This window comes from Ruminococcus sp. SR1/5 (assembly GCF_000209835.1).
Taxonomy (GTDB): Bacteria; Bacillota; Clostridia; order Lachnospirales; family Lachnospiraceae; genus Blautia_A; species Blautia_A fusiformis.
This window is the reverse complement of the sequence record NC_021014.1, coordinates 1,653,042-1,767,497: the sequence shown is the minus strand read 5'-3', so window position 1 is coordinate 1,767,497 and position 114,456 is coordinate 1,653,042. Positions and strand designations below refer to the sequence as shown.

Annotated in this window: 114 protein-coding genes, 3 tRNA genes, 5 pseudogenes and 1 riboswitch (1 of these 123 cut by a window edge); of the genes and pseudogenes, 51 read left to right on the top strand and 71 right to left on the bottom strand. The window is 43.5% G+C overall.

The genetic code is table 11. The features are described from left to right. The 8 genes and pseudogenes from CK1_RS09020 to CK1_RS08985 form a co-directional block, all read left to right on the top strand. Window positions 1-234: the 3' portion of a BMC domain-containing protein gene (locus tag CK1_RS09020; protein ID WP_005427721.1), read on the top strand. Its footprint begins 45 nt before the window's first position; the window shows 234 of its 279 coding nt (coding positions 46-279); the start codon falls outside the window, past its left edge; it ends in the stop codon at window positions 232-234. 126 nt (window positions 235-360) lie between these two features. Next, a complete protein-coding gene (pduL, locus tag CK1_RS09015; protein ID WP_021651542.1) occupies window positions 361-984 on the top strand; it encodes a phosphate propanoyltransferase in 624 nt (207 codons plus the stop codon). A 68-nt stretch (window positions 985-1,052) separates the two neighbouring features. Continuing rightward, window positions 1,053-1,319 (top strand): EutN/CcmL family microcompartment protein, encoded by a 267-nt coding sequence (locus CK1_RS09010; RefSeq protein ID WP_015525950.1) that lies wholly within the window; start codon window positions 1,053-1,055, stop codon window positions 1,317-1,319. Window positions 1,320-1,323: 4 nt separating this feature from the next. Further along, entirely contained in the window at window positions 1,324-2,652 is a 1,329-nt protein-coding gene (locus CK1_RS09005; RefSeq protein WP_015525949.1) for a 4Fe-4S dicluster domain-containing protein, read from the top strand. 16 nt (window positions 2,653-2,668) lie between these two features. Then, window positions 2,669-3,217: a BMC domain-containing protein gene (locus CK1_RS09000; RefSeq protein ID WP_015525948.1), complete on the top strand. Its 549-nt coding sequence runs from the start codon at window positions 2,669-2,671 to the stop codon at window positions 3,215-3,217. 72 nt (window positions 3,218-3,289) lie between these two features. Then, window positions 3,290-4,053, top strand: a pseudogene (locus CK1_RS08995) (DeoR/GlpR family DNA-binding transcription regulator). Window positions 4,054-4,189: 136 nt separating this feature from the next. Further along, entirely contained in the window at window positions 4,190-5,341 is a 1,152-nt protein-coding gene (locus CK1_RS08990) for a 1-propanol dehydrogenase PduQ (protein WP_015525945.1), read from the top strand. A 487-nt stretch (window positions 5,342-5,828) separates the two neighbouring features. Continuing rightward, window positions 5,829-7,055: a cob(I)yrinic acid a,c-diamide adenosyltransferase gene (locus CK1_RS08985; RefSeq protein WP_015525944.1), complete on the top strand. Its 1,227-nt coding sequence runs from the start codon at window positions 5,829-5,831 to the stop codon at window positions 7,053-7,055. Window positions 7,056-7,158: 103 nt separating this feature from the next. Here CK1_RS08985 and CK1_RS08980 read toward each other — a convergent pair whose 3' ends face one another. Beyond that, the gene (locus CK1_RS08980; protein ID WP_306288853.1) at window positions 7,159-8,472 is read right to left on the bottom strand and encodes a hypothetical protein; all 1,314 of its coding nucleotides are present in this window, start codon (window positions 8,470-8,472) and stop codon (window positions 7,159-7,161) included. 282 nt (window positions 8,473-8,754) lie between these two features. Between CK1_RS08980 and recQ the strand changes: the two genes are divergently transcribed. Further along, the gene (gene recQ, locus CK1_RS08975) at window positions 8,755-10,584 is read left to right on the top strand and encodes a DNA helicase RecQ (RefSeq protein WP_015525942.1); all 1,830 of its coding nucleotides are present in this window, start codon (window positions 8,755-8,757) and stop codon (window positions 10,582-10,584) included. Window positions 10,585-11,199: 615 nt separating this feature from the next. Here recQ and CK1_RS08970 read toward each other — a convergent pair. Further along, on the bottom strand, window positions 11,200-12,048 hold the full coding sequence (locus CK1_RS08970) for an AraC family transcriptional regulator (protein WP_118368604.1): 849 nt from the start codon (window positions 12,046-12,048) through the stop codon (window positions 11,200-11,202). A gap of 206 nt (window positions 12,049-12,254) precedes the next feature. Between CK1_RS08970 and CK1_RS08965 the strand changes: the two genes are divergently transcribed. The 6 genes from CK1_RS08965 (at window position 12,255) to CK1_RS08940 (ending at window position 19,677) form a co-directional block, all read left to right on the top strand. Next, window positions 12,255-14,051, top strand: a complete 1,797-nt coding sequence (locus tag CK1_RS08965; RefSeq protein WP_015525941.1) for an L-fucose isomerase — start codon at window positions 12,255-12,257, stop codon at window positions 14,049-14,051. A 161-nt stretch (window positions 14,052-14,212) separates the two neighbouring features. Continuing rightward, window positions 14,213-15,253 (top strand): aldo/keto reductase, encoded by a 1,041-nt coding sequence (locus tag CK1_RS08960; protein WP_015525940.1) that lies wholly within the window; start codon window positions 14,213-14,215, stop codon window positions 15,251-15,253. Continuing rightward, a complete protein-coding gene (locus CK1_RS08955; RefSeq protein WP_015525939.1) occupies window positions 15,250-16,398 on the top strand; it encodes an exonuclease SbcCD subunit D in 1,149 nt (382 codons plus the stop codon). Before CK1_RS08960 ends, CK1_RS08955 begins: the two co-directional genes overlap by 4 nt. Next, window positions 16,395-17,642 (top strand): AAA family ATPase, encoded by a 1,248-nt coding sequence (locus CK1_RS08950; RefSeq protein ID WP_015525938.1) that lies wholly within the window; start codon window positions 16,395-16,397, stop codon window positions 17,640-17,642. The genes CK1_RS08955 and CK1_RS08950 overlap by 4 nt, the downstream gene beginning before the upstream one ends. Before the next feature lie 116 nt (window positions 17,643-17,758). Continuing rightward, complete coding sequence (locus tag CK1_RS08945) at window positions 17,759-18,478, top strand: hypothetical protein (RefSeq protein ID WP_306288852.1); 720 nt, start codon at window positions 17,759-17,761, stop codon at window positions 18,476-18,478. Beyond that, entirely contained in the window at window positions 18,451-19,677 is a 1,227-nt protein-coding gene (locus CK1_RS08940; protein ID WP_306288851.1) for an SbcC/MukB-like Walker B domain-containing protein, read from the top strand. The genes CK1_RS08945 and CK1_RS08940 overlap by 28 nt, the downstream gene beginning before the upstream one ends. Here the strand turns inward: CK1_RS08940 and CK1_RS08935 are convergent. The 3 genes from CK1_RS08935 to CK1_RS08925 are packed head-to-tail and all read right to left on the bottom strand — an operon-like array spanning window position 19,671 to window position 22,982. Further along, entirely contained in the window at window positions 19,671-20,477 is an 807-nt protein-coding gene (locus CK1_RS08935; protein ID WP_015525937.1) for a helix-turn-helix domain-containing protein, read from the bottom strand. The two genes, CK1_RS08940 and CK1_RS08935, sit on opposite strands and share 7 nt — an antisense overlap. 40 nt (window positions 20,478-20,517) lie before the next feature. Further along, the gene (locus CK1_RS08930; RefSeq protein WP_015525936.1) at window positions 20,518-21,240 is read right to left on the bottom strand and encodes a response regulator; all 723 of its coding nucleotides are present in this window, start codon (window positions 21,238-21,240) and stop codon (window positions 20,518-20,520) included. Continuing rightward, complete coding sequence (locus CK1_RS08925; RefSeq protein ID WP_092070120.1) at window positions 21,237-22,982, bottom strand: sensor histidine kinase; 1,746 nt, start codon at window positions 22,980-22,982, stop codon at window positions 21,237-21,239. The genes CK1_RS08930 and CK1_RS08925 overlap by 4 nt, the downstream gene beginning before the upstream one ends. Window positions 22,983-23,137: 155 nt before the next feature. Here CK1_RS08925 and CK1_RS08920 point away from each other — a divergent pair, with 155 nt between their 5' ends. The 4 genes from CK1_RS08920 (at window position 23,138) to CK1_RS08905 (ending at window position 26,747) form a co-directional block, all read left to right on the top strand. Further along, window positions 23,138-24,427: an ABC transporter substrate-binding protein gene (locus CK1_RS08920; RefSeq protein ID WP_015525935.1), complete on the top strand. Its 1,290-nt coding sequence runs from the start codon at window positions 23,138-23,140 to the stop codon at window positions 24,425-24,427. Window positions 24,428-24,699: 272 nt separating this feature from the next. Next, complete coding sequence (locus tag CK1_RS08915; RefSeq protein WP_279031806.1) at window positions 24,700-25,374, top strand: carbohydrate ABC transporter permease; 675 nt, start codon at window positions 24,700-24,702, stop codon at window positions 25,372-25,374. Beyond that, on the top strand, window positions 25,374-26,030 hold the full coding sequence (locus CK1_RS08910) for a carbohydrate ABC transporter permease (protein WP_015525934.1): 657 nt from the start codon (window positions 25,374-25,376) through the stop codon (window positions 26,028-26,030). The genes CK1_RS08915 and CK1_RS08910 overlap by 1 nt, the downstream gene beginning before the upstream one ends. Before the next feature lie 198 nt (window positions 26,031-26,228). Beyond that, the gene (locus tag CK1_RS08905) at window positions 26,229-26,747 is read left to right on the top strand and encodes an MBL fold metallo-hydrolase (protein WP_306288850.1); all 519 of its coding nucleotides are present in this window, start codon (window positions 26,229-26,231) and stop codon (window positions 26,745-26,747) included. 414 nt (window positions 26,748-27,161) lie between these two features. Here CK1_RS08905 and CK1_RS08900 read toward each other — a convergent pair whose 3' ends face one another. Then, window positions 27,162-28,646 carry a DUF1846 domain-containing protein gene (locus CK1_RS08900; protein ID WP_015525931.1) on the bottom strand — a complete coding sequence of 495 codons (1,485 nt, stop codon included), beginning with the start codon at window positions 28,644-28,646 and terminating at the stop codon, window positions 27,162-27,164. 175 nt (window positions 28,647-28,821) lie between these two features. Here CK1_RS08900 and ftsH point away from each other — a divergent pair, with 175 nt between their 5' ends. The 4 genes from ftsH to CK1_RS08880 all read left to right on the top strand — a co-directional run bounded on the left by ftsH (window position 28,822) and on the right by CK1_RS08880 (window position 34,886). After that, entirely contained in the window at window positions 28,822-30,960 is a 2,139-nt protein-coding gene (ftsH, locus tag CK1_RS08895) for an ATP-dependent zinc metalloprotease FtsH (protein ID WP_015525930.1), read from the top strand. A 72-nt stretch (window positions 30,961-31,032) separates the two neighbouring features. Further along, on the top strand, window positions 31,033-32,880 hold the full coding sequence (uvrC, locus tag CK1_RS08890) for an excinuclease ABC subunit UvrC (protein WP_015525929.1): 1,848 nt from the start codon (window positions 31,033-31,035) through the stop codon (window positions 32,878-32,880). A 110-nt stretch (window positions 32,881-32,990) separates the two neighbouring features. Continuing rightward, the gene (gene hprK / locus CK1_RS08885) at window positions 32,991-33,947 is read left to right on the top strand and encodes an HPr(Ser) kinase/phosphatase (protein WP_015525928.1); all 957 of its coding nucleotides are present in this window, start codon (window positions 32,991-32,993) and stop codon (window positions 33,945-33,947) included. 3 nt (window positions 33,948-33,950) lie between these two features. After that, entirely contained in the window at window positions 33,951-34,886 is a 936-nt protein-coding gene (locus CK1_RS08880; RefSeq protein ID WP_015525927.1) for an ROK family glucokinase, read from the top strand. A gap of 176 nt (window positions 34,887-35,062) precedes the next feature. On the opposite strand, the gene CK1_RS18850 is transcribed toward CK1_RS08880, so the two are convergent. Further along, window positions 35,063-35,488, bottom strand: coding sequence for a hypothetical protein (locus CK1_RS18850; RefSeq protein ID WP_502685130.1), 426 nt, complete (start codon window positions 35,486-35,488; stop codon window positions 35,063-35,065). Window positions 35,489-35,641: 153 nt separating this feature from the next. Continuing rightward, window positions 35,642-37,458, bottom strand: a pseudogene (locus tag CK1_RS18845) (transglycosylase domain-containing protein); the annotation flags it as partial. A 430-nt stretch (window positions 37,459-37,888) separates the two neighbouring features. On the opposite strand from CK1_RS18845, the gene CK1_RS18230 reads away from it, so the two are divergent. Further along, window positions 37,889-38,044, top strand: a complete 156-nt coding sequence (locus CK1_RS18230) for an IMPACT family protein (protein WP_015525925.1) — start codon at window positions 37,889-37,891, stop codon at window positions 38,042-38,044. Window positions 38,045-38,066: 22 nt separating this feature from the next. Then, window positions 38,067-38,543 carry an IMPACT family protein gene (locus CK1_RS08870; RefSeq protein WP_015525924.1) on the top strand — a complete coding sequence of 159 codons (477 nt, stop codon included), beginning with the start codon at window positions 38,067-38,069 and terminating at the stop codon, window positions 38,541-38,543. Between the two features lie 104 nt (window positions 38,544-38,647). Here the strand turns inward: CK1_RS08870 and CK1_RS08865 are convergent, their stop codons facing one another. Beyond that, window positions 38,648-39,166 (bottom strand): peptidylprolyl isomerase, encoded by a 519-nt coding sequence (locus CK1_RS08865; RefSeq protein ID WP_015525923.1) that lies wholly within the window; start codon window positions 39,164-39,166, stop codon window positions 38,648-38,650. Between the two features lie 93 nt (window positions 39,167-39,259). Between CK1_RS08865 and tsaE the strand changes: the two genes are divergently transcribed. From tsaE to CK1_RS08820, 9 genes are all read left to right on the top strand, one after another. After that, window positions 39,260-39,700 (top strand): tRNA (adenosine(37)-N6)-threonylcarbamoyltransferase complex ATPase subunit type 1 TsaE, encoded by a 441-nt coding sequence (gene tsaE, locus CK1_RS08860; RefSeq protein ID WP_015525922.1) that lies wholly within the window; start codon window positions 39,260-39,262, stop codon window positions 39,698-39,700. Beyond that, a complete protein-coding gene (tsaB, locus tag CK1_RS08855) occupies window positions 39,697-40,422 on the top strand; it encodes a tRNA (adenosine(37)-N6)-threonylcarbamoyltransferase complex dimerization subunit type 1 TsaB (protein ID WP_015525921.1) in 726 nt (241 codons plus the stop codon). The genes tsaE and tsaB overlap by 4 nt, the downstream gene beginning before the upstream one ends. Then, window positions 40,419-40,862 carry a ribosomal protein S18-alanine N-acetyltransferase gene (gene rimI, locus CK1_RS08850; RefSeq protein WP_015525920.1) on the top strand — a complete coding sequence of 148 codons (444 nt, stop codon included), beginning with the start codon at window positions 40,419-40,421 and terminating at the stop codon, window positions 40,860-40,862. The genes tsaB and rimI overlap by 4 nt, the downstream gene beginning before the upstream one ends. A gap of 77 nt (window positions 40,863-40,939) precedes the next feature. Continuing rightward, on the top strand, window positions 40,940-41,851 hold the full coding sequence (locus tag CK1_RS08845) for a ribonuclease Z (RefSeq protein WP_015525919.1): 912 nt from the start codon (window positions 40,940-40,942) through the stop codon (window positions 41,849-41,851). A 4-nt stretch (window positions 41,852-41,855) separates the two neighbouring features. Further along, window positions 41,856-42,875 carry a tRNA (adenosine(37)-N6)-threonylcarbamoyltransferase complex transferase subunit TsaD gene (gene tsaD / locus CK1_RS08840; RefSeq protein WP_015525918.1) on the top strand — a complete coding sequence of 340 codons (1,020 nt, stop codon included), beginning with the start codon at window positions 41,856-41,858 and terminating at the stop codon, window positions 42,873-42,875. 21 nt (window positions 42,876-42,896) lie between these two features. Then, entirely contained in the window at window positions 42,897-43,601 is a 705-nt protein-coding gene (gene ispD, locus CK1_RS08835; RefSeq protein WP_015525917.1) for a 2-C-methyl-D-erythritol 4-phosphate cytidylyltransferase, read from the top strand. Window positions 43,602-43,780: 179 nt separating this feature from the next. Then, window positions 43,781-43,866: transfer RNA gene (locus tag CK1_RS08830), tRNA-Ser, on the top strand. Between the two features lie 136 nt (window positions 43,867-44,002). Beyond that, window positions 44,003-44,091 (top strand) — tRNA-Ser (locus CK1_RS08825). A gap of 22 nt (window positions 44,092-44,113) precedes the next feature. Next, a complete protein-coding gene (locus CK1_RS08820) occupies window positions 44,114-44,878 on the top strand; it encodes a relaxase/mobilization nuclease domain-containing protein (protein ID WP_015525916.1) in 765 nt (254 codons plus the stop codon). Window positions 44,879-45,202: 324 nt separating this feature from the next. Here CK1_RS08820 and CK1_RS08815 read toward each other — a convergent pair whose 3' ends face one another. The 22 genes and pseudogenes from CK1_RS08815 to CK1_RS08715 all read right to left on the bottom strand — a co-directional run bounded on the left by CK1_RS08815 (window position 45,203) and on the right by CK1_RS08715 (window position 63,635). Next, window positions 45,203-45,388, bottom strand: a complete 186-nt coding sequence (locus tag CK1_RS08815; RefSeq protein ID WP_306288849.1) for a hypothetical protein — start codon at window positions 45,386-45,388, stop codon at window positions 45,203-45,205. Between the two features lie 16 nt (window positions 45,389-45,404). Continuing rightward, complete coding sequence (locus CK1_RS08810) at window positions 45,405-45,647, bottom strand: hypothetical protein (RefSeq protein WP_015525915.1); 243 nt, start codon at window positions 45,645-45,647, stop codon at window positions 45,405-45,407. 124 nt (window positions 45,648-45,771) lie between these two features. Further along, the gene (gene radA / locus CK1_RS08805) at window positions 45,772-47,082 is read right to left on the bottom strand and encodes a DNA repair protein RadA (protein WP_015525914.1); all 1,311 of its coding nucleotides are present in this window, start codon (window positions 47,080-47,082) and stop codon (window positions 45,772-45,774) included. Between the two features lie 54 nt (window positions 47,083-47,136). Next, entirely contained in the window at window positions 47,137-47,550 is a 414-nt protein-coding gene (locus CK1_RS08800; protein WP_015525913.1) for a hypothetical protein, read from the bottom strand. 96 nt (window positions 47,551-47,646) lie between these two features. After that, window positions 47,647-50,112: an ATP-dependent Clp protease ATP-binding subunit gene (locus CK1_RS08795; protein ID WP_015525912.1), complete on the bottom strand. Its 2,466-nt coding sequence runs from the start codon at window positions 50,110-50,112 to the stop codon at window positions 47,647-47,649. Between the two features lie 11 nt (window positions 50,113-50,123). Then, complete coding sequence (locus CK1_RS08790; RefSeq protein WP_015525911.1) at window positions 50,124-50,501, bottom strand: GntR family transcriptional regulator; 378 nt, start codon at window positions 50,499-50,501, stop codon at window positions 50,124-50,126. A gap of 71 nt (window positions 50,502-50,572) precedes the next feature. Beyond that, window positions 50,573-51,346 (bottom strand): SseB family protein, encoded by a 774-nt coding sequence (locus tag CK1_RS08785; protein WP_015525910.1) that lies wholly within the window; start codon window positions 51,344-51,346, stop codon window positions 50,573-50,575. Window positions 51,347-51,531: 185 nt separating this feature from the next. Further along, window positions 51,532-52,807, bottom strand: a pseudogene (purD, locus tag CK1_RS08780) (phosphoribosylamine--glycine ligase). A 32-nt stretch (window positions 52,808-52,839) separates the two neighbouring features. Next, window positions 52,840-53,463, bottom strand: coding sequence for a phosphoribosylglycinamide formyltransferase (purN, locus tag CK1_RS08775; protein ID WP_015525907.1), 624 nt, complete (start codon window positions 53,461-53,463; stop codon window positions 52,840-52,842). Then, a complete protein-coding gene (gene purM, locus CK1_RS08770) occupies window positions 53,457-54,482 on the bottom strand; it encodes a phosphoribosylformylglycinamidine cyclo-ligase (RefSeq protein ID WP_015525906.1) in 1,026 nt (341 codons plus the stop codon). Before purM ends, purN begins: the two co-directional genes overlap by 7 nt. Window positions 54,483-54,531: 49 nt before the next feature. Further along, window positions 54,532-55,032: a 5-(carboxyamino)imidazole ribonucleotide mutase gene (gene purE / locus CK1_RS08765; protein ID WP_015525905.1), complete on the bottom strand. Its 501-nt coding sequence runs from the start codon at window positions 55,030-55,032 to the stop codon at window positions 54,532-54,534. Between the two features lie 123 nt (window positions 55,033-55,155). Continuing rightward, the gene (locus CK1_RS08760) at window positions 55,156-57,090 is read right to left on the bottom strand and encodes an aminopeptidase (RefSeq protein ID WP_015525904.1); all 1,935 of its coding nucleotides are present in this window, start codon (window positions 57,088-57,090) and stop codon (window positions 55,156-55,158) included. Beyond that, the gene (locus CK1_RS18225) at window positions 57,075-57,200 is read right to left on the bottom strand and encodes a hypothetical protein (protein ID WP_353611154.1); all 126 of its coding nucleotides are present in this window, start codon (window positions 57,198-57,200) and stop codon (window positions 57,075-57,077) included. The genes CK1_RS08760 and CK1_RS18225 overlap by 16 nt, the downstream gene beginning before the upstream one ends. 16 nt (window positions 57,201-57,216) lie before the next feature. Further along, complete coding sequence (locus CK1_RS08755) at window positions 57,217-57,786, bottom strand: HD domain-containing protein (RefSeq protein WP_015525902.1); 570 nt, start codon at window positions 57,784-57,786, stop codon at window positions 57,217-57,219. Window positions 57,787-57,830: 44 nt separating this feature from the next. Continuing rightward, window positions 57,831-58,145 carry a hypothetical protein gene (locus CK1_RS08750; RefSeq protein WP_015525901.1) on the bottom strand — a complete coding sequence of 105 codons (315 nt, stop codon included), beginning with the start codon at window positions 58,143-58,145 and terminating at the stop codon, window positions 57,831-57,833. After that, window positions 58,129-58,638: a VanZ family protein gene (locus CK1_RS08745; RefSeq protein ID WP_502685100.1), complete on the bottom strand. Its 510-nt coding sequence runs from the start codon at window positions 58,636-58,638 to the stop codon at window positions 58,129-58,131. Before CK1_RS08745 ends, CK1_RS08750 begins: the two co-directional genes overlap by 17 nt. A 28-nt stretch (window positions 58,639-58,666) precedes the next feature. Next, window positions 58,667-58,819 (bottom strand): hypothetical protein, encoded by a 153-nt coding sequence (locus CK1_RS08740; protein WP_022426215.1) that lies wholly within the window; start codon window positions 58,817-58,819, stop codon window positions 58,667-58,669. A 70-nt stretch (window positions 58,820-58,889) separates the two neighbouring features. Continuing rightward, window positions 58,890-59,564, bottom strand: coding sequence for an orotate phosphoribosyltransferase (gene pyrE, locus CK1_RS08735; RefSeq protein WP_015525899.1), 675 nt, complete (start codon window positions 59,562-59,564; stop codon window positions 58,890-58,892). 139 nt (window positions 59,565-59,703) lie between these two features. Then, complete coding sequence (locus tag CK1_RS08730) at window positions 59,704-60,609, bottom strand: dihydroorotate dehydrogenase (RefSeq protein WP_015525898.1); 906 nt, start codon at window positions 60,607-60,609, stop codon at window positions 59,704-59,706. Then, window positions 60,606-61,340: a dihydroorotate dehydrogenase electron transfer subunit gene (locus CK1_RS08725; RefSeq protein ID WP_502685129.1), complete on the bottom strand. Its 735-nt coding sequence runs from the start codon at window positions 61,338-61,340 to the stop codon at window positions 60,606-60,608. Before CK1_RS08725 ends, CK1_RS08730 begins: the two co-directional genes overlap by 4 nt. A gap of 73 nt (window positions 61,341-61,413) precedes the next feature. Next, window positions 61,414-62,340: an orotidine-5'-phosphate decarboxylase gene (gene pyrF, locus CK1_RS08720; RefSeq protein WP_015525896.1), complete on the bottom strand. Its 927-nt coding sequence runs from the start codon at window positions 62,338-62,340 to the stop codon at window positions 61,414-61,416. Next, window positions 62,337-63,635: a dihydroorotase gene (locus CK1_RS08715; protein WP_015525895.1), complete on the bottom strand. Its 1,299-nt coding sequence runs from the start codon at window positions 63,633-63,635 to the stop codon at window positions 62,337-62,339. The genes pyrF and CK1_RS08715 overlap by 4 nt, the downstream gene beginning before the upstream one ends. A gap of 322 nt (window positions 63,636-63,957) precedes the next feature. Between CK1_RS08715 and CK1_RS08710 the strand changes: the two genes are divergently transcribed. Then, the gene (locus CK1_RS08710; RefSeq protein ID WP_015525894.1) at window positions 63,958-64,158 is read left to right on the top strand and encodes a cold-shock protein; all 201 of its coding nucleotides are present in this window, start codon (window positions 63,958-63,960) and stop codon (window positions 64,156-64,158) included. Window positions 64,159-64,302: 144 nt separating this feature from the next. Here the strand turns inward: CK1_RS08710 and CK1_RS08705 are convergent, their stop codons facing one another. After that, window positions 64,303-64,557, bottom strand: a complete 255-nt coding sequence (locus tag CK1_RS08705) for a hypothetical protein (protein ID WP_015525893.1) — start codon at window positions 64,555-64,557, stop codon at window positions 64,303-64,305. A 117-nt stretch (window positions 64,558-64,674) separates the two neighbouring features. After that, on the bottom strand, window positions 64,675-65,514 hold the full coding sequence (locus CK1_RS08700) for a DegV family protein (RefSeq protein ID WP_021650968.1): 840 nt from the start codon (window positions 65,512-65,514) through the stop codon (window positions 64,675-64,677). Window positions 65,515-65,632: 118 nt separating this feature from the next. On the opposite strand from CK1_RS08700, the pseudogene CK1_RS18220 reads away from it, so the two are divergent. Beyond that, a pseudogene (locus CK1_RS18220) lies at window positions 65,633-66,174 on the top strand (DUF5721 family protein). 23 nt (window positions 66,175-66,197) lie between these two features. On the opposite strand, the gene CK1_RS08685 reads toward CK1_RS18220, so the two are convergent. From CK1_RS08685 to CK1_RS08575, 23 genes and pseudogenes are all read right to left on the bottom strand, one after another. Continuing rightward, on the bottom strand, window positions 66,198-66,506 hold the full coding sequence (locus tag CK1_RS08685) for a sporulation initiation factor Spo0A C-terminal domain-containing protein (RefSeq protein WP_015525890.1): 309 nt from the start codon (window positions 66,504-66,506) through the stop codon (window positions 66,198-66,200). Window positions 66,507-66,785: 279 nt separating this feature from the next. Then, window positions 66,786-68,839, bottom strand: a pseudogene (htpG, locus tag CK1_RS08680) (molecular chaperone HtpG). Between the two features lie 225 nt (window positions 68,840-69,064). Continuing rightward, a complete protein-coding gene (locus CK1_RS08675) occupies window positions 69,065-69,607 on the bottom strand; it encodes an LPXTG cell wall anchor domain-containing protein (protein WP_353611153.1) in 543 nt (180 codons plus the stop codon). A 173-nt stretch (window positions 69,608-69,780) separates the two neighbouring features. Further along, window positions 69,781-70,524, bottom strand: a complete 744-nt coding sequence (locus CK1_RS08670; RefSeq protein WP_306288847.1) for a COG1470 family protein — start codon at window positions 70,522-70,524, stop codon at window positions 69,781-69,783. Continuing rightward, the gene (locus tag CK1_RS08665) at window positions 70,521-72,089 is read right to left on the bottom strand and encodes an ICP22 family protein (RefSeq protein WP_015525888.1); all 1,569 of its coding nucleotides are present in this window, start codon (window positions 72,087-72,089) and stop codon (window positions 70,521-70,523) included. The genes CK1_RS08670 and CK1_RS08665 overlap by 4 nt, the downstream gene beginning before the upstream one ends. 119 nt (window positions 72,090-72,208) lie before the next feature. Next, window positions 72,209-72,466 (bottom strand): hypothetical protein, encoded by a 258-nt coding sequence (locus CK1_RS08660; RefSeq protein WP_015525887.1) that lies wholly within the window; start codon window positions 72,464-72,466, stop codon window positions 72,209-72,211. A 1-nt stretch (window position 72,467) separates the two neighbouring features. Then, complete coding sequence (locus tag CK1_RS08655) at window positions 72,468-73,271, bottom strand: Cof-type HAD-IIB family hydrolase (RefSeq protein ID WP_015525886.1); 804 nt, start codon at window positions 73,269-73,271, stop codon at window positions 72,468-72,470. After that, window positions 73,264-73,929, bottom strand: coding sequence for an HAD family hydrolase (locus CK1_RS08650; RefSeq protein ID WP_147603664.1), 666 nt, complete (start codon window positions 73,927-73,929; stop codon window positions 73,264-73,266). The genes CK1_RS08655 and CK1_RS08650 overlap by 8 nt, the downstream gene beginning before the upstream one ends. 8 nt (window positions 73,930-73,937) lie before the next feature. Next, window positions 73,938-74,543: a Maf family protein gene (locus tag CK1_RS08645; protein WP_015525884.1), complete on the bottom strand. Its 606-nt coding sequence runs from the start codon at window positions 74,541-74,543 to the stop codon at window positions 73,938-73,940. A 189-nt stretch (window positions 74,544-74,732) separates the two neighbouring features. Then, a complete protein-coding gene (locus CK1_RS08640) occupies window positions 74,733-76,400 on the bottom strand; it encodes a glutamine--tRNA ligase/YqeY domain fusion protein (protein WP_015525883.1) in 1,668 nt (555 codons plus the stop codon). Window positions 76,401-76,632: 232 nt separating this feature from the next. After that, on the bottom strand, window positions 76,633-77,292 hold the full coding sequence (locus CK1_RS08635) for a tyrosine-type recombinase/integrase (protein ID WP_015525882.1): 660 nt from the start codon (window positions 77,290-77,292) through the stop codon (window positions 76,633-76,635). Further along, on the bottom strand, window positions 77,277-77,870 hold the full coding sequence (locus CK1_RS08630; RefSeq protein WP_015525881.1) for a hypothetical protein: 594 nt from the start codon (window positions 77,868-77,870) through the stop codon (window positions 77,277-77,279). Before CK1_RS08630 ends, CK1_RS08635 begins: the two co-directional genes overlap by 16 nt. Before the next feature lie 197 nt (window positions 77,871-78,067). Beyond that, a complete protein-coding gene (locus CK1_RS08625; RefSeq protein ID WP_015525880.1) occupies window positions 78,068-78,799 on the bottom strand; it encodes an HNH endonuclease in 732 nt (243 codons plus the stop codon). A gap of 80 nt (window positions 78,800-78,879) precedes the next feature. After that, complete coding sequence (locus CK1_RS08620; protein ID WP_015525879.1) at window positions 78,880-79,281, bottom strand: hypothetical protein; 402 nt, start codon at window positions 79,279-79,281, stop codon at window positions 78,880-78,882. Between the two features lie 71 nt (window positions 79,282-79,352). Next, window positions 79,353-80,171, bottom strand: coding sequence for an Ig-like domain-containing protein (locus CK1_RS08615; RefSeq protein ID WP_015525878.1), 819 nt, complete (start codon window positions 80,169-80,171; stop codon window positions 79,353-79,355). Window positions 80,172-80,320: 149 nt separating this feature from the next. Beyond that, a complete protein-coding gene (locus tag CK1_RS08610) occupies window positions 80,321-81,349 on the bottom strand; it encodes a hypothetical protein (protein WP_306288846.1) in 1,029 nt (342 codons plus the stop codon). A 3,477-nt stretch (window positions 81,350-84,826) separates the two neighbouring features. Further along, window positions 84,827-88,204 carry a phage tail tape measure protein gene (locus tag CK1_RS08605; protein WP_015525876.1) on the bottom strand — a complete coding sequence of 1,126 codons (3,378 nt, stop codon included), beginning with the start codon at window positions 88,202-88,204 and terminating at the stop codon, window positions 84,827-84,829. Window positions 88,205-88,311: 107 nt separating this feature from the next. Further along, window positions 88,312-88,614, bottom strand: coding sequence for a hypothetical protein (locus CK1_RS08600; RefSeq protein WP_015525875.1), 303 nt, complete (start codon window positions 88,612-88,614; stop codon window positions 88,312-88,314). 86 nt (window positions 88,615-88,700) lie between these two features. Further along, window positions 88,701-89,087, bottom strand: a complete 387-nt coding sequence (locus CK1_RS08595) for a hypothetical protein (RefSeq protein ID WP_015525874.1) — start codon at window positions 89,085-89,087, stop codon at window positions 88,701-88,703. 45 nt (window positions 89,088-89,132) lie between these two features. After that, window positions 89,133-90,377: a winged helix-turn-helix domain-containing protein gene (locus tag CK1_RS08590; RefSeq protein ID WP_015525873.1), complete on the bottom strand. Its 1,245-nt coding sequence runs from the start codon at window positions 90,375-90,377 to the stop codon at window positions 89,133-89,135. A gap of 279 nt (window positions 90,378-90,656) precedes the next feature. Then, window positions 90,657-90,809: a hypothetical protein gene (locus CK1_RS08585; protein WP_015525871.1), complete on the bottom strand. Its 153-nt coding sequence runs from the start codon at window positions 90,807-90,809 to the stop codon at window positions 90,657-90,659. Window positions 90,810-92,337: 1,528 nt separating this feature from the next. Next, entirely contained in the window at window positions 92,338-93,171 is an 834-nt protein-coding gene (locus tag CK1_RS08580; RefSeq protein ID WP_306288845.1) for a hypothetical protein, read from the bottom strand. A gap of 592 nt (window positions 93,172-93,763) precedes the next feature. Next, window positions 93,764-94,090 (bottom strand): BRO-N domain-containing protein, encoded by a 327-nt coding sequence (locus tag CK1_RS08575; RefSeq protein WP_306289083.1) that lies wholly within the window; start codon window positions 94,088-94,090, stop codon window positions 93,764-93,766. Between the two features lie 351 nt (window positions 94,091-94,441). Between CK1_RS08575 and CK1_RS08570 the strand changes: the two genes are divergently transcribed. Together CK1_RS08570 and CK1_RS08565 are read left to right on the top strand one after the other, a co-directional pair. Next, window positions 94,442-94,657: a hypothetical protein gene (locus CK1_RS08570; protein WP_015525868.1), complete on the top strand. Its 216-nt coding sequence runs from the start codon at window positions 94,442-94,444 to the stop codon at window positions 94,655-94,657. After that, entirely contained in the window at window positions 94,657-94,908 is a 252-nt protein-coding gene (locus CK1_RS08565) for a type II toxin-antitoxin system RelE family toxin (RefSeq protein WP_015525867.1), read from the top strand. The genes CK1_RS08570 and CK1_RS08565 overlap by 1 nt, the downstream gene beginning before the upstream one ends. A gap of 1,227 nt (window positions 94,909-96,135) precedes the next feature. Here CK1_RS08565 and CK1_RS08560 read toward each other — a convergent pair. Further along, window positions 96,136-96,987, bottom strand: coding sequence for an ArdC family protein (locus CK1_RS08560; RefSeq protein WP_015525866.1), 852 nt, complete (start codon window positions 96,985-96,987; stop codon window positions 96,136-96,138). Between the two features lie 999 nt (window positions 96,988-97,986). Here CK1_RS08560 and CK1_RS08555 point away from each other — a divergent pair. From CK1_RS08555 to CK1_RS08510, 10 genes are all read left to right on the top strand, one after another. Further along, window positions 97,987-98,265: a hypothetical protein gene (locus tag CK1_RS08555; protein WP_015525863.1), complete on the top strand. Its 279-nt coding sequence runs from the start codon at window positions 97,987-97,989 to the stop codon at window positions 98,263-98,265. A gap of 299 nt (window positions 98,266-98,564) precedes the next feature. Next, window positions 98,565-98,702 (top strand): hypothetical protein, encoded by a 138-nt coding sequence (locus CK1_RS08550; RefSeq protein WP_015525862.1) that lies wholly within the window; start codon window positions 98,565-98,567, stop codon window positions 98,700-98,702. A gap of 168 nt (window positions 98,703-98,870) precedes the next feature. Beyond that, window positions 98,871-99,053: a hypothetical protein gene (locus CK1_RS08545; protein ID WP_015525861.1), complete on the top strand. Its 183-nt coding sequence runs from the start codon at window positions 98,871-98,873 to the stop codon at window positions 99,051-99,053. Between the two features lie 24 nt (window positions 99,054-99,077). Beyond that, window positions 99,078-99,428 (top strand): hypothetical protein, encoded by a 351-nt coding sequence (locus CK1_RS08540; protein WP_015525860.1) that lies wholly within the window; start codon window positions 99,078-99,080, stop codon window positions 99,426-99,428. Next, a complete protein-coding gene (locus CK1_RS08535) occupies window positions 99,425-99,598 on the top strand; it encodes a hypothetical protein (RefSeq protein WP_015525859.1) in 174 nt (57 codons plus the stop codon). Before CK1_RS08540 ends, CK1_RS08535 begins: the two co-directional genes overlap by 4 nt. A gap of 3 nt (window positions 99,599-99,601) precedes the next feature. Further along, window positions 99,602-99,967 (top strand): hypothetical protein, encoded by a 366-nt coding sequence (locus tag CK1_RS08530; protein ID WP_015525858.1) that lies wholly within the window; start codon window positions 99,602-99,604, stop codon window positions 99,965-99,967. A 17-nt stretch (window positions 99,968-99,984) separates the two neighbouring features. Continuing rightward, the gene (locus CK1_RS08525) at window positions 99,985-100,353 is read left to right on the top strand and encodes a hypothetical protein (RefSeq protein ID WP_015525857.1); all 369 of its coding nucleotides are present in this window, start codon (window positions 99,985-99,987) and stop codon (window positions 100,351-100,353) included. 81 nt (window positions 100,354-100,434) lie between these two features. Further along, on the top strand, window positions 100,435-100,650 hold the full coding sequence (locus CK1_RS08520) for a hypothetical protein (protein WP_015525856.1): 216 nt from the start codon (window positions 100,435-100,437) through the stop codon (window positions 100,648-100,650). A 119-nt stretch (window positions 100,651-100,769) separates the two neighbouring features. Further along, window positions 100,770-101,477 carry a recombinase family protein gene (locus CK1_RS08515; RefSeq protein WP_015525855.1) on the top strand — a complete coding sequence of 236 codons (708 nt, stop codon included), beginning with the start codon at window positions 100,770-100,772 and terminating at the stop codon, window positions 101,475-101,477. 65 nt (window positions 101,478-101,542) lie between these two features. Continuing rightward, window positions 101,543-102,085 (top strand): Uma2 family endonuclease, encoded by a 543-nt coding sequence (locus CK1_RS08510; RefSeq protein WP_015525854.1) that lies wholly within the window; start codon window positions 101,543-101,545, stop codon window positions 102,083-102,085. Window positions 102,086-102,960: 875 nt separating this feature from the next. On the opposite strand, the gene CK1_RS08505 is transcribed toward CK1_RS08510, so the two are convergent. The 5 genes from CK1_RS08505 to CK1_RS08485 form a co-directional block, all read right to left on the bottom strand. Continuing rightward, window positions 102,961-103,674: a hypothetical protein gene (locus tag CK1_RS08505; protein WP_015525853.1), complete on the bottom strand. Its 714-nt coding sequence runs from the start codon at window positions 103,672-103,674 to the stop codon at window positions 102,961-102,963. Window positions 103,675-103,853: 179 nt separating this feature from the next. Continuing rightward, entirely contained in the window at window positions 103,854-104,048 is a 195-nt protein-coding gene (locus tag CK1_RS08500; RefSeq protein WP_015525852.1) for a hypothetical protein, read from the bottom strand. Between the two features lie 61 nt (window positions 104,049-104,109). Then, entirely contained in the window at window positions 104,110-104,934 is an 825-nt protein-coding gene (locus CK1_RS08495) for a hypothetical protein (RefSeq protein ID WP_015525851.1), read from the bottom strand. A 36-nt stretch (window positions 104,935-104,970) separates the two neighbouring features. Then, window positions 104,971-105,186, bottom strand: a complete 216-nt coding sequence (locus CK1_RS08490; RefSeq protein WP_015525850.1) for a hypothetical protein — start codon at window positions 105,184-105,186, stop codon at window positions 104,971-104,973. Between the two features lie 748 nt (window positions 105,187-105,934). Continuing rightward, window positions 105,935-106,165, bottom strand: coding sequence for a helix-turn-helix domain-containing protein (locus CK1_RS08485; protein ID WP_015525849.1), 231 nt, complete (start codon window positions 106,163-106,165; stop codon window positions 105,935-105,937). A gap of 109 nt (window positions 106,166-106,274) precedes the next feature. On the opposite strand from CK1_RS08485, the gene CK1_RS08480 reads away from it, so the two are divergent. Genes CK1_RS08480 through CK1_RS08470 form a run of 3 tightly spaced genes read left to right on the top strand, consistent with a single transcriptional unit; the run spans window position 106,275 to window position 107,656 of the window. Beyond that, window positions 106,275-106,538: a DUF6809 family protein gene (locus CK1_RS08480; protein WP_015525848.1), complete on the top strand. Its 264-nt coding sequence runs from the start codon at window positions 106,275-106,277 to the stop codon at window positions 106,536-106,538. A gap of 26 nt (window positions 106,539-106,564) precedes the next feature. After that, window positions 106,565-107,047, top strand: a complete 483-nt coding sequence (locus CK1_RS18840; RefSeq protein WP_502685128.1) for a BRO-N domain-containing protein — start codon at window positions 106,565-106,567, stop codon at window positions 107,045-107,047. Window positions 107,048-107,074: 27 nt separating this feature from the next. Further along, entirely contained in the window at window positions 107,075-107,656 is a 582-nt protein-coding gene (locus tag CK1_RS08470; RefSeq protein ID WP_015525847.1) for a hypothetical protein, read from the top strand. A 437-nt stretch (window positions 107,657-108,093) separates the two neighbouring features. Here CK1_RS08470 and CK1_RS08465 read toward each other — a convergent pair. From CK1_RS08465 to CK1_RS08425, 9 genes are all read right to left on the bottom strand, one after another. Then, window positions 108,094-108,166, bottom strand: a tRNA-Thr gene (locus tag CK1_RS08465). Between the two features lie 164 nt (window positions 108,167-108,330). Next, window positions 108,331-108,684: a hypothetical protein gene (locus tag CK1_RS08460; protein WP_015525846.1), complete on the bottom strand. Its 354-nt coding sequence runs from the start codon at window positions 108,682-108,684 to the stop codon at window positions 108,331-108,333. An 84-nt stretch (window positions 108,685-108,768) separates the two neighbouring features. Beyond that, window positions 108,769-109,353: an RNA polymerase sporulation sigma factor SigH gene (gene sigH / locus CK1_RS08455; RefSeq protein ID WP_015525845.1), complete on the bottom strand. Its 585-nt coding sequence runs from the start codon at window positions 109,351-109,353 to the stop codon at window positions 108,769-108,771. A 36-nt stretch (window positions 109,354-109,389) separates the two neighbouring features. Continuing rightward, complete coding sequence (gene rlmB, locus CK1_RS08450; RefSeq protein ID WP_227573913.1) at window positions 109,390-110,115, bottom strand: 23S rRNA (guanosine(2251)-2'-O)-methyltransferase RlmB; 726 nt, start codon at window positions 110,113-110,115, stop codon at window positions 109,390-109,392. Window positions 110,116-110,125: 10 nt separating this feature from the next. Beyond that, window positions 110,126-110,551, bottom strand: coding sequence for a Mini-ribonuclease 3 (locus tag CK1_RS08445; RefSeq protein WP_015525844.1), 426 nt, complete (start codon window positions 110,549-110,551; stop codon window positions 110,126-110,128). Then, the gene (cysS, locus tag CK1_RS08440; protein ID WP_015525843.1) at window positions 110,536-111,945 is read right to left on the bottom strand and encodes a cysteine--tRNA ligase; all 1,410 of its coding nucleotides are present in this window, start codon (window positions 111,943-111,945) and stop codon (window positions 110,536-110,538) included. Before cysS ends, CK1_RS08445 begins: the two co-directional genes overlap by 16 nt. A gap of 1 nt (window position 111,946) precedes the next feature. Then, a complete protein-coding gene (gene ispF, locus CK1_RS08435; protein WP_044961210.1) occupies window positions 111,947-112,438 on the bottom strand; it encodes a 2-C-methyl-D-erythritol 2,4-cyclodiphosphate synthase in 492 nt (163 codons plus the stop codon). Between the two features lie 70 nt (window positions 112,439-112,508). Continuing rightward, entirely contained in the window at window positions 112,509-113,774 is a 1,266-nt protein-coding gene (locus tag CK1_RS08430; protein WP_021650982.1) for a sn-glycerol-1-phosphate dehydrogenase, read from the bottom strand. 348 nt (window positions 113,775-114,122) lie between these two features. Further along, on the bottom strand, window positions 114,123-114,266 hold the full coding sequence (locus tag CK1_RS08425) for a hypothetical protein (RefSeq protein WP_015525840.1): 144 nt from the start codon (window positions 114,264-114,266) through the stop codon (window positions 114,123-114,125). A 36-nt stretch (window positions 114,267-114,302) separates the two neighbouring features. Next, window positions 114,303-114,378: riboswitch (cyclic di-GMP riboswitch) on the bottom strand. Window positions 114,379-114,456 lie beyond the last annotated feature (78 nt).

Genomic DNA, 114,456 nt, shown 5'->3' with positions numbered 1-114,456 from the left:
GCAGCTATCGAGGCAGCTGACCAGATGTGTAAAGCAGCTAACGTTGCTCTGGTAGGAACAGAGAAGATCGGTTCCGGTCTTGTAACAGTTATGGTTCGTGGAGATGTAGGAGCAGTTAAATCTGCAGTAGAGAGCGGAAGCGCAGCAGCATCCAGACTTGGAGAGCTTGTAGCTACACACGTAATCCCGAGACCTCATACAGATGTTGAGAAAATCCTTCCGGTTCTTAAATAATTTCAACTGATTCTTACTGATACGCACCGGCCGAAGGGCCATTAAGGCTTCTGGCCGGTGCTTTTCAGTTTTCAGTTATGAGACCGAAAGAAAGCAGGTGTACTCTTGGAAACGAATAATATTGAAATGATCACAAAAATGGTGATCGATGCGATCAACAAAAACGAAGACAAGGGCAATGGTTTTGTTGTACCTATCGGAGTTTCCGCAAGACATATTCACCTGACACAGGAGCATGTGGAGGCGCTGTTCGGAGAAGGCTATCAGCTCACAAAGAAAAAGGATCTGATGGGCGGACAGTTTGCATCCAACGAAACAGTTACCATTGTGGGACTGAAGCTCCGTGCGATCGAGAATGTAAGGATCCTCGGACCTGTCCGCAGTAAATCACAGGTTGAGGTTTCCGCAACAGATGCGATCAAGCTGGGAATGAAGGTTCCGGTACGTATGTCCGGTGATCTTGCAGGAAGTGCACCGATCGCCATCGTTGGACCGAAAGGTGCCATTTATCTGAAAGAGGGATGTATTGTGGCTATGCGTCACATCCACATGGCTCCGAAGGATGCCCAGGCTGCGGGTGTACATGATGGTGATGTTGTTTCCGTTAAAGCTGACAATGAGCGTGGAACGATCTTTAATCAGGTTAAGATCCGTGTTGATGACAGCTTTACACTGGAAATGCATATTGATACAGATGAAGCAAATGCAGCAAGAATTGCCACAGGCAATACAGTTACCATAATCAAATAATATTCCTCCTTCGGGGATGCCGTTTCCGGCATCCCCAGCAGAGGATATAGAGAAAAACGGAGGCTCATATGATCGTAGGCAAAGTAGTTGGAAGTATTGTTTCCACACGAAAAAGTGAAAAACTGATAGGAAATAAATTCATGATCGTGGAGCCGGTGCATCATATGAAAGCCGAGCACAGCCAGATTGTTGCCATCGATATCATCGGTGCGGGAATCGGCGAATATGTATTGGTGGCACAAGGAAGCGCAGCAAGAATTGGCTGCGGCGTAGAAACAGCACCGGTAGATGCCGCAATCGTCGGAATCGTAGATGACGGTGCAGGATTGGAGTAACGCCATGGATATCAAAGAATTACAGAAAATTATGCAGGAGAATGGTGTTGTCGGAGCAGGTGGAGCAGGTTTCCCTACATACATGAAGCTGACAGACAAAGCGGATACCATTCTTATGAACTGTGCAGAGTGCGAACCATTACTGAAACTTCACAGACAGTTGTTGGAGAAGCACGCATACGAGATCATGAAAACATTCGATATGGTTGCGGAGACGGTAGGAGCTTCACAGGCCATTATCGGAATCAAAAAGTCTTATGTACAGACGATCAATGCTTTAAATCAGCATATTGAAGAATTCCCGAGGGTTAAGATCCATCTTCTGGATGAGGTTTATCCGATGGGTGATGAGGTTGTTCTTATTTATGAGGCAACCGGACGTGTGGTACGGCCCGGAGGACTGCCGATCGAGCAGGGAGTAGCCGTATTTAATGTAGAGACTCTCTACAATGTATACCGCGCGGTAGAAGAACATAAACCGGTCACATGTAAATATGTTTCCGTTGTTGCTGAGGTTGAGAACCCTGTTACAGTGAAGGTTCCGTTGGGATGTACACTGGAAGAGGTTGTTGCCCAGGCAGGCGGTACAACTGTAAAGGATCCTGTATATTTCGTTGGCGGCCCGATGATGGGACGTATCGGAAATGGTTCAGACCCGGTTACAAAAACAACGAATGCAATCCTGGTTCTTCCAAAGGACCATGTTATTGTCATGAAGAAGCAGCGGACTTCTTCTATAGATCTGAAGAGAGCAGCATCGATCTGCTGCCACTGCCATACATGTACAGATCTTTGCCCGAGACATAATCTGGGACACCCGATCGATCCGGCAATGTTCATGATGGCAGCATCCAATCAGGATTTCAGAAATGTAAATCCTTATATCAATTCTGCATTCTGCAGCTCCTGTGGTGTCTGCGAGATGTATGCGTGTCCGCAGAGCCTGGCTCCGAGAACACTGCTTGCAGATATGAAGGGCGGACTTCGTAAGGCAGGGATCAGACCACCTCAGGGTGTTCAGCCGAAGCCGGTTCAGGAGTCCAGAGAATACCGCAAGGTTCCTGAGGAGCGTCTGATGGCACGTCTGGGACTTACCAAATATGACAAGGATGCACCGCTTCAGGAAGAACTTGTAAACGTATCGAAGGTAAAGGTTCTCTTAAGCCAGCATATCGGTGCACCGGCACAGGCAATCGTAAATGTAGGCGATATGGTAACAGAAGGCCAGATGATCGCACAGCCTGCACAGGGATTAAGTGTCGGAATCCATGCAACCATCAGCGGTAAGGTTACAGAAGTGACAGACCGCCATGTTGTAATTGCAAGAAATTAGAAAGGACGTGCACAAAATGAGTAGAGCAATCGGAATGATTGAGTTTAAAACCACACCAGCTGGTATCACTGCAGCAGATGCCATGGTTAAGACATCTGAAGTAGAGATCGTGGAGGCGCAGACAGTATGTCCGGGAAAATATATTGCAATTATCACCGGAGATTTAAGCGCAGTAAAAGCTGCTGTAGACACAGCTGTAACAACATACGAGGACAAATGTATTGACAGTTTTGTACTGGGCAATCCACATGAGTCCATTTTCCCGGCAATCTACGGAACCACACAGGTCGAGGAGATCAGTGCCCTGGGAATTCTTGAGACCTATGATGCAGCATCTATCATCGAGGCGGCAGATCAGGCAGCTAAGACAGCTATCGTTGATCTGATCGAGCTTCGTATCGCCAAGGGTATGTGCGGTAAATCATACATGCTTCTTACCGGCGAGGTTTCTGCAGTGGAGGCTTCTATCGAAAGAGCAAAAGAGCTGGTAGCTGAAAAAGGAATGTACATGGATTCCTCAGTGATCGCTCATCCGGACAAGAGAATGATCGATACGATCCTTTAATATTGTCTTTATATCTGAGGGATATCCTTTTGAAGGGTATCCCTGCAATGACATCTGAAAAGGAGGCATCTTATGCTAGCATTAGAAAGAAGAAATCTGATTCTCGAGAAATTACAGGAAGAGAAAAGGGTTGTTGTAAGTGAACTAAGCCAGCTTTACAGTGTCTCAGAAGAAACCATCCGCCGTGATCTGGACAAGCTGGAAAAAGAGGGACTTGCCACAAAGAGTTATGGCGGTGCGGTGATCAACGAAGATGTCGGTATTGATTTACCATTTAATGTTCGTAAAAACCAGAATGTACAGGGAAAGCAGAAAATGGCGGAGATTGCTGCTTCCATGGTGAATGACGGAGATCACATTTTTCTGGATGCCAGCACAACGGCAGTTTTTGTAGCCAAGGCTCTGAAAGAAAAGGAACGTCTTACCGTTGTTACCAATTCTATGGAGATCCTTCTGGAGCTCTCGGATGTATCCGGCTGGAATATTATTTCCACCGGTGGAGTGATGAAGGAAGGATATCTTGCATTTCTTGGTGCCAGGACCGAGGAAGTGATCCGTTCTTATTATGTGGACAAGGTGATCTTTTCCTGTAAGGCATTAAACGAGGATATGGGGATCATGGAATCTAAAGAAGCCTTTGGAACAACCAAAAAGCCATGATCAATTCCGGAAAAATGCGTATTCTGGTGGTAGACAGCACGAAATTTGATCAGACTGCTTTTTCCGTGGCAGGACAGCTGCGGGATATCGAGACGATCATCACAGACAAAAAACCGTCTGAAAAGTGGTTGGATCATTTCAACAGGCATAAGATCGAATGCATCTACCCGAAATAGACGGAACATATATTGTGAAACGATTATGTTCATGAGCATGCAGTGTATGCGGAATGCGGAGATCCGCTTTACTTTATCCGAACACAGACAGACAAAAGAGAACTGTGTTTCGGTTTGACGAGAGGGAGCAGTTTCTATGAATACATTTGAAATGAAAACAGCCATCCATTTTGGAGCTGATGCCCTGGGAAGACTGAGAGATATTCCATACAAAAGAGTCCTTGTTATCACAGACCCGTTTGTTGTAAAAAGCGGAATGATCGATATGATCACAAAACCGCTTCAGGCAGGTGGAAAAGAATTTGATATTTTCTGTGATGTTGTTCCGGATGCACCGGTTGGAAAAATTGCCGAAGGAGTTAAGAAATTCCTTCAGTATCAGCCGGAAGCTATTGTTGCAGTAGGTGGTGGTTCTGCCATCGACTCTTCCAAGGCAATCCGTGAGTTTGCCCTGAAGATCAATAATTACGGAAAAGTCGGACTGGTTGCCATTCCTACAACAAGTGGTACCGGTTCCGAGGTTACTTCTTTTGCAGTTGTAAATGATACAGAAGCACATGTGAAGTATCCGCTGATCTCAGACAGCCTGACCGCTGATGAGGCAATTCTGGATGCGGAGCTTGTACGCAGTGTTCCGCCTGCGATTACAGCAGATACGGGTATGGATGTTCTGACTCATGCAATTGAGTCTTATGTCAGCATCAACCATAATGAGTTTACATCTGCACTTGCAGAGAAAGCAATCGAGATCTGTGGCGTATATCTTTATCGTGCATATGTTGACGGTAATGATATGCATGCAAGACAGAAGATGCATGTAGCGTCCTGTCTGGCAGGACTTTCCTTCAATGCAGCAGGTCTTGGAATTACTCACAGTATGGCTCATCAGCTGGGTGCTATTTTCCATATTCCTCACGGAAGAGCTAATGCGATGCTGTTGCCGCATATTGTTGAATATAATGCAAATATCAACAAACGCAGCAGAAGCCAGAAAGAATATCTTCCGGCAGTAAAGAGATATTCCAATATTGCACATCTTCTTGGACTGAGCAATTATAACGAAGTTATGAGCGTAAGATCTCTTGTAAACTGGATTCAGTTTATGCAGAAAGAGATGAATATCCCGCTTACCATTGAAGAGATGAAGACGATCACACCGGATGCTTATTTTGCGGCGGTTGATAAGATGGCGGATATGGCACTTGCGGATGCCTGCACAGCGGCAAATCCGCGTGTACCGAAGAAAGAGGATATTATTAAGATTTATACTAAACTTTGGTCTTTTTAAAAAGACAGTAAAACCGCAAAGGGGCCGCAAAGCCGCGGCCCCTCTGCACACCCCTCGGGCTTTTTTTAGAGTGCTTGACTGTGGCGGGCGGAAGGGTATTGACTTGTGCCTGTATGCTGCGGTTGTTCCGGGTTGAACGTTGTGCCGATGGGGCGCCGTGGGCGCTTTGGATGTGTGACGTTGTTGGCAGGGGCTGGCGCGTTTGTGAACGCCGCGCTTGGTTTGCTGGGATGGTTGTGGTGTGTTACGTTTGCGTGGAATACGTGGGCGCGTTTGTGGACACTGCGCCTAGTTTGCCGGGATGGTTGTGGTGTGTGTTACGTTTGCGTGGAATACGTGGACGCGTTTGTGGACACTGCGCCTGGTTTGCCGGGATGATTGTGGTGTGTGTTTACGTATGTGTGGTATGCGTAGCATTTCGAGGATTGTAAAATTGGTCTGATATGGGTGGATTATTTATCAGGAGTTGCTGGGAGGTTGAGCTGGGATGGAGGTTTATACCGGGTATGGTGATAAGGGGATGACGGATCTTTCCCATACGAAGAATGTTTCAAAGTCGGATGATCGGATTTGTCTGATGGGGTCAGTTGAGGAGCTGATGAGTCATATTGGGCTTGTGCGGGTTCTGATTGATGATGTGGATGTTGTCCGGATGCTGGAGAAGATCTCGGAGACTTTGAAGAAGATCATAGATGGGGTTTCTGATCCTTATAATCGGGAGTTTAAGGTCAGTGAAGACCGGACGGAGCTTCTGGAGGAGGAGATTGGCCGGATGAAAGAGATTTTTTCCGGAGAGAGGCTTCCGATTCTTCCGGGGGATTCCCGAGTTGCGGCTGAGATCGATGTGACAAGAGCTGTGGCGCGGAGGGCTGAGAGAGAGCTTGCGCTGGTCAGTGTGAAGTTTGGATCGGATACCGGAGCCAAGAAATATATGAACCGTCTGTCAGATTATTTTTATGTGCTGGCAAGGTATGTGGATGTTGCGAAGATTGAAGAGAAGAAGACAGATATTTCTGAAAGTGTTCAGAAATCTGTGAAAGCAGAAACTGCTGGGATTGTAGCTAATGTTGGGGTAGAGGCTGTAGGAACTGTTGGAAGTAGTGCGGATGTTGCAGCGGGTACATCGGCGGTGGATGTAAGAGCACAGGATTCGCAGATGGTGCAGAAAAGGGATGTACAGGCTTTTGATGTGCAGAATGGGACTGTGACGACAGCAGTGGGAGGAAATACGGCAATGGCACAGAATGACAGTATGGCAGCAAACACGGCGATGATCCAGGAAGTGCTGAAGCGTATGGGTATCCAGGGTCGTATCACATTGGATTCTGCCAAGAGGCTTATCGAGAAGATCGAGCAGGAAGCTTTGAGAAGAAACAGGCCTTCTGTAATTGCGGTATGCAGCCCGGATGGAAATCCGGTTGCGGTTCATGTGATGGATGGATCTTTTCTTGTAAGCTTTGATATGGCCGTAAAAAAGGCATATACATCTGTGGCAGTGAAGATGTCCACCATGGAGCTTTCCAGACTGACACAGCCGGGTCAGACATTTTATGGCCTTGGAAAAATGAGTGACAATATTGTGATATTCGGAGGCGGTGTACCCCTGAAGGTTGGAGACACCATCATCGGCGGTCTCGGTATCAGCGGTGGTACCGGCGAAGAGGATAACAGCCTTGCAGAGTATGGACTGCAGGTACTGAATGAGGTACTGTAGGATAAAAACAAAACGTATAGACAGCTCAGAGAGAATAAATAAAAGGGACGTGTTGCAGTGATGATTTTTAAATCAATACTGCGGCACGTCCCTTTTGAATTATTTACTTCCAGCTAATCTTCAGACATTTAACGGAAATATCACTTTTTTCTGGCGCCTGGACCATGTTCTGGATGAAATAGGTTTTTGTCATGGATTTTCCGGGCTTCAGGTTCAGTGTTAGATTCTTGGTCCAGTACATCTGATCATAGATACCGGAACCGGTGGTGATCTTTACTTTTGCGGTGGTGATGGTTTTCGCAGAAGTATTGGTGAACTTTAAGGTATAATAGGTCTTCATGTCATTGGGACCATACTTGATACCGGCAACACGGATCTTCAGATTTTTGACGGTAGGTTTGGCGGCCGGTGCGGATACGGTAATAGTGATCTTACGATTGACACCGTTTAAATTTGCGGTAACCGTGGCTGACCCTTTTTTCTTTGGGACAAGATAGTTTCCGGAAATGGCAAGTACGGAAGGCTTGCTGGATTTTGCATTTTTGATGGTCAGACTGGTACCGCCCTTCAGATTGATAAGGGAACGCATGCTGACCTTGGAGCCAACCTTGAGTGTAGTTTTGGAAGCACGGAAGGTTGCTACGGTTTTTGAAGGCGAGGTTACTTTTCCGGTCAGCTTATAGGCTGTGGCCTTTGGGTAGGATAAAGTGATCTTTGCGGATCCGGCTTTGAGAGCCTTCAGGGTGACTGTGAAACGGCTGCGTTTTTTGGAATCCTGAGTGATGCTTTGTACCTTGAGAACAGAGCTGTTGGAAGAAGTAACCTTGAATTTTGATTTGCTGATGGTTTTTACATAGGGATCAGAAATCTCGATTCCGATGGAAGTGGTTTTTCCGGTTCGGATGTTCTGGTTCAGATAATTGTTGTTGGTGATAAAAATTTCAGGCACTGCCTGTTTGATGGTAACCTCATAGTCACAGTCTACCGGTATTGGACATTTTTTATTGCCGAAATCGAACTCCAGGTAGCCATCCTCCAGGTTATCATCGTAGGTGAAAAAAGTCTCCTTGTATGCCAGCGGTGTATAATTTGAAGTGCTCAGCTTAACCACATTGATCCCATCGATGGAAAATGTGGTGCTTTTTGGGATGACTCCCTTGGGTGAATAAAAGCTTACACGGACTGTCACGGCATAGATCCGTTTTTGGCAGTTTGCATTTTTGATGTTGATCGGGAAATTAATGTCTGAAGACTCATCTTCGATCACACCGTCGGTATCACGGATAGTGGAAGTGGTTCCTTTGGTCACGACCCGGACTCTGGCGTGAGCATCCTGGGGAAGCAGGAGCACAATAAAGGAAAAAAGAATCAGGAAAAAATTGTTTCGATGGTTTTTATTTTCTTTTACACATAACAAACCCTCCTTTTTTATGAGCATACCGGCTGTTACTGAACAGAGGCCCGGGTACTCCATGAATTCATGGTCCTCTGCTGCGGAACAGTATAAACAGACTCTTTCTCTTATATCATTATAACAGGAAACCAGGGAGGAAGTGCTTTGTGATTTTTTTGTATCAATTGGCAATTTATCTGTAAATATGTTAAAATAAAATATTCGGAAAACAGCAGCGATTCGACAATGAAAAAGAGAAGCGTTACAGTTCCGGTGGGAACGTAACAGAAAGGATCATGTCGATTTATGACGAAACAGGAACTTTTAAAGACCCATTTCGGGTATGATACATTCAGAGAAGGGCAGGAAGCGGTGATCGATGCGCTTCTTGCAGGAAAAGATGTTCTGGCAGTGATGCCAACCGGCGCAGGAAAATCCATCTGCTATCAGGTACCGGCACTGATGATGAAGGGGATCACACTGGTAATATCACCGTTGATCTCCCTTATGAAGGATCAGGTGAGAAGCCTGAACCAGGTCGGTATCTCAGCAGCATACCTCAACAGCTCTCTGACGCAGGGGCAGTATTTCACAGCCTTGCGCTATGCAAAGGCAGGACGATATCCGATCATCTATGTAGCACCGGAGAGGCTTACCACAGAGGCGTTTCTGGATTTTGCGCTGAGCGCGGATATTTCCATGATCGCAGTGGATGAGTCACACTGTGTATCACAGTGGGGACAGGATTTTCGGCCAAGCTATCTGAAGATCGCAGAGTTTGTGGCACAGCTTCCAAAAAGACCGGTGATCGGTGCATTTACAGCTACAGCTACGAAGGAGGTCAGGGAGGATATTGCAAGACTTCTGGGGCTTCAGGATCCCTTTTGCACAACCACAGGATTTGACCGGGAAAACCTTTATTTTGCAGTGAAAACACCGAAAGATAAATATAAGGAAGTACACGATTACATACTGGAGCATCCGGACGACAGTGGAATCATCTACTGTCTCACCAGAAAGCTGGTGGAGGAGGTCTGCGGAAAGCTGATCCGTGACGGCATCACGGCCACCAGATATCATGCAGGACTTTCCGATGAGGAACGCCGGAACAATCAGGATGATTTTATTTATGACCGCTGTCGTGTGATGGTAGCCACCAATGCATTTGGAATGGGAATCGACAAGTCCGATGTGCGTTATGTCATTCATTATAATATGCCGAAGAACATGGAAGGCTATTATCAGGAAGCAGGCCGTGCGGGCCGTGACGGCGATCCTGCGGAATGTATCCTGCTTTACAGCGGGAAGGATGTGGTTACCAATCAGTATCTTATCGAGAGAGGACAGGATAACCAGGAAATGGAAGCGGCAGCCTGGCGCCTTGTCCGGGAGCGTGATCAGGAGAGGCTGAAGCAGATGACCTTTTACTGCTTTACCCATGATTGTCTGCGTGAGTACATCCTGAAATATTTTGGGGAATACGGAAAAAGCTACTGCGGAAACTGCCTGAACTGCCAGACCGAGTTTGAAGAGCAGGATGTGAGCCGGGAGGCCAGGGCAATGATCCGGTGCGTGGAAAGCAGTGGTCAGAGATACGGGGTGACCGTGATCCTGGATACTCTGCGTGGTGCATCTACGGCGAAGATCCGGCAGTATGAGATGGATGGAAATCCGGAATATGGAGTCTGTGCAAAGATTCCGGCACACCGGCTGCGGCAGATCTTTAATTATCTGGTACTGAAGGAATATCTTCATCTGACGGATGACGGATATACGATTGTGAAGCTGACCGCCGCTTCCAGGTCACTTCTGGAGGAGGCGCATATCCTCACAATGAAAATGTCAAAAGAGCTGGAGACGAAGAAAAAAGAGAAACGGAGCAGACTTCCGAAATCTGCAGTCGGGGAGCTGGGAGAACAGGATGAGCCTCTTTTTCAGAAGCTCCGTGCTCTTCGCCTGGAGATCGCCAGAGAGGAAAAAATCCCCCCTTATATGGTCTTTTCCGACAAAACCCTTATCCATATGTGCATTCTGAAGCCCGGAAACGAGGAGGAAATGCTGAATGTGACAGGAGTCGGCAGGCACAAGTACGAAAAATACGGAAAAAGGTTTATAGACGCGGTGAAAAATCTGTAGGAAATAGACTTTTGCCGTCGGAAAATGAAGAGCGAAATGTTCTGAAATTTCTTGCATTTTAAAGAGGCATTTGTTAGAATAAGACAAGCAGGAAACATCCGGCGGCTATAATGCGGCCGGATCGTTTTTAACTGTATCATATTTCTGCTGCACGTTCCGGTGCAGCGTACAGGCATTTCGCAAGCAGAGTTCTATGCAGCAGTGGAATCCCTTCGAGTAGATGGACCGACTGTGTGAGATATCCGTTGGTCAGAAGCAAGCAGTGAGGTGGATGATCGTATCCGCTTTCAATTAAGACATAATCTGGTGCTGGTCACTGCGTGAACAGAGATCAGGCTCCTTCACGATCTGCGTCGGCTTTTTCATGCAGAAAATCTGCCCTGCCGGCTTTTTTTCTCATACAGAAGAGTAGCATGTATTCATAAAGACATGAACATAGCCCGTCTGCAAAACGGGAATCCGTTCCGGCATGACTGTTCTCCGCCAGGCCGAAAAAGCTGTATTTACATAAAACAGCCCAATTCCTCAAAAAGCAGGATATCCGCAATATGTGCGAAATCCTGCTTTTTGTCATGTAATACTCTGGTATGTGCCATTAAGACGTGGAAAAATATTTCAGCGTCTTTTATATTTGCCGGGGGTGATCCCCTTGTACTTTTTGAAGGTACGGATAAAGTAGCTCAGATCATTAAAGCCATTCCGATAGGCAATCTCCGTGATGGAATCATCGGTGGTAGCCAGCTGGCAGCAGGCCTGCTCGATCCTCTGGCGGTTGAGGTAATCCATTGGTGTCTGATGCGTCATCTCGGAAAAGAACCGGCAGAAATATTTGGGAGACATGGAAACCGAAGCGGATAGCTCCTGCAGGGTAATGGGGCTGGCATAGTTCTTTTCAATAAATTCCACGACCTGCTTCAGCTGGACAATGCGCTTGTAATCTCGTCTGGTTTTCCGCAGGCTTTCCAGGTAGTAATGATTACCAAAAACCAATCCGAAAAAGTGGTAAAATTGTCCAAACACAACCAGCTCATATCCTGGCTTTCTCTGCCAGAAAGAATCAAAAAGAGAGTTCACTGCTCTCTGGATATCAGGCTGCTTTTCAGTGAAATGGTGATAGATCAGAAGCTCCTGGTGGCTGATCTTCTGCATATATTCTGTGCAGATGGAATTAAATTTCAGAAACATGTTCATATCAAAAACAATGCACTGATAGATACAATCCTGAGGAATTCCGGAATGCAGAACTCCACTATTGACAAAAATCACATCTCCGGCTTTTGCTGTAAAACTTTTTTCGTCTAAAGTGACGGTGAGAGTGCCCTGTAATACACGCATGATTTCACATTCTACATGCCAGTGGTAGGACATGACATAGCGTGGATGGCTGCTGTCAATGTGGTGGAATTCAAAAGGAAATTCATAGGTACCTCGAAGTCTGTCCTCATTTCTTCCAAGATCGTGCAAAATACAACCCTTCTTTCTTAAATTTTTATAGTTTTTTTAGGAACTCATATGAAAAAGTGAATATTGTACTGTTTTTTGCTATTATAACACAAGTAATTTAAAAGATGCAATCGTATAATAAAAGCATAGTTCGGACAGGAGTTGTCAGAACGTGAAAAAACTGTAAGTTATAATAGTGAATATAAATTTAGGAGGTAATTGTTACTATGGCAAAGAGCAGATTAGTAGGCAGCTATCCGGTTATCGGTATCAGACCAACCATCGACGGACGTAGAGGAGCCCTCGATGTAAGAGGATCTCTGGAAGATCAGACTATGAACATGGCCAAATCCGCAGCAAAGCTTTTCGAGGAGAACCTGAAATATTCAAATGGTGAGCCTGTAAAAGTTGTTATTGCTGATACCACCATCGGACGTGTTGGTGAGAGCGCTGCATGTGCGGATAAATTCCGTAAAGAGGGTGTAGATATCACTCTTACAGTTACACCATGCTGGTGCTACGGAGCTGAGACCATGGATATGGATCCACAGACCATCAAGGCTGTATGGGGATTCAACGGAACAGAGAGACCTGGTGCTGTATATCTGGCATCCGTTCTTGCTACACATGCACAGAAGGGTCTTCCGGCATTCGGTATCTACGGACATGACGTTCAGGAAGCTGACGACACATCCATTCCAGAAGACGTTAAAGAGAAACTGTTAAGATTCGGCCGTGCAGCAGTTGCAGCTGCATCCATGAGAGGTAAATCCTACCTGCAGATTGGTTCTGTAACAATGGGTATCGGCGGATCTATCATCGATTCTGATTTCATCGAGTCCTATCTCGGAATGAGAGTTGAGTCTGTTGATGAGGTAGAGATCATCCGTCGTATGACAGAGGGTATCTACGATCACGAAGAGTTTGAGAAAGCTCTCAAATGGGCAAAAGAGACCTGCAAGATCGGCTGGGACAAGAACCCGGAAGAGCTTCAGTTCTCACCAGAGAAGAAAGAGGAGCAGTTCGAGTTTGTTGTTAAGATGGCAGTTATCATCAAAGAGCTGATGAACGGCTGTGATAATCTTGCTCCGGAATTCTCCGAGGAAGCAATCGGACACAATGCTCTTGCAGCTGGATTCCAGGGCCAGAGACAGTGGACAGACTTCTATCCGAACGGTGACTTCGCAGAGGCTATGCTGAACACATCCTTCGACTGGAATGGCGCTCGTGAGCCGTACATCCTTGCTACAGAGAACGATGTTCTCAACGGACTTGGAATGCTGTTCATGAAACTTCTTACAGGACGTGCTCAGATCTTCGCTGATGTTCGTACATACTGGAGCCCGGAGGCAGTTAAGAAAGCTACAGGATATGACCTTGAGGGTGTTGCCAAAGAAGCTGGCGGATTCCTTCATCTGATCAACTCCGGTGCTGCTTGCCTGGATGCTAACGGACAGGCTAAAGAGGCTGACGGAACACCAGTTATGAAACAGTGGTGGGATGTTACAGAGGCAGACCAGAAAGCGATCATGGACAATACAGAGTGGTGTATGGCCGACAACGGATACTTCCGTGGAGGCGGATACTCCAGCCGTTATGAAACACGTGCTCAGATGCCTGCAACTATGATCCGTCTGAACCTTGTAAAAGGACTTGGACCGGTTCTTCAGATCGCAGAGGGATGGACAGTAGCCCTTCCGGAAGAGGTATCTGACAAGCTCTGGAAACGTACAGACTACACATGGCCATGTACATGGTTCGCTCCAAGATGCGATGGCAAAGAGGGACCGTTCAAAACAGCTTACGATGTAATGAACAACTGGGGTGCTAACCACGGTGCGATCTCCTACGGACACATCGGTGCAGACCTGATCACAATGTGCTCTATGCTGAGAATCCCGGTATCCATGCACAACGTTCCTGAGAAGGATATCTATCGTCCGGCAGCTTGGAACGCATTCGGTATGGAAAAAGAGGGTGCAGACTTCCGCGCTTGCAAGAACTATGGACCACTTTACAAATAAATCATATTGTTAAGATAACGGAATATCAAATCCTCCGGCATGCATGTGCCGGAGGATTTTTTTGTGCCATAGTATATGGATAGTTGGGAAATATACTGTTCGGATCTACGGAAAAAAGTTATAATAGAAAAAGATATATATGAATACGGGAGGTTACGTAGATGAAATATATGCAGCTGAACAATACAGATCTGAACATCAGTCCTATCTGCCTCGGAACAGCAGGATTTGGAGATAAATCAGACCTGGAAAAAAGCTTTGAGATTCTGAACGCATTTGTACGCGCAGGTGGAAATTTTATTGATACGGCAAATGTCTATTGCAAATGGCTAAAAGGACATGGAAACTGCAGTGAGCAGATCATAGGAAAATGGCTGAAAGAGAGTGGCATGCAAGGAAAAGTTATTGTGGCAACGAAGGGCGCGCACTATTCCTTTGAGGATCCGGGCCGCAGCAGAGTGAACAAAGAAGATATCCGCATGGACCTGGATGAGAGCTGCCGCACACTGGGAAAAGATGAGATGGATTTTTACTGGCTTCACAGAGATGATCCGGAGAAACCGGCGGAGGAAATCGTGGATATTCTGGAAGAATTGAAAAAAGAAGGCCGGATCCGTTATTATGGATTTTCCAATTACCGCACAGAGAGGCTGAAAGAAATTGCTCAATGTCTGAGGGAACGAAATCTTTCAGGGATCACAGCAGTATCCAATCAGTGGAGTCTTGCAGAAATCAATCCCGGAGGAAATACAAATCCGGATCCTACACTTGTGGAGTTTTCCAGAGAAGAATATCAGTGGCACTGTGAGACAGGCGCTGCTGCCGTTCCGTTTTCTTCCACTGCAATGGGATTTTTTTCAAAACTTCAGAAAATGGGGCTTTCCTGTACAGATGCAGAGGTGGATGCATCCTGGATGCGGGAGAAGGAAACACAGATCACAGGTCTTTCAGAAAGTATGAAAAGATCCTACTGGAACGAGACAAACTTTCGCACCTATCAGAAGCTGTTAAAGTTGCAGAAAGAAACCGGCCACAGCCTGCAGGCCCTGTCTTTGGCATACTTTTTCCATCAGCCATTCCAGACTGTGCCTGTAACCGGTGTCAGCAATCCTTCACAGCTAAAAGATGTGCTGGATGCCTGTGAGATCGACCTTGCACCGGAACTGTTCGGAGGCTGGGTGAGCGCAGGAGGTGATCGATGAAACTGATCCATTTATCAGACCTTCACCTAGGAAAACGTGTCAATGAGTTTTCCATGATCGAAGATCAGAAATATATTTTGAATGAAATCCTGAGGATCATTGATGAAGAAGCACCGGATGGGATCCTTCTCGCCGGTGATCTTTATGACAGACCGGTTCCTTCGGCGGAGGCAGTGCAGCTTTTTGACCGGTTTCTTACCAGGCTTGCAAAGCGGAAGCTCCCGGTGTATGCCATCAGCGGAAATCATGACAGTGCGGAAAGGATCGCTTTCGGTTCACAGATCATGAGCAGCAGCGGGATCTGTATGTCCCCGGTATACGATGGAAAAACAGAAAAGTACTGTTTAACGGACAGCTATGGAGAAGTTTGGATCCATCTGCTTCCATTTGTGCGTCCGGCAACTGTGAGGCACGGACTGGAAGGAGAAGAAGAGGTGGATGAGATCCGTACCTACCAGGAGGCAGTGCAGGCAGCAGTTGCACATATGGAGATTGATAAACGTTATCGCAATGTATTGATCGCCCATCAGTTTGTGGTCGGTGCCATGCGCTGCGATTCTGAAGAGATCTCCGTTGGAGGTATCGACCAGGTGGAGGCAGATGTGTTCCGGGATTTTGACTATGTGGCACTTGGCCATATCCACAGTCCTCAGAATGTGGGAAGCGAGCACATCCGCTACTGCGGAACTCCTTTGAAATATTCTTTTTCCGAGGCAGGACAGCAGAAATCCGTGACAGTTGTGGAGCTTCTGGAAAAAGGAAATCTCAGGATCAGGGAGATTCCGCTGAAGCCTCTTCGGGATATGCGAAAACTGAAAGGCACATACATGGAGATCACATCACTGTCCAGTTATCAGGACACAAACACAGAGGATTATGTGCAGATCACGCTGACAGATGAAGAAGATATTGTAGATGGAATGCAGAAGCTCCGTACTGTTTATCCGAATCTGATGAGGCTGGAATATGATAACCGACGTACAAGAGAAAACCAGGAGATCGCAGGTACAGAAACGGTGAAAAGGAAATCCGAGCTGGAATATTTTGAGGAATTTTTTGAACTGCAGAATAACCAGCCCATGAATGAAGAACAGCGGAAATATTCCGAAGATCTGATCCGTAAGATCCAGGAGGTGAAACAATGAGACCGGAAAAACTGACCATCAGTGCCTTCGGGCCCTATGCAGACAAAACAGAGATTGATTTTTCAAAGCTTGGAGAGGGCGGTCTCTACCTGATCACCGGTGACACCGGAGCGGGAAAAACTACGATCTTTGATGCGATCACCTTTGCGTTATATGGAAGAGCCAGTGGAGAGGTAAGGGAATCCGCCATGTTCCGGAGTAAGTATGCAAAAGATTCCACGGAGACTTTTGTGGAGCTTGTTTTTTCCTATCAGGGGAAAATCTATCACGTGCGCCGGAGTCCGGAATATATGGCTCCGAAAAAAAGAGGCACCGGACAGACTCTTAGGAAAGCTGAGGCACAGCTGATCTATCCGGATGACCGGCAGCCGGTGACAAAGGCAAAAGATGTTACTGTGGCAGTGGAACAGCTTCTGGGACTGAGTTATGATCAGTTCACACAGATCGCAATGATCGCCCAAGGGGATTTCCAGAAATTACTTCTGGCAGGAACTACACAGAGAGGAGAGATCTTCCGACAGCTCTTTCACACAGGACTTTATCAGCAGATTCAGATGAAACTTAAGGATGCGTCAATAGCCAGATATAAGGAATATGATGAAATGCGCCGCAGTATTGCCCAGTATTTGGATGGAGTGAAAACGGAGACTGCTTCATGGCAGGAGGCAGAGGAATTTGACGAACTGAAAAAGATAAAATTCGAGGGAAAACTGGAGCGGAGTCTGGAACTTCTGAAGCAGTTTCTGGAATATGGTGAAGCACAGGAAAAAGAGCTCCGGGAAAAAGAAGACTCGCTTAATCAGGATATACGAAAATCAGAAGAGGCACAAAATCTTGTGGCTCAGAAACGAAATCTGGAGCTGAAAAAGAAAAAAGCGGAAAAAGATCTGGAAGAATTAACACCACTTCTACAGCTTGCAGTAGAAGTGGCGGAAAAATATAAAGATGCAGATCACAGATGTGAAGAGCTTGGAATCAGGATCCGTGAAAAAGAAGAAAAGCTGAAAAAATATCAGGAGCTGGAAAAGCTGAAAAAAGAGCTGGAAACAATCGAAGGAAAGCTTGAAACAGTCAGTGAAAAAAAAGAGAAGGATATTTCCGAAGAGCAGCTTTTGCAGAAAAAAGATGAGGAAGAAAAAAACGCCTTTCAATACTGGCAGATGCAGGAGAAGAACTACAAAAATACAAGTTTGAGTACGATAAACTGGACAGTGAAAAACGAAGCTATGACAGCTGTCTGCTGACGGAAGAAGAGATCAAAAAAGAACAGAAACAGATAGATGGATGGCAGGAAGAAATCATCCGGAAAGAAACGCAGCAGAAGGAAGAGCTGGAGCAGCAAAAGAAAGACAAGGCGCTGTTGGACAGCGCGGAGCTGGAACTTCAGAAGGCAGAGACGAAAAAGACAGAAGGGCTTCGGAAAAAGAAAGAATTAGAAGGACTGATTGCTCTGGTTAAGGAGTTTCAAGGGGCTTATAATGCCACGAAAGAGCAGCAGGAAAAATATAAGATTTCCATTGAAAAAGTACAAAAGCAGAGAGAAGTTTACCAGAAACTGTTTCAGAGTTTTCTGGACGCGCAGGCAGGGCTCCTGGCGCAGGAACTGAAAGAGGGTTGCCCATGCCCGGTATGTGGTTCTTTCGAGCATCCGCGTCCGGGAATACTTCCCAAAGGACAGGTTGTGGATCAGGAAATCCTGGACAGAGAGAAACAAAAACTGGACAGACTGGAGAATGACGCAAATACGCAGAGTGTGGAAGTAGGAAAACGAAAAGAACGCCAGAAAACATTATGGCATCAGATCCAGAGGGAGGCACAAGAGCTTTTACATGAGACGGAATGGAAAAAGCTGATCCCTTTGCTGAAAGAAAAACAGGACCAATGTGAAAAGCAGCTGGCAGACAGCGAGGAAGAGATTCGCATAGCAATAGAACGTAAAAAAAGAAGAACGAAACAGAAACGTGGATCGAAAAGCTGGAAACAGAGATCGTTCAGTTACAGGAAGAGAAAAATCAATGTGACAGAAAACAGGCCGGTCTTCAGACAAGAGACGTGGAAAACAAAAAGCAGCAGCAGATAACAGCAGAAGAGATCCGAAAACTGATTCAGAAAAGTCTGGTGTCAGGAAATGGAGAAGTGACGGACAACACAGCTGCAGGATTTGAAAGACAGATACAGGATATGCTCAGCTGCCTGTCAGAAAAAGTTCAGGGAAAGGAAAAAGAAGCAAAACAGAAACAGGATCTTGAGAAGCTGATCATAGAAAGAGAAAAGACTCTGAAAGAACTGGGAAGAGTTATCAATGAAGCTGTACAGGACATCGTACGTCTGGAAACAGAGAGGAAGAATAAAGCACAGAAAGTGGATGAGCTGAACGAAGAGATCGGAGAAGGTGGAAAAGAATCTCTGGAACAGGAAATAAAAACACAGAGGAAGCTGTATGAAGAGCTGAAAGAAAGCAGCAGAAGAGCTCAACAGAAATTACAGGAGATCCGGGCGGAAAAGGAAAGAATAACAGCGGTTGTAAAAAACTTTGAGGAGCAGAAAAAAGAAATCGGAGAAGTAGATGAGGATGCGCTCAGAGAGCAGTACAGCCGTTTTAGGGAAGAGAAAACACAGCTTTCGGAAAAACGAAAAGCACTTTTTTCTGTTCAGAAGGGAAATGAGGAAATATATCATAAAGTGCAGGTACGTCAGACGGAAATGACTGCGGCGGAAAAAGAATATGTCTGGATGAAAAATCTTTCGGATACAGCCAATGGAAAACTGAACGGAAAGGCAAAGATCGAGCTGGAAACTTATATCCAGATGGCATATTTTGACCGGATCCTGCGAAGAGCCAATCTCCGTCTTATGACCATGAGTAGCGGTCAGTACGAACTGAAACGCCAGGAGCAGAGCAAAAATCAGAAAGAAAAAGCAGGTCTCGATCTGAATGTCATAGATCACTATAACGGAACAGAACGAAGTGTAAAGACATTGTCCGGTGGGGAATCCTTCCAGGCATCTCTGTCCCTTGCACTGGGCCTGTCTGATGAGATCCAGGCCTGCGCAGGGGGAATCCGGCTGGATTCCATGTTTGTAGATGAAGGATTCGGATCCTTGGATGAGGAATCCCTGGAACAGGCCCTGAAAGCCCTGACAAGTCTGGCCGACGGAAAACGTCTGGTAGGAATTATCTCACATGTGTCAGAATTGAAGGAACGGATCGAAAATAAGATCATCGTCACCAAAAAATGTGGTGGGGATGGTGTGGGAAGCAGTATAAAAATTCAGTGAAAACGGCAGGAAATCTTCCGATAATCATTGGGAGTCATACCAGTTTGCTGCTTGAAAATACGGCTGAAGTAACGAAAATTGGGATATCCTACCATGTGGGATATCTCATTTACGTGATAGGAAGAAGTTTTCAGCAATTCTTTAGCTTTCTGGATACGCAGATCGGTAAGAAGATCCGTAAAATTTTTGCCGGTTGTCTGTTTGATCAGTCTGCTGATATAAGGAGTACTTCGGTTAAATTCATCGGCGATACTGTATAGGCTCAGAGGTTTTTCATAATTTGCGCGGATATATTCAATCAGCTGACTGGTCAGGTAGTTGTTTTTATTAATTTTATCAGTATTCAGAAGGCCTGCAATCTGAAACATCCAGTCCTGAAATATTTCAGTCTTTTTTTCCGGAAGTGAGGAGGTTGAAAAAAGCTCTTTCTGTGTTTTGGTGATCTGACGTACCGAATCTGACAGTTCCGTGGAAGCTGACTGAAAAAAAGAAAGAAAAAGAGTCATAAAACTATACATAAAACTGTTGAACTCATCAGGAGTTTGCCGGGTGAAAAACTGGGAGATCTCATCAAAATGCCTTTGAATCATTGTTTTGTCACCGGAAGACAGGGAATTGAGAAGAACCTGAAAATAGTTGGATTTTTCATACATGACAGCAACGGGGTTGGTTTCCAGATCACGGTAGAGCATGACAAAATGACTGGAATTTTTCAGGGTATTAAAAATTTCTACAGTCTGGCTTCGAAGCAGGGGAATTTCAGACAGATTCTCAGAGTGACTGCTGATGGCTGCGGACATGAGAACGTGATTCTTTTTAGTTCCCCATGTATGAAATTAGTTATTTTTGTAAGTTGTTTTTCATCAATGTCCGGACATAAGGAATACAAAGCGTTTCCATAAGAAAAATAAGAGCTCCCGGAATCTGTTCCTGAAGATAATGTTCGGCGATATGCGTAAAGTAATATTCTTTTTCCAGATCTTTTGAAACTGTTGTAGAACATTTGCAGTATAAAAGGTAATAGCTTTTAATATGATCCAGGCGGAGCATGGTGACTTCTTCATGAAAAGAAGAAGAAAGGGAAGTGGTGTTCCTGAAAAGTAACCGTTCAAAAAAATCTTTTTGAAGATTTCTGATATTTTCTTTTAGATAGGATTCATATTTTTTGCGCATGATCGCCTGATTTTTCCGTTCGGTGATAGTATGTATAGCTTTCAATACGGATTCTTTCAGGACGTTTTCGTCTACTGGTTTTAGGATATAATCGAAAACATGGTTTTTAATCGCTGTCTGTGCATACTTGAAATCAGAAAAACCGGTAATCAGTATTACGATCTTATCTGGAAAATTATTATGCACGAAAGAAGAAATATACAGGCCGTCTTTTCCTGGCATACGGATATCCGTAAGAATGATATCTGGTTGCTGAGAGGATATGATCTCCAGTGCTTTTGCTGCATTGTCAGAAGTAAAAATATTCTCTTTTTCTGTAAAAATCTGTGAAATATACATTTTAAGTTTTTCCAGGATGATCTTTTCATCATCAACGATCAGAATTTTCATTTTGTCAGGTCCTCCCTTTGATGTATTTGTGGAATACGGATCGTAACACACACAGAAGTACGGTCTTCCATATTTTCAAGAAGCAGTCCATAGGAATTTCCGAATTGGGACCGTAGCCGCATCTGAATATTTATAAGCCCAATGCTTTTCTGGTCGGAAAAAGAAGTTTGTGATACAGAGTGAATCTTTTCAATTACCTGGTGAGAAAACAGGGGGCCGGTGTTATAGACTTTGATCAGTACATCGTCTTTAAAAGTAAATAATTGAATAGAAAGAAAGCCATTTTCCACAGATTCACTGATACCATGTATGATAGCGTTTTCAACGACCGGCTGTATGATCAGTTTTGGGATATACAGATCTTCCATGGGATCGTTACATTCGATCAGAAAAAGAAGCCGATCCTGGAAACGCATTTTCTGAATATCCAAATATTCTCTTACGTAATTAAGATCTTCTGAAATAGGAAGAAGATCAGGGCCTTTGATGCTCATTCGCATGATATCAGCCAGTTTTGGAACGATATCTGTGATTTGCGCTGTTTTTCCAAGAGATGCCAGGCTTGAGATACAGTCCAGGGTATTGTAAAGAAAATGTGGGTTGATCTGTGCCTGAAGCGTTTTCAGCTCTGCGTTTTTTAGAAGAATCTGTTGTTCCGTGATCTTCTTTCCGGATTCCTGAAGGCGCAGGAGCATATGGTTGTATTCCTTTGTCAGCTCAGAAAATTCGTTGCTGGAAACTGTGTGGATCAGGGCGGTTTCATCGGCAACAGAAGTTTGTTTTAACTTAGTGATAAAAACCTGAAATTCCTGGGATATGGTTCTTGAAATCTGAATAACAGCGAAAACCAGTATCAAGAGAAAAAATATGGAAATAACCAGTAGCTGACGCCATACACGATTGATCGAATGAAATGCGCCGGTTGTGTTGAGAAGCCCTCCGATTTGTAAGAAATCGTTTACAGAATAGCGGATGGCATAAAAATTACTATTCCCCCTGTGGGAGTGATAATTCATATTCATGCTGGCTGTGACGGATGGGGCATAGGGGGAAGTTGTATATACCAGGTCACTATTTTGAAAAAGGGAATAATAACTATATTCAGAATCCTGATGCTCCGTGATCATATCCTCCATAAACCGGATATTGATCTCAGTCAGTAAAATACCGATCTTCTTTTCCGGTTTCTGAATGTCAAAAATATTTTTGGCAGCAGTGATGGTATAAGGTTCCTTTGGAGAATAGTAATAACAGAGAGTTCCCTTTGGTTGTTTTAGATACTCACTGAGCTGCTCCAGTTTTTGCTCCTGTTGTTCCAGGGTGGAATTATAAATAGTCTGATTGGAAATGATCCCATTATCGGTCAGAACAATATAAACCCGTTGAATTTTAGACTGAGCACCTAAAAGATATGTGGAGAAAAGGGTGTTACACTGGGACTGAACTTCTTCCGGACTGAGCTTTTTATCTGCATAGGAATGGATCAGAGACTGAATTTCTGTTCCGTAAAGCAGCAGATCAATGTTGGAGTTCAGTGAGGAAAAATAACTGGCTGTATTTTTTGCGATAGACAGAGTATTCTCTTCATGTTCCAGAAGAATATTGTTACGGGATTCTTTTACATAAATCATATAAAAAGAAGATAATAAAATGATATAACTGAGAATCACAACTGGAAGAACGATGACAAGAATTCGAAATTTTATAGAGTGTTCTTTAAATTTTGCAGTAATAGAAAACAATTCTTACCCCTCCTTTCGGTATTATTATATAATGATGAGTAAAAAAACCAATACATATTATGAAAAGTGACACATAATGTCAAGAAGTGTGCACTGTTTTGATATTAAAAATTATAATATAATGAGTTCATCAAAAAAGAACGGAGGGTTTACAAATGAAGAGAAGAAAGGTGACAGCGTGCGCAATGGCAGCGCTCATGGCAATGGGGCTTGTTGGAACAGTGATGCCGGTTTACGCAAAAAGTAATCTGAAAAATGTAGACGATGTAGTTGAGATCAAGATGGCAGTGTGGACTTCCGGAGCTGCGGATATTTACAATAAAGCAGCGGAAGGGTTTAATCAGACTCATGATAATATAAAATTATCTGTGGAGATGCAGTCCGGAGATTATAACCAGTATCTTGGAGCAAAGACAGCGGCAAAAGATCTGCCGGATCTTTTTGAAGTAAGTTCTTATTCTCAGGTATATGATTTTGCACAGAACGGGCTGCTGGCAGACGTAAGCGATCATGAGTTTGTGGACAAACTTTATGACAATGCAAAAGAAGCAGTTACTTATGATGGCAAAGTGTGGGGATTTCCACAGATGTATGAATGGTGGGGTGTACTTTATAATAAAGATCTTTTTAAAAAAGCAGGAATTGAAAAAGTGCCGGAAACTTTTGATGAGATGAAAGCAGTCTGTGAAAAACTTCAGGCTGCGAATATTACACCATTTACCGCTATTTATAAAGATAACTGGACAGTAAGTCAGGAATTCTGCTCCTTATTCGGAGGAGTACTTGGTGGAAAAGATAAGATCGACAGCTGGCTGGATTCCATGAATAAGGGAGAAGGGAGCTTTAAGGTGGATGGCGTAGACAGAGTCTTTGATTTTATGGATCTTATGAAAGAAAATTCCGGACAGAATTATATGGATTCGGATGCGGCCACAGGATTTTATGCATTTGCAAACCAGGAAGCAGCAATGATCTTTCTTTCAGATGCGGCAACGATTTCTGTAGGAAGTGTAACACAGGATCTTCCCATCGGATTTTTTGCAGTTCCAGTAAGTGATAACGCAGATGATGCAGAAGTTGTGGCATGTGCAACAGATGCGATCGTGGCCAACGCAAACGGGGAACACTTGGATGAAGCCCTGGAAGTGCTTGATTATATCGGAGATGGCGGGGACTGGCTGAAAACAGTGACCAACAGCTACGGCGGCTTTATGGCTTGCATGGACATTGAAGCAGATGATGAAATTGCAAGTAAGGATTATTATAAAGATCTGAAAGCGTATATGGATGCAGGAAAGGTCAGAAGTACTTTGTGGAATCAGCTTCCAAGCGGAGCAAGCGATGTTCTGGGCGATGATGTTCAGGGATATTTTGCAGGAATAACCGATGAAGATCAGACACTGGATGCTCTTGATGAAGGATTTAAAAAGCTTGCAGAAGAATAAACACACAGGAAAACAGGCGGACTTTTAAAAGTCCGCCTGCTATATACGGGGGTAGGAAACATGTCGGACATTTTATACAGAAAACAGAAAAATATTATTTCCTTCTTGTGCTGCCGGCACTGTGTATTTATACTTTTGCGCTGGCAGGACCGTTAATTTTTGGAACGATCCCGAATTCGTTTTTCAGTTGGAATCTGATCAAAGGAACGCATAACTGGATCGGAATAAAAAACTTTGTCGATTTGGTTCATGATAGAGATTTTATACAATCTATGTTTTTGACGTTTAAACTTGCAGTGGTTACGATTGTTCTGACCAATGTACTGGCTTTTTTTATAGCTCTGGCGTTGAATACACATATTTTCGGTAAGCCAGTGATCCGGGCGTTCTTTTTTATTCCGAATATTATCAGTGGAGTTATGATCGCCCTGGCGTGGACATTTATTTTTCAGAAAGTAACGCCAATAATTGGAGAACTTTTACATTCGGAAGCAGTAACAGGGTTTAGCTGGTTCGGGAGTTCAACGGCAGCATTTGCGGCGGTATCAGTGGTTACCGTGTGGCAGGGCCTGGGATTTTTGATGATCCTTTACATCACAGGTTTGCAGTCGATTCCTCTTGATGTGATGGAAGCGGCATGCATTGACGGATGTGTGGGACTGAATCGTATTATAAAAATCCAGCTTCCGCTTCTGATGCCAACGATTACGATCAATCTGTTTGTATCTATTGCAAATGCATTTAAAGCATTTGATATTAACTACGCTTTAACCGGCGGCGGACCTTCAAAAACAACACAGACGATCGCCATGAATATTTATGATGACGCATTTGGAACTTTTAATATGGGGTATGGCTGTGCGAAATCGGTGATCCTGTTTTTGATCATAGCAGCAATTTCCTTGATTCAGCTTAATATTACTAGAAAAAGAGAGGTGCAGTCATAATGACATGGAAAAAGAAAATTGCAGGTACCGCAGCAATGTTTATATTAGGCTTTATTTTTATTTTACCGGTATTGTGGATCGTTATGAATTCAATTAAAACAAGTCCGGAAATTGCGGCTGATTTTCTGGCATTACCAAAGTCTTTATATCTTGATAATTTTAAAAATGCCATGGAAAGCATGAATTTTTTAGTTGCATTAAAAAATTCTGTTGTGATTACATTGGGAGCTATGCTGGGAGGGCTGTTCGTATCGTTTGCCGGTGCTTTCGGAATCTCACATCTTCGTGGGAAAATCTCACAGAATCTGTATCTGTATTTTGTTTTCGGACAGATCGTGCCGTTTCATGCAGTTATGATTCCTATTTCTGTACTTGCTACAAATACCAATCTTACCAATTCCCTTGGAGGAATTATCATTCTTGATATTGGATTCTTCTGTGCGTTTGGAATTCTGACGTTTACGGGATTTTTGAAAAATGTACCTCGGGAGCTGGAAGAAGCAGCCGCAATAGATGGATGTGGAGTTTTTCGAATTATGACGCAGATCGTATTTCCACTTGTTAAACCAGCAACGGTTACCATTGGTGTATTGTTTTTATGTGGTCCTGGAATGACTTTCTGCTTCCCAGTATTCTCATTGGAGACAGTGAACTGAGACCGCTGACGGTAAATCTTTTCATGTTCAGAAGTGCTACCAGCACACAGTGGAATCTGTTTATTGCAGGACTTACCTTGTGTATTATTCCCACAATTATCCTTTACATCTGTGCACAAAAATATATTACAAGCGGACTGACAATGGGAGCTGTAAAATAAAGGAGGAATGAAGATGCAGTTATTCAGGATCATTCCGTTGGAAAAAGATCTGTGGGCGATCAATGAAATAGATAAGACGGTTATGTATGTGATAAATGGAACAGAAAGAGCTCTTCTTCTGGATACGGGACTGGGACTTACCGATTTAAAAGAAGAAGTTTTGAAACTTTGTGGAGAAAAATCTCTGATTGTTGTAAATACTCATGCTCATGTGGATCATAATTCAGGAAATTATCAATTTGAAGAAGTATGTGTGGGAAGGTATGACGAACCTTTTTCCCATCAGATCGTAGACCAGGAGCTGAGAGAAATGTCTGAGCTCATGTTCTTTGAAATTCCTGAAAAAGAGGGATTTTCGTTTGAAATGTGGAATCCCGGACCGGCAAGAAAAATCTGTACAGTCAGGGATGGGGATATCTTTGATCTGGGAGATAAAAACTTAAAGTTCTGGAAGTTCCCAGTCATACCCTGGGGTGTATTGCATTGTTTGAGGAGAAGAAAGGATGGCTTTTTACAGGAGATATCATGCTCACCTGGGAAGTGTGGGGACATTTGAATCCTGGAAAAAGTCCGCTTGCCCCATCTGCTTCTTTGCGTGTATACTATGAAAGCCTTTTAAAATTGAAGAAAATCAGAAAAAAGTAAGCAGCGTTTTTCCTGCTCATGTCTGCGAAAAAGAAAAAGACTGTTATAAAAAGTATGCGTTATCTCCAGAAATTATAAATATATATTGTGACGGAATTGAGAAAATATTTTCAGGAGAACAGAAAGGTGAACCTTATTTTCATATGGTCGAAAACGGAAGTGTTGTGAAATTTACAACAGGTGGTATTGTCTATCAGAAAGATAGGATGAATTAAATAGGAAAATATCGGCAAGTTGATTGATTATAGATTCCCTCAAAAAAATCCCCTGTACGGTTCGGCGTTTGTACGTAGATCCGGCACAGGGGATTTTGGTGTTTATAAGATCAGACTTTCTGATATTCTTTCTTTTTCTCAGCCTTGGCTTCGCAGGTAAGCTCAACACCAAGCTTACGGAAGCTGATCACATCCACATCGGAAAGCATTACGGAAGTATGAGCCTGGCATCTACGGAGATTCGGGATCTGTTCCAGGGCAAGGCGTGCGGCATCGCTGGTTGCGGCACTCATGGAAAGGGCGATCAGAATCTCATCAATGTGAAGACGTGGATTTTTGCTTCCAAGATATTTGGTCTTCAGCTGCTGGATCGGATGGATGGCATCCGGAGAGATTACATGAAGCTCGTGATCGATTCCTGCCAGCTCTTTCAGGGCATTGAGAAGAAGAGCAGCGGATGCGCCGAGAAGATCGGAGGTTTTTCCGCATACGATCTTTCCGTCAGGAAGTTCCATAGCGGCGGCAGGGCCATTGGTTGCTTTTTCTTTTTCGAGGGCAGCCGGAACAACCTTACGGTCCGTGATCTCTGCATGAGCCTGCTGGAGAAGAAGCTCGATCTTACGTACCTCATTCTCTGTGCCGGAGCCGGAAACCAGAGCGTTCATGCTCTTATAATAACGGCGGATGATCTCCTGGCGGGAAGCCTCCTGGCATACTTCATCGTCAACGATGCAGTTACCTGCCATGTTGACACCCATATCTGTCGGAGATTTATAAGGGCAGCTGCCCATGATCTTCTCAAACATGGCCTGTACAACAGGGAAAACTTCTACGTCACGGTTGTAGTTGACGGTAGTTTTGCCGTAAGCCTCCAGATGGAACGGGTCGATCATGTTGACATCGTTCAGATCCGCAGTGGCAGCTTCGTAGGCAAGGTTTACCGGATGTTTCAGAGGAAGATTCCAGATCGGGAAGGTCTCAAATTTTGCATAGCCGGCTTTTACTCCTCGTTTGTATTCGTGGTAAAGCTGGGAAAGGCAGGTTGCCATCTTTCCACTTCCTGGTCCCGGTGCTGTGATCACGACCAGAGGTCTGGTAGTTTCAATATAATCATTCTTTCCATAACCCTCGTCACTTACAATAAAGGAAGTGTTGCTTGGATAGCCGGGGATCAGGTAAAGCTTGTAGACACGGATTCCCAGTTTCTCCAGACGTTTTTTGAAGAGATCGGCACTTTCCTGGCCGGAGTACTGTGTGATGCATACGCTTCCCACATACAGGCCACGGCTTGAAAACTCATCCATAAGACGGAGTACATCTTCGTCATAGGTGATTCCAAGATCGCCACGTATTTTATTCTTGTCAATGTCATTGGCACTGATAACAATAACGATCTCCGCCTGATCAGAAAGCTGCATCAGCATGCGGAGCTTGCTGTCCGGTTCAAAACCCGGAAGAACACGGGATGCATGGTAGTCGTCAAACAGTTTGCCGCCGAATTCAAGATAAAGCTTGTTGCCGAACTGACCGATTCTTTCACGGATGTGTTCTGACTGCATTTTCAGATATTTGTCATTATCAAAACCTATTTTCATTTGTCTGATTTCCTCTCCTCTTTAATTTTCCAATTCACTGGGAACAGTATACTACAACTTTACGTTCACTGGCAATATCCAATGCGGTGTTTTTTCGATGGTATTTTTGTAATCTCGCAGTTGATTTATATGGTTTTTCTCTTTATAATAAAGAAATGACAAGAGGAGGAAAAAAATGAATAATCAACTGAATAATGATCAGGACGGGAAGCGACCTGACAACAAAGATCCCAGGCAGGGATCAGGTAAAAATCATCAGTCGATTCTGGCTTTTCTGATATGCCTCCTGGTCACACTGGTGTGCTTCGCGTTGTTTACCAATATGCTGAAGGATAACAGCAGTGAGATCTCCTATGATAAATTTATCGATATGGTGGATAAGGACCAGGTTAAGGAAGTAACGATCCAGTCCAGTACATTGACGATCGTACCCAAGAAAAAGAATTCCAAGTACGAGGATATGAGCTATTACACCACGAAGACCGAAGACAGTACAGCACTTACCAAGAGACTGGAAGGAAAGGGAATCAAGTTTGAGACCGATCCGCCGGATGTTTTTGGTGAATTTGTTGCAATGATCCTGAGCGTGGTTCTGCCGACACTGCTTCTGTTCGGACTTCTGATGTTCTCCATGCGCCGCATGAACAAAGGCGGCGGGATCATGGGCATGGGCGTAGGCAAGAGCAAAGCCAAGGCATATGTGCAGCAGGAAACGGGCGTTTCCTTTAAGGATGTGGCAGGTCAGGATGAAGCCAAGGAATCTCTCCAGGAAGTTGTGGATTTTCTTCACAACCCCGGAAAATACACAGCCATCGGAGCCAAGCTACCTAAGGGCGCACTTCTTGTAGGCCCTCCGGGAACCGGTAAGACATTACTTGCCAAGGCAGTTGCAGGTGAAGCGCAGGTACCGTTCTTCTCTCTTTCCGGCTCGGAATTTGTGGAGATGTTTGTGGGCGTGGGTGCCTCACGTGTCCGTGACCTTTTCGAGGAAGCCAAGAAGAATGCTCCGTGTATTGTATTTATCGATGAGATCGATGCCATTGGTAAAAGCCGTGATTCCCGCTATGGCGGCGGAAATGATGAGCGTGAGCAGACATTGAACCAGCTGCTTGCGGAGATGGATGGCTTTGATACATCCAAGGGACTTCTGATCCTTGCTGCGACAAACAGACCGGAGGTTCTTGATCCGGCTCTTCTCCGTCCGGGACGTTTTGACAGACGTGTGATCGTTGACAGACCGGATCTTAAAGGAAGGGTGGATATCCTGAAGGTACATGCCAAGAACGTGCTTCTGGATGACACCGTTGATTTTGAAGCTATTGCACTTGCAACTTCCGGTGCGGTAGGCTCTGATCTTGCCAATATGATCAATGAAGCTGCGATCCTTGCAGTCAAGAAGGGACGTAAAGCTGTATCACAGAAGGACCTGGAGGAATCCGTAGAGGTAGTTCTGGTGGGAAAAGAGAAGAAGGACCGTATCTTAAGCAAACAGGAACGCCGGATCGTATCCTACCATGAAGTCGGACACGCACTGGTAAATGCACTCCAGAAGGATGCGGAGCCTGTACAGAAGATCACCATCGTACCCCGTACCATGGGAGCACTGGGTTACGTTATGCAGGTACCTGAGGAAGAAAAATATCTCAACACCAAGAAAGAGCTGGAAGCTATGCTGGTAGGCTATCTTGGCGGACGTGCTGCAGAGGAGATCGTTTTTGACACAGTCACTACAGGTGCTGCCAATGATATTGAGCAGGCTACCAAGGTGGCCAGAGCCATGATCACACAGTATGGTATGTCTGAGAAGTTCGGACTGATGGGACTTGCTACACAGGAGAATCAGTATCTCAGCGGAAGAGCAGTTTTAAACTGTGGTGATGATACCGCAACAGAGATCGATCATGAGGTGATGAAGCTTCTCCACCATTCCTATGAGGAAGCCAAGAGGATCCTTGGAAGTCACAGAACAGAGATGGATAAGATCGCGGAATATCTGATCCGCAAGGAAACCATTACAGGTAAAGAGTTCATGAAGATCCTCCGTGCAGTTCAGCAGGGCCTGGATATCCCGGAGAATCTGGATGATCTGGTACTTTCCGAGGATGAAAAAGAAGTGTCCAATAAACAGGACATTGAAACGATTGCAGAAAATAACGAGGCAGCAAAAAATACAGAATCGGTTCCGCTCAGACCGGAGATATCCGGACAGGAACTGACAGAGGATATACAGGCATCGGAGAAAATAGCAGGATCTGCTCAGACAACAGATGCCGATCATACAGAAACAGAAGAAAAGCCGGGATCACAGGCATAAAACAGATCATAAGAAAACCGGGAGAAATCCCGGTTTTCTTATTACTGTAATGGTAAAACAGGAGAATAAAGTATGTTCATAATCGAGGAAGAATTAAAGAAGCTTCCGGCAAAACCGGGAGTTTATATCATGCATGGCGAGAAAGACGAAATCATCTATGTGGGAAAAGCCATCAGCCTTAAGAATCGTGTGCGCCAGTATTTCCAGAGCAGTCGTAATAAAGGTGCCAAGATTGAACGGATGGTTACACATATTACCAGATTTGAGTACATTATTACGGATTCGGAGCTGGAAGCCCTTGTGCTGGAGTGTAATCTTATCAAGGAACATCGTCCGAAATATAATACCATGCTCAAAGATGACAAGAGCTATCCGTTTATTAAGGTGACAGTTCATGAGCCATACCCGAGAGTGCTTTTTGCCAGGAGAATGAAAAAGGACAAGGCAAAATATTTTGGTCCCTATACAAGCGGCGGAGCAGTAAAGGACGTGATCGAACTGGTGCGGAAGCTGTATCAGGTACGCTCCTGCAACCGCAGTCTTCCGAGAGATACCGGAAAGGACCGGCCCTGTCTGTACTATCATATGAAGCAGTGCAAGGCACCCTGCCAGGGATATGTCAGCCAGGAAGAATACCGGAAGAATATCAATAAGGTGATCAAATTTCTGAATGGAGATTTTCAGGACGCCATTAGTGAGCTGATGGAAAAAATGCAGAAAGCTTCGGAGGAAATGCGCTACGAAGATGCTATGGAATACCGGGACCTGATCAGCAGTATCCGGAAGATCGGGGAACGTCAGAAGATCACCGGCTACGGGCAGGAGGACAGGGACATCATTGCAGTAGCCATGGATGACAGTGAAGACCTCAGGGATCAGGATGCGGTTGTCCAGGTGTTTTTTATCCGAGATGGCAGGCTGATCGGCAGAGATCATTTTTATCTCCGTGTGGCAAAGGGCGATACAAAGGCGCAGGTCCTTTCCAGCTTTCTGAAACAGTTTTATGCGGGAACGCCATTTATCCCATCTGAGATCATGCTGCAAAGTGAGATCGAAGATGCAGATATCATCGAGGAGTGGCTGTCAGGAAGAAGAAAGCAGAAGGTACACATCCGGGTCCCGAAGAAGGGAACCAAGGAAAAGCTGGTAGAACTTGCCCTAGAAAATGCCCGTATGGTACTTGCCAAGGACAGAGAACGGATCAGGCGGGAGGAAGGACGAACCATCGGAGCTGTTCACGAGGTGGAAGAATGGCTGGGTTTGAAAAATGTGGTGCGCATGGAAGCTTACGATATTTCCAATATCAGTGGCTTTGAGTCTGTGGGATCCATGGTAGTTTATGAAAAAGGCCGTCCCAAACGCAGTGATTACCGTAAGTTCAAGATCAAATGGGTACAGGGACCCAACGATTATGCCAGCATGGAAGAGGTTCTGACCCGAAGGTTCACTCATGAGAGTAACGGAGAATTTGACAGCTTTGCAAGGCTTCCGGATCTGATCCTGATGGATGGTGGAAGAGGGCAGGTAAATATCGCTCTGAAGGTGCTGAATGAGCTTGGGATAAGCATCCCGGTCTGCGGTATGGTCAAGGACGATCATCATCGGACGAGAGGCCTGTATTTCAACAATGTGGAGATCCCCATTGACACATCCGGCGAAGGCTTCCGCCTGATTACCAGGATCCAGGATGAAGCCCATCGGTTTGCCATTGAATACCATCGTTCCCTTAGGAGCAGGGAACAGGTCCATTCTATCCTGGATGATATCCCGGGGATCGGTGATACCAGGAGGAAAGCCCTTCTGCGTAAATTTAAATCTGTGGAAAATATCCGGGATGCATCGGAGGAAGAACTGGCACAGACAGAGAGCATGAATGCCAGAAGCGCCCGTCAGGTCTATGAATTTTTTCATAAATCCTGATGCTGCATTGCAGTTTCAGCAGTGATTGTGTATAATTGAAGATAAGGTGTCTCACGCCCCGGTAAAACGGCAGTGAGAATGCAAACTTTCAGCGAAAAGGAGACAAAAGTATGAAGGGTGTACAGTTGACAAAGATGGTACAGGAACTGGAGCTTAATAATCTGACTCCGGAGATCGACCTGTCAGGCATCGTGATCAAGACTGCGGAGATCAACAGACCTGCGCTTCAGCTTACCGGATATCTGGAGCATTTTGCCAATGAACGAGTTCAGATCATCGGATATGTAGAGTATACGTATCTGATGCAGCTTAATGAGGAGGAGAGACGTTTTAAATATGAACGTTTCATTTCCAGCAAGATCCCATGTGTTATTTTCAGTACCATGACTCGTCCGTCTCAGGACATGATCGATCTGGCTGTTAAATATAATGTTCCGACATTCGTGACAGAAAGAACAACTTCCAGTTTTATGGCAGAGATCATCCGTTGGCTGGGCGTGCAGCTTGCACCATGTATTTCTATTCATGGTGTGCTGGTTGATGTTTACGGCGAGGGAATCCTGATCACAGGTGAGAGCGGTATCGGTAAGAGTGAGGCAGCCCTGGAGCTGATCAAGAGAGGTCATCGTCTTGTCAGTGATGATGTTGTTGAGATCCGTAAGGTCAGTGACGTAACACTGGTGGGATCTGCGCCGGATATCACACGTCACTTTATCGAACTTCGTGGTATCGGTATCATCGATGTAAAAACACTGTTCGGTGTTGAGAGCGTTAAGGATACCCAGTCTATCGATCTCGTGATCAAGCTTGAGGAGTGGGACAGAGACAAGGAATACGATCGTCTTGGACTGCATGAGGAGTATACAGAGTACCTTGGAAATAAGGTAGTATGCCATTCTCTTCCGATCCGTCCGGGCCGTAACCTGGCGATCATCGTTGAGGCAGCGGCTGTCAATCACAGACAGAAGAAGATGGGATACAATGCGGCAGAGGCTCTGTACAAGCGTGTACAGGCAAATCTTGCGAAAAAAGAGAAAATCCGGATGACGAAGAATAAGAGAGGGTAAGAAATGGGAACATATTGTTTTGGAATCGATGTAGGTGGAACAACTGTAAAATGCGGACTTTTCCGCACGGATGGTACTCTTGTTGAGAAATGGGAGATTCCAACCCGTAAAGAAAACAATGGAGATCAGATCCTTCCTGATGTGGCAGCAGCAGTAAATGCCAAGATGGAAGAAAAGGGTATCTCCAAAGAGGAGGTGGAAGGCGTCGGGATCGGTGTTCCGGGACCGGTAAACTCCAAAGGCGAAGTATCACGTGCAGTAAATCTCTTCTGGGGATATAAGAACGTTGTGGGAGAGATGGAAGAACTTACAGGTCTTCATGCGGAAGCCGGAAATGACGCCAATGTAGCGGCATTGGGAGAGGCATGGAAGGGTGCTGCAGCAGGCTCCTCCGATGTGATCATGGTCACACTTGGAACAGGTGTAGGCGGTGGTATCATTGTTGATGGAAAGATCGTGACCGGACATCACGGAGCTGGCGGTGAGATCGGACATGCCAATGTAGATCATCATGAAACAGAATCCTGCAACTGCGGAAACAGGGGCTGTCTGGAACAGTATGCTTCTGCGACCGGAATTGTCCGCATGGCAAAAAAAGAGCTTGCAGCTTCCGGTGAGAACAGTGTTCTCAGAGATGCCGAAGAGATTTCAGCAAAAGCAGTTCTGGACGCATTTAAGGAGAATGATCCGGTAACTGTAGCAACCATGGAAAAGGTCGGAGAGCAGCTGGGTGGTGCTCTTGCCATTATTTGCTGTGTGACAGATCCGGAGACCATTGTTATCGGCGGAGGAGTTTCCAAGGCCGGACAGCCGCTTATTGACTGTATCCGGAAATATTACAGAGAGTATGCTTTTGAATCCTGCAAGGATACTCCTATCGTGATCGCGACACTTGGCAATGATGCAGGAATCTACGGTGCAGCCAAGATGGTACTTTAACCGAACCAGGGAAGTCCCCTGCTTCAAATGCGAAAAGTAATAAGCGGTGGGTGGGACTTGCCTGAACTGATAAACTGCGAGACAGTAAGAAGTTATTAAAAGTAAAAAAAGTGGTTTCCATATTTCAGGAAACCACTTTTTTATATGTTGTTTATGAAAGATACCTATAATGGAGATCATTCATAATATTCTACCGGATCTTCTCCGGTGTCATAGCTGCCGTCATCGCCACCGGTATCATTGCTGTTATCATAGCTGCCGTCATCACCACCGGTGTTGTCGTCTGTTCCGGAATTGTCAGTATCATCACCGGTATTATCGGAACCGTCATCGGAATTGTCAGTATTGTCAGTGTCGGTGCTGTCAGTACTGTCCGGAGCTGCGCTTGGAATCGCTTCAGCTGCTGCATCGGTATCGGCGTCCGTATCTTCGTTATTATAATAGTCCTCTTCATCGTAATCGCTGCTGCCGTAGAAATGCTGATCACAGTATTCGGTGGGAAGACTGGAGATATCAAAATACTCTGTGATAGTCGGGCATCCGGATCTGGGAAGAAGACCGGTCTCTGCGCAGACACTGGCTTTTTCCACACTGGAAGGCATATCGAAATCTCTGTCCTCCAGGCCCTCGTGGATACGGGTCATAACCTTTTTCCAGAGGTTTTTGTGGAAGTTACGGGCATCTTCCGGAATTTTTTCGTTGTTGTCATAGCCGGACCATACTGCACAGGTGTAGTACGGTGTGTAGCCTACGAACCACAGGTCATTGTAGTCCTCTGTAGTACCTGTTTTTCCGGCTACAGTCATATTATCCAGCTGGCAGGCGGTACCGGTACCTTTTTTTACAACGTCTTCCATGGCGCTTGTAAGAAGATAAGCGGTACTGTCTTTGATCACAGATCTGGAAACGGAGGAGTTCTCGATCAGAACATTTCCGTCATGATCAAGAATCTGTGTATAATAGATCGGTTTGATATAGTTCCCGCCATTAGCAATGGCTGCATATGCAGCACAAAGTTCCACGTTCTTGACACCTTTGGTGATACCGCCAAGAGCAGTAGCCAGGTTAGCGTCACTCCAGATATTTCCGTTGGCATCTTTATCTGCCTCAGTTCCGTGAGCTAGTGTGGTGAAACCGAAATCATCCAGATATTTAAGGCCGAGAGCCGGGGTAACCTGCTCTAGGCATTTAACAGCTACAACGTTGATGGAATTCTGGATCGCTTTGCGGATGGTGGTCTCGCCGCCGTAGCTTCTTGAGGCGTTGTTGACAGGAGATCCGTCCGGGTATTCGTAAGGCTCATCCATAAAGGTTGTAGCAAGTGTATCGCCTTTTTCGTTCAGCGCCGGTGCATAGGTGGAAACGATCTTAAAGGTAGAACCAGGCTGTCTGGTCGTATCAGTGGCACGGTTCAGAGTCAGGCTGGCTGTTTTTTCACCACGGCCTCCGATCAGGGCTTTTACGTAACCGGTATGCTGGTCAATGACAGTCATGGAAGACTGTGGCTGTGGCGCAAAGTTTACACGCTCAGATACTACGGTGCTTCCGTCTGCCAGGATGTTGGCCTTGTACTGATCCACATACTGCTGACCTTCCTCAGGAGAATCAAAGAGAAGATCAAATTCTGGATCCTGATCGCGGAAATACAGCTGCAGCATTTCTTTGCTGTAGTTTGTCTGTTTTCCATCCGGGCTTTGTACAGTCAGCGCATAATCCAGTTCATACTGAACATTGGCCGGATAGTTATCAGGGTTCGCATATTCCTCATCAAGGATCTGCTGCATGTTGGAATCCAGGGTTGTCATGATCTTCAGACCACCGCTGTAAAGAAGATTGGTAGCCTGTGTCTTGGTATATCCTTTAATGTTCATCAGGTCGCTGATGACCTGATTGGTAACCTCATCTTCGAAATACGTGTAAACAGTACTTTCTTCTTCGGTGTTCTCAAGCTGTGCGGCCTGGATACGGGAATAAACGTCATCATTCAATGCTGCATTATATTCATCCTGTGAGATGTAATTCTGATCCAGCATGTGATCCAGGACTTCCTTCCGTCTCTTGGAGTTTGCTTTTGGATTGGTGATCGGATTGAATTTGGTAGGGTTCTGCGTGATGCCGGCAAGGGTGGCACATTCAGAAAGGTTCAGATCCCATACGTCTTTGTTAAAGTATTTTTTGGAAGCGGCCTGTACACCGTAGGAACCTGCACCCAGGTTAATGGTATTCAGGTAATTCTCAAGAATCACATTTTTGTCATATTTTTTTCAATCTGTACAGCAAGGTACTGCTCCTGGAACTTACGTGTGAAACGTTCCAGCTGTGTGGATTCGTTGGTCCAGTCAGTGAAAACATTATTCTTCAGAAGCTGCTGTGTGATGGTACTGGCACCCTCGGAAAAGTTACCGGTGGTGATCGCCTTCATTCCGGCACGTGCGATACCGCGGACATCAATACCGTTATGTTCATAAAAACGCTCATCCTCAATGGCTACCACTGCATGCTGCAGACTGACCGGGATCTGGTCCAGGGAGACCGGAAGACGGTTGGATGTAGGGGCTGAAAGCTGTCGCATCTGTGTTCCCTGGTCATCATACAGGAAGGTTGCATATCCGAGAGGTGAAATATCCACATCGTTGACGTCAGGTGCTCCGGCGATCACGCCCCGGAAGGAGCCGATACCAAGGCAGACAACCATGACGCAGACTGCGATCAGAGCTGTAAATAAAACCCGGATAAACGAAACGTGTGCTCTTTTTTCCAGCATGGAAGTACGGGAGATCAGAGCATTCCGCTTCTTGGAAGTGGATCTTTTTCCGTAGTTCATAATATTCCTCCTTTATAATCCGTTTCATTATAACAAATATGAGATGCCAAATAAAGCCTTAAAAAAAATTTCACAATTCATGATATCTTATACATTGTGCAATGAAGATAATTATTATACAATAAAGAAAACTCTGCCTGAAACAGAGGGTTGGATATAGATAACGGAGGCGTAAACCATGCTGGAACATTATAAAACCATATACGAAGGCGGCGAAGGTGAACTTGTGGAAAAAAAATCCCGTTTCATCGCAACCGTCCGTCCTGTGGAAACAGAAGAAGAGGCCCTTGCCTTTATCGAAGAAATGAAAAAAATACTGGGATGCACGTCATAACTGCTATGTATATTCCGTAGGGATGAACCGGGAAGCCACCCGCTGCAGTGATGACGGAGAACCATCCGGAACAGCCGGAAGGCCTATGCTGGATGTACTTCTGGGAGCCGGGATCTATAATGCGGCCATTGTGGTGACCAGATATTTTGGAGGTGTCCTTCTTGGGACAGGAGGGCTTGTGCGGGCATATTCCGGTGCAGTCCAGGCAGGACTGGCGGCAAGTACCGTCATTGAGAAGCATCATGGGATCTCTCTTCAGGTGACGACGGATTATACAGGGATCGGAAAGATCCAGTATATCGCAGGAGAAAGAAGTTTGCCGATCCTGGATTCCGAATATACCGACAAGGTTGTCCTGAAGCTTCTTGTGCCGGATGATCAGGTCGAAGAGGTGAAGAAGGCGATCACAGAAGGAACAAACGGAAGAGCCGGACTTGAGAAGGATGCAGAACTGTATTTTGCGAAAGTAAACGGAGAAGTGAAGACCTTCGAAAAGTAAAAGAAAAGAGAATGTCAGTATAAAAATACCCCGGGAAGAGGGCAGATGATCTGTGTTACAGTCTGCTCTTCGCGGGGCTTTTTTATTTCAGAAAATTATTCCTGTTAGCATTTCTCCGGTTCCGGATAATCCACACCAAAGGTATCAACAGTCATGGAGCTGATCTTCTGCTCGTCAAGAGGACGGTCACTGTAGTCCGTGTCTGTCTCTGCGATAGCATTTACAACATCCATGCCCTCAATGATCTGACCGAATGCAGCATAGCTTCCGTCAAGATGCGGAGCAGCCTTGTGCATGATAAAGAACTGGCTTCCGGCAGAGTTCGGATTCATGGCTCTTGCCATGGAGAGAACACCTGGTGTATGCTTCAGGTCGTTTTTGAAATGGTTCTGGGAGAACTCACCCTTGATGCTGTATCCCGGGCCACCCATACCGGTTCCGTCCGGGCATCCGCCCTGGATCATAAAGCCGTTGATGACACGGTGGAAGATCAGGCCGTCATAAAAGCCTTTTTTTACAAGGCTGATGAAGTTATTTACTGTGTTCGGGGCAACTTCCGGATATAATTCCGCTTTCATTACATCGCCATTATCCATTGTGATGGTAACGATAGGATTTGCCATAGTTTTCGCACTCCTTTTCAAAAAGTATTGTATTTCGCTGTTCGCTCTATTATAATATGCAAAGAATAATTGTGCAAGAAAAAGGTGGAAAATATGGTCATAGAAACGCATGATCCTGAGGAAACATTCGAGGTCGGAAGGACGATCGGAATGAATGCGAAGCCGGGACAGATCTACACACTGACAGGCGATCTGGGAGTTGGAAAAACCGTGTTCACACAGGGAGTGGCAGCAGGTCTTGGAATTACAGAACCTGTAAACAGCCCTACATTTACCATTATCCAGGAATATGAAGACGGACGTCTGCCATTTTATCATTTTGATGTATATCGTATCGGGGACCTGGAAGAAATGGAAGAGATCGGATACGATGATTATTTTTTCGGGCAGGGAATCTGTCTGATTGAATGGGCGGAACTCATTGAGGAGATCCTGCCGGAAAAAAGGATTGAAGTTACCATTGAAAAAGATCTTGAGAAGGGCTTTGAATACAGAAAGATCACCATTGAGGAGAGAGGAGAAAAGACAGAATGAGAGTTTTGGCACTGGACAGTTCCGGAATCGTGGCATCCGTAGCCGTTGTGGAGGACGATACACTGGTAGCGGAATATACAGTTAATTATAAGAAAACACATTCCCAGACTCTTCTTCCCATGCTGGATGAGATCGTGAAGATGACAGAGCTGGATCTGAAGACGATTGACGCTATTGCGGTAGCCAAGGGACCGGGCTCTTTTACCGGACTCCGTATTGGCTCTGCCACAGCCAAGGGACTTGGACTTGCCCTTGACAAACCACTGGTCGGGATTCCGACTGTGGAGGCACTGGCCTATAATCTCTATGATGTAAACGGACTGATCTGTCCGATCATGGATGCCAGAAGAAAGCAGGTTTATACGGGAATCTATCGTTACGAGGATCACAGGCTCATGACGGTAAAGGATCAGATGGCAGTGGGAATTGAGGAGCTTCTTTCCATGCTGAATGAGATGGGAGAAGCCGTAACATTCCTCGGAGACGGAGTCCCGGTATTTAAAGATATCATCGCAGATAAGCTTACTGTACCGTTTTCTTTTGCACCGGCCCATCTTTCCAGACAGAGAGCAGGTGCTGTAGGTGCACTTGGTGTCCTTTATTATAAAGAAGGCAGAACCGAGACAGCGGCTGAGCACAAACCGGATTATCTCCGTGTTTCACAGGCTGAGCGGGAGCGTGCCCAGAAACTGAAAAAAGGATCAGAAGGGGAAAACGCATGATCTTAAGAGAAATGCTTGTGGATGATCTGGATCAGGTTATGGAGATCGAAGAGGAACTTTTTTCAGTCCCCTGGACAAAAGAGGGATTTCTGACATTTCTTATGAAAGAGAATGGGATGTTTCTTGTTGTGGAAGAAAAGGGCCGGATCCTGGGATATTGTGGTCTTCTTACGGTGCTGGATGAGGGGGATGTGACCAATGTGGCTGTCCGCAGAGATCGTCAGAGAGAGGGAATCGGAAATTTCCTTATGGAAAGTATGATCCGTCTGGCAGAAGAGCGTGGGATCACCATGATCCATCTGGAGGTCCGGGCAGGAAATGAGACTGCGATTCGGCTTTATGAACGTCAGGGATTTGTGCGGGATGGCCTGCGAAAGGGATACTATACAGATCCCACAGAGGATGCTGTTCTTATGACACGCACCGCAGTTTCTGAATAGGCTTACCCGGGAGAGGTACTTGTCTGTACGGGATAAGTATGCTAAACTTTGCCACAGAACAGGAAAAGAGGAAAAATATGTTAGATGTTTGTTTACTTGGCTGCGGAGGAATGATGCCGCTGCCACGCAGATGGCTCACCGCACTGATGACCCGTTATAACGGCAGCAGTCTGATGATCGATTGCGGGGAAGGCACTCAGGTGGCCATTAAAGAAAAGGGCTGGAGCTTCAAGCCTATTGATGTGATCTGTTTTACCCATTATCATGGGGATCATATCAGCGGACTTCCGGGACTCCTTTTGACTATGGGAAATGCAGACCGCACAGAACCGCTGACTCTGGTAGGCCCAAGAGGACTGGAACGTGTGGTAAGTGCACTTCGTGTGATCGCACCGGAGCTGCCCTTTGAAATTAAATTTATCGAGATCACGAAACCGGAGGAGGTTCTGGAACTGAACGGTTACCGGATCACTGCATTTCGGGTGAACCATAATGTTACCTGCTATGGATATACCCTTGAGATCCTGCGCCAGGGAAAATTTTCTCCTGACAGTGCCAGAGAGCATGAGATCCCGCTGAAATTCTGGAATCCGCTGCAGAAGGGACAGACTGTGGAGGATGAAGGAAGGATCTACACACCGGATATGGTGCTTGGTCCGCCAAGAAAAGGGATCAAGCTTACCTATACCACAGATACCAGACCGACAGAGTCTATTTTACGTAATGCAAAAGGTTCCGATCTTTTTATCTGTGAGGGAATGTACGGTGAAGATGACAAGATCGAAAAGGCAAAAGGCTACAAACACATGACGTTTCGTGAAGCGGCCACTCTTGCCCGTGATGCGGAAGTGGGGGAAATGTGGCTGACCCATTACAGCCCTTCTCTGGTACGTCCGGATGATTACATGGATACAGTACGTGAGATCTTTCCGAAGGCATGGCCGGGAAAAGACGGGAAGAGTGTGGAACTGAATTTTGAAGAGGACTGAAAAAATGAAAGATACATTAATTCTTGGTATTGAGAGCTCCTGTGATGAAACGGCAGCTTCCGTTGTAAAAAATGGAAGGACTGTCTTATCAAACGTGATTTCCTCACAGATCGAGATCCATAAACTGTACGGAGGTGTTGTACCGGAGATCGCCTCCAGAAATCATATAGAAAGGATCAACCAGGTCATCCAGGAAGCGCTGGACGAGGCAAATGTCACTCTGGATGATATTGATGCTATCGGTGTAACCTATGGACCGGGGCTTGTCGGTGCACTTCTTGTAGGTGTGGCAGAAGCCAAGGCTATTGCCTATGCAAGAAACCTGCCACTGGTAGGCGTGCATCATATAGAAGGCCATGTTTCTGCCAATTATATTGAGCATCCGGATCTGGAACCGCCGTTTCTCTGTGCCATTGTATCCGGTGGACACACCCATCTTGTTATTGTGAAGGACTACGGCCAGTTTGAGATCCTGGGCCGAACCAGAGACGATGCGGCAGGTGAGGCATTTGATAAGGTTGCACGTGCCATTGGGCTGGGATATCCGGGAGGACCGAAGATCGATAAGCTGGCAAAGGAAGGAAATCCGGACGCTATCGAGTTTCCACGTGCAAAAATCGGTGAAAATCCATATGATTTCAGCTTCAGCGGCGTGAAGTCCGCAGTTCTTAATTATTTAAACGGGGCAAAAATGAAAGGTGAGGAAGTAAACCGTGCAGATATCGCGGCATCCTTCCAGAAGGCGGTTGTTGACGTACTGGTAGAGCATACCATGCAGGCAGCAGCTGATTTTGGCATGAAAAAGGTTGCCATTGCAGGAGGTGTTGCTTCCAACGGAGCACTTCGCACTGCTATGGAAAAAGCATGTACAGAACGTGGATACAAATTTTACCGTCCATCACCGATCTTCTGTACGGATAACGCAGCGATGATCGGTGTGGCAGCTTACTATGAATATATCAGGGGAACACGCCACAGCTGGGATCTGAATGCGGTTCCGAACCTGAAGCTTGGCGAAAGATAAAAGAATCCGGGGTAATTGATCATGGGAGAGTGCAGAAATACAGCTATTGTCCTGGCAGCAGGCCAGGGAAAGAGAATGCACAGCAAAATACAGAAGCAGTTTATGGAGCTTGACGGAATGCCGGTGCTCTGTTATTCTCTGCGCTGTTTTCAGGAAAGTCCGCTGATCAGGGATGTGATCCTGGTAACAGGGGAGGAGTATGTTTTCTGGTGCAAAGAAGAAATCGTGGAAAAATATGGTTTTACAAAGGTTTCTGCTGTAGTATCCGGCGGAAAAGAACGGTACGATTCTGTTTATGAAGGACTTCGTGCGTGTAAAGACACAGAGTATGTGCTGATCCATGACGGTGCCAGACCATTTATTGATCATGGGATCATTGAAAGAGGACTTATGGCAGCAGCACAGACAGGTGCCAGTGTTACAGGCATGCCTTCCAAGGATACAGTTAAGATCGCAGATGAGGATGGGAATGTCAGTGAAACTCCGGATCGCAGCAGTGTATGGATCGTCCAGACTCCGCAGATCTTTCAATACCCGCTGATCTATGGCGCATATACCAGCATTCGGCAGAAGGAAATGACCGGAATTACAGATGATGCCATGGTTGCAGAACATGAGACCGGGGTGAAGATCCGCTTTTCAGAAGGTTCTTATCGCAATATCAAGATCACAACACCGGAAGATCTGGTGGTTGCGGAGGCATTTTTGAAGGAAAACAGAGAGTAGAATAGAGAGCAGAACAGGGTGAAAATCCCGGTAAATATGGACATATAGCAGAAATTGAAGCTATATGTCCAATTTTTTGAAAAAAATATCAAATTTGTTATTGACAGGGGAGATATTTGATGATAGAATACAACATGCGCTGACAAAACAGCACAAAAAAATGTTGAAAAACATTATATGGAGAGATATCGAAGTGGTCATAACGAGGCGGTCTTGAAAACCGTTTGTCCGCAAGGGCGCGTGGGTTCGAATCCCACTCTCTCCGTTTGTCAAATACAGAATAAAAACTTTTAAAAAAGTTAAAAAGTACTTGACAACATAAAAGATACGAGATATAATATCACCTGTCGCTGAGAACGGCAGAGATAAATATCGGAACTACTTAGTAAGTAGGGCAATTTGGAGAAGTACCCAAGCTGGCCGAAGGGGCTCCCCTGGAAAGGGAGTAGGTCGTTAACGCGGCGCGAGGGTTCAAATCCCTCCTTCTCCGCTTTAATTTTTCTGAAGACTAAATGCTTCAAAAAATTAAAAAAGTTCTTGACAAGCAGTTTGACCAGAATCTATATATTTCTTCCTTTGCCTGCTCTCCCGAAACAGCCGTTCTTGACTTTAAATACACTTTGGATCATACACATGACTGCAGAGATCCGCACAATACAAATAAGGCATTTCATCTGATTCAGGCATTTTCCCCTGGTGAAGTTTCCTATGAAGAAGCCCATCAAATTGGCAAAGAACTTGCGAATCGCTTACTGGAGGGAAAATACTCCTATGTCCTGACAACACATATTGATAAAGGTCATGTACATAACCATTTAATTTTCTGTTCTGCAGATAACATCACTTTTTCTCATTACCATGACTGTAAAAAGAATTACTGGAAAATACGAAATCTCAGCGACACTTTATGCCAGGAACATAACCTGTCCACAATTATGCCAAATGGTAAAAAGGGAATGAAATACAATGACTGGGCTGCAAATAAATCTGAATCCAGTAAAAAAGCGCAGCTGCGAAAAGATATCAACCAGACAATCCGAATCGTTTCCACTTATTCAGAATTTCTTACATTTATGGAAGCTAAAGGATATGAAATAAAAAACGCAGAATTTGGCGAAAACAGCAGAAAATACATTACCTTTCGTTCTCCCGATATGTCCCGTCCAGTGCGTGGAAGTGCTAAATCTTTAGGAAAAACTTTACTAAGGAACGTATCAAAGAACGCATTAATAATAAGCTTCACAGAACTACTGTTCCTTCTGTTCGTAATAAGTTAATAGACACCAACACTCCCAATATAGCAGGAAACATTGGATTTACATTTCAGGACAGGACGCCCAGTCCGCTTCCATCCCCCGCATGTTTTTTCCTGTCGGCTGGAAGCGTCAGCCAGAGGAAGGTGGCATCGGGCCGGGCTGCTGCGGAGGAGGGGTGATTACTACTTGGGCTGCGGGAGACGGCGTTATTGCGGCAGGGCCTGCTGTCTGAGCCGCAGGCGAGTTCTGGCCCTGCCGCAATGCTTTTAGCCGTCTCACGGAGCCCTAGTAGTATCCCCCGACGGAGTCCCTGCCCGGAGCGATGCCACCTTCCTCTGGCGTCCCTCAACCACATCCACCCACAAAAACCTCAAAAACCCCACCGACTGCATCCACTCCCCGGACCGATGCCACCTCCCTCTGGCGTCCCTCTCCATCCCAACAAAAAAACGGCACCCGGCAGTTCCAACACTGCCAGACACCGAAACCAAAACACCCGTCAAACAGACCTATACAATATATAATCAACATTCGCTATCCGCTCAACTCAATTACCACCAGAAAGTTCTCTCAGCAACTCAAGATCGCTGGCCTGCACTTTAATATTCGTAGTCAGCTTCTCACCCTCAGGGCTAATATACGTCACCTCAAGAATACTCCCCTCACGAATCCCCCGCCGGGAAACCGCACTACAAAATGCCGGAAACTTCGGATGATTCTGTTTAAATGTATTCCATGCATTCATAACCTTCATCATATTTCCAATATTTCCAATATTACCAATACCCATAACCAACACCAGCCTTTCCCTTACTATCATCTATGTTTTTTTATCTATTAACCCAAACACAGCCGCCGTACAAACCATACAGCGGCTGACCACATGATCCTATTCAAAATAACCTGCCGGGAACTCACAACCCTCTGATAAAAGAAATCGCATCCCGGATCCCAGCCACATAAACCAATTTAATTCCTTTAATACTCTCTGTAGCCGTCCGGTTCACCTCAGGAAGTATCACCGTCTCAAACCCAAGCTTTTTCGCTTCCTGCACACGCTGTCCGGCCATACTCACTGCACGAACCTCGCCACTCAGACCAATTTCACCAAACGCCATCACAGAATCCGGGATCACGATCTCCTTCGCACTGGAAATAATAGCAAGACAAATACCCAGATCGATCGCCGGCTCTGTCATCTTCATGCCACCCGCAATATTCACATAAGCATCCGAAGCAGCAAGATGAACTCCCGCCTTCTTCTCCAGAACCGCCATCAAAAGATTCACACGATTAAAATCCGTACCAACTGCTGTTCTTCTCGGAATTCCAAAATTACTCTGACACACCAGAGCCTGAATCTCCACCAAAATCGGTCTCGTCCCCTCCATAGAACATGCAACAACAGACCCCGAAGCATTCTCCGGTCTTCCATTCAAAAGGAACTCGGAAGGATTCTTCACTTCTTCAAGTCCGGAATTCTGCATCTCAAAAACACCAATTTCATTGGTAGAACCAAAACGATTTTTCACCGCACGCAGGATCCGGTAAGAAGCATGCCTGTCTCCCTCAAAGTAAAGCACAGTATCTACCATATGTTCCAGTACACGAGGACCTGCCACATTTCCCTCCTTGGTCACATGACCCACGATAAAAATGGACACTCCCATACCCTTAGCGATCTGCATCAGTACATTGGTAGATTCCCTCACCTGAGAAACACTTCCCGGTGCAGACGAAATATCTTCATGAAACATCGTCTGGATAGAATCCACAACAGCTACATCTGGTTTCGTCCGCTCAATGATCTCCCGGATATTTTCAAGATTCGTCTCACAGAGCAGTTTCAGTTTATCATTAAACGTTCCAAGCCGATCTGCCCGGAGCTTGATCTGTCTGAGAGACTCCTCACCAGAAATATACAAAACAGAAATCCCCTGTGAAGATAAATTTCTGCACACCTGCAACAACAATGTAGACTTGCCAATACCAGGATCTCCACCTACCAAAACAAGGGAGCCGGGGACGATTCCGCCTCCCAGCACCCTGTCAAGTTCACCGATTCCACAGCTCTGACGTTCATCTGAAGAAAGACTGATATCTTTCAGAACTACAGGCTCCGTTTTCTTTTGTGTAGTTTTAATACTCCCTGAGGAAGATTTTTTGGAAGAAACCGTTTCCTCCACAAAAGTATTCCATGCCTTGCATGCCGGGCACTGCCCCATCCACTTGGCTGATTCATACCCGCATTCCTGACAGAAATAAACCGTTTTTTATTTTTAGCATTTTACAATTTTAACTTCTGCTTTGGTGTTCGCATCCAGTTCAACACTGAAAGAAAGCTTGCCGCCCAGGTTTGTGGTCATTGTACCTGTACTTACATCATCAATAAATACCTGATACTCTGTCTCAGCTTCCAGTTCAACAGTAATCTGAGAATCCTCAAAGCCCTGAACCTCAAAACTCATTGCTGTTCCATCCTGCTGAAGATGGAACACACTGGTTCCCGGAACAGACTCATATACGAACATTCCATTACGCTCAAGTTTGGTGATCTCCTTATATGTTTTTACTTTATACATATCTCCCTGATACTGATAATCCGACAATTTGGATTTCTGATTTAATTCATAATCTCCAAAACTGATAGTCCCATTATCTTCTGTGCGGATCAATTCCTGTACCACTGCCATGATCTTATGTCCTCCTGAAATCTTTCGTTGTATAGTTTTAATTTTGTTAATTATAACTTATTTCTGTTTTTTTGGCTATAGAAAGTAATAAAATTCTTACGCTTTCTCCGCATCTTTTACTTCAAAGTAGATTTTCTTGTCTTTGACCTTCACCTGTACGGTATCACCGGCTTTGATCCGACCTTCAAGGATTTCTGTTGCCATCTCATCCTCAATCTTTGTCTGGATCGCACGACGCAGCGGTCTTGCACCGTATTTACTGTCAAAGCCTGCATCTGCGATAAGATCTTTAGCTGCTCCGGTAACTTTCAGTATGATATCCAGCTGTTCCTGACAGCGTTTTTCCAGGTTTTTCAAAAGAATAGTAACGATCTTTCTGATATTTTCTTTATTCAGAGAATGGAATACCATGATCTCATCGATCCGGTTCAGAAATTCCGGCTTAAACATCCGCCGCACTTCTTCCATCACTCCGGACTTCATCCGTTCATAATCACGCTTTTCCGTATCTCCGGACATAAATCCAAGATGTTTCGGTTCCATGATCATCTGCGCACCTGCGTTAGAAGTCATGATAATGATCGTCTGCTTAAAATCCACTTTTCTGCCTTGAGCATCTGTAATATGACCATCATCAAGTACCTGCAGAAGAATATTAAACACATCCGGATGAGCCTTTTCAATCTCGTCAAAAAGAATGACACTGTATGGATTTCTGCGCACTTTTTCGCTGAGCTGTCCACCTTCTTCATAGCCTACATATCCGGGCGGCGATCCGATCATTTTAGAAACACTATGTTTTTCCATATATTCGGACATATCTACACGGATCATTGCCTGCTCACTTCCAAATACAGCTTCCGCCAGCGCTTTGGAAAGCTCCGTTTTTCCCACTCCGGTAGGTCCCAGGAATAAGAAAGAACCTATAGGCCTTGCGGGATCCTTTAATCCTACTCTTCCCCTTTTTACCGCACGGGCAACTGCAGAAACTGCCTCATCCTGTCCGATCACACGTTTTTTCAGAACCTTTTCCAAATTTGCAAGCCTACGGGATTCCCCCTCTGTCAGACGCTGTACAGGTATTTTTGTCCAGTCAGACACAATACCGGCAACTGCCTCTTCATCAACTGTAAGTGGATTTTTCCGATTTTTCCGCTCCGCCTTTCTTCGGATCTTTTCCAATTCTGCTTCCGCCTCATTCTGCTTTGCCTGTGCTGCTTTTGCACCTTCAAGATCTGCATTTATGACTGCCTGTTCTTTTTGTTTCAAAATATCGTGGATCTCTCTTTCCAGTGCTTCTGCTTTCGGAGACGGACGATATCCCGCCAGTTGTACTTTCGACGCTGCCTCATCAATAATGTCAATGGCTTTATCCGGAAGAAACCGGTCATTGATATAACGAACGGACATTTTTACAGCCGCCTCAAGGGCCTCATCCAGAATCTCTACATCATGATGTTTTTCATAATATGGGCGCAGCCCCTTCAGGATTTCAACAGCCTCCTCTTCTGTAGGCTCTTCCACGATGATAGGCTGAAAACGCCGTTCAAGCGCTGCATCCTTTTCAATGTATTTCCGATATTCTTCCAGTGTCGTTGCTCCGATCAGCTGGATCTCTCCACGGGAAAGAGACGGTTTCAGGATATTGGAAGCATCCAGTGCACCTTCCGCTCCACCTGCTCCGATGATCGTATGGATCTCATCAATAAAGAGCAATATTCCCTGCTGTTCGCTTACCTCATCGATCACATTTCGGATACGTTCTTCAAACTCACCGCGATATTTACTTCCTGCGACCATTCCGGAAAGATCCAGAACTACAACCCGCTTATCCTTCACAGTATCCGGTACCATTCCTGTGACGATCCGCTGTGCAAGTCCCTCTACGATAGCCGTTTTTCCTACTCCCGGCTCTCCAGTCAGGCAGGGATTGTTCTTTGTTCTTCTGCTCAGGATCTGGATCAGTCTGGCAATCTCTTTATCCCTTCCCACTACAGGATCCAGCTTACCTTCTTCTGCCATAGCCGTCAGATCTCGGCTATACTGATCCAGAGTTGGTGTTACACTGCTGTTTCTTCCCTTTGAAGCTTTTACAGCCTGGAATTCTTCCGCAATGGCATCGCTGTCCATTCCCATAGCTGTCAGCACTGCCGCATAAAGCTTCTGGATATTTGCACCCATTGTGTACAGCAGTCTGGTACCCACACAGTCTGTTTCTTTCAACATTGCCAGCAGAATATGTTCTGTCCCGACTTCCTCAAAACGCATGGATTCTGCTTCTGCATATGCACCCTCAAGAACTCTTCTGGTTCTCGGACTGAATCCCGGTTTCTGTGAAACAGCCGTATTTCCCGGCGGTGCGATCAGTTTATCGATCAGAGCCATCGCTTTATCAGCCTGGATCCCAAACTCCTCCAGAACTCTTCCTGCTGTGCCCTCCTTTTCTTCTACAAGCCCGACCAGCAGATGCTCCGTGCCGATATAACTATGTCCGCAGGAGCTGGCTGCCTCTTTTGCCAGAGCAAGAACATTCTCTGCCTGTTTTGTATATCGTTCCTGCATGATGTCTCCTCCTATCTGTCTGTGTCATACTCGTCAAAAATCTCGTCCACCAGCTGATGGACTTCTTCTCTTGTTACATTTTTACAGCATCCCCATGCCATTGCTACTGTCAGATTCTGTTTCATTTCTTCCAGTGCTCTGACCTTATCTGCATCTATGGAGATCACCGCTCCCTTTCGCCTGTCAATAGTCACAAAGCCTTCCTGACGAAGCAGCGCATATGCCTTATTCACAGTATGCATATTGATTCCTGCAATGCTTGCAAGCTGCCGTACAGAAGGCAGAGTATCCCCTTCATGAAGCCTTGATGTAGCGATCCCCATTATGATCTGATTGGTGATCTGCATATAGATTGCCTCATCACTGTTAAAATCGATTTCTATCACCATAGGGTAATCTCTCCTCTACAACAGCAAAAGGCTGCACAGTTTCATCCTGGCAGCCTGCTGTGATTTTTGTTTTATTTACTGATCCCTGCAATCTTCTCTATCTGTTCTTTGTTAAGAACCAGATTAAATCCCATTGGATTTACCACATAAGCGTTTGCCTGCGGAATCATCAGGCTCGGAAGTTTATCTATAGTCACTTTCGCAACACGGAGATTCTTGCCTCTTCCAAATTTCTCAAATTCCATAACATCTGTAAACACAGGCTGCATGATCTTATCCTCTTTATTTTTCAGATACGGAATATGGAGCTTTCCATCTTCTTCCTGCTCTGCATTGATTGCGATCAGAAATTCTGCCTTACGCAGGTTAGCTATCAGCTCTTCTTCCAGCTCACGGATATTTTTGTGCTCTTCCTGTTTTACCGGACGACGCAATTCCTGCATAAAATAGATTCCGGAAAGTTCAAGAGACGGGTTCAGAAGCGGTCTCTTTGACGGCTCGATCTTACTCATATCTCTCTGGTTTGCGATCTTTCCGATCTCAATCTCGATCTTCTCTTCTCCGTCGATCCAGATCACACTGTTCACTCCGATCGCGTACAGCGTACCATACAGTCTTGGATAGTCTTTTTTCTCATATTTCATGCCCATAAGAAGGATCTTATCCTCAAGGAGCTGTTTACCATATTCTTTGATCTCTTCTTCTGTGGCAAAAATCCTTGCCTGGTCATTAAATGTTTCTTCATCACAGGTCACATATGGAAGTCTGGTTGCCTGTGAATATGCAACAAATACTTCCTCCCTGTTTCTGAGCTCATGGATTGCTTCTTCTACACTGATTCCCATTTTTCTGTCCTCTCTGCCTCATCACTTGGATGCGACACCTCATCAAGGAAAATGGTTGGTTCCTGTTGTGCCCTGTCAGCATCCAGCTTTTCATGTTCGTAACTACTCACTGTGTTTCATAGTTGTTACTATTGTACAATGAAATCCCTGTTTTCGTCAAGCTGTGCCTGTGAAAAATGACCAACTTAAGCCTCGTCGATAGCTTTTCCGATATCGTGACGCATATACTTGTTTGCAAAGCTGATCCACTCTGTAGCAGCATATGCATTCTTTCTGGCTTCTTTTAATGTCTCTCCTTTGGCAGTGATGCCAAGAACACGCCCACCGTTTGTAACGATCTCTCCATCTTTAAATTTGGTTCCCGCATGGAAACAGTAGTATCCGTCTTTGTCCTTAAAATTCTCAAATCCATGGATTGGGATACCTTTTTCGTATTTTACCGGATATCCATCACTTGCAAGAACAACACAAACTGCTGCATTGTCCTCAAATTTCAGATCGATCTGATCAAGTTTGCCGTCTACACAGGCTTCCATTACTTCAATGATATCATTCTCCATACGCGGAAGAACAACCTGTGCCTCCGGATCCCCAAATCTTGCATTATATTCCAGAACCTTCGGGCCATCTGCAGTAAGCATCAGTCCGAAGAAAATGATTCCCTTAAACGGACGTCCCTCTGCTGCCATGGCATCTACTGTTTTCTGATAAACATATTTCTTACAGAATTCATCTACTTCCGGAGTATAGAACGGACTTGGAGAAAATGTTCCCATTCCGCCTGTATTCAGTCCCTGATCCCCATCCTTCGCACGCTTGTGATCCTGTGCGGATGTCATGGTACGGATCGTCTTTCCATCTACAAAAGAAAGTACGGAAACCTCACGGCCAGTCATAAATTCTTCAATTACCATGGTATTTCCGGCATTTCCGAATTTTTTGTCTTCCATGATCTCTTTTACGCCAGCTTCTGCCTCTGCAAGATCCTGGCAGATCAGAACACCTTTTCCAAGAGCAAGGCCATCTGCCTTCAAAACGATCGGGAATTTTGCCTCGGTCCTTAAATATTCCAGAGCTTTTTCCGGATCATCAAAATTCTCATAAGCAGCTGTAGGAATGTCGTATTTTTTCATAAGATCCTTGGAAAAAAGCCTTGGAGCCTTCCAGAATAGCAGCATTTTTGCGCGGTCCGAACACACGCAGTCCCTCTGCCTCAAATACATCTACGATTCCGCCCACAAGAGGATCATCCATTCCCACGATAGTAAGATCGATCTCTTTTTCTTTGGCAAAGGCTGCCAGTTTTTCAAACTCCATTGCTCCGATATCTGCACATTCCGCATACTCTGCGATTCCTGCATTTCCAGGTGCACAGTAGATCTTGTCAACTTTCGAGCTTTTTGCAACACTCCATGCAATTGCATGTTCTCTTCCGCCGCTTCCTACGATTAATACTTTCATCTGTTTACTCCTTTGTTTCATCTGTCTGCTGATTACTTTAAAGAAACAATTCCATCTGTCACTGTGATCTTGTCATTGGCGATAAGATTGATTGCTTCCGGAAGGATCTTCCACTCCGCTTTTTCCATTACACGTCTCTGAAGCTCCTTGGATGTATCTCCGTCTTTTACCTTTACTGCCTTCTGAAGAATGATCGGACCTGTATCCGTTCCGGCATCTACGAAATGAACCGTAGCGCCTGTTACTTTCACTCCTCTTGCGAGAACTGCATCATGAACCTTAAGTCCATAAAAACCTTTTCCGCAGAAAGACGGGATCAGAGATGGATGGATATTGATGATCTTGTTGGGATACGCTTCCACCATCATCGGAGGGATCGCAACCAGATATCCTGCAAGAACAATCAGGTCTACCTCTTTTTCCTGAAGCTTCGCCAGTAATGCTTTATGGAAAGCTTCTCGGTCCGGATAGTCTTTCGGTGCGATGCATACCGCCTCTATATCATGCTTTCTGGCTCTTTCCAGAGCATAAGCGGAGGCATTATTACTGATCACGATATCCACTTTTGCATTTGTGATCTCTCCTGCATCAATAGCATCCAGGATCGCCTGAAGATTCGTTCCCCCACCGGAAACAAGAACACCGATCTTTAACATAAGGTCACTCCCTTTTCTCCCTCTTCAATGGATCCTACCACATATGGCTTATCGCCGGTTTTACGGATAGCTTCCATTGTTTTGTCAACATCTGCAGGATCTACTGCCAGGATCATTCCAAGACCCATATTATATGTATTATACATCATATGCTCATCAATATTTCCTTTTTCAGCAAGGAGCTTGAAGATCGGAAGTACCGGATAGCTGTCTTTTTTGACAACAGCTCTGGTTCCCTCTTTCAGCATACGTGGGATATTCTCATAGAATCCACCCCCTGTGATATGGCTGCATGCATGGATCTTCACACCAGACTCTCGGATGCTCTTCAGCGCTTTTACATAGATTCTGGTCGGTGCGATCAGTGCCTCTCCCAGAGTTGTTCCAAGCTCTTCATAATAAGTATCCAGAGACTCTTTTGTCATGTCAAATACTTTACGTACAAGAGAAAATCCATTACTGTGAACTCCTGTGGAAGCCATACCGATCAGGACATCTCCTGGTTTCAGGGCCTCTCCTGTAAGAAGATCTTTTTTGTCAACGACTCCTACTGCAAATCCGGCAAGGTCGTACTCATCTTCCGGCATAAGTCCAGGATGCTCTGCTGTCTCACCACCGATCAGAGCTGCCTCAGACTGTACACAGCCCTCTGCAACACCTTTTACGATCTCTGCGATCTTTTCCGGATAATTTTTGCCGCAGGCAATGTAGTCCAGGAAAAACAATGGCTCGCCGCCTGCACATGCAATATCATTTACACACATGGCTACAGCATCGATTCCGATGGTATCATGCTTGTCCATAACCATGGCTACCTTAACCTTGGTTCCACATCCGTCTGTTCCGGAAACCAGAGTAGGCTCTTCCATATCTTTGAATTTCTCCATGGAAAATGCACCTGAGAATCCACCGATTCCTCCAAGTACCTCCGGTCTCATTGTCTTGGCAATGTGCTTTTTCATCAGCTCTACTGATTTGTATCCTGCCTCAATATCTACGCCTGAAGTCTTGTAATCCATAATGTCCTCCTTATGACAACACCTTTTTATTTTATGGTAAAAGATTTATTTAGTAATTTTTGTATCCAACTTCCTGAAGCCTTGCGTCTTTCTTCTCAACCTGCTCCTTCAGATCCTGACTGTAGGCTTTCAGTCTGGAAAGAAGCTCTGCATCGGAAGTTGCAAGGATCTTGGCAGCAAGAAGTCCCGCATTGGCGCCACCATTGATCGCTACTGTGGCAACCGGGATACCGCTTGGCATCTGTACGATTGAGTAAAGGGAATCTCGTCCTCCCAGAGAGGTTGTATGCATCGGAATACCGATCACCGGCATTGGAAAGATCGCTGCGCACATTCCCGGAAGATGAGCTGCCATTCCTGCGCCTGCGATGATAACTTTGAAGCCTTTTTCTTCTGCTGTCTTTGCATACTCGAAAAATACATCCGGTTCTCTGTGTGCGGAAATGATCTTCATTTCATAATCAATCCCCAGTTTCTCCAGGATATCTGCTGCTTTGCTCATAACCGGCATATCTGAATCACTACCCATTACAATTCCTACTTTTGCCATTGTGTTCTCCTTTCATGGTACACTAACTGAATATTAGCCTGTGTCCTTTGACTATTGTTATGGTTATTCTACGTATATTCTCACTTTCTGTCAATACGATCGGAAAAACTGTAAATTTACTAATTAACTTATATTATTATTTAATGGAAGATTCTCAAAAGGACGGTTTAATTCCTCTGTTCCCGGAAGAACAAACCTTCCGTTTTCGATAATAGAAAGCATTTCTCCCTCATCATCGATCACACGGATACTTCCAAGCTCATCATAGGGAATGGTAATATCTGTATGACAGCCATAATAAGCAAGGCTTACGTCATCTTTTCGCATCTCGGAAATCTCATTATCCCTGGCGATGATCTCTTTTCCATCCGGATTATATACCGGTGTATCCTCTGCCCAGCTGTAACAGGTATCGCCCACAGCAAAATGCGGTCCCATTTTTTCTGCGATCAGGATCGGAAGCTTATCCGCAATTCCGTATTTCAGCGCCGCCACATAAGCTGTGGTATTTGTACCGATGGCAAACTCTCCCATGGGGATCTTCGGATGGTGGTGGAGGATATTATCTTCAATATATTTCCGGTTCTCTTCTTCGGTTTTAAAATTCGAGCAGGTGTAATCAATAACCTGGCCGCAGTCAAATACCAGTTTCAGATCCCGGAACTGAAGACCGTTCAGATATACTTTTTTCACATGAAGGATTCCGCCTGTGCCTGCCAGCTGCGGAGATGTAAAGACTTCGCCCACCGGAATGTTCACATCTGCCACACAGTTCTCAAAATTCGTCTGTTTCTCCGGATCTGTCAGCTCATGAAGATGGATCAGAAGATCCGTCTCATTGTCTCCACGTCCTTTGACTTCCACCCACTCACAGGTATCCAGGGTATTGATGATCGTCTGCTGGATTTCCTGATAGAGATGGTAATCCAATGTATTGATCTTTACGATCTCACGGAAAATTTCCTCATAATTTCCACCAATCTCAGGAACCGGATATGCAATGATCGTAAAACTTCTCTCATCACCTTTGATGTATCGGTTTACGATCTGTCCGGATTCATTGTCAAGTTCTGTCTGAAGCTTCTGCTGTGTCTCGCTTAATGCATAAGCTTCCGGTTTACTTATCGGAGAGAAAGGATTTTCTCCAAATGTATCAATGCAGGCCGGACCGCCATGTACTTCTGCCAGTTCTCTGTACTTCTCATAGGAGGTCTGCATAGCACGAAGTTTTCGCTGAACAAAATCCCCATCCAGGAACAATGCACTGTCCTGACGATGATCGTAATCGTACTGCGGATTGGCAACGCCGCCTGTATAGCCTACTCTCACGGCGCCTCTCTTATTTACCACATGCGTTGCATGGCGATAGATTACCGGCTTCAGACCTATTTTTTCAAACTGGAGGATCGCTGCTTTTACCATCCGTTCAAAACCAAGACTATATCGGATATTTACTGTTTTCTTTTTTGTGATATCCTTCCGTCCGGTGATAAATCCGATCCGATAGCCTTCTGTATAGGTAGAAGCCATCTTATCGATCTCTTCCTGAGAAAGGGAGTTCAGAAACTCTGCAACTCCTGTTTCATTCTCTGAAACAAACTCGCCATAGCGATACAGATATCTCAGATCCGAAAGATCCGAATTCATGATGATATCTGCTGCAAAGTCAAGCTCCGGATCTACACCTTCCCGTATCCTCTGCTCCATCATATCCTGGCAGTAATCATTTACATAGGAACGGAGAATCCCCTCCACTGTTGCCGCCTCTGGAAGTTCTTCCTCACAAAATGCAGAATATACTTCCAGAAACAGTTCCATGGATACAGTCATATCCCACAGCCTTTTCTCATGAGCATAAGCTACAGTTCCTGCGATCTCTGCATACAGAAAACTGAAGGCTTTTCCATATTCTCCCATCTGCTGTACTGCATACGCCGGATTTCCATAGCTGCTTTCATAATTTTCCGGGAGGATATCCTGATAAAAGCAATGATTTCTCTCTTTCAACGCCTCCATCGTAAGCTCTGCTGCGCTCTCATCCATCACATCTGCTGCCATGGAAAGAAACTTTGCCCTGTTTCTGAAAAAATCTCCAAACGGTTTTTTACGGTTTCTTCTGTTATGATCTCACGGATCCGTTCCTTCGCAAGTCCATAACGTTCTTTCATGCATTCTTCCAAGACTTCATCTCCCATCTTTTTCATCATTGATCACATGCCCCAGGGCAATGTGTTTGTCAACGAGTTCTTTCATATATTCCCAGATCACTTCAGAACCCTCTCCTGTTTTCCGGTTTCTCTTATAAATCTGACTTTTCTTCACCTGATGCTCTTCCCAGCTTTTTCCGTTGGAAGCATCATTTAGAAACAATGGCTGACAATTATCTAGCACATGGGCAAATTTCGCCTCCGGGGTTTCGTAAGCCTCAAACTCCTCCCATAATGCTTTTAACCACTGTCCCTGATCTTCCGGCAATAGTCCATAGATCCGTTCTGCTGCCTGCTTCTCCCTGTATTCCTTGGTTGTCGCTCCTTTTTCATCATATGCATAGGTATCACCTGCATCGATCTCTACCAGATCATGCGCCAGTACCATAGGAATCACCTTCGAAAGATCCACTTCCTCATTGGAATATTCCTTTAAAAGCACTGCCATCAACGCCAGATGCCAGGAATGCTCCGCATCATTCTCTTTCCGCTTTCCGTCTGCAAGATATGTCTGACGAAAAATATTCTTGACTTTATCTATTTCCATAATAAAGTCCAGCTGTTTTTTAAGCGTTCTTTTTTATCCATCTGTTATACCCCCGATAAAAAAAGTCCCAGCCAGATAACCAGGATCACTCCATTCAAAATAGACCCGACCATGCTCGTCCTGTGTTTCCGGTTTTCTTCCGAAAAGCTGGAAAGCCCCAGTGTAAAGCCATATGCAGAAAGTAGCATGGCAAAAAGCCCGGTTCCGCCGATCAGGCCCCCGAGCTTTCCATCAAAAAAGAGTGCAAGCACAACTGCCGCGATAAACAGCACGAGGGAAGCCGCCGCAAGTCCTACAGACCATTTTCCCTTGGAAGCTTCTCTTTTTTTTGCAAATGCATATCTATATCTTCTTGCCATTAATTTTTCTCCTAATCCTGTCGCAGACTGCATAAATCCCATATCCAAACGCTGCGCCCAGAGTATTCAATATCATATCATCCACATCAAAGCAGCCAACTTTTGTAAGCAGCTGGATCACTTCTATCGTCAGACTGATAAAAAAGCCGGATAATATGATAAAAAAGCCATTTCGCATTTTTCCGGTTATTACCGGAAGAATAAATCCGTATGGCACAAATCCCAGCACATTTCCAAAAACATTTGTGAAAAGCGCAAATGTACCCACTATTTTTCGATAAGTCCAGAAACGCCTGATCTCCACAAACGGAACAAGATTGTAACGGTATTCTCTTTCTGCATCCGCCACTCTTCCGTATCCTTCCGAAAAGAACAGAAGATACACAAGAACAAGAACATACAATACAAAAAAAGCTGTCCCGAGTTTTTTTACTCTGCGTTTTGTCCCTTTTTCCAATATTCTCCCCTGCTTAAATAGTCCGAAAAGCCACACGGAACAACGTGCGGCTTTTCAGATCATATTAGATTAATATCTCTGATTTTCTTCTGAGCAGTCTCGCACCGTTCACGATCATCAGAATTCCTGTGACAAGTCCCGTCACCAGAACGACAATACCGAGTGCAAGGCTTCCCGCCCCGCTGCTCGCCATAGTTTTATAAATTTTTTCATTCATAAGGCTGCGTCCTCCCAGTAAAAGCGGACCTTCGGAATCCGCCGCTCTTTTATGACCTTTTATAACAATATTATTCTGCGCCGTACTGGTCATAATATGCATCAATGGCAGCTTTCAGCTTATCATCGATCACAACACGGCCTTTGTATTCTTTGTTGTAGAGATGCTCAACAACCTCCGCCATAGTTACAATAGCTGTAGTCTGAAGGCCGTAGGTTTCCTCGATCTCTTTGAGCGCACTCTTTGTTCCCTGGCCACGTTCCATACGGTCAACAGAAACCACAAGACCTATCGGATTTACATCTCCCTGCGCTTTGATGATCGGAAGTGTTTCTTTAATGGATGTTCCTGCAGTCGTAACATCCTCAATGATCACTACCTTATCCCCATCCTGGATCGGGCTACCAAGAAGAATTCCTTTATCTCCGTGGTCTTTCACTTCCTTACGGTTGGAACAGTAACGGATATCCTTTCCGTACATTTCACTGATTTCCATAGTTGCTGCTACAGAAAGCGGAATTCCTTTGTATGCCGGTCCAAACAGCACATCAAAATCCAGTCCGAATTTGCTTTCTATCGCTTTTGCATAATACTGTCCCAGCTTGCGAAGCTGCGCACCGGTACGGTAAAATCCTGTATTTACAAAAAATGGTGTCTTTCTTCCTGATTTCGTAGTAAAATCTCCAAATTTCAGGACATTACAGTCAATCATAAATTCAATAAATTCCTGCTTATACTGTTCCATTTATCTAATCCTCCATGTTTTTCATATATACGACAAACCCAGGATCCACACTCTGTTACAATCCCAGTGTAAAATCCCTTTATTTATCCTGTTAATTCTAACATATGAACAACAGAATTGCAAATACGGCAATCCTCCGTTATTTCACTACTCCGATCAGCTCATTGATGTCTTCCACTTTCTGTTTTTCAAGAAATGCCTGAATACCATCTGCGATCTCCACAGTGGCATAAGGGTTAAAAAAGTTTGCAGTTCCCACAGACACTGCAGTAGCACCTGCCATAATAAATTCCAGGGCATCCTCAGCAGTTGCAATTCCCCCCATACCGATGATAGGAAGGGATACTGCATTTGCCACCTGATATACCATACGGACAGCTACCGGTTTTACTGCAGGACCGGACATTCCACCAGTTTTATTTGCCAGTGCAAATGTACGTCTGTTGATATCGATCTTCATTCCTGTCAGGGTATTGATAAGAGAAAGAACATCTGCGCCGCCAGCTTCTGCTGCTTTCGCCATCTCGGTAATATCGGTTACATTTGGGCTCAGCTTCATGATCACCGGCTGTTTTGCATATTTCTTTACTTCTTTTGTGATCTCTTCAAGAGCTTTCGGATTCTGACCGAAGGCAATTCCGCCTTCCTTGACATTCGGGCAGGAAACATTAATCTCCAGCATATCCACAGGCTCATTTCCAAGGCGTTCTACAACCTCACAGTAATCCTTTGCAGATTTTCCACAGACATTGACGATGATCTTTGTATCATATTTTTTAAGGAACGGAATATCTCTTTCACAGAAAACATCAATCCCCGGATTCTGAAGACCAATGGCATTGAGCATTCCGGATGCTGTCTCTGTCACTCTCGGTGTAGGATTTCCCGGCCACGGTACATTTGCCACACCTTTTGTCACAACTGCGCCAAGTCTGTTCAGATCCACAAATTCACTGTATTCCGCTCCGGAACCAAATGTTCCGGACGCTGTCATCACCGGATTCTTAAGTTCTACGCCGGCAAGATTTACATTCATTCTGCTCATAGCTCTACCTCCGTGCTCAGGAATACAGGTCCGTCTTTACATACTCTCTTGTTATGGACATGAGAATGAGAATCCACATCTTTGGATTTGCACACACAGGCAAGACACGCGCCTACGCCACAGGCCATACGCTCTTCCATGGAGATCCAGCACGGAATTCCTTTTTCAAGGGCATATGCCTTGATGGCACGGAGCATCGGGGCAGGTCCGCAGGCAAAGATCGCATCTGCCTCAAGATCGTTCTCACGGATGGCATCCATAACATTTCCCTTTGTTCCTGCAGAGCCGTCTTCTGTTGCCACATAGACATCTCCATAAGCTTCAAATTCCTTATTTAAAAACAGCTCATCTCTGTATCCGAGAACCATGATCTTTTCTGCGTCCAGCTGTTTAGCAGTTTCCAGCATTGGCGGGATTCCGATTCCTCCACCCATGAGAAACACTTTTTTGCCTTTTACTGCATCCAGCGGAAAACCATTTCCCAGAGGTCCCATAGTCTCAATGGGGACCCCTGCATGAAGTCTGGAAAATTCCTCCGTACCGGTTCCTTTTCCTGTAACGCGATATACCAGTCTCAGTTTTCCTTCTGCTTTATCGATCTCACAGAGACTGATGGGTCTTGGCAGAAGCTTACCGCCATTGCGGCTGTAAAGTGATACAAACTGTCCCGGCACTGCATTTTTTCCAATCTCACCTGCATCCAGCCACATACTGTAAATATCTGTACCAATACATTCCTGGCTGAGTATCTTACAGGGCTTTTTGTTTTTTACTTTCTGATATACTCATAAAATGCCTCCTGTATTATCTGTTCTCCAGCGCACCGCTGATATCCGCGATCATATCTTTTACTGCCGCTCTGGAAGCATCTGCGTAATTTTCAGCGCCAAACTCTTTATATTTCTCCTGCTTATATGCAGCGATGATTCCTCTGGAAGAGTTTACGATAGCACCAAGTCCGTCCTCATTAAAGAAATGGACAAGATCTGCGCCTTTTCCACCCTGAGCACCATATCCGGGAACAAGGATAAATGTCTTCGGCATGATCTTTCTTAATACCTTTCCCATTTCCGGATAGGTCGCACCTACAACAGCACCAACATAACTATATCCATCACCCATAAGCTCATCGCCCCACTGTGCAACCTTCTCACCTACCAGCTCATAGAGCGGGCGACCGTCGATGACACGATCCTGGAACTCACCACTTGATGGATTGGAAGTTTTGACCAGAACAAAGATACCCTTTTTCTCTTCCTTGCATACATCCATAAAGGGTTTCACACCATCAGAACCAAGGTATGGATTGACTGTTGCAAAATCCTCATCAAAACCTGCATATTTTTTTGAGCCTACCTGAGCCTGTCCCAAGTGACCAACTGCATATGCTGCAGATGTGGAACCGATATCACCTCTTTTGATATCACCGATCACAACCAGATCTTTGGATTTACAATACTCAACCGTTTTCTTGTATGCGATCAGTCCCGGGATACCAAACTGCTCATACATGGCGATCTGTGGTTTCACTGCCGGGATCAGATCAAAGGTCGCATCCACGATTCCTTTGTTATACTGCCAGATTGCTTCTGCAGCGCCCTCCAGAGTCTCCCCAAACTCTGCAAAAGCCTTTTTCTGGATATGCTCCGGAATATAATTCAGCATAGGATCCAGTCCTACAACGATTGGTGCATTTGTTTTGCGGATATTGCTGATCAGTTTGTTAATCATGATTCTTTCTCCTCCTGGTTATTAAATACAATTTTTCCGTCACAGATGGTATAAAGCACTTTTCCCTTTACTTTCCAGCCATCAAACGGTGTGTTATGTCCTTTAGAAACAAATTTATTTTTATCGATAGCATACTCCTGCTCCGTATCCACGATGATCACATCTGCCGGATGGCCTTTCTGGAGAGTTCCTCTGTCAAGCCCGAGGATTTTCGCCGGATTCAGGCACATCTTCTCAACCATCTGTTTCAGTGTGATCACATCTTTTTCCACCAGCTCTGTATAGGTGAGCGGAAGGCTTGTTTCCAGACCTACGATCCCAAATGGTGCATTCTTCATAGAACCTGTTTTTTCCTGTGCACTGTGCGGTGCATGGTCCGTGCTGATCACCTCGATGGTACCGTCCTTCAGGCCCTGTTTCAGTGCTTCCACATCCTTCGGTGTACGGAGCGGCGGATTCATCTTGTAATTCGGGTCATCTGTTTTAATATCATCGGATGAAAGGATAAAATGGTGCGGGCATACTTCAGCTGTGATATTGTCGTATCCTTTCTCTTTTACGATCTTCATCATCTGGGCATCCCCATAAGTGGAACAGTGGCAGAGATGAAGATGGACTCCTGTCTCCAGCGCCAGAATGATATCTCTGGCTGTAATGGTATCTTCCACTGCATTGCAGATTCCGGGAAGCCCCAGTCTTTTGGCGTTCTCATCCTCATTCATGCATCCATCTCCACGCAGATCGATATCTTCACAATGGTCAAAAAACGGCACGCCACATTCTGCTGCGATCCTCATTGCTTCTTTACAAAGTGCTGTATTCATCACAGATTTTCCATCCTCGGATACTGCCGGGATCCCTGCTTTCACCATTCCGGCAATATCTGCAAGTTCAGTACCTTTCTCTCCCATAGTGGCTGCACCTGCCTGAAGTACATGAATACCGGAAACCTGCGCCGCCTTGTTATGTACATAGTTTACCCGGTCCGGATTATCAATAGTGGGAGTTGTATTTGGCATAGCAACTACAGTTGTCACACCACCACGTGCTGCCGCAGCAGCACCACTCTTGATATCTTCCTTATGTGTCTGGCCCGGATCACGAAAATGGACATGAAGGTCGATAATTCCCGGCATGACCAGCTTTCCTTTCGCATCGATCACACGGTCGCCGTCTTTCTTTTTCAGCTTCTGGCCTATTTCCGCAATGATTCCGTCTTCCAGATAAATATCGCCTGTTTTATCCGTATCTGTAGCCGCATCCACGATCCGGCCTCCTCGAATCAGAATCCCCATTTCTGTTCTCCTCTCATCCTGTATTTTCAAAGCAGATCCTTCAATCCGCTTGTATTCTCCTATATCATACACGAAATCTCTCTATTTATAAAGATTTTTTTACAAAGCAATTTCGCCTCTTTTTACACCCCGGAATTGTTGGAATTTTCTCCTTGACATTTCAAAACACGGGTTATATAATCAGAGCATGGCAAAATATTTAATGTAAAATCACTAGTTTTTAGAGATTATATTTACATGAATATAGTCTGTAAAATCTGGTGATTTTTTATTATCATCAGAAGGCTATTTTAATTTTTTATTTTTATGGAGGTAACACAAAATGAACAAGGGAACTGTAAAATGGTTCAACGCAGAAAAAGGTTATGGTTTTATCACAGGTGAGGACGGACAGGATGTATTCGTACACTTCTCCGCTATCAACGGTGAAGGCTTCAAATCTCTTGAAGAAGGACAGGCTGTATCCTACGACTTAACAGAGGGCGCTCGCGGAATGCAGGCTGCTAACGTTACAAAGTTATAATTCTATAACCATAAAAAACGTATAAGTCAAAACGGGGCTGCTTTATGGCAGACCCGTTTTTTATTGCATTGTATTTATCCTGTATATAAAAATCCCCGGGATGCTTCAACACATCCCGGGAACCCATCATTTCATATGTGTTTTCTATTCCGCACTGTCTGAAGATAATCCGGAAATATAATCTGTCAATGCAGAAGTATCCATCACAGTATCCACCTTCACACTGGCTTCCTTCGCCTGGATCTTGGCATATGCGGAATATCCGATCCAGCCTACAAGCAGAACCGCGATGAGGATCCATGCCGCCATCTCAAGTACAAATTCTGCGCGTTCCTTCTTCAGGGCACTGTTTCGCGAGTATTTGTTGTTTTTATATTTGTCAACTTTCTTCTGGCTCATTGTCTTTCTCCTTTGCCGCTTCAGTACTTCGTTCATTATAGCACACTTGTTTTCAAAAGAAAAGCGGCAACTCCCTGAAGAAATGTGATAATTTTCTGAACTGGAGATTTTCTCTGATCAGACTGCTACGATAACGCCACCATCGTTGGCATACATACTGCTGACACCGGCAGTATCCATAACTACGATCTTTGCTGGGTGCAGTTTCTCACGGATAGCCTCCTCCAGCATCTTCGCTCTTTCCGGACAGTTGCAATGAGTGATGGCAACTGTCTTTTCCGGGATGTTGATCCCCTTCTCTCCAATGTGATCCACCATTTTTACGATTGCTTTATTCATGCCTCTGGCCTGATCCAGCTGACAGATCGTTCCTTCCGGAGTAGCTCCCATAACCGGCTTGATCTTCAGTGCACTGGCCACCAGAGCTTTCACTCTGCCCAAACGTCCGTTCTTGCGCAGAGTTTCCAGATTCTCCAACACAAAAAATGTGTTCATCTCTTCAATATATTTCTCTACTTCACTTACTACTTCTTCAAAAGAAAGTCCCTTTTCTTCACACTCCACGATCTTCATGGCAATCAGACTCTGACCACCGGATGCAGATTTGGAATTAAATACATGAACCTTTTTCTCCGGCTGCTCTTCCAGGAACAGGTTTTTTCCAAGAATCGCACTGTTATAGGAACCACTCAATTCTGCCGATAGCGTCACCGCATAAATGTGTTCCGCATCACACTCATATGCCTTCATATAGCGTTCCGGAGAAGGGCATGCAGACTTGGGGCATTCCGGGCAGGCCGCAACCTTCTTTAAAAAATCTTTCTGATCGAAATTCTCATCATCTATAATATTCTCACCGCCCACTGTCAGCGTCAGTGGTATGGATTCAATCCTGCCGTCATTTTTCCATTCATCTAAAAGCTCCCCACAGCTATCTATCGCAATCTTATAGCTCAATTATATCGTCCTCTTTTCCATTATATGTAGTATTCAATACCACATCTATCGTATCACATAAACAGATATTTGAAAAGAGTTTTTAAAAAGTCTGTCCTTTTTCTTTATCTGAGATATAATGTCTACACGCGATCACATAAAAGAAAGGAAGTGCGGCATGCTTGCATTAAAGATCACAGATATCCGGGATTTCACAAACAAACTTTTTATAGGAGAAGTATTTGACAAATTCTGTCTGTCCGAAGCGACTGTGACTACTTTTAATACTTTTACCATTGATGGCAGGCTTCAGAAAGATTTTTTGATACAGACAGCATGAACAGACTCACAGAGCACGGCCGGACACATTCTCTCTGGAAGGACATCAGACCTTTCTGCTGGTCTGTGATCCGCGGTAAGCGTACGCCCTTAAGCTTCAGGATCGTGCTGCATTTAAGTCGGAGTGGAGTTGAAGCTGCAATGAGAAATACAGATTTCGGAATTTCCTCCGAACAGATAGACGGACTATTCTTAAATCTTCAATTTAAAAATAACAGCCTTCTTTGTACTACCGGAACCTCTCTTAAAACATTCTCTATGGATAAACGCCCAGAGCAGCTCTGGGATGATATGATCCTGAGCTTTCTGTCCAGGAATCAGATTCTTTTTGAAAGGCTATAGTCAATTCTCTTCTTCTATTTCCCTCAGGTAATACGCAAGCATATCAATAAATTCACTGTTGGTAGGCTTGTATTCCAGAGGATATCCTGCAATCTCATCCAGCAGTTTTTATTTCCTTCCCAACACACATTTACCATTGTTCTGATATCATGCTCAATATTGGTAGGTGTTGATCTGTACTTCCGCGCCAGGCATGGATAAATGTCCTTTGTGATCCGCAATGGTTTATACTGATACCCCATGGAAATCTTTACCGCTTCCGCAACGAAAAAATATCCTTTGTATTTCGAATTTGCACCAAGTCTTCTGATCAATCCATACACCTTTTTCATACATTTGTTCCTCCATTTCATTTTTTCTCTTTTTAAAAGCACTCCCTTATGTATAATACGACAGTTATCTATATTTTTCGCTTTCTTCTGAAAATTTATTTTATACATATTAGATACTAATTTAAATTTTTAGTCATATTTTACAGGTTATTTTTATTTAATAGCTATTATTTTATTTAAAATTCCTATAATTGTGTTAAAGATACACATATTGTTATAAAAAAAGCAAAGGCTTCGCCCCATTACGGGCAAAGCCTTTCGATCATTTTATATGTCGTTTTATTTTGTAAGGACCATAAGGATATCGTTGCTTCTCTTTACAAATTTTGTCATTTCTTCAGGAGAAAGCTGTTTATGGCTCATCATTGCAAGATCATAAAGCTGTTCACAGATCACCGGAACATACTCTGATCCCTGATTTTCTGCTATAAATCTTACAAGAGGATGATTTGCGTTCAGTACAAGTACTTCCTGACCACCGAACATATTCGGATCCATTCCGTACATATTGTACATTTTCATCATATCCTGCATACGGCGACTCTCCTCAGGAAGAGTGATCATCGCTGCAGTTCCCTCATTTTTCAGCTTCTCTACTTTTACTTCAAGTTTATCCTTGCCAAGATTCTTACGGAACACCTCAGTAAGTGTCTTGACTGTTGCTTCATCCGCTTTTCCGTCTTCACGAAGCTCTTCTGTCAGATCTGCATCAATTCTCTTGAACTGGATCGTCTGATCCTGCTGTTCAAGATGGGAAATAAACTGTGAATCGATCACATGCTTCAGCAGTACAGCATCTTTACCCGCTTCACGGAACATATTAATGTACTGGCTCTGCTGTACCTCATCGGTCACATAATAGATCACCGTTTTTCCGGTTCCTCATTCTGGGATCCTTCAGAAGCTTTCTCCTCTGTCTTCTCCTCTTCAGCTGCTTTTGTTTCTTCTTTTTTATTTTCCTCAATGCAGTCTTTCAGGGTAAGATATTTGCCATCCAGATTCTTAAAGAGGATATAATCGTTCATCTTCTCACCAAATTTCGCATCCTTGATGCAACCAAATTTGATAAACGGGCTGATATCATCCCAGTACTTCTCATAAGACTCTCTGTCTGTCTTGCACATTCCGGTGAGCTTATCTGCTACTTTCTTGGTGATGTATTCAGAAATCTTTTTCACAAAACCATCATTCTGCAGTGCAGAACGGGAAACATTCAATGGAAGATCCGGGCAGTCGATCACACCTTTCAGAAGAAGAAGGAATTCCGGGATCACCTCTTTGATGTTATCTGCAATAAATACCTGATTATTATAAAGCTTGATGGTTCCCTCAATGGAATCATACTCTGTCCTGATCTTCGGGAAATACAGGATACCCTTCAGGTTGAACGGATAGTCCATGTTCAGATGGATCCAGAACAGCGGTTCCTTGTAATCCATAAATACCTTACGGTAAAATTCTTTATACTCTTCATCCGTGCACTCATTTGGGTGTTTCATCCAGAGCGGCTGTGTATCGCTTAAGGATACCGGCCGTTTATTGATCTTTACTTTATCTTTGGCAGGAGAAACTTCCACAACTTCTTTCTCGCCTTTATCATTCTCCTTTTCCTCTGTCTTGGCATCCTCATGGATATGCTCAACTACCACATCATCTTCACGGAGATCTGCCTCATCGATCGTTTCATACTCCTGTTCAGCATTTGCTTTGGAAAGATAGATATTTACCGGCATGAAAGAACAGTATTTCTCGATAACCTCTCTCATACGATATTCATTGGCAAACTCCAGGCTTTCCTCATTGAGGAAAAGAGTGATCTCTGTTCCCGGTTCTGTTTTGTTTCCGTCTGCCATCTCATACTCCGTACCACCGTCACAGGTCCAATGTACCGGTGTGGAACCCTCCTTGTAAGAGAGAGTATCAATATGAACTTCATCTGCAACCATAAATGCAGAATAAAATCCAAGTCCGAAATGACCGATCATCTGATCATCCGTTGTTTTATCCTTATATTTCTCAAGAAACTCTGTGGCACCGGAAAAAGCGATCTGTGTGATATATTCCTCTACTTCATCTGCTGTCATACCAATACCGTTATCGATAAACTTCAAAGTTTTCTGATCCGGATCAACGATAACATTTACAGCCGGTTTGTAACCTTCCGGGAATGTATAATCTCCCATAACTTCCAGCTTTCTCAGTTTGGTGATCGCATCGCATCCGTTGGAGATCATCTCTCTTACAAAAATATCATGGTCGGAATATAACCATTTCTTGATAATCGGAAAAATATTTTCACTGTTGATTGATAAACTGCCATGTTTTGCTGACATATATGTCACTCTCCTTTTGTTTTATTTTTATTTCTGATGTTCCGACAGAGCCGGAAACCTGTTGTTTTTTCAATAAATATATACTAATACGACTTTTTACAAAAGTCAAGAAAAATTTAGCACTCATCATTATAGAGTGCTAGTAACAGCATGTAAAACGGATCTCTATGTGCAAAAAAATCCCTCCGTACATTTTTTGTACGGAGGGTGCTGTAAAACTATCTTCTACATTCTGTTCTTATTTTTCTTTCTACGATATACAAGGATTCCTCCAATACATACCACAGCCACGATCAAAATGATCACAAATGTCATGATCGGTGTACTGTCTCCCGTCTGCACTGCAGATTTCTGATTTGTCTGTGTCACTGCCGGACTCGGAGTCGCAGTAAGAACTGCTGCCTGTGATACCGTAAAAGTAACCGTACTTTCTGACTGTGTACCGGTATCCTTCCAGCTGGAGCCGTCGTATTTCTGCTGTCCAAAGGTAACTTTCAGAGTATATTTTCCCGGCTTGCTGACACGGAATGTTGCAGTATAAGGCTCTCCATCCCAGGTACGGGTCTCTGTGATCTTCCAGCTCTTCGGCTGATATCTGGTATCTCCCTTACGCGGGTTTGTATTATCCATTCCTGCACCAGCTGCTGTAAAGGTGATCTTTGTATTGGTATCATACTTGCCATTGGAATCAATGCCTGTGATCTTATTGTCCGATGCAGCGGCTTCCGTGCCCTGATATCCATTTACTGTAATACTTACTGCGATCACTGTACTGATCTTGTTGGGATTCTTAACCCCCTCCGGAAGAATGACGGTACCTTTTACATTAAATATCTGACGTTCTGCAGAAGACGGATCATAAGAAGATCCCTTAACATCCCATTTAACAGATGCCTTCTGCTCTCCCTTTGTTGTAGTGATCTTTACTGTTCCCGGAAGCTTCAGGGCTTTCTGGGTTTTCTGGGTTCCATTGGGTAGATCTTTGATATCGGATGGCTTTTTGATGCCTGTAAGGTTATTCGCCTTCTTACCGTTATCTGTTTTTTCTTTGTAACACTGAAATGGACATTTACATAAGCTTCCACATTTGCATCATTGGCGATCACAATGTCTTCCAGATATTCCCCCTGTGAAAGTCCGCTGACCGGCTGTACGCTAAAGGTTGCATTATCTCCTGCTTCCAGCTCTGTGGCGGAAAGTGTACCAATTGTATATGCATTTGATGAAGGCTGTTTCAGAACGATCTTTGTATTTCCGGTGTTGGTAACTGTAACTTTCTTCGCATCAGGAAGTTCCTTATAGCCTTCCTCTTTGGTTCCAAACTCCAGACTATCTGTTACCGAAAGACCGGGATTGGGTTCCGGTTCCGGTTCCGGCTCCGAAACTGTAAATTCCAGCCGGACTTCAGCCAGTGTGTTTCCGGTATTCTGATCTGTCACAGAAATCGTATCGCTGTGATCTCCGACCTGAAGACCGGTCTTGGGCTGTACGGTAAAGGTTGCCGCCTTATCTCCGGGATTGAGCACTTCCGCAGAAGGCTCTCCCACCTCATAATCCTCCGGAGCAGAAAGCTGGATCCGGATAGCCTCTGTACCTGTATTCTCTACGGTTACAGGCTGTGCATCCGGCGCAGTCTCATAGCCCTGTTCCAGTGTTCCAAACTTCAGAGGACCTTCCGGTTTCACTGTTGCAGTAACTGTTTTGGTGTTTCTGTCTTTACCATAACCGAAGCCGTCACTGTAGCAGATGCTTCCGTGCTTTCATCAGAAGCAAATACAAGCTCTTCCACGTATGGATCATCTTTTGCAGAGAGTCCAAGCTTAGGCTGTACGGTAAAGGTCTGCTCTCCTCCCTGCGCCAACTGGATATTTCCGCTACTCTCCACTTCACTGACCGGCGCAATATCAAAAAACTCCGACTCAGGCTGTACTAACGTCACAGCTTCTGTACCTTCGTTTTTGATCGTGACTGTACTTGTTGTTTCTACCTTTTCATAACCGGCAGTCAGATCATCAAAAGGCAGTTCTGTCGGATCCGCAGTTAGCTTGTATATTTTTTCCGCTGCAGGGTCCGATGTTTCCCCGGGATCTGTCTGCTCATTATTTTCATTATCTTCGGCTTTTTTATTTTCCGGTTCTTTTACTGTAAAGTCCGCTTCAAAGAAGACATCGGCACCTTCTTCTGTCTGATACGTGATCAGATCTTTGTATTCCCCAGCCTTCAGACCTTCTCGTGGTTTTACCCACACAGTAACACTTTCACCACTCTTTAATGGCGCATCATTAATATCCGCAGCCATGAAATTCTCCGGGGCGATCTCTTTAAAATTAAGATCGCCGGTTCCGTTATTTTTGATAGTAACCATCTGTGCTTCCGGAATTTCCGTATATCCTTCTTCCACGGAACCAAAATCCAGAATTCCACTTCCATCTTCCGTGTATGCAGATGCCGAATATGTCGGTTCCTCATTTTTTTCAGAAGCGTCTGCTGCTGTATCTGCGGAATCCGGTGTCTCTGTCTGACTATCTCCAGATGTATCTGCCTCATCGGTATTCTGAGGCCCTGACTGTTCTCCGTTTACTTCTATAACAGAGTTTTCAGCAGGCTCCTGGGTATCTGCAGGTTCCTGTGCATCTGTATTTTCCTGTACATCTGTATTCTCCTGCACATCCGCTGACTCCGTTTCTTCTGCCGGCTCTATGGTTTCCTCAGGCTGAGCACTATCAGGCTCCTCTGACATTCCAGCTTCTGTATCCGGCGTGTTCTCTGAAGACTCCGAAGCTGCCGAAGCTTCACTTTCCTCCGCATCCGGATCTTCTCCTGCTGCTTTGGCTTCTTCCTTTTTCTTTTCTGCCAGTGCTTTGGCTTCCTCCTCTGTTTCGGAAACCTCCTGGGTCGTCACCGTAAGCTCACCACTAACTCCCGTCTCTTCTTTTCCGGTAATCTTCAGAACGATCGGAAGACCCAGATCTTTTTCATCGATTTTATAAGTCTTGTCAGTTCCTACCTCTGTAAGAAGGTCTCCGTCCTTTAATGACCAGGAAAAACTCACATTATCATCTGTGATCCCCTCCGGCTTGACCTTTGAGTAATCTGCACTTAAAGTAGACCCGATCGCAAGTGTTCCTTTGACCTTCAACTTTCCATCAAGAGTTCCAGATGGAACTGCAGTGGCAAATACCATCGATGGAAGCAGCGTTACCATCATAAGCACAGCCATGACGACTGCCAGCACTCTGCTTTTTTTCATATCCCATCCTCCTTTACATCATTTTATTTTCCCCACATTTACCCTTTCTACGCAGGGCTTTCTTTTGCTGATGCAAGTTTATCATATTTAATTTTCAGAGGTGTAATCCCTGCTTTCCGTCAGCCTTCTACGATCATATATTTTCCGTCCGGGAGTTTAAATACTTCGCTTTCTTCTTCCAGCTCCTTCAGGGAAATCCCCTCCACATCTGCGCCCATTCCATCCAGATATTTTTTAACATCCTTCAGGGAATCCAGCACAACTGCCATGCAATCCTCTAGAAATTCCTCTGCCTCCTCAAAATCCTCTGCTACCGGCTCATCAAAAAGCTGACCCTGTTTTTCCAGAAATGTCTGGACATATTCTTTCTTGTACATATTAAAGTACCTCCTTTATATCTCCGCCCGCCGCGATCAGTCTGCGAAGTACTGGTTCCACCTTCTCTGTCTCGTAGAAAGCCGCCGCCTTTACCCCTGGCTTCGCATGCTTCATGGCAAAGCTGTATTTTACAGATTTCATCATTTCAATATCATTGTATTCATCCCCGAACGCCATGCATTCATCCGGTCCGATTCCCAAAAGTTCCTGGTATTTACGGATCCCTTTTGCTTTGTTCGTGGTAAATGGAACAAAATCCACCCACGCAAATCCGGATGTCACAACAGTACATCTGTCTTTGAACCGTTCTCTCCAGTACTGGATGGATTCCTCCGTCATTCCTTCTCTCTCATAAACTGCAACCTTCATACAAGGCTCTGTGATCTCATCAAAACTCTTTATGATCTTACACTGATTTTTTACTTCTTCGATCATCAGATGGCGATAATGTTCTGTCTTGGGCATGATATAATAAAAATCCTTTGTAGAACAGGAAAATTCCGCTCCGGGCTTTTCCCATATTACCTGAATGATCTCTCTGACCAGTTCTTTGTCAAAGCTGTCGCAGTACAGAAGCTTCTCATTCTGGACAGCGAGCCCGCCATTTTCACTGATAAATGCCATCTCGTCCTTTACCGGCGCAAAAAGATTCCTCATATTGGCATACTGTCTGCCACTGGCTGCCACAAAGAGGATTCCCATTTTTTTCAGTTCCTTTACCAGCGGAAAGATCTCTTCCGGCAGCGTCTGTCTTCCACCGATAAGCAGCGTTCCATCCAGATCGCTGGCAACCATCTTAATCATGCTGCTTCTCCTCATAAATAGTAAACAGATCACCAGGTACAGCTGCTACAATATCTGCACCGTTATTTTCAAGCTCTTCTCTGTCACGGAATCCCCATAGTGCACCAACGGTATACATTCCAGCAGCACTTCCTGTCTGCATATCTGTCTTTGTATCTCCGATATACATACATTCTTCCGGCTTTACGCCGAAATCTTCTGCAATCTTCAGCGGACCATCCGGTGCCGGCTTTCTGCGGATCCCTTCCTGCTGTCCCATCACCTCATCAAACAGATCGCCATAGATCGCCTTTACCACTTTCTGTGCCGCAACATGAGGCTTATTGGAGCATACAGCCATCTTAAGGCCTGCATGTTTCAGCTTCTGAAGGGTTTCCGGCATATCTTTATATGGCACAACTTTATACAGCGGATCTTCATCAAATTTCCTGCGATAAAGTTCCCTGACTTCTTCGTAGTGTACCAGCTCCGGATCTCCTGCATCGATCAGGCATCTTCTGATCAGCATATCTGCACCTTCACCGCTGTAATAACGAAAATTATCTGCCGGCTGTGGTTTCAGGGAAAACTTTTCCATGATCTCATTCGCCACATATGCCATAGATTCCAGTGTATCCGCAATTGTTCCATCCAGATCAAATATACAAGCTTTTATCATTTTGTCTTTCATCCTCTCAGGTTCATTCCCAGTTTTTTTGTCTCATAAATCAGTCTTGCCACAGGCAGTCCCACCACGTTGTTATAATCACCACGGATTCCCTTCACATAGGCTCCCCAGGCGCCCTGGATCCCATAGCTTCCGGCTTTGTCCATTGGGTCTTTGCTGTTTACATATTCCTTTATTTCTTCCTCTGTCACCGGATAAAAGCTCACATCTGTGCACTCATGGAAGGTATGAGCTTTCCATCTCCCTTTTTCTCTTATCAGCAAAGTTACACCGGTATATACCTGATGTGTATTCCCCTGCAGCATAGCGACCATCTCTATTGCAGCTGTCTCATCTGCCGGTTTACCTAAAATCTTACCCTCATAAGATACAACGGTATCTGCACCGATCACAACCACATCTCTCAGATCTCGGTTCTCCTCTTCCTCCAGCGCGTATGCCGTAAACATAGCTTTCTGACGAGAAAGTTCCTCCACCACTTTCGCAGGCTCTGCACTGGTGATCCGTTCTTCCCCGCTGGCAGGCTTCACTTCAAAGGCGACTCCTACCTGGCTTAAAAGTTCCCGCCTCCTGGGAGATGCGGAAGCAAGCACGATTTTCTTCATGTGTAATTCCTCTCTTTCCTGTGTTATCAGTATAACCGTTTCTGTAAATGGGCGCAACCGAAATCGTTGCAGGAGCATTTTGTACTTATCCATTTATTCCTGATGACGATAAAACAAAACAAGCAGTACACCCTGATACCTGTTCACGGTGTACTGCTGTCATATGTTTCGTATTCTTTTTGACAGTTTTTATGCTTTCGGTAATTTGAAAGAGCTCTTCAGAGATACAATGCGGTTAAATACCGGTGCTCCCTCCCTGGAGTCATGGATATCTGCGCAGAAGAAACCGTTACGTACAAACTGATAGCTGTCATAACCTTTTGCTTTCAGAAGCTCCGGCTCTACATAAGCACTTGTTACTGTAAGAGAATTCGGATTTACATTAAGAGAACCATCTTCTTTATTGTAAACACCTTTTTCTTCATCTACGATATTCTCGTAAAGTCTTACCTCAACTTTACCTGCATTGGATGCTTCCACCCAGTGGATCGTTCCTTTTACCTTACGTCCGTCCGGTGCATTTCCGCCCTTGGTCTCCGGGTCATAGGTACAGTGGACTACACGGATCGTTCCGTCGTCATCTGCCTCATAACCTGTGCAGGTTACAAAATATGCATTCATAAGACGAACTTCATTTCCAATATAAAGACGTTTGTATTTCTTAGGAGGCTCTGCCATAAAATCATCACGTTCAATATAAAGTTCTCCACTGAACGGGATCTTTCTGGTTCCAAGCTCCTCATTCTCCATATTATTCGGAGCTTCAAGATACTCAACCTGTCCTTCCGGATAGTTATCGATCACGAGCTTGATCGGATCAAGAATCGCCATCATACGCGGACGTTTCAGCTTCAGGTCCTCACGGATGCAGTACTCGAGCATTGCATAATCTACAGAACTGTTCGCCTTTGAAACACCACAGAGTTCTACAAATTTACGGATAGACTCCGGTGTAAATCCACGGCGGCGAAGTGCGGCGATGGATACTAGTCTCGGATCATCCCATCCATCTACGATGCCGTCCTCAACAAGCTTCTTGATATAACGTTTACCTGTAACAACGTTGGTCAGGTACAGCTTTGCAAACTCGATCTGCTTCGGTGGGTGCGGATATTCCAGTTCCTTTACCACCCAGTCATAAAGCGGTCTGTGGTCCTCAAACTCCAGAGTACAGATAGAATGTGTCACACCCTCAATGGCATCCTCGATCGGATGAGCGAAGTCGTACATCGGATAGATGCACCATTTATCTCCTGTATTGTGATGTGTCATGCGGGCTACACGGTAAATGACCGGGTCACGCATGTTCATATTCGGTGATGCCATATCGATTTTGGCACGGAGAACCTTCTCGCCATCTCCGTATTTGCCCTCACGCATCTCTTCAAAAAGCTGAAGATTCTCTTCTACAGTACGGTTTCTGTACGGGCTCTCTTTACCTGGCTCTGTAAGAGTTCCTCGGTACTCACGGATCTGGTCTGCAGTCAGGTCGCAGACAAAGGCCTTGCCTTTCTTAATAAGTTTCACTGCTGCCTCATACATCTGATCAAAATAATCAGATGCAAAGAAAAGTCTGTCTTCCCAGTCTGCACCAAGCCATTTCACGTCAGCCTTGATGGACTCTACAAATTCGGATTTCTCCTTTGTAGGGTTGGTATCATCAAAACGGAGGTTGAATTTTCCGTTGTATTTCTGAGCCAGTCCATAATTTAAAAGAATGGATTTCGCATGTCCGATATGAAGATAGCCGTTAGGTTCCGGTGGGAAACGTGTATGCACGGTGTCATAAACGCCTTCTTCAAGATCTTTGTCTATAATATTTTCAATAAAGTTTTTGGAAACTGTTTCGTTCTCCATTGCTTTCCCTCCTAAATATCATCCTGATGTTTTATCTTATCATAAATCCGGAGTTTTTGAAACCCGCAAAACCTGTATCTAAACAAAAAATTGTCTGTTTTTAGACACAAAAAAAGCTGCTGACGGGAATCGAACCCGTGTGTAACATGCTATTTTCCTTTATTTATGCGCTTTTGCGGGTTTCACTTATGATTACCTTTGATTACCTTTTTGTAAAAAATTCATACACTTATTATTTTGAAATCTGGTATGTTGCTAAGAATTTCTTTTTTCGATCTATGGAACGCCTATTTTTATGGTAATATCCCTCTGTACATTTAATATCTGTATGTCCCATCAGATCAATAACCATTCTTTCATCCACGTTGTTGTCAAGAAGAATACTGGCAAAAGTTCTTCTCGCCTTATGTGGTGACTTCGGCTTAATATGTATTTGCTTACATGTTCGTTCCATTCTCCGCCGTATTACATTTGTCGTCATTCGTTTACCTTTTTCATTTACAAAAACATACTCCTGTGTTGGATTACATCTTTTAAGTTTTTGAACAACCCATATATAATCTTCCGGAACAATCACTGTTCTAACACCAGCCTGTGATTTTGGAAATTCTTTTACCCGATAATCATATTTACCTTTTTCGATAAACACTCTTGTTTCTGTACGTCTAATTTTAATAGTATTGTTATCAAAATCTGAAAATTTTAAAGTAACCAACTCACCAACTCTGATCCCCGTGAGAAACATCAACAAGATTCCTAGATTAACCACGTCTAGTCTATCCTCTAAGCATTCTATATACCGTGGCAATTCATCTTCATTGAATACCGCTTCATCATCTTCCTTTATTGTTCTCTTAAAGATAGAATCTGAGGTATCTAAATCTTGAAGCATCTCTTCCGGACTCCAATCAATAAGTTTTCTTTTTTCGCCCGTTTCAGAAATCCTCTTGTTATTGTTTTCAAATTAGAAAAGGCTTTTGCTGTAAGATTATGTTCTGCTATTTGAATCTCAAGAAAATCACTAAATTCATCCGGTGCAACATATCTTATTCTTCTTTTTCCCAGTTTTTCATAATGCCGCTCATATATCTGACAATTCCTCTGATGCGTTGGAGCAGCAATTTTCCCCAGCTGTAATCGCCTGTCGTTCCACTCTTCAAACACTTCCTGAATTGTTGGATTTTCTGCTTCTTTTCTGTAATATTTAGCAACTTCTTTCTTGATATCTTCTTCAGATGTTCTCTTTATCAGTTTCCGGCCATTAGCCTTCGTTTTGTCTGGAAGATATGTTCTCCACTTTCCGTCCTTTCCTTGCCAGATTTTGTACGGGTGCTGCTGTAAGTATTTATCTCTTTCAGCCATTTCTTTCATCTCTTGCACATATGACAAGTCAATAATATCATTATTCTGGATGTATTTCAACATTCCCATCGCCATCTCAGGTGTCATATTTTCAACCATATTACCCATTTTTTCTCCTTGTATTCCAATTATTCACTGTTTTGTTCCACCAAAAAAAGAGCATCCCAGCTCTTGCATGACATATTCTTACAGCCGGTCCAGCTAGAGTTTTCTTCTCACTGTTGCCGCTACTTCCGCCGCTGCTACCATCCTGTCACGTTCCGGGGATGCTCTTCACATCTGTTTTGTTCTTCCTTCGTATATAATTATTCGCATTCTTCCAGGTTCTGTTTCAGTATCTTTCCTACGTCCAAAACATGCGCTTCTGCTTCTATATCCTCCACATTGTCTGTTATTGTTGTCGTATACATGATCGCTTTTCCTCCACTTACATTACAATCATATAAAGCTACCATTAACAAGTCCTGAAACTGTTCCTGTGGAAACTGAAAGGATGGACAGTCTGCATTTTTTATCTTCTCTTCCAGCTCTTTGTTATGCTCTGCGTCCGGTTTGCTTGCATAATATGTCAGATTTTTATGGATCTCCCGGGGCAGCAGTTGCAAATTCTCCGCACGGTTGCACTCTTTTCCTTCACTTGGCTTATACTGGTTCTTTTTTCTGATGTGGTGGATCTCATTATCTTCAGAACCAAACTCATTTTCACAGAAACAGTCGCTCATTACCCGATACATGGTAACGTGCTTATTGTGCTTCTGTCCTGCAACTTTGTACTCATAATACCAGTCCTGTCCCGTCCGACTGCCATCTTTATTCTTTGTCCCTGTATACCTGTGGTTTGATTTCACTACTTTGATCTTACTGCCATATGCAGAGAACAAATAACCTTTATTAGACATAAACCAGTATGCCGGGTATGGCTCCTTGCACTGGACGATCTGCTCTCCTTCCTGCATAACATAATTAAATGTATTCTCCATCAGATCATCAAATTTTTTGCTGTATTCTTCTCTGGTATATTTTTTGTATTTTCTCATTTTCATTTACTCCTTTTTATCCTTTTACTCATAAAATAAGAGCACCTGTAGCTGATACAGATGCCCTCGTGTTTCTATCTTTATCTGAATTTCTTAAATTCTTTTGCAAGTTCTTTGTCGTGTTTATCAAGCTCCCCACGGATAACCTTCTTTAGCTCCGACATATCATTTACATCCACACCATTTATCACGAACTGATAATCATTATTCATGGTAACTTCCTGTCTGGCTGGTGTTTCTTTTACGCTTGGAGTTCCTGCTTTCTGCATAACCTCTGTAAACTCCTGCATGGTCGCTGTTGTTGGCTTCAGAAGCTTTGTGAAATCCTGTGTAAGCACCGTTTCTCCCGGTTTGGCTCCAATGAATCCCGTATCACCATTTTTCATGATCGCATCTCCCAGAAGCGTTCCCATAGTTGCCGGGATCAGGTTTCGGATCACTCCACCCTTGGAGAATCCAAATGTCTGAAGCTTCTTGACCATAGCGTTCTTCTTTTTAGTATCCCACTTGCTTACATTTTTAGCGTCCTTGTACCCCAGAATTGAAGCTGCCTTTATAATGTTTGCATTGCTGGCTTTCTTACCTTTTTTGCAAAGTGCTTCACAATCGGATCTTTGATCTTCTCGATCTCTGCGTCACCGCCTATATAGGCTGGCAATGCCTTATACCATTTCTTCAGCTCTGCTTCTTTCTTGGTGTTCGCCTTTACGGTATTGGCGTTCTGTCCGGTTGACATGTTCAGGACACGGTTTTTCTCTTCTGTGGTAAGAGTATATTTCTTACTCTTGGCTGTACTGTTCACGATCTTGGAGTTTTTTGTTGCATCCTTCAGTACAGACACATTTAAGCTTACAGCTTTGCAATATCCGCCAGCTCCCTGAACTTTGATTACTGTTTTCCCGGTCTTTAATCCCTTCAGGGTAATGCGGTCTGCTGTCTGTGTGATTTTCACGATTCCTTTTGCAGATGCCGTACAGGTGAAATTCTTATTGACTGCGCTTGCCGGGCTGAAGCTTACCTTTACCGTTGCTGTCTTTCCCACGTTCACAACAACAGATTTCGGACTTAATGAAAGTTTCTTCAGGGTTTTATCCTGTGCATCTGTGGCAGCATTTCGTATTACCTTGTCCGCAGATGTACTTCCGGTCCCTGTAGAGCCAGAAACCTTTGTGTCTTTGATTCCTGTTACTGCTTTGTCAGCTTTCTTCTTATCCGTCTGTTCGTTCTTCAGGTTTGAATCCTTGATGTTACTCTTGAACTGATCCGAAACTTTTAAACCTGTGTCTGCAATGATCTGGTTGATCTCTGCATAAGCATCCTTATATTTCTGCTTTGTGGTTTTCAGCATCTCTTCAATAACAGCGGTCTGCATCTGAGAGTTGGATTTCACCGCATTTAAGGTACTGTCCAGTGCTTTGTCAGCCTGATCGGTAAGGTTATCATAGCCCTTGGATATCAGATCAATTTCATGATCGTGTTTGGTATCTTCCAGATCTTCCTCTTTTTCTGCAAGATCCGCCTTTAACTGTTCCAGCTTGGCCTTGGCAGCAGCATTTGTGGTTCCTTCCAGAGCTGCAATCTGCGCTTTGATTGCATTGATATCCTTATTTTACTTTTAATAGTCTTGTCAAACTGGTAGTAATCTTCCTTAGCATCTTTCGCTTTCTGCCGTATATCAACGTTCTCTTTCAGAAGATCGTTCTCTTTTGAAACCTGATCCTCGTACATTTCCAGCATTTCCTGATTGTAGCTGTAAATTGCCTGAGAAGATTCTTTGATTCCATCTTTATACTGTTTCTGGTATTCCTTCAGCTGTTCCTTGGTAAGATTTCCTGCATTATATTCTTGCTGTGCATTCTTCAGCTGTGCCCTGTAGTCTGCAATTTTCTGCTGTTCTGCGTTCAGTCCCTTATTGATAAGAGCAATGTTCGCAGCTCCCTGCTTAGTCAGTTCACCAGCATCTAAGAAGAAAGTATCTGAATCCAGCATATCTTTTAAGGTGTCGCAGTCGTCAATCAGTTCATCCAGAGAATCAATGGTATCATCAAACGGTTTGAACCGGATCTCCACGGCTGATTTCTTCAGTTCTGCATTGGCTTTACCCAGATCAAGGATCTTCTGTGTATATCCATTGATCTCGTCCAGCTTATCATTATATTCCGGTGAACCATAAGAGAGTGTTTTCAGCTTTGCCATAGCAATCTTTTTCTGGTTCTGCAATGCCAAAATGGTCTGGTCATTGGTTTTCGCTGCCTGAGCATAATCATTTACTGTCAGATTTCCATACTTGCCGCCCTTGTAATTGGTAGCTTCTTTATAATCCCGGAACGAAGAGAGATTGTCGGATCTGCCCTGATACATTGCAGTTTTATATTCCGCAGCTTTTTCTTTCAGCTCATACATGGTATTGGAAAGCTCTTTTGCAGATTGCTTACAACTATATAGTTCATCCCGGAGATCATTGTATCCAGCCAGAGCCTTTTTATAAAGTTCATGTCCTTCCCCGTATTTCTTACGGATCTTCTCCATCTGTGCCCGGTACGCTACCATCTCTTTTTTCCAGAAGTGCTGCCTGAGCTTCTTGTGCTTTTCTCTGGCTGTTTACGTCCTTGTAGTATTTACTGCCGGGAGCCTGTGATTCCCCGTTCTCTTCCCGGTACTTCAGTCTGCTTTCGATCACAGAGCTGCTTGTGGAATACACTTTTTTCAGATCATCAAAGCGGTCTGTAATGTTATCCAGCTTCTGCTGATCTACTTCCTTCTCTTTCTTCTTCAGTTTTTCCAGCTCAGATTCACATTCATGAATCTTATCATACCATTTCTGATAAGCTTCCACCTTGGATTTCGTATCTTCATCCAAAAGGTCAATGTTAATTTCTCCGCCCTGAACCTTCTTTCTGAGATCCTGTGAAAGTCCGATCATATCTGCATAAGCTTCCGCCTGATATTTATAATATCCTTGCGCCTGTTGGTATCCACCCTTCAGCTTGGAAAGATCCGCAATCTCTTTATCCAGATACTTGTTTTTGTTTTCATAGCTGGAATAATTTTCTGCTTTTGCTTCGTTCAGATCTATGGAATTGTTATATTTTGTCGTGAATCGTTCAAACCAATCCACTGCATTTTTCCATGGATCTTCCCATGATTCCACTTTTTCTGCTGCATCCGTAACACTTTTTGCCGCACTGGAACTGTCTTTTGCAGCCTGTGCAACTGCTTTATCCGTATTTGAAGGTGATTTTGAACCACTGTAAGTCGTATGCTTCGATGCAATACTGGCCTGTTTTACAGGGATTCCACCTCTGACCATAGCCGATCCGCTTGCCTGTGCCAGACCTCTGCTGTTTATAAATCCACGATCCAATAAAGCTTCCGTCTGAAGATGATTGAATACAATGCTTCCTGCCGGGATATTTACAAACTCTGCTCCGTTATCACCTACGGTATTCCATGTACCAGTTGCAGGATTGACTACAATCTCACGTCCCAGCTCACCTACCAGAGTAGTTCCACCTGTTTTCGTAGCCCAGTTACCACTTGCCTGTGCATGGCCTGAGAGGTGATTGTATTGTGCTGATCCTGCTGCATGAGCGGTTCCACGGACATGAGCGGTACCATTTGCACTGTTACCTCCTGATTTTGGTGGTGTTGTATTTGTCCAGTTTACGGTTCCAGTAGCTGTGAAATGTGTCTTTACTCTGGATGTTTCGTTTCCCCATGATACAAGACCGGAAGAACGGTGTACCTGTGCTGCAAACGCATCTACGGCCCCGGTTTCATTATCCCATGTCACTTTACCAGAAGATTGCTTTTCTTCTGCTGCATAAGCATCCACGACAGAAGAATCCACACCAGCTTTTACCATGATTTCAGGACTTAATGCCTGTAAAGATGCTGAAAGCGTATCTGCGGAAGTGGTATCAATTCCCAGTGTTGCTTTAATCTCAGGACTTAATCCCTGAATCTCACCAACCAGACTGTCCACTTTACCTTGTGCTTCTGAAGTATCTGCACCGACAGAAGCCTGTAGCTCTACACTGTTCTGTGCTTCCTGAAACTGCTGTAATAAAGATAACGCATTTCCAAGCTCCCCATCCACCTGAGAAGTATCTACCGACATAACAGCAGGAGCTTCCAGCATCTGTTTCTGTGTAACACAATACTGAATCACTGCGTTGGCATCATCCACCTGAGAGGAATCCACATCCAGAGTAGTCTTGTAATTCTGCATCTGAGATATGGTATTGTCCAGTGTCTTGACTTTATCCTCCGTGTTCTCAATGTCGGAAACATCAATCTGGATATTCATGTCGGTATCACCAGACATTTCCTCGATCCGTCCCTTGGCTTCCCCGGCTGCAACTGCCATATCACCTAACGTCTTTGTGGCTTCATCCGCCCAGTCAAACTCTCCGCCGAACTCTTCCATCTCACCGAACATAGCCTGAACCATTGGCATAGAAAGATTCAATCCTTCCGCAAAGTCCTCCATGGTTTTCTGGCCTGCAACTTTATATTCGCCACTGGCTTCATCCAGTTCCATCAGTCCAGCCTTGGTAGCTTTTGCACAGAACTCCTGTACATCAAGACCGATCCGGTTGCCGTCCTCGTCATGATTAAAGTAATGTTCAATGGAACTCATATAAGAAGAAACGGCTTCTGCGTCCTGACTATCCACGGCATCAGGAACAATAAAGTCCACTGCTGCCTTATAAGAGTTTGTTCCGATCCTTCCGTAATCCTCAGAATCACTGTTCTTTGTTACGTTATCAATCTTTTCCATAGCTCCCATGGCATCATCGAACATATCACCAGATTCCGAAGCGTTCTGTTTGTCAAGCCAGTTCTGGTAAGCCCCAGTTGCTTCCCTGAGAGATGCAGAGAGCAGATCCAGCTGATTGCACTGGTTTACGATTGCGTCATTATCTGATAAGAGAGCATCAATACTGGACTGGATAGCCTGTGCTTCCTCACCTTTTGCATCGGTTAATCCTCTTAACTGATCCTGAAGCTGTTCGATCTGTGCAATGTTCTGCATGTACTGATTCTGTTTTTCTGCTTTCTGGCTGTTGTTGGTCTGTATCTGTTCCTCTGCCTTGGCTTTCTGTAACTCACGTACTTTCTCTGCGTTCAGTTGTAAGGCTCCGTTATTATATTCCAGAGCGGAAGTATAATCTGCAAGCTCGTCTGAGTTGAAATCATCCAGAGAGATAGATTTTCCTGTGCTTTGTGCATCCAGAACAGATTCTGCTTTCTGGATTCCGATTAATGCATCACTGGCTTTGTCGATCCTTTCACTAATATCCCCAATGGAATCCACTGCTTCATCCAGAGAAGATCCGGTACTGGAAGAGATTACACCCAACTCTGCAAGCATACTGGCAAGATTCGCCACACTGGATGCGGAAGTATCACTGATAACACCTGCATCAAGGGCAGCCTGTACCAGAGCATTGATCTGATCCTCGCCTTCCTGTACTCCGTCTGTCTCAAAAGCATACCGGAAGTCTGTATCGGAGAGGTTTAATTCCTTCAGTGCTTTTGCATTATCCGAGACAGACTTTCCAAACTTACTTGTGTCCGTACCATTTACGGCCTTGGTAAACTTATCATTGGCAATGGCTGTATCATTCAGCTCGTCCCGGATTTCTTTTACCTGATCTGCATAAGCGGACATGCCTGTATTCTTCACCAGATCGTTTACTGTGCTATCCAGTTCTGAGAATTTCTGGGATGCTTCTGTAATCTTACTGTTATCTCCATCAGAAATCGCATTGTTATAGTCCTCAACCGCTTTTGCATAGTCTAAAATCCACTTGGAAGCTTTCTGTTCCATATCACCGGATTTATACAGCTTATCATCGGATATCAGCTCTGCTTCCTGTGCCTGTTTATAAATATCCTGATATTCACTGAGAACATCCTTTGCTTTTGTCAGACCGGATGCTGCATTATTAGCAAGCTGATCGGTTACATCCGTTTCTCCAAACTGATCCTCAATACCGGAAACCTCTGTCATGAAATCATTCAATGCGTCTTTTGCCGTAGAAGCATCCGCATTAAACTGAATATCCATCGTGATTCCGTCTGCACTGTCCAGCTTAAATACATCTTCTCCATAGGTTTCCTGAAGCTTCTTAATGGATTTCTTGATTGCTTCCGATTCCTCTGATCCGTTATCATAGAACCGACCCAAGTATGTATGACGGTTTTTCTCCATCTCTTTCTGGGCTTTGTCAATACCCTTTTATTTTCATTCAAGAAGCTTTGGGACTGTTTTTCGTTCACCTGATCCAGTAATGCGATCTGCTCCGTAAGAGATCCGTTTATCAGATCAAGCCCACTGACCTGATTTCCGTAGGATTCGGATAAAGATTCCTGTATAGATAACAGCTCGCTCTTTGCGTCCGCTGCTTCCTGCTCTGTCAGTGTACCGGATGCAAGGGCTGTCCTTAATTCCTGAATCCTGCTGATATTATCCTGTATGGAAGTCGTGTTCTCTTCCCATGTATTTCCTGCACTTTTCGCAGAGCTTACTGCTTCCTCAATGGATCTTTTATAAGCACTGTAGGCCGTAACTGCTGCGGTAACACCTGCTGCAACCAGAATCAGAGGATTTGCCATCAATGTTGCAAGCATTCCCTCCATAGCACCGGATAATGTAAAGGTACTGGCAGCAGCAGCTTCATTGGCAGTGGTCAGTCCCATTGCAGCAACGGCAGCCTGCGCTTCTGCTTCACTCATTCCCTGATTTACAAGGACTGCTGCCCTCTGTGCTTCTGTTAAAGCCGTACTGGACAGTACCATCCGGGTCTGAGATTCGCTTAGTCCCTGTGTCAGTCCTAACAGCTGTTCAAAAGAATCTGTAGAAATCTCTGTCATTCGGCTGATATCCATAGCCTGTCCCATGTTGGAAAACTCCCGGAACAGATTTATCAGCTGTTGAAATGCGTATACACCGCCAGCAGATGCAAGTCCGGCCAGAGATGCCTGTAAGATATCTGTATTTGCTGCAAAGTCCGCCATTGCTTTTGCCCCATCCAGAAATCCCGAATACATGTTATCTGATACCAGAGAAGTAGACAGATTTTCCAGAGATGCTTTCAGGGCATTGGTCTTGGCTTCCAGAGAGTTTAAATAATTGTCCTGAAACTTCTTCTCTGCGGTTCCTTCTGAATTATAAGCGGTTTCTGTCAGCATTTTTACCTTATCATAGTTATCCAGCATGGCGATCACACTGTTGGCCTGATGGGTTCCGCCAAGAGCTGTACTAACCGCTTTCTGTGTATTCTTATTTAAAGTGTCCCATTTATCTGCCACAGAATCAATGATTGTTTCCGAATCAAGAAACTGATCGTTGTTATCCCTCATGGTAATACCGATCTTATTCAGAACTTTCTCCACATCATTCAGTGCTTCCCCGTTATCATCCACGAATTTTCCTGCTTTGATATTGTTCATTCGAGACAGAATACTCTTTAAGGATGTACCGATAGTTTCATCACTGCCCTGTGTTACATCCTTGATCGTAGCAATAATGGCAGCTGTTTTCTCCAAACTCATGCCAACATTATTCGCCTGTGATGCAACTTTCTGTAAGGAAGTACCGATTCCACCTGCATCCGAAGCACTCTTTAAGTCAATGCTGGTCAGGATATCATTGATCCTGCTGGCCTGATCTGCACCAAGCTTAAATCCATTCAGTGTAGAAGTCAAAACCTGTGCTGCATCTTCTGAACTCATCTGTGCATCCTTAGACAAAACCATGGAATCTTTGATAAGCTGGTTGGTATCTGCCATGGAACGTCCTTGTCTCAGCCATGTATTTGCAGATTCCGCAACATCTGAAGTAATACTTCCGATTTCCTGCCCCAATTCGTTGTAGCTTTGCATCAGATCTTCCGTATAAGTCTTGTCTTTTCCTGTTACCATGGCAAGGTTGGTTTTCAGATCATCAAACTCTTTTACGGTAGAAACTGCTTTTTTTCCTGCATCTACGATCTTATACAGTCCATCTTGCATCATGTTTGCCAGACTGTATGCAGAAAACGCTTCCCGGAAGCTTCCACCTAAAGTCTGAAACACGCTCTGGCCCCGGATTCCTGCTGCATTTACACCATTCAAAGCTTGCTGCATCTGTGCCAAACCAGAGCTGTCTACTTCAGGCACATGGAGCTCCGGTGTTTCGGTTGCTCCGTTTACTGCTGTATCAACATCATTCTGGATATCTCTGGTGTTCACACGAAGATCAATCTCCATATCCTGAATACTTTCTACTGCTGCCCGGATCTGGCTCTCTATTTCTTCCGTATCAATCTTGAAGTGTACCGGAAGATCCATTTCATTCAGTGCAAGGTTCAGATCCTCCTGCAAGGATTCCTTATTTACCTGAAGATTGACTTTTACAGGCTCTTCTCCGGTTGCAAGACTGCTTAATGCTTCCCGGATCTTGGAAACCAGCTGTTCCTCATTGACTTCCATATTTACTTTTAGCGCACCTTCAGCCTGATTTCCTGCATTTTCTACTGCCGACCGGATATCTGAAGAAATCTTATCTGTGTTTACATTTACATCAAGGTCAATGGTCGTCTTAGCTGCTTCGGATGCACCCATAATGTTACTCTGTAGGCTCTCCTTCAGCTTTGCTGCAATCGCTACAACCTGCTCCGCCGCACTGTCTGAGATCCCTGTAAGCTGTTCCGCAGTCATGTTCTGGGCTGTCGTTACCTGTCCCACATCCGCTCTGGCCTGATGCAATACATCAAACGCATGGACGATCTGATCCACCTGATTAGTAATGTTATCTGAAAAATGCTCCGGGAACAAGCTGCTCATTTCTCCCCACAGGGAATCTATGGATATTCCTTTTGAAGCGTCCCGGACAACCTTGCCGATGTTATTCTGAAGCAGTTCCTTGTAGGTATCTTCACCCATGGCTTTCTTCAGTTCATCAGAAACATAGATTTTCTTATCTTTGAAGTAATTAAAAAAGGCATCATAGCTCCCGGTAGCACCCTCCACGATCTTTGCGTTTTTCATGACCGTGTTTACCATGCTGTCCATACCGGAATAAAAGCCTGATGCTTTCCCAAAATCAAAATCCTTACCATTCCATGTCTTTCCCAAACTGGATATCATCTTGTCCATCTGGGATTGCAGCTTACTGATTACATTTTTGTCCGTAATATTAAAAGATCCGGCAAGCTGCTTGGAGATGCCGGATGTATCAATCTTTGTATCTTTTATACCTTTTTCTATACTGGAAGCCATCTTCTTTGCAGAGTCCTGATTCACTTCCACATCTATCTTCAGCTTTCGCTTCTCGTTCAGAAAAGCATTCAGCTTACTCTCTGCTTCCGCCGTATCTAACTCGGCGGTTACTTTCGCTCTAAAATCCTCAGCCATTGTCTTACTCCTTATATAATAAGAAGGACTGCCACCACAGACAGTCCCTCGATCATAAATTTATTATTAATATTCATTATAATTCAATCGTGATTAATCAAGAATTTTTATATCAGATCAATCAGGTTGCAAACACATCTCTTTATATCTTCTTTCTTCTCGTAGTGTTCCTGTTCTTCCAGATCTTTTTCCATATCTGCAACATCCAGATTGTAACTCAGTCCATCCAGAATCTTATATAAAGCATACGCATCCATCTGTTCCGCAAGAACCTTACATACAAGCTTACGGTCTGTCTCCGTAAATTCATTCCAACGGTTCACCATATCCCTAAAGATTTCATCGGTGGCCATCTCAAGATCAAAGTATTTGTCTGCAATTTCATCCATAGTCATTAATTTGTTTGTCATTATTCTATTCTCCTTTAATTCTTATATAAAATCTGTAAAATTATCAGCTAAAGTCTATATAAAAAAATCAGTTCTCAGTCCCAAAATCAGGAAAACCTGCTGCCGAAAGATTCCTGTATGTGCCGGGGAACCTGATCCATCGTCCGTGACCAGAATCCTCCATTACCAAGCAGCCCTCCATCCTCAGCATAGTTATAAATAGTCTGTGTATCTCTTCCAGAAGGAGAATATCTGTGCCCGGTATTCAGCCGGATCTCCCCAGAAGATACAGAACCTCCGCCAGAAAACTCACTCTCAGGAGACATACGCAATGTCCCGGTACGTGTATATCTTCCTTCTGAAGAACTGTAAAACTGATCTATATTCATAAATAAATCATCCATAGAAGCATCAATTACTTCTGCTGTAGCTTCCGCAACCTCCTGTTGAAGTGCCAAAACCAAACCACTCCAAGATGTAAATGTGTTACCCATAGTGGCAATACCTCCAATCATATGTAAAAACAAAAACCTGATCCATTATGCTGCATCACCCGGATCAGAACCAGAAATATCCGTATTATCCTGATTAATAGGTACAATCGTATCTGAAGAAGCTGTAATATCTGAAGGACCCGGATCAGTAGAAGAATCAGACACAGGATCAATAACTGAATCAGGATCTGTAATATCTGTAAAAACCATATCTGAAGAAGAATCAGTCAATCCAGAATCAGCCAGATCAGGACTATCCAAACCAGAATCTACAGTATCTGGATCTGAAGAAAAATCATCTGGATCTGGATCAACCCTAGGAACAAAAGTATTCTCGGGAACCCCACAGATATAAGCACAAACTTTTTTAACCTCATCCTTATTACAATTATAAATGCCACCTGTAAACTCCTTAACCATTTCTATAAAAATTTCTTTGTAGTCAAGTTCATCATTATTAATATGCTGTCTATAAGTACGAGCAATAATACCCAGCATCTCATTATCAGGTATCCTTCCATCAAATCTAAGATCCAATTTCCGTATATCTTTTTCAATCCATTCTGCTGGCCATTCTGGTGCAACAGGCAAGCGCAAGCGCGCAGCGTCAGCGGAGTTACCTGGAGCGTTAGCGACCATATCAAGCGAAGCGTCCGAAGCGTCAGCGTCCATGTTGACCGTAACGGTGTTTCGGCTACCTACGGAGTGGTACTGGTACCGTTCGGTACTATTAATATTATTATTAGTATTATAATTAGTATTAGTATTAGTACCTGTACCGTACTGCCCGTCAGTGCTTGATTCTGGCACGTTTTCATACTCACTTTCGCTCTCATCTGTGACGGTACTGCCATCAGGTTTGTACTCAGTACCGCCTATGATAATGTTAAAGTCAAACACTTCTTTGTACTTGCCTTCCCTGAAGTTTTTCAATGCGGCACTGACGGTACTCTTACTACAGTGTACCGCTGATGCGACCTTACTTTGCGAGATGCCCGGGTTATCACGTACTAATTCAATGATTGCCTTGGTACGTTCTGTATTTTCTCCGAAACCTCTGGATCTTCTCTTCTGTGATGAATCAATCGTTTCCAGAAGAGTTTCCCCGATTAATAGCATAAGCTCATCATCTGTGATAGGCTTCTGATCTAAACCATAATCTATGATTGCCTCATAATAATCTGCTGCCATTTTATCTCCGTACTTCTCACGGATTCTTTTACCTTGTGTACGGTATGTGTTAAAAAATGTGAAGCATTTGCTTCTATCAAACTGTCTGGTTTTACTCATAATGATTCTTTCCTCCGACTCTCTTTTTATTCCTACTTATTCCGTATATTATCTTTGTTTTTGATATGTTCATTTAACGCAGCACATAATTCCGGTGTTGCTTCAAATATGAACACATTCAGGTTTGGCATACATCTGTTTGGCCTTATATTTATGACCGGGAACCCTTCATTCCTTAACATCCACGCAATCCTCTGGCTACGTACTGCCTTTGTTTTGCATTGAGTTTTCTGCTCTTTCTGATTCTTCATTACTTCTTACCTCTGCTTTCTGATTATTTCATTTTTTCAGCTTTTTCATGTCATTCTGCACTAATGTCAGGATGTAATCCTTTAATGTCATGTTGCGTAATGCAGAAAACATCTTGATTTCTCTGTGGAGATCTTGGTCAACCTCTATAGAGATTCTTCTTTTCTTACTCTCTTCTGCCATGATTTTCACTCTCCTTTCTGCACATATTGTTCTAATCTATAATAAAAGTTATTTCCCTCATATAGCACACGTTACTGCATTGCCCGAAAAGCCTTATTTTATCAGTGTTTCAGGCCAATATTTTTTTGAATTCGTGCATTTTTGCACATATGAACTTTTGCTTCCCTCATATACCACACGAATTTATAGCTGCAAAAAAGCCAGTAACCATAAGGGTTAAATGAAGAAAAAATATTGAGAGCGTGTAAATTCCGCCGGGAAATCAAAAGATATTTCCCTCATATACCGGACTAAATCTCATGTCCATTTTTCCGTATAAACTAAGAGCTTTCTCACAATTATTTTTTGATTTAACGCATTTTTCCCGGAAAAAAGTTTTTTCTCTCATATAGCGGAGTAAATTGCACTTCTGATTTTTCCTTATTCTACAATGCTTTTCTGAGGATATTTTTCCAAATATTCTTACTTTTTCTGGTTCAGAAGTTCACCATCCCTCATATACCACACGCTAAACGATTACCGATTTTCATTGTAATATAAGGGATTTCTGCTGATTTTTTTCTTGAATTTCCGTAAATCTGATTTCAAAAGTTATTTCCCTCATATAGCACACGAATTTGCAGCTCAAATTTTTGGTGTTTTATATGGGATTTTTAACGATATTTTTTTGAATTTCTTACTTTTTTGACCACAAAAGTTCATTCCCTCATATAGCGGACGAATTTACATCTGTAATATTCCGTATAAACAAAGGACTTTCTGCTGATTTTTTCTTGAATTTCTGCATTTTTTATCCACCCTAACTCCCTGGCACACACTCCCAACTCGCCCTCCGCAGCGTCGACCTCACCCGTCACCGTGGCCTTCAGAGCGTCTGACAGCCCGTACAGGGCACTCTGTACACTTCTCCGAACAAGTCACCATACAGCACCTCTAATCCGTTTCTGATCGAATACGTAGCCTAGAAGCCTATAGTTCATTCCAATCATAAAGTCACTGAAAAATTCGATCTCAGTCTTTTATATAGGAAGATTCTCTGCTTTCTGACGGTCACGATCTGTTGATGCAGCCAGTACCAGCCACATAAATTCCAGTCCATGTCAGGCTCTTTCTCCGGTCACAGTGGACTTTTGACGGACCGAGTAACGCTATTACTCTAACTGCTGCGCCTTTCCTGAATCAGACCTGCTCCTGATACTCTACTTACCCGGCACATTTGCTTACCCCGATCTGTGGACTGTAGCTCACCTGATAGCTCCGTAATCTATCCTAACTGATCCGGCGGAGAAGTTATCGTCTGACAGTGAACCCGGCTTACAGGTCTATAGGACGCTCACAGGGCAGCACTTATTTACAGATCAGAAAACACTGCTGCACTCTCAAAATTTTTCTGCTCGTTTTTTTGAATCTAGTTTCTTCCTATATAATGTAATCATTCTGTAAAGTTGGAAGTGCCCCCGGGACGGTCGGACATAAAAAAAGAACGTACAAGATCTGTGTCTCTCATACGTTCTGTGCTACATTAAAATCATTTTTTCGTCTTTTCTTCAGATTCTGCTTCGCGTATTTTAGCAAGTGCCTTTTCTCTTGCTTTTTCTTTTGCAATCCTCTCGTTCCGCTTCTTTATGAACTCTATTATTTCTTCATCGTCAGCATATGCCTCTTCAATCTGAGTTCTCAGTTGCTCCATCTTTTCTTTATATTCCTGCATTAATATCATTTTCTGAAGCATCTGTCTGAAGTAATTGAGCAATATCAACTTTTCCACAGGGGCCAGCTTTTGACTATATTCTTTCAGATCCAGGCATCTTCTTCGTACTGACTGATAAATGGATTCCACCACAACTCTGCGGAACTTTCTTTGCAACTGCCACTTTTTGTTAGCGTTCTTCTTAAAGGTCATGATATAATCCATGTTAATCTCTATCCGGTTATATCTTCTAACTCCATACAAGTCTTTCTCTTCAATGAATCTGTCCGTGATTGCATCTGTGATTTCAAAATATAGCCCTCTCTTAATTGCCTGAATCTCAGATCTACACTCATACTCTCGTAAACATTCTCCCATGTATTCCTGATAAATCGGCATCAATTCATTGGCTGGCATCAGAATCGTGTTCTGGCTATTCAAATGTCTGAGTATTCCTTTAGGTAATGTATTCTTCTCACAGCCAAGAAGTCTGCATAATCTTGTAACTGTTGCTGATCTCGCTGCACTCAGACAGATATCCTGAAAAAGATTCTTTATCTTATTAACTCTAGGGTTCCAGAAATCACCATAAAATACTTCTGAGAAATATCCGTATATGTCGAATCCAAACTCTTTATACAGCAGAGCATTTGATACGTAGATTTCATTCATGATTCCTCGTTCAAAATAATAATTCCGCTGCACACCTCCTACCAGAATGCACTTGAAAAGATACTCAAATTCATCCAGTGGGAAACTGCTCTCTGTGCCATTATTTTTTCTTCCATCTGAGATTACAGGTTCTTTCAGTTGTTCCGTAAAGATGTAACTCTTCTTAGGTTTGTGTGTCTTTTTGTTCTCTGGATGATAAAATTTATAGGATTCTTCTAAGACTTTAATCTGCTTTATCTTCTGTGCTCCCGAAGATACATTCCATCCAAGTTTTCTGCAAATTTCCTGATATGTATACTCATGATTTAACTCCAACATATTTTTCCCCTATTTTTGTATGAATTGTATATGTATATACGTTCGCAAGCTCACTCTCCATTTCGCAGCAAGCTGCTCAATAATTGCATTAATTATACTATTAAATTTATGTATAATGTATATCAAAGATTTCCAAAATTGTCAACTTCATGCCCTATATAATAACCTATATCTATATATGGGCATGATTCTGACAAAATTGGAAAGTTGAAATATTGCGTTCTCTTATTGAAAAATCGACATAACGTATAGTAATCTCTAGTGTATATTGGAACTATATGTTCCCGCCCACATTCTGTCCCACAACATATCCCCCAGTTTTTCTAATACTCTTCAGAATCTTCTTGACTTCTTTCTTGAACTCCTTAGCCTTCGGTTTCCGGGACTGCATGAGAACTTCGTAAAGGCCATCTTCGGTAAGAAACCAGTATTCCTGATTCGGTTTTAACAACGTCCGCTCATTAAGCGGAGGATTCGTAATTTTTATTTTTTCATCATTATCTACTGCTCTTAACATTGTAGTTACATCTTTATGTTCAATCCACTCTGCAACATCTCGTGCCAGGAACAGCGGATCTTCTGGTGTACCGAATACACGGATGCGCTTATCAAGGAAGGACTGCTCGGTGATGAGAGTGAGAGATCACTTACCTTGAATCGGGGTGAGTGGTTTTATAGCATTGAACAATACTCACAGGGGGTGTCCATTTCAGTGACCCCTACAATCTTAAAAACATTTGGTCATTGAATTGATGACCGAACGTTTCGTTACGTCAGGTTTGTCACACATATCCTATATAAAAAATGCTAGTATAATCTAATCCGGTGAATCGCCAGGACAGCTTAATACAAATATGGGGTAAGCATCTGGGATTCCATCTCATTTAATAGCATTGAACATTCCTTCCAGTTGGTTTATAATATAGTCATAAGCACACAAGGAGGTGTTACCATGTCAGAAAAAGATAAAATCATACAACTGCTGGATTATGTTCCTGAATACAAACTTGGCTATGTTCTGGCTTATGTTCAAGGTATTACTGCTGATGAAGATTCCGATGACGCATACTGCCGTAACCTTTACGAAGATTATCTGAATGATCCTGACCCAACAAAAGATGAAGAATACTCTCTTGAACAGTGCAAAAAAGAATGGGGGATTGGTTGATGTATAAAATCGTCCTCAAGAAAAAAGCTAAGAAATTCATTGACAAGCTTCCTCTCAATGAGAAAAAGCGCATTGTGGCAGCCATTGAAAAGCTCCCGGAAGGTGAAGATATCAAGAAACTGCAAGGCTATGATAACGTCCTGCGTCTCAGAGTTGGCACATACCGTATTATTTACACTGTAGATAATGGCAAGCTTATTATTACTGTTATTGATGCAGGAAACAGGGGACAAATATACAAAAGACTATAACCAGTGCTGGATTATGGATGAATGGATATAATGGATGGGGCGTCTGATAGACGTTCCATTTTTTTGTATACTGAAAGTTTATGGGGATAAAATTTTATCCTCTAAAATCTGATGGTTCTGTATGCTTTCAGCTTTCATTTTAGGATCTTCATTTTCAGGTCAGTATAAAAACATACCACATTCAGGCAATACCGGAAATAACAAGCCCCTTCTAAGTTGAAAGCACCCCTGTCACCTGCTGCCCCTCTCCCCTCCTGCTGATCTGGTTCCGTCTGATCCGGTTCCGGTTCTCTTGCTGATCTCTGATCTTTCTTAAATAAAATCATCTCAGGCAGTCCCACAGCTATAAAATAAAGCGTTTCTGTCCTTCAGTCCGTCCCCCTGTAAAAGCTCTGTATTTCCTGCAACTGTAGCCCCAACCACTGATAAACAAGCCTTTTCTTGCTCTTCCTTCTCTGCTGTGATCTCTGTACCTGCTGCCTGATTCTATACCGGAAAAGCACTTGTTTTCCTGCTGTTCTGTATTGCGTCTATAGTGCTGCTCTATAGTGAGTATATCAAGCTGTAATGGCTCTGAGATCATCCGGCCTGTACTTGTTCGACTGCATCCGGTAACGTCCGTTCCTGCTCTATCAGCTCTCATAAAGTCCTTAACTGTGGGGGTAAGTCTGATCTGCTGCACCTATAATCTGGTGGCCTGCTCCGGTGGCTCTCCTGCTGCCTGATCTGGTGTCCTGTGTATGATCTGCTGCAAGCTCCCTGTACCTGCTGCAAGCTTTCTTTGTATCTGGTTCCGGTCTGCTGTAGCTCTCTGGCTTCTCTTCTTTCTTCTTTGCTTCTTCTGCTGTCTGTTGGCTTCTCTGTGCTCTCTGATCCTCTCAAAGCTCTTTAAGCCTTATATGTTATGCTCTTTTAGATATAAGCTTGTGACCTTCTCTATAGCTCTGATCCCTGTGATCTTGTGGCCTGTATTCCTCATACTATCCCTGTGCTTTCTGTGGCTCCTGTGGTTTGTTGTCAACTTTGCCAACTTCGTTATATTCTTAACAGTGTATAGAAACATCTTACAAGCCTTGTGCTTTTCTCAGTCTGGAAGTGTAACCTGCTGCCGATCCAAAACCAAACCGGAACACAAACCACACCAGAGATCAGGAACGCAGCCAGACACAACCAAACGGAATACAACGAACTAAAAAAGGAGGATCACTGCTGACCCTCCTGTTTCTATTACTCTGCCGTTATGTAATTAACTGCTTTTTCTGCCTTGCTGCTTGCTGATACTATAAACTTGTTGTCATTCCTGAGAACCTTCAACCAACTCTGGATATATGCTGCACTGTTACGGAATGTCTTAGGCGTTTCAATTCCTAACATATTCATGAGGGACGCGCTTCCGATCTCTGCAACCAACTCTTCCTTGCTGTAAGTCTCTGATCCGAAAGCTGCAACGGCTCCGGTCTGTAATCTGTTTAATCTGTTCTTGTGTCCGGTGCTGTGTGTCAGCTCATGAAATGTTGTGCTGTAATATTCGTTGATGTTCTTATACTGCTGTTTCATTGGGACCACAACTCTGTCAAATGACGGGCTGTAATATGCCTGATTGCTTGCACACTCTTCGAAATCAATGTTTTCTCTTTTCACATAATCAGCTATTACTCTGTCCGCTTCTTCGATCGGTTTCACCTCTTCAAAAGGTTTCGCTAGTGGCTCAACACCTTCAACTTGTGAAATATGAAATACGTTGTAATATCTCAGCATTGGAATCTTCCTGATCTCTTTTTCTCCGGTGTCTTTGTCTGTCTCTTCTTTTTCTAATATCTTCCAGAAAACAACGATCTCTGATTTTTCACCTTTACGAACATGTCCGCCAAGATCAGCCCACTGTTTAAATGTTGCATACTCTCCGGTATGAAGCAGAAGCATCTGATTGATAAGGCTGTAAGGTTTCTTGCTGATCCGGTTAAATGCTCCGGTCTGTGTTCCTGTCCATGGCTTCTCCCATGGAATGTTACCTTTTTCAAGCTCTGCAATAATTCTTGCTGTTACCATTTCATAAACATTTGCTTTTCCTGCTGCCATAATCTTTTTCCTCCATATAGAAAGTGTTTTCTTTTTGTGTTCCGTGTTGCTTTGTTTTTCTCTTGTGTTTCTTTGTTCTGTTTGATTATGGCTTTATTATATATCATCTTGTACAAGATGTAAATTGTTATTCTTGTACAAGATTTCAAGGTTGAATTTATATATCTTGTACAAGATTGTGTATTCCCTCATTATGTGATACAATGCTTACATATATTTATGGAGGTGACAACATATGAAAGATCCGGAAAAAGCTTTTGATGCAACACAGTATAAGAATCAATTTCAAAAAGAAAATACGATAGAATTATTGTAAATGTGCCAAAAGGTCAAAAAGATGTAATCCAAACATATGCTAAAGAGCAAGGATATAATAGCCTTAACGCTTTTGTCGTAGATTGCATAAATTCTAAAATGAACAATTAACTTCTTAATATATGGAGGCAGGCTTCGAGCCTGTCTTTTTTTGCGCTTGTGCATCTTGTACAAGATTTGTCTTTGTTTTCTTTTTAATCTTGTACAAGATTCCGTCTTTACTTCTTGTACAAGATGTAATATACTTAACTCATCAAATGAAACACAGCAACAAAGAAAGCAGGAAAGACCGGATAAAGCGATAAGGCTATACACGAGTGACATGGCGGTCAAGCTGACACAGGTCAGACAGAGTGTATGAAGGATAAACATAATCCGGCAAAACAGTTGAAGAAAGCAGGAACGGCAGGACAAGAAAGCACAGTGTTCATACTACAGGAAGAAAATGAACAGGTTGAGCCAATCAACACTTTACTCCTAAACCAAGAAGCCGTTAAGCGGAAGAATCAACGAGCGAGAGGACACAGTACTTTGTTGTTGGGTATCATTTGAGCAACCGGATAGCCGAAAGCTTCCAATACTTGAATCCATATACCTGTGATGCTTCGCAGTGGTCAAGCAAATAGTCAGGAAGATGATTCAAGGGTTGTAACATAAGAGATCAATTCACAGGAGGATAAACATATGTGTAGAACGATTAACGAACTTGAGAAGGTTGTAGCAGATTACAGAGGACTGAAAGCTATGAAAGAACAGCTTGACGAAGAATTAAAAGCTGTGGAACGTGAGATCATCGGTTATCTGGATTCCAATGAGAAGCTTTCCGAAACTGGTAACGACTTCACAGTAAAGATTTCCACCTGTGAACGCCGTACCGTTGACACCAAGCGACTTGAAGCGGATCTCGGCAGCCTTGCAGAGTATCAGAGAGTTAGCCAGTACCGCAGATTATACGTTAAATAAAGTGCTGATCCTTCCGGTGGAGGTTAACCGGAGAAAGGACAACACGATGTTAAACATCTTTAAGCGCAAGAACAAACCAGATCACAATAAACAGTCTGCTGAGATCAGAACGATTCATAAGGATATGAAGGCAGCTGCGGACCAGTACGAAGCAACTCGGCAGCAGTTACTGAAAAATCTGGAACTGATTAATACAATCTTATAAAAGTGGTCACAGCCACTATAAACAGGGCTTTAAGCTGTGAGCGTTGACCGTCACAACGGCGGTCAGGTAGTCAGAGAACAAGGAGGACAAGAGCATGTTATACAGAGTATCTTTTAACGCTTCCAATGCCAGTTATTCCAGATGCTTTACAGACAGATCGGAAGCTGAGAAGTTTTACAATGATCTCCTTCATTCCGGTATCTACAGGAACATTTCTTTTCAGGAAGGATGATCTTACCGCTGACCTATCGGCGTTACGGGGGCTTCTATCAAATTGTTTATTGCTGTGCTATCGGCATGACGGGCAAAGCTATATTTTTCCTTTGATTTTCAAGGGGGTAAAATTTTACCCTCTTGAGGATCACAAGAAAATCACATCATTTCACAGGAGGACAAAACCATGAAACACACTGATCCACAGCCACTTATGACTTATAGCCAGTGGTGCACAATCTTTAAGCACCGTCTGAAAAAGTACATACGAAGAAAGCTGTACAACGGCTTACAGTGGCTGCTGTTCATCCTTTTCATGGTCGGGATTCCTTATGGAATGATCGTACACTGGCTGTTTTTCGGCTATTAATTACAGATCAAGGAGGTTTTCACCATGACACACGGCACAAGAATAGACATTGATTCCACAAAAGAGGTACTGACACTGTGGATCAGAGAGGGACACATCACACCACTGACAGCTTTCAACCGTTTCTGGGGCTACACATTCCATATGCTGTCAGAGAAGGAGATCACCAGCAAAGAGTGTAATCAGGTACAGTTGGAGTACCTTCAAGAGATCATCGACCACTTTCTCCCTAGCACCACATATCCGCAGGATATTATTCCAACACTGGAAGCTATGGAGCCACTGCACAGATGGGACACTCTGTTGAATTTTATCTTCAATGAGACACCTGTGCAATACGACATTGAAGATCAGGAAGGAGAACACAGATCATGAAGATCAACATTCAGGCAACCGTTACATTTTACAAGGTGATCGTTCTCTCTGTAAGCTTATGCGAATCAGAGATTATGAACGAACGGCACTTTGCAGATTATGTAAGTGCAGCAGCTTATAAGGCAGCAGTCACCAAGAACGGACTTGTTGCAGTTATTGTGGAGGTGTAGATCATGAGCTGGATGTATTACAACAAAGAAACTGAAGAAACCTGTCTCCGTGGCTACATTTCAGAGCTTTCCTGCTTCCATGCTGTAGTCATGGCGGAGCAAACATGGAAGATTATCAGTAAGACCAGTACAAAGTCCGGCAGCAGCAAGACCAGACAGAAACAGTTCTTTGAGGATCTTACTACTCTTCTGAATGCTCAGGAGGAAAAGCGTCCGGTTATGGAACATCAGAACGACTATATCCTGCACATTGAGCTTTCCGCAGACGAAACCAATGCAGTTATCAGCTTGCAGAGAAAAGGCAACTATGAATTTGTTTTCAGGAATGAGATCATTTCTCTTAAGAAAATCGGCAATCAGAATAAATAATCAGGAGGTACTACACTATGAGTTGGAAACACTATAATACAGAAACTAAGAAAATCGAGGTTGTAAGAACTCTTGTCGGTGACATGGAGCAATTCGGGGCAATCGTTATGGCGGAAGATACATGGAATGTAATCTTGCAGGTCTCAGAACGTGTGCCATGGAGTAGACAGTCACGCATGAACACATTCATTGATGATCTTCTTTTGGTACTGGAACGCAAAGAAAACGAAACCGGAGATCCTTTTATCAGCAGACCATACAAATATATTATTCACATTGCACTTGATCCTGACGCTCAGAAAGATACTGCTCTTATCAGTGTTCAGAGAAAAAGCACCTATGAGTTTGTATGCAAAGATATCAGCATCCCATTGAAAGAATTATAATCTTCTCTCCTGCTGCCGGGTTCACTCTCTGGCAGCAGGATTTCCAAGGCAATAGAATCTATCAGAAAGGCGGTATCAATTATGAGGAACTACATACTTGCGGAAAACAGACCTTATACAGCTTGTCCCATCTGGAAAAAAGATCTCAGAAAGCTGATGATTGATTTCTGTATACCGGAGCCAACCATTGACCAGATCATTTCTCAGGCTGAACAGGAAGCGAAGCCAACAGAAACAGCTCGACAGGTTTATAACCGTGCATGGCATAAATTCCGTAAACATCTGCTGACAAATTAGTAGTAAAAGTAAGGTAGTATGCAAAAAGTAGTAAAACCATTACCATTTCAGGCTCCAAGGCAGTCTTATTACAGTGTCATTTTAAGGGAGCCTTAAATTTACTACAGGAAGGGAACATCATGAACAGATATTTTGGTTACGCAAGAATCAGCACACCACAACAAAGCATTGAAAGGCAGATCAGGAATATCCTTGCTGCATATCCACAGTCTGAGATCATCCGAGAAGTTTTTACCGGAACGAAATTTCAGGGACGAAGAGAATTTGAAAAGCTCCTGAAAAAGCTCAACGCAGGTGATACCATTATCTTTGATTCTGTTTCCAGAATGTCCCGTGATGCAGAAGAAGGTTTTACCATGTATGAGGATCTTTTCAGCAAAGGAATTAATCTTGTATTCCTGAAGGAACCACACATAAACACTGAAACCTATAAAAGTGCGCTGCAAGGTGGCATCCCAGCCACAGGCACAGATATTGACTGTATTCTGGAAGGGATCAATAAATATTTGCTCCTGCTTGCCAAAGAACAGATCAGGCTCGCCTTTGAACAGTCAGAAAAAGAAGTTCAGGATCTCAGGCAACGTACCAAAGAAGGAATGCAGACCGCAAGGCTTTCCGGTAAACAGATCGGACAGGCTTCCGGTACAAAGCTTGTAACGAAGAAATCTATAGCAGCAAAAGAAATCATCCTGAAGCATAACAAAACGTTCGGCGGATCACTCAATGATCTGGAAACCATTACTCAGGCTGGGATCACAAGAAAGACATTCTATAAATATAAGAAGGAACTGCTCTCTGAGATGATCGAGCAAACGAATCAGCGTTGAATGTTTTGCTGCAATCCGTTATAATGAGAACAGGGACATGACTTATTAAGAAGGGAGTGTGAAATATGCCATTACTCAAAGAAAATACTTATACTATAGAAGATATATATGCACTTCCAGAGGGAGAACGTGCCGAACTGATTGACGGACAGATTTATTACATGGCTCCGCCTAGTCGCAAGCATCAACGGATTTCAACAAGGCTCACCAGTATTATTGATCGTTACATTGAAGATCATCAGGGACAGTGCCAAGTTTATGCTGCCCCGTTTGCAGTTTATCTGGATGAATCCACGAACACATATGTTGAACCGGATATCTCTGTTATCTGTGATCCAAACAAGCTGAATGATAAGGGCTGCAATGGTGCTCCTGACTGGATTATAGAGATCGTTTCTCCTGCAAGTAAACGGATGGATTATTATACCAAGCTCTTTAAGTACAGAACGGCAGGTGTAAAAGAATATTGGATTGTTGATCCTGACAAGAGCAGAATTATTGTATACAATTTTGAACAATCAACAATGGACGAGTATTCCTTTACGGATTCTGTTAAGGCTGGAATCTATAATGATCTGCTGATTGATTTTAATGTGTTAAGTTTTTAACATAGTCATGCGCTGACCATGCTCAAAAATTGAAGCTTTTCTGAAAAATAAAAGTTGGCGTAAACCCTTGCTCTAAATAGGGAATCGCCAACTTTTTTATTGTGTCTCTGTTGAAATTCTAAATTGCTACAGACTGCATATGGAATAACGCTGGATCATTCTGATCCGTCCTGATCGTAGAAGGATAATGTGATCCAGTCTGAAAAAGCTTGTATCTGGCAGCAGGAATTACTTACAGTGAGGAATAATACTGTAATCTTCTGCTCAAATGGTAACTCAAAATATTGGTTATCGTACTCATATTCTGTGGATGCATACATATGACCACTCGCTCACATGTTAAGATTTTATCAATCTTGTCAATCTCACTAATCCGCCACCAAACAAGCACATCTCATTCCGCTCCCCCGTCACATCCACCACAGCCTCGATTTAACAATATTCATCTCGGATTCTTCTATCTTCCAATCCTCAGATTTTGCTCCTACCGTCCTACCCAATCCGTCCTCTCACCACCACAACTCCGTCCCGGCTCCACCGCAGCTCCATCTCACACTCAACATAACCATTTCTCCTAGATCTTATCTGCGCTTTCTACAGATCTAACTTTCTTTTCATCCTCTCTGAATCGACCTTACCGGAGTAACAACGGCTGCACGATAACTTAAGCTTAATACAACCTGCTGCCATTTGCTTTTTCCGGTGATTTTCGGGTCGATTCTGTTCAATTCCTGTGACAGAATTTTGCATCACTCAGGGAGAATAAACTGAGTGTTTCAATGGATCTTCCGATAGGTTACATGATAGGGATTTTGAAGGTGATAATCGGAATTAGTGGTGTGAGTACTGGGAGAATTGGGGAATATTCACTACTTTCATCTGATATTGGCTTCTATTTTTAACGGATGTTCTTCCCACCATTTTTCTTCATCAAAAGAATTATGAATAAACATAATATCTTCCTCGTATCTCTTAATTACATCTTGTTTTCGCTCATTATATTCAGCAAGACTTATTAATCCTTCCAAATGAGAGATTACTGAGGATGGATTCATTAATTTATTTTCAATAACTTCATATAAAATTCGCTGTCTAGTGCTTTTAGATGTATCTCTTCTAGCATTATATCCGTATAATGCTAATTCAGATTCCTGTTTAAAGCTACCATAACCTATATCTTCAGAATGAATCCGCATATTCGGCAAAATATTATTTTTTCTTATTTTTTTATATTGTGTACTATCAATAAAAAATTTATTACAAACATTACAATAAATAACATTTGCTGTACATGTACGGTACTCATTTCTTATATCATATATTTTTACATTATAAAAAGATAAATCATGCTTTTGATTTGAACAATACAAAAATCCATGAAAAACCCAAACATCCCTTACTATTACATCTGATTTTTGCCACGTCACATTTTGCAAAAAATCAGGTACTTCATCATATTCAAGTTTTGGCATTCTTGGCATTGGTACTTTTGAAGATGGTGGCTCTGTTGTGCTTACTGAATACTGCGCTGGTTTGGTTTTATATAGTTTCATCTTACGTTCAATTTCTTCTTTGTCAGGATCTCGCATTTGTTTTCCAGAAGAATTTTTTTATTTTTTATAATTTGATTTGAATTATTGTTTTTTTGTGGCTCATTTTTTTTGAAATTATTAGTATAAAACGGATATGGATAAAAGCTATACTGTATACATAAATTCAAGAATTGAGCCGTTTCAGTATATGTCAATGAATATTTTTTTGTATTTCTTCAAATAACGGCGAAAAATATTTTTTGTTTTTTCTTCCATTTTTTATTAACAACTCTATTACAATACATCAACAATAATTGCTTATCATAATCTGATAATTTTTTATAATATTTTCTAATAAACTCAATATCAACAACTTCTCCATTAATTATAGTTTGTTTTCTCGATTTATACTGCTTCACATAACTATCCATTTTTTCTTACTCCCATGCAAACTGTTTATTCTCTTTATAAAGCGATTGCTCTATTCTCCTTTCACTTCTTAATATACTTATTAATGATCCTCTTCTCCAATGTTTTTCCAGAGTCCCGGTACCATGGCAAGATCACGCCACAGTATTCCTGTACTCTCATGGAGTATATCTCGCCACATATCATAAATACAATCAATCCGATTGCAGCAATCAGTCCTCCGTTGGCCACAATGCATAATAGCAGACATGGTACAACCCAATACCAGTTATATGAGAAATGACACCATTTCACCAGCCATTCTTCACTCATCATATCAAAACGTCTAATCTCATCCTGAGATAAAGAAGTCTTTGGAGGATTTGCAGCTGCCTTGCGTCTCATTAATTCAGCATAACCAACCGTTGGTTCGTCCGGGCTGGTATATTTCTTAACATCCTCCTGCATCTGCTTTATTCTGCGTTCTTCCTCTTCTTTCTTCCTTCGCAAACTAGGACTGTTCCTATATTTAAACTCCTCATACGTGTTTCTTATTAACTGTTCCATCTGTGGAGGAGTTCCTGATTTAGTACAAATTTGATTATAAATATACTTCATCTCTTCAAGCTCTATATATGCTTTAGGGACGCTGTAACGTTCATAATAATTTTTCATACTTTCCGTTTGGCGTTTTGCTCCTTTTACAGCATCTTTTACATATCGCACATAGTTTTCATAATGTTCTTTATTTGTTATTATACGATCGCCGAACTGAATAATACAGTTACATTTTGCATTCGCCTCTTCCGGAGTAAGATTGTTAACAATATCCTCACATTTTTTAATCAGGTCGTCCGTAGAATCTGCATACTCCTTATAATTCTGTGCATCTTTAAAACTCATAATCATAAGTGTTTACCTCCTTTTTTTACAACCATCAATAAACTAAGCCCCAATTATATCTCCATCTAAGTTTCGGTAACTTTCTTTGTATTTATATTCTTTAAACTTTTTAACATCTTTGCATTTAAAACAATATATATCCTTAATGTGCCCTTTTTCTCTTTGAGATCCATGTATTCTGGGAAGAAACATCTCTTGGCCACATTCCGAACAAACAAATAACGATGTTGTCATTGGTTTTCTTTTATTACATGCCATAATTTCCGCCTCCATGATTACATTCTAACATTATTTTCAGTTTTATTTTATTATTTCAAGAATATTCTGAATTTATTTTTGTGTAAAAAAAGATGATACACTACTTTGTGTACCATATCTTCTATTTAGAAATATAAAATTACATACTATCCCTAATCAGCGGTATAAAACTATTGACAGGTTGTCATACTGCAAAACTACTTTTCACTATTACTTAGCCTAACAATCCTCAACGTGGCATATCCCACATAGCATATACACTACCTTCTCAACGAGCGCAAAGAAGGAATATACATTTACTAATTATTTTCTAAGACATTAAAAGTGCTTAAAAATAAACACGAATGTTCACCACCCTTACCATTTTGGCATGGCTACTATGTTCGCTATTCAGTTGTAGTGTATCATTATTTATGATATCACCTAAAGTACAGGCCGTCTATTTAGAAAAATATAAATCCCCTCTCACATCAAATTTCGGCTAAATATGCAATCAGTTTGATATATCATTCATAGCGTTGTCACATCGGTTAAAAAACCTTTGTACACTGGTAAAGACCATTACCCCGTATAACATTATCATTATACAAGAACAACACAGGAATATCAGCCCCTGTAACGAATATATTAACAAGTTTCGTCAGTCCTTGTTTGCAAATACTTTCATCTTTGCCTTCCTACTGTCGGAATTGACTTTTAATTCTTCTGTATAATATCACAATTTTTATATTATTTCAATATATATTTTTTAATCTTCAAAAAATTCCTCATAGTCTACAGCAAATAATTTCTGCAATGCTTTAAGATCACTGGCTTTTATGTTTCTTCTGCCCGATTCAATATTAGCAAGTGTACTTCTGGACATATTGCTTCCCATCAACTGTAACTGACCTACGACTTCCGCCTGTGTCATGTTCTTTTTCATCCGTATGTTCTGGATATTTCTACCTATTGGAACGTCCTGTAAAATCCACTGCATAAGATATACTCCTGTGACTAATTAGTAACTTTTGTATTGAGTATATCTGGAAAACATGGTATTATTGTCACTAGATAGAAACAATCGTATTAGAGAGGAATATAGCATTATGGATATCATAGATCAGCTTTACAGCTCACATGTAAGTGCAGCCGTACTGGACGCCCTAGATCAGTACCGGGTACACAAGGATCAGGCCTTACATGGTTATCATGCTCTTAAAGAACAGCTCACAGACGATCAGGTGGCCGCTCTGGATCAGGTTATGGATGAAAACCTTAATCTTCTAGCAGACGAGTTGGAGCAGAATTTCAGAAACGGCTTCTGTCTTGGAGTGAAGATGATGTGTGAAGTGTTCGGAAAAGATATGTAAGTATGCTATAATTATAAAAAGCTGAGCTGTCAAATCGACGGTGCAGGTCAATAAGTAAATTTGGTGGCAGGGTACGCAAATTATATAAAACCTTATACCTAATTCAGGTATCTGGTTTTTGTACCTCTTCTTCCACTTCCCAGTGCGAAATCTTTAATCATCCAGAATTCGGAAATCTGCGCTGCATTGAGAAAGATGGAGAACCTTGGTTCGTGGGAAAAGATGTGGCAATGGCGTTGGGATATAGTAATACAAGAGATGCATTAAGTCGTCATGTGGATGTCGAAGATAAGGGCGTCGTGAATCACGACACCCCTTCTGGAATCCAGAAAATGACCATTATCAATGAATCCGGCCTCTATTCTCTCATCCTCAGCAGCAAACTTGAATCTGCAAAACGTTTCAAACACTGGGTAACATCTGAAGTATTGCCATGTATTAGAAAAACTGGGGGATCACAGAGAATTATCTTTACCTTGTACTTCTTATTATCTGCAGTATTCTTATGATATCAAGCATTGAAGGAGGAAACACCAATGAAAAAGAAGTTCAAAAGTTCTCTTATCATTTTTCTGGCTGCTATTATGATCTTTTCTCTTCCGCTCTCAGCATCGGCAGCCACCAAGAGGGACGTAACAAAAACATACAGTAAATCTGTCACTAAACTGTTAAGAGGTTTTGATAGCTATTTCGGTTACTGCTGCGGTAAGAATCAATGTTTCAAGTTTGACGATTATGCCCGGACAACCATGGTTACTATGAGAACACGCGGATTATGCAATCGTACAATATCTACTGCTAAGAAGAAACTTAAACCACAGTTAAAGCTCTACTTCAACACTTCAACTGTAAAGTTTAAGAAATTTACTAAATATGGTATTCCAAAAAATCCTTCTTACTTATTCTGCAATAAGAACGGTAAGATTGTTTATACTGGCGGTGACTGGGGAGAGGTATATCCTAAAGGCTCCGTTAAAAAGATTATAAAAACAGGTTCCAAAACCTATGAAGTTACCTACAGTCTTTATTTCTATGATGATTGTACTAAAAAACTTGCATTAAACAGACTACAAGCAAAAAGTAAGATTCTAGTTTTTTGCAGAAGGGCAGATTCCTAAATCGGGAATCTGCTCTTTTTTTCGACCTTCTAATTCGTCCTGTAAGACGTTTTTATTTTTCAAGCGAACAAATCCTCATCTTAACGCTTTCAATCCCTTTACAGATCAAATACGTGCCCACAGGGCAGCTATATATGCAAGTCCCGGGGAAGATATGAATAATAGCTGCTTTCAAAATAAAAAGTAAAAAAAGGCTCATGACTTGTCCGCAAACTGTACCTCTACAGTCTCGACTTATCATGAGCCTTGAAATTCGTCTCTTTCATCTCTTTTTACTATTCTATTATTTGTCATATGTGCAAGATTTCCTCCTGTTTTTATTTTGGTTTCAATCTCGTTTTAATTTTGTTTTTCACGAACTTTTGTTCTGATTACCTTTTTGATTACCTTTCGTCTTACCAAACTTCAAAAACCCTTTAGTTTTTAGACACAAAAAAAGCTGCTGACGGGAATCGAACCCGTGACCTCCGCCTTACCAAGGCGACGCTCTACCGACTGAGCCACAGCAGCTTGTTTCGCGACGTTTGTGCCGCTCACAGTTGTTTATATTATCAGATGATTGTCATATTGTCAATACATTATTTTTATTTTTTTAAAAATTCATATTTTCATGATTATAGCACAAAAAATCCTGTGTGCTGTCGCTCACAGACACAGCACGCAGGATTCTCTTTTTACTCTTCTGTCTTTGTCTCTTCTGCTTCTGTCTCTTCTTCCGCTTCGGCCTCCGATTCATCATCTGCAGGTGTTTCCTCTTCTGCTTCTGTTGGTGCCTCTTTAGCATCCTCTGCCTCTTTGGAAACTTCTACAGTCTCAGATGCAGTCTTGTCCCAGTCCTGGAAGACTTCTTTCTCTTCTTTTTCTTCCTTCTTCTCGTCATCTTTGAAATCATCAAGATCTTCGAAATCATCCTCAAAGTCTTCTTCGCATACGGATCGTCTGGATACAAGTGCTGCGATAGCTCCTGCTGCGGCAGCGGTAAGCGCTCCTACTGCAACAAGTCCCCAATATTTATTGATCTTTGCCATAATTTGGTCTCCTTTCTTATTCTGCTCCTTATGAATATTATTTTAATACTTTTATATTCAAAAGGAAAGAGGTATTTACTCTTCTCAAAAATAGCTTTTAATTTTCCCACGGATCCTCTGCAGTGCATTATCAATGGATTTCGGTGTTTTTCCAAGGATCCGGGCAATATCCATATATCCATTTCCATCCAGATACAACTGCAGTACCCTGTTTTCCAGAGGGCTCAGGCTCTTTTTCATTTCATTTTCGAGAGCCGCCACATTTTCCCGGTCGATCAGGATCGATTCCGGATTATCATGCTCCACACAGGAATCTCTGAAGTTTTCCTCCGCCTCTCCGTCGCTTAAAGACACATAAGTATTCAGTGGCTGATGTTTCTGGCGGTTTGAACTTTTAATTGCAGTATATATCTGTCTGTCAATACATATATTTGCAAAAAACTGAAAAGACGACTCCCTGTCTGGCTGGTAATCACGGACTGCCTTAAACAGTCCGATCATCCCCTCCTGTATCAGATCATCTGTGTCCCCACCTATCAGAAACATGGCACGGGCCTTTTTTCTGACCAGACCTTTATACTTTTCCATCAGATAATCTGCAATTGCAGATTCCCCTGCACGAAGTCTTTCGATAAGAGCTTCATCCGTCATCTCATTATATCGGCACATTTTTTCTCCGAACAGCTATGGCTGTATTTGATGTATTTATTTTGACAGTCTCTGTCTCACGATCTCAAAAGCAAGCACCCCTGCTGCTACAGAAGCGTTAAGGGAATCGATATCCCCTTTCATCGGGATCGCGGTAGTAAAATCACATTTCTCTTTTACAAGGCGGCTTACACCATTTCCCTCATTTCCGATCACAAGGCCAATAGGTCCTGTCAGATTCTGACGGTACATCACCTCTCCGTCCATATCTGCACATACGAACCAGATGCCTTTTTCTTTCAGTTCATCAATAGTCTGTCCCAGATTAGCAACCTTGGCAACCGGTGTATAATTCAGTGCGCCTGCCGAGGTCTTGGCAACCGTAGCAGTCAGTCCTACTGCTCTGTGTTTGGGAATGATCACACCATGAGCACCTGCGAGATTTGCGGTACGGATGATAGCTCCCAGATTATGAGGATCCTCAATATTATCAAGAAGAATGATAAACGGAGGCTCTCCTTTATCTTCTGCTTTTTTCAGGATATCTTCCACTGTAGAATAATCATAAGCCGCAACCTGTGCGATCACACCCTGATGTGCACCTGTCTCGCTCATGGAATCCAATCGTTCCTTTGGAACAAATTTTACAATGGTATCATGTTTTCTGGCTTCTCTTGCGATGGTGCGGACCGGTCCGTCCTGACAGCCATCCAGAATAAACAGTTTATCAACACATTTACCGGAACGAAATGCCTCAAGGACCGCATTTCTTCCTTCTATCATTTCAGTCAATTTAAATTTCCTCCTTCTCAAGTCCTGCATGGACCAGCTCCAGTATCCTTGAAAAATCCTCTTTCAGGTAAAGATATCCCATCAGCGCCTCAAACCCTGTGGCACGCCGGTAATCCGCCATGGTGGCATGTTTGGCCATAGTAGCGGAATGCGCATTCCTTCCTCTTCGATATACACTTTTTTCTTCTTCTGTCAAAAGTGGTTCGAGGATCTCCATCATACCCGACTGTGCAGATGCTTTTACAAGGCTGCTGGCTTTTTTGTGGAGACGATTTACCGGACAATTCGCTTTTTTCACAAGAATAGTACGGATCACCAGCTCATAAACGCCATCCCCGATATAGGCCAGCGTCAGCGGCGAATAGGTCCGAAGGTCTGCGTCTTTCAGATCAAACAGATCTTTAAGTTTCTTTAAGCTCTCTGCCATTTCACACCTTCTCTTGTATCTTTAAGGATGATACCTTTTTTCAGGAGCTCATCTCGGATCTCATCTGCTCTCTGGAAATCCTTTGCCTTTCTTGCAGCCTGGCGCTCCTGGATCAGATCCTCGATTTCTTTGTCAAGAATCTCTTCTTTTTTCTCGATTTTCAGTCCCAGCACATCACTGAGCTTAAAAAGTTCCTCATAAAGACCACCGGCAAACTCCCTTGAGCTGTTCTCGTCTACGTTTGTGTTGGCAAATTTTACAAGCTCAAAAATTGCCGCAAGTGCATCTGCAGTATTAAAATCATCATCCATGGCAGCTTCAAATTTAGCAACAAAACCTTCTGCTTCTTTGAGAAGCGCAAGCTCTTCCTCTGTAATATTCTCTGCCGCCCCATTGTCTTTACGGTCGCTGAGCTTGCCTGCCGCCTCAAGGATACGCTCCAGAGAGTTCTTTGCTGCCTCCATCAGATCTGCGCTGAAGTTCAGCGGACTTCTGTAATGTGCGTTCAGCATAAAGAAACGGAGAACCTGAAGATCATACTGTTCACCGATCTGACGAACGGTACGGAAATTTCCGAGAGATTTGGACATCTTGCGGTTGTCGATGTTCAGGAAACCATTATGCATCCAGTATCTTGCAAAAATCTTACCATTGCAGCACTCACTCTGTGCGATCTCATTCTCATGATGCGGGAAGATCAGATCCTCACCGCCTGCATGGATATCAATCTCTTCTCCGAGATATTTCTTGGACATAACAGAACACTCAATATGCCAGCCAGGACGTCCGTCGCACCACGGTGACGGCCAGGACGGCTCGCCCTCTTTCTTTGGTTTCCAAAGCACGAAGTCTAACGGATCTTCCTTCTGATCCTCACCGGATACCTTAAGAGAACGGAATCCTGACTGGAGATCATCCAGATTCTTATGAGAAAGCTTGCCATACTCTTTGAATTTCTTTACACGGAAATAAACGGTCCCGTCAGCTGCCGGATATGCATATCCTTTATCAATAAGAGTCTGGATCATGTCGATCATGCCCTGGATCTCCTGTGTAGCCTGGGGTGCAGTTGTAGCAGGTTTTACATTCATATCTGCCATATCCTTCTTGCACTCTTTGATATAACGGGTAGAGATTTCCTCTGCGGAAACGCCCTCTTCAATTGCCTTCTTGATGATCTTGTCATCTACATCGGTAAAGTTGGATACATAATTTACTTCATATCCTTTATATTCCATATACCTGCGCACTGTATCAAAAATGATCATAGGGCGGGCATTTCCGATATGGATCAGATTGTATACCGTAGGTCCGCAGACATACATTTTTACTTTTCCTTCTTCCAGAGGTACAAATTCCTCTTTTCTGCGTGTCAGTGTGTTAAAAATCTTCATGTTACTCTTCCTCCAATTTCCCGATTCTGTACAGGGAGCAGATCGCCTGTGAGGAGATTCCCTCTCCCTGTCCTGTAAATCCAAGGCCTTCCTCTGTGGTCGCCTTGATATTCAGCTGTGATATTTTAATCCCAAGTGCTTCTGCGATATTTTCTCTCATCGTCGGAATATGTGGTGCCATCTTCGGTTTCTGAGCGATGATGGTGGCATCGATATTTCCGATCGCATAGTCATTCTCCTTCAGTAATCCGGCAACATGCACCAGAAGTTTCACACTGGAGATTCCCTTATATGCAGGGTCTGTATCCGGAAAATGCTTTCCGATATCTCCAAGAGCCGCAGCTCCCAGAAGTGCATCCATGATCGCATGGATCAGAACATCTGCATCCGAATGGCCCAAAAGACCTTTTTCCCAAGGAATATCAACACCACCAAGGATCAGTTTCCTGCCCTCTGTCAGTTTATGTACATCATATCCCATTCCTACTCTCATCAAACCGTTCATCACTGCCTTTCCTAAAATTTATGTCAAGTCAAAAGAACCTTTTATGAGCTGTTCCTGCTCAGTATGTGAGCATCTTCCGAAGTCTCAGAAGGCTCAACCTTCTTCTTGTATACGGTGCAAGTCTGAGACTCTCCTCGATCGCTTTTCCCGGCAGTCCGATATCCCGGACTCTGCTCACGCAGCCGACGATACTCATCATCTCCTGCATATCTGTAACTGCAGGAAGAAGATCTATGATCTTAAGGATTTCCGGAAGTGCACCGGAAAGTGTTTCTGTGCTTACATCGTCCAGAAGTTCCGGAGTGTTTTCTTTTTCAAGTGCTCCAAGAATCCCTTTTCTGCCGAAGGTCTCCTGCAGGAGTTCTCTGTCTCCGTCTGTAAAGGCATGCACTCTGCAGGCTCCTCTTCGGATAGCATCTGCAAGCTTTTTATATTCCAGAAGGACCAACATGGTTGCTGCAGAAACCTTCTCCCCGTGAAGAGCATCCAGGTGGCCATTGACCACTTCCATATCCCAGAGGTGGACCATATGGTGCTCCGCCCCGGATGCCGGTCTGGAGTTTCCTGTCATCTGCATGGCCAGTCCGGAAAGGATCAGCGCATACATCAGCTTCTCACATGCATCTTTCTCTCCTGCTGCAATTTCTTTCAGATTATCCTTAACAGTCCGGATCGCTTTTGTTTCCAGGTCTGCCACCGCTGTACAATAGTATTCATCCATAAGAATACTTGCTATCTTCCAGTCTGCCAGCGCAATGTATTTTCCCAGAATATCTGACACCCCGGCTGCTGTAAGCCTTGCAGGCGCCTTAGCAAAAATATCCGTATCCGCAAAAACAAAAAGTGGCGCAGATGCCTGAAATACTTTTTTTACACCATTCCAGGTCATGTCTGCTACTGTGGAAGTAAATCCGTCTGAACTGGCTGCGGTGGGCACAGAGACAAAAGGGATCCGGTACTGATGGGCAACAAAACGGCTGAGATCATGGATCGTCCCCGCTCCAACTGCAAGAACAAGATCGATGTCCTCTTCCATATAATTCTCCACGATCTCCACGGCACGCTCATCTGCCTCAAGACCTTCAGCATCCAGGATCAGTACCTGACACCGGTCATAGATATCCTCCATCAGTTCCTCTGTAGCTTTGTAACTGTTCGTGTCACAGATCAGAAGCGGGGAAATACATTCTTTCAGATCACCGTCTGACATTTCCTTTTCCAATTTCCCGATAGCTCCTGATTCAATTACAATTTCTCTAACGTCTATGTGGTGCTCCCTCCCGCAGCTGCAAGGTCGGGCAAAATCGTCCGCATCGACTCGCATGTACTTATGTCCTCCTGACTTCTTTTAATGATTCACAGCGTATTTCTCTGTCCGCTGAATGATACAATATTACAGTTTGGTATTATACAGGATTTTTTTTTATTACGCAATGATAGAGTTCAACTTGTTTCATCATATAGCAAAAATCCTTTATTTTCAAGGATTTCCGGTGTTTCTACGCCAAACAATGTTTCGCCTGGTTGCGTCTATTTTCTTTTGTTTGTCACAAAAATTGTCATAATAAAAAGCCACTCACAATAAAGGGAAGTGGCTCTGATTATTACATTACATTTTCAAGCTTTTTCAATTCATTCTGTACTCTTGCTCTTCTGCATCCTTCCCCTCCGCTTATTTCCATTCAGCGTCTGCTTCACTTAAAGTCTTTAATTGCCCAAAAAACTCTTTTGCAGCATCCAGACCTACAACCCCACTGTCTGTCAAACAGATATTCGCAATCCGCTTCGCTACTTGCTCATAACCGAATAACATCATAAAAAAAACACCGTCTCACAGACAGTGCACCTCATTTCATGCAACTGGCTGCCATTTTACAGGCCCTGTAGCTTTGCGTCCCAGACTTTCATCTGGTTTGCCGATCATCCTTATTAAGCTTTTATACGTATCCTAAAAAACTGGTTTTATTATACTACAGCGTTCTACTTTACACAAGAAAAACATTACC

What these genes read in the sequence shown, in the direction of transcription:
- CK1_RS08705 (WP_015525893.1), bottom strand. Translation starts at nt 64,557, where the DNA reads ATGAGCCAGAAGAAAGTTGACAAATATAAAAACAACAAATACTCGCGA.
- CK1_RS08445 (WP_015525844.1), bottom strand. Translation starts at nt 110,551, where the DNA reads ATGGCAGAGAGCTTAAAGAAACTTAAAGATCTGTTTGATCTGAAAGAC.
- CK1_RS08730 (WP_015525898.1), bottom strand. Translation starts at nt 60,609, where the DNA reads ATGAGCAGAATGAATGTAAATCTTGCCGGCGTAGAACTTAAGAATCCG.
- CK1_RS08470 (WP_015525847.1), top strand. Translation starts at nt 107,075, where the DNA reads ATGAAAAAGAAGTTCAAAAGTTCTCTTATCATTTTTCTGGCTGCTATT.
- CK1_RS08545 (WP_015525861.1), top strand. Translation starts at nt 98,871, where the DNA reads ATGAAACACACTGATCCACAGCCACTTATGACTTATAGCCAGTGGTGC.
- CK1_RS08610 (WP_306288846.1), bottom strand. Translation starts at nt 81,349, where the DNA reads ATGGTAGCGTACCGGGCACAGATGGAGAAGATCCGTAAGAAATACGGG.
- purN (WP_015525907.1), bottom strand. Translation starts at nt 53,463, where the DNA reads ATGTTAAAGATCGGTGTTCTTGTTTCCGGTGGGGGAACGAATCTTCAG.
- CK1_RS09010 (WP_015525950.1), top strand. Translation starts at nt 1,053, where the DNA reads ATGATCGTAGGCAAAGTAGTTGGAAGTATTGTTTCCACACGAAAAAGT.
- CK1_RS08795 (WP_015525912.1), bottom strand. Translation starts at nt 50,112, where the DNA reads ATGCAGGAACGATATACAAAACAGGCAGAGAATGTTCTTGCTCTGGCA.
- radA (WP_015525914.1), bottom strand. Translation starts at nt 47,082, where the DNA reads ATGGGGCAGTGCCCGGCATGCAAGGCATGGAATACTTTTGTGGAGGAA.
- purE (WP_015525905.1), bottom strand. Translation starts at nt 55,032, where the DNA reads ATGGCAAAAGTAGGAATTGTAATGGGTAGTGATTCAGATATGCCGGTT.
- CK1_RS08790 (WP_015525911.1), bottom strand. Translation starts at nt 50,501, where the DNA reads ATGGTGATAGAAATCGATTTTAACAGTGATGAGGCAATCTATATGCAG.
- CK1_RS08740 (WP_022426215.1), bottom strand. Translation starts at nt 58,819, where the DNA reads ATGAATGAAAAAATTTATAAAACTATGGCGAGCAGCGGGGCGGGAAGC.
- CK1_RS08425 (WP_015525840.1), bottom strand. Translation starts at nt 114,266, where the DNA reads ATGATGTTATTCGGTTATGAGCAAGTAGCGAAGCGGATTGCGAATATC.
- CK1_RS08910 (WP_015525934.1), top strand. Translation starts at nt 25,374, where the DNA reads ATGACATGGAAAAAGAAAATTGCAGGTACCGCAGCAATGTTTATATTA.
- CK1_RS08930 (WP_015525936.1), bottom strand. Translation starts at nt 21,240, where the DNA reads ATGAAAATTCTGATCGTTGATGATGAAAAGATCATCCTGGAAAAACTT.
- CK1_RS08565 (WP_015525867.1), top strand. Translation starts at nt 94,657, where the DNA reads ATGTATAAAATCGTCCTCAAGAAAAAAGCTAAGAAATTCATTGACAAG.
- purM (WP_015525906.1), bottom strand. Translation starts at nt 54,482, where the DNA reads ATGGATTACAAGACTTCAGGCGTAGATATTGAGGCAGGATACAAATCA.
- CK1_RS08630 (WP_015525881.1), bottom strand. Translation starts at nt 77,870, where the DNA reads ATGGGTAATATGGTTGAAAATATGACACCTGAGATGGCGATGGGAATG.
- CK1_RS08505 (WP_015525853.1), bottom strand. Translation starts at nt 103,674, where the DNA reads ATGCGAGATCCTGACAAAGAAGAAATTGAACGTAAGATGAAACTATAT.
- CK1_RS08845 (WP_015525919.1), top strand. Translation starts at nt 40,940, where the DNA reads ATGTTAGATGTTTGTTTACTTGGCTGCGGAGGAATGATGCCGCTGCCA.
- sigH (WP_015525845.1), bottom strand. Translation starts at nt 109,353, where the DNA reads ATGTGCCGATATAATGAGATGACGGATGAAGCTCTTATCGAAAGACTT.
- CK1_RS08950 (WP_015525938.1), top strand. Translation starts at nt 16,395, where the DNA reads ATGAGACCGGAAAAACTGACCATCAGTGCCTTCGGGCCCTATGCAGAC.
- CK1_RS08820 (WP_015525916.1), top strand. Translation starts at nt 44,114, where the DNA reads ATGCTTCAAAAAATTAAAAAAGTTCTTGACAAGCAGTTTGACCAGAAT.
- CK1_RS08520 (WP_015525856.1), top strand. Translation starts at nt 100,435, where the DNA reads ATGAGGAACTACATACTTGCGGAAAACAGACCTTATACAGCTTGTCCC.
- CK1_RS08800 (WP_015525913.1), bottom strand. Translation starts at nt 47,550, where the DNA reads ATGGCAGTGGTACAGGAATTGATCCGCACAGAAGATAATGGGACTATC.
- ftsH (WP_015525930.1), top strand. Translation starts at nt 28,822, where the DNA reads ATGAATAATCAACTGAATAATGATCAGGACGGGAAGCGACCTGACAAC.
- pyrF (WP_015525896.1), bottom strand. Translation starts at nt 62,340, where the DNA reads ATGATTAACAAACTGATCAGCAATATCCGCAAAACAAATGCACCAATC.
- CK1_RS08495 (WP_015525851.1), bottom strand. Translation starts at nt 104,934, where the DNA reads ATGATTATGAGTTTTAAAGATGCACAGAATTATAAGGAGTATGCAGAT.
- CK1_RS08760 (WP_015525904.1), bottom strand. Translation starts at nt 57,090, where the DNA reads ATGGCAGCAGATGTGATGGATGAGAGCGCAGCAGAGCTTACGATGGAG.
- CK1_RS08960 (WP_015525940.1), top strand. Translation starts at nt 14,213, where the DNA reads ATGAAATATATGCAGCTGAACAATACAGATCTGAACATCAGTCCTATC.
- CK1_RS08660 (WP_015525887.1), bottom strand. Translation starts at nt 72,466, where the DNA reads ATGTACAAGAAAGAATATGTCCAGACATTTCTGGAAAAACAGGGTCAG.
- CK1_RS08920 (WP_015525935.1), top strand. Translation starts at nt 23,138, where the DNA reads ATGAAGAGAAGAAAGGTGACAGCGTGCGCAATGGCAGCGCTCATGGCA.
- CK1_RS08785 (WP_015525910.1), bottom strand. Translation starts at nt 51,346, where the DNA reads ATGGGAATCAGTGTAGAAGAAGCAATCCATGAGCTCAGAAACAGGGAG.
- CK1_RS08510 (WP_015525854.1), top strand. Translation starts at nt 101,543, where the DNA reads ATGCCATTACTCAAAGAAAATACTTATACTATAGAAGATATATATGCA.
- CK1_RS08615 (WP_015525878.1), bottom strand. Translation starts at nt 80,171, where the DNA reads ATGCAGACCGCTGTTATTGAAGAGATGCTGAAAACCACAAAGCAGAAA.
- CK1_RS18225 (WP_353611154.1), bottom strand. Translation starts at nt 57,200, where the DNA reads ATGAAAGAACGTTATGGACTTGCGAAGGAACGGATCCGTGAGATCATA.
- CK1_RS08750 (WP_015525901.1), bottom strand. Translation starts at nt 58,145, where the DNA reads ATGGCAAGAAGATATAGATATGCATTTGCAAAAAAAAGAGAAGCTTCC.
- CK1_RS09005 (WP_015525949.1), top strand. Translation starts at nt 1,324, where the DNA reads ATGGATATCAAAGAATTACAGAAAATTATGCAGGAGAATGGTGTTGTC.
- CK1_RS08480 (WP_015525848.1), top strand. Translation starts at nt 106,275, where the DNA reads ATGGATATCATAGATCAGCTTTACAGCTCACATGTAAGTGCAGCCGTA.
- CK1_RS08570 (WP_015525868.1), top strand. Translation starts at nt 94,442, where the DNA reads ATGTCAGAAAAAGATAAAATCATACAACTGCTGGATTATGTTCCTGAA.
- CK1_RS08595 (WP_015525874.1), bottom strand. Translation starts at nt 89,087, where the DNA reads ATGGGTAACACATTTACATCTTGGAGTGGTTTGGTTTTGGCACTTCAA.
- CK1_RS18850 (WP_502685130.1), bottom strand. Translation starts at nt 35,488, where the DNA reads ATGCCTTCCAGTGTGGAAAAAGCCAGTGTCTGCGCAGAGACCGGTCTT.
- CK1_RS08600 (WP_015525875.1), bottom strand. Translation starts at nt 88,614, where the DNA reads ATGACAAACAAATTAATGACTATGGATGAAATTGCAGACAAATACTTT.
- recQ (WP_015525942.1), top strand. Translation starts at nt 8,755, where the DNA reads ATGACGAAACAGGAACTTTTAAAGACCCATTTCGGGTATGATACATTC.
- ispF (WP_044961210.1), bottom strand. Translation starts at nt 112,438, where the DNA reads ATGAGAGTAGGAATGGGATATGATGTACATAAACTGACAGAGGGCAGG.
- CK1_RS08870 (WP_015525924.1), top strand. Translation starts at nt 38,067, where the DNA reads ATGAACCGGGAAGCCACCCGCTGCAGTGATGACGGAGAACCATCCGGA.
- CK1_RS08605 (WP_015525876.1), bottom strand. Translation starts at nt 88,204, where the DNA reads ATGGCTGAGGATTTTAGAGCGAAAGTAACCGCCGAGTTAGATACGGCG.
- CK1_RS08555 (WP_015525863.1), top strand. Translation starts at nt 97,987, where the DNA reads ATGTGTAGAACGATTAACGAACTTGAGAAGGTTGTAGCAGATTACAGA.
- pduL (WP_021651542.1), top strand. Translation starts at nt 361, where the DNA reads ATGATCACAAAAATGGTGATCGATGCGATCAACAAAAACGAAGACAAG.
- CK1_RS08535 (WP_015525859.1), top strand. Translation starts at nt 99,425, where the DNA reads ATGAAGATCAACATTCAGGCAACCGTTACATTTTACAAGGTGATCGTT.
- CK1_RS08915 (WP_279031806.1), top strand. Translation starts at nt 24,700, where the DNA reads ATGTTTTTGACGTTTAAACTTGCAGTGGTTACGATTGTTCTGACCAAT.
- CK1_RS08655 (WP_015525886.1), bottom strand. Translation starts at nt 73,271, where the DNA reads ATGATTAAGATGGTTGCCAGCGATCTGGATGGAACGCTGCTTATCGGT.
- CK1_RS08540 (WP_015525860.1), top strand. Translation starts at nt 99,078, where the DNA reads ATGACACACGGCACAAGAATAGACATTGATTCCACAAAAGAGGTACTG.
- CK1_RS18230 (WP_015525925.1), top strand. Translation starts at nt 37,889, where the DNA reads ATGCTGGAACATTATAAAACCATATACGAAGGCGGCGAAGGTGAACTT.
- CK1_RS08550 (WP_015525862.1), top strand. Translation starts at nt 98,565, where the DNA reads ATGTTATACAGAGTATCTTTTAACGCTTCCAATGCCAGTTATTCCAGA.
- CK1_RS08880 (WP_015525927.1), top strand. Translation starts at nt 33,951, where the DNA reads ATGGGAACATATTGTTTTGGAATCGATGTAGGTGGAACAACTGTAAAA.
- CK1_RS08815 (WP_306288849.1), bottom strand. Translation starts at nt 45,388, where the DNA reads ATGTTGATTATATATTGTATAGGTCTGTTTGACGGGTGTTTTGGTTTC.
- CK1_RS08590 (WP_015525873.1), bottom strand. Translation starts at nt 90,377, where the DNA reads ATGAGTAAAACCAGACAGTTTGATAGAAGCAAATGCTTCACATTTTTT.
- CK1_RS08665 (WP_015525888.1), bottom strand. Translation starts at nt 72,089, where the DNA reads ATGAAAAAAAGCAGAGTGCTGGCAGTCGTCATGGCTGTGCTTATGATG.
- CK1_RS08755 (WP_015525902.1), bottom strand. Translation starts at nt 57,786, where the DNA reads ATGGAAATAGATAAAGTCAAGAATATTTTTCGTCAGACATATCTTGCA.
- CK1_RS08530 (WP_015525858.1), top strand. Translation starts at nt 99,602, where the DNA reads ATGAGCTGGATGTATTACAACAAAGAAACTGAAGAAACCTGTCTCCGT.
- CK1_RS08620 (WP_015525879.1), bottom strand. Translation starts at nt 79,281, where the DNA reads ATGGTCAAGAAGCTTCAGACATTTGGATTCTCCAAGGGTGGAGTGATC.
- tsaE (WP_015525922.1), top strand. Translation starts at nt 39,260, where the DNA reads ATGGTCATAGAAACGCATGATCCTGAGGAAACATTCGAGGTCGGAAGG.
- hprK (WP_015525928.1), top strand. Translation starts at nt 32,991, where the DNA reads ATGAAGGGTGTACAGTTGACAAAGATGGTACAGGAACTGGAGCTTAAT.
- CK1_RS08965 (WP_015525941.1), top strand. Translation starts at nt 12,255, where the DNA reads ATGGCAAAGAGCAGATTAGTAGGCAGCTATCCGGTTATCGGTATCAGA.
- ispD (WP_015525917.1), top strand. Translation starts at nt 42,897, where the DNA reads ATGGGAGAGTGCAGAAATACAGCTATTGTCCTGGCAGCAGGCCAGGGA.
- CK1_RS08490 (WP_015525850.1), bottom strand. Translation starts at nt 105,186, where the DNA reads ATGGCATGTAATAAAAGAAAACCAATGACAACATCGTTATTTGTTTGT.
- CK1_RS08935 (WP_015525937.1), bottom strand. Translation starts at nt 20,477, where the DNA reads ATGTCCGCAGCCATCAGCAGTCACTCTGAGAATCTGTCTGAAATTCCC.
- cysS (WP_015525843.1), bottom strand. Translation starts at nt 111,945, where the DNA reads ATGAAGATTTTTAACACACTGACACGCAGAAAAGAGGAATTTGTACCT.
- CK1_RS08990 (WP_015525945.1), top strand. Translation starts at nt 4,190, where the DNA reads ATGAATACATTTGAAATGAAAACAGCCATCCATTTTGGAGCTGATGCC.
- CK1_RS08625 (WP_015525880.1), bottom strand. Translation starts at nt 78,799, where the DNA reads ATGAGAAAATACAAAAAATATACCAGAGAAGAATACAGCAAAAAATTT.
- CK1_RS08650 (WP_147603664.1), bottom strand. Translation starts at nt 73,929, where the DNA reads ATGATAAAAGCTTGTATATTTGATCTGGATGGAACAATTGCGGATACA.
- CK1_RS08715 (WP_015525895.1), bottom strand. Translation starts at nt 63,635, where the DNA reads ATGGGGATTCTGATTCGAGGAGGCCGGATCGTGGATGCGGCTACAGAT.
- CK1_RS09000 (WP_015525948.1), top strand. Translation starts at nt 2,669, where the DNA reads ATGAGTAGAGCAATCGGAATGATTGAGTTTAAAACCACACCAGCTGGT.
- CK1_RS08515 (WP_015525855.1), top strand. Translation starts at nt 100,770, where the DNA reads ATGAACAGATATTTTGGTTACGCAAGAATCAGCACACCACAACAAAGC.
- CK1_RS08585 (WP_015525871.1), bottom strand. Translation starts at nt 90,809, where the DNA reads ATGGCAGAAGAGAGTAAGAAAAGAAGAATCTCTATAGAGGTTGACCAA.
- CK1_RS08900 (WP_015525931.1), bottom strand. Translation starts at nt 28,646, where the DNA reads ATGAAAATAGGTTTTGATAATGACAAATATCTGAAAATGCAGTCAGAA.
- CK1_RS08560 (WP_015525866.1), bottom strand. Translation starts at nt 96,987, where the DNA reads ATGGCAGCAGGAAAAGCAAATGTTTATGAAATGGTAACAGCAAGAATT.
- CK1_RS08525 (WP_015525857.1), top strand. Translation starts at nt 99,985, where the DNA reads ATGAGTTGGAAACACTATAATACAGAAACTAAGAAAATCGAGGTTGTA.
- CK1_RS08865 (WP_015525923.1), bottom strand. Translation starts at nt 39,166, where the DNA reads ATGGCAAATCCTATCGTTACCATCACAATGGATAATGGCGATGTAATG.
- CK1_RS08985 (WP_015525944.1), top strand. Translation starts at nt 5,829, where the DNA reads ATGGAGGTTTATACCGGGTATGGTGATAAGGGGATGACGGATCTTTCC.
- tsaB (WP_015525921.1), top strand. Translation starts at nt 39,697, where the DNA reads ATGAGAGTTTTGGCACTGGACAGTTCCGGAATCGTGGCATCCGTAGCC.
- CK1_RS08955 (WP_015525939.1), top strand. Translation starts at nt 15,250, where the DNA reads ATGAAACTGATCCATTTATCAGACCTTCACCTAGGAAAACGTGTCAAT.
- tsaD (WP_015525918.1), top strand. Translation starts at nt 41,856, where the DNA reads ATGAAAGATACATTAATTCTTGGTATTGAGAGCTCCTGTGATGAAACG.
- pyrE (WP_015525899.1), bottom strand. Translation starts at nt 59,564, where the DNA reads ATGGAACAGTATAAGCAGGAATTTATTGAATTTATGATTGACTGTAAT.
- CK1_RS08645 (WP_015525884.1), bottom strand. Translation starts at nt 74,543, where the DNA reads ATGAAGAAAATCGTGCTTGCTTCCGCATCTCCCAGGAGGCGGGAACTT.
- CK1_RS08430 (WP_021650982.1), bottom strand. Translation starts at nt 113,774, where the DNA reads ATGCGAGTCGATGCGGACGATTTTGCCCGACCTTGCAGCTGCGGGAGG.
- CK1_RS08635 (WP_015525882.1), bottom strand. Translation starts at nt 77,292, where the DNA reads ATGCTTCAAGATTTAGATACCTCAGATTCTATCTTTAAGAGAACAATA.
- rimI (WP_015525920.1), top strand. Translation starts at nt 40,419, where the DNA reads ATGATCTTAAGAGAAATGCTTGTGGATGATCTGGATCAGGTTATGGAG.
- CK1_RS08710 (WP_015525894.1), top strand. Translation starts at nt 63,958, where the DNA reads ATGAACAAGGGAACTGTAAAATGGTTCAACGCAGAAAAAGGTTATGGT.
- CK1_RS08810 (WP_015525915.1), bottom strand. Translation starts at nt 45,647, where the DNA reads ATGGGTATTGGTAATATTGGAAATATTGGAAATATGATGAAGGTTATG.
- rlmB (WP_227573913.1), bottom strand. Translation starts at nt 110,115, where the DNA reads ATGATAGAAGGAAGAAATGCGGTCCTTGAGGCATTTCGTTCCGGTAAA.
- CK1_RS08640 (WP_015525883.1), bottom strand. Translation starts at nt 76,400, where the DNA reads ATGGAGAACGAAACAGTTTCCAAAAACTTTATTGAAAATATTATAGAC.
- uvrC (WP_015525929.1), top strand. Translation starts at nt 31,033, where the DNA reads ATGTTCATAATCGAGGAAGAATTAAAGAAGCTTCCGGCAAAACCGGGA.
- CK1_RS08500 (WP_015525852.1), bottom strand. Translation starts at nt 104,048, where the DNA reads ATGGATAGTTATGTGAAGCAGTATAAATCGAGAAAACAAACTATAATT.
- CK1_RS08580 (WP_306288845.1), bottom strand. Translation starts at nt 93,171, where the DNA reads ATGAATGAAATCTACGTATCAAATGCTCTGCTGTATAAAGAGTTTGGA.
- CK1_RS08485 (WP_015525849.1), bottom strand. Translation starts at nt 106,165, where the DNA reads ATGCAGTGGATTTTACAGGACGTTCCAATAGGTAGAAATATCCAGAAC.
- CK1_RS08685 (WP_015525890.1), bottom strand. Translation starts at nt 66,506, where the DNA reads ATGAAAAAGGTGTATGGATTGATCAGAAGACTTGGTGCAAATTCGAAA.
- CK1_RS08460 (WP_015525846.1), bottom strand. Translation starts at nt 108,684, where the DNA reads ATGGCAAAGATCAATAAATATTGGGGACTTGTTGCAGTAGGAGCGCTT.